The organism is Streptomyces sp. NWU339 (genome assembly GCF_003143855.1).
Classification (GTDB): Bacteria; Actinomycetota; Actinomycetes; order Streptomycetales; family Streptomycetaceae; genus Streptomyces.
This window is the reverse complement of record NZ_QFRK01000005.1, coordinates 1-115,343: the sequence shown is the minus strand read 5'-3', so window position 1 is coordinate 115,343 and position 115,343 is coordinate 1. Positions and strand designations below refer to the sequence as shown.

Below are 115,343 nucleotides of genomic sequence, written 5' to 3'. Positions count from 1 at the left end.
CCGCGCCGGGCGTCCTTCGTCCAGACCGAGGCGTTCAGGCCGTACGGGGTGGAGTTGGCGCGTTCGACGGCCTCGTCGTCGGAGCCGAAGCGGTAGAGGGAGACGACCGGGCCGAAGGTCTCCTCCGCGCAGACGGTCATGGACTCCTCGACGCCGTCGAGGATGGTCGGCTCGTAGAAGTACGGCCCGACGTCCGGACGGGCCGTGCCGCCCGCGATCACCTTGGCGCCCTTGGCGACGGCGTCCTCCACGTGCCGGGTGACGGCGTCCAACTGGCGTTCGCCGACCAGGGAGCCCATGTCGGCGCCGTAGCTCAGGGAGGTGCCGAGGCGGATCGCGCGGGTCCGGGCGGCGAAGCGCTCCAGGAAGGCGTCGGCGACCGACTCGTGGACGTACAGCCGCTCGATGGAGATGCAGAGCTGGCCCGCGGAGGAGAAGCAGGCGCGGACGGCGCCGGCGGCGGCCTTGTCCAGGTCGGCGTCCTCCAGGACCAGCATGGCGTTCTTGCCGCCGAGCTCGAGGGAGACGCCGACCAGGCGGGCGGCGGCGCTCCGGGCGACCTCGCGGCCGGTGCGGGTGGAGCCGGTGAAGGAGACGTAGTCGGCGTGCCGGACGACCTCCGGACCGACGACCGGCCCCTCGCCGAGCACGACCTGGAAGACGTCGGCGGGCAGTCCGGCCTCGATCAGCAGGTCACGGGCCCAGAGCGCGGTGAGGCAGGTCTCCGTGTCGGGCTTCATCACGACCGCGTTGCCCGCGACGAACGCCGGGAGCGCGTCGCCGACGGACAGTTCGAGCGGGTAGTTCCAGGGCGCGATCTGGCCGACGACACCGCGCGGGTGACGCAGTTCGGTGACCTTCGTGAGGGCCGGCACGGCACCCGCGTGGCGCTTGGGCCGCAGATACGCGGCGGCCCGGCGGCCGTAGTGGCGGGCGGCGATGGCGACGGCCTGGACCTCCTCGTGGGCGTGCAGGCGGGCCTTGCCGGTCTCCAGCTGGATCAGGTCGAGCACCTCGGCCTGGCGTTCGAGCACCAGGTCGTGGAACCGGAGCAGAACGGCGGCGCGCCGCCGTACCGGGATCTGCGCCCACACGGCCTGGGCGGTGCGGGCCGCCTCGAAGGCCCGCTCCACGTCCTCGGGGGTCGACTCGGGGAGGTCCGCCAGCTTCTCGCCGGTGAAGGGCGTGTGGTTGGCGGTCCGCCCGGAACCGACGACGCCCTTGGTGAGCTGGGCGACCAGTTCGGGAGTGACCACGTCGGCCGCGGTGCGGGCGCCCGCCGGGGCGGGGGCGAGAGGGTTGGTGCCGGTGGTGTCCCGGGTGGTCTGCACGTCCGTCATGAGCCGCAGGGTATGCCCACGCGGACGCTTTGTGTACCCGCCGGTAACAGATTCACGGACCGCTCACACACCGCGCCAGTGAACGCTGGCAACAAACCCGCTGATCAGGGCGTTGATCGGTTCAGGGTTCGTCGACCGGATCCTCGGCGGACTCCTTGACGGTCTTCTTGGCGGACTCCTCGATGTCCAGGTTGTCGATCACGGTCTGCGCCACCTCACGCCCGCGCTCCGTGAAGTCGCCCTTGCCCGGGTAGCTGATGGTGAGCTTGTACATGTCCTCGGCGGAGGTCATGTAGTAGAAGATCCGCATCTCGCGCGGGCGGGGGTTCTGGCTGTCGTTCGTGGTGTAGACGACGGTGTTCTCCGCGGCCGGCTTCCCCTTGTGGGTGAGCTTGGGCTTCGGGTCCGTCGTCGGGTTCTCCGGCATGTCGAGGGAGTAGTTGCCGCTCTCCTTGAAGCGCTTGTTGTCGTCGTACATCTCGGCGTCGGCGGAACCCTCGATGTCGTTACCGGTGCCCTCGGCCTTCCGCTCGAGTGTCAGGCCGACCCAGATGCTGCCGCTGTGGTCCGTGTACCTGACCCAGTGGTCCTGGTCCGTCTTCCGGTCGGGCACGGACCTCTGATAGCCCTTCGGCACCGACACGGACGCCGCGACGTCCTCCTCCTTGTGGGTCTCCCAGCCGTCCGGCAGCGGGCCCGCGAAGGGGTCCGCGATCACCAGGTACGCGGCCACCGCTCCGGCGACGACCGCCGCCCCCAGACCGGCCAGCGTCTTGTAACCGATTCGAACGCCGCCCTTGCCGCCGGACGCGGGCCCGGACCCGTTGCCGAAGCCCGGGGAGTGGACGACCTGTGTGGGCGGGGGCACGGGCGGGTTGACGACTGCTTCCAGCAGCACTCGGACCTGCGCGGCGTTCGGGCGGTGCACCGGGTCCTTCTGCAGCAGTCCGGTGATGACCTCGGCCAGCGGCCCCTTCGCGGCGGCCGGCGGCGCGGGCGCGGCGTTGAGGATGGACTGGAGTGTCGCGGGCGTGTTGCTGCGGCGGAACGGCGAGACCCCCTCCGTGGCCGCGTACAGCACGACGCCGAGGGACCACAGGTCGGAGGCGGGGCCGGGGCGCTGGCCCAACACCCGCTCCGGCGCGATGTACTCGGGCGAACCGACGAAGCCGCCGGTGTCGGTCAGGTTGGTCTCGCCCTCGATCTGGGCGATGCCGAAGTCGGTGAGGACGACCCGGTCGTACCGGCCGAGCAGCACGTTGTCCGGCTTCACGTCCCGGTGCAGGATGCCGGCCGCGTGCGCGGCCTCCAGCGCACCGAGCACCTCCAGGCCGACCCTGGCCGCCTCGCGCGCGGAGAGGGTGCCCTCCTCCTGCAGTACGGCACCCAACGAGCGGCCCTGGACCAGCTCCATCACGATCCACGGCTGTCCGTCCACGAGCGCGACGTCATGGACGTTGACCACCGCCGGGTGGTCGAGCCGGGCCGCGGCACGGGCCTCGCGGCGCATCCGCTCGAAGGCGTTGGCACATTCGCGTTCGGGAAGATGGTCCGGGACGCGGGGCTCCTTGACGGCGACCTCGCGGTCCACCGTCTCGTCCGCGGCCCGCCACACCGTGCCCATGCCGCCGTGCCCGAGCTTGGAGAGCAGCCGGTAACGACCGGCGATGAGCCGACCGACGCCGGGGTCCTGCGACGGCTGTGAGGAGGGCTGCGGCGAGTGGGGCGGCTGCGGCGATCCCTGCCGGGCGTGCGCCTGTGGTGGCACCACCTGGGTGGGGGACGCGTACGGGTTGTCGGGATGCGGCATGGCCGCGGTCGGGTTCGGAACCCGGCCCGGGTTCGGGGTCGGCGGTTGCAGATCAAAACTCGTCGGCTCGTCTACTCCGCCGTGGCGGGCTCCCCCGTGGCTGCTCATGCTCCATCCATATCGCGCCAACCCCTCACGGAGCCACTTCGAACACCGTCCGGTCACAGACCCGTGACTCCGCCTGCGGCTTATCTCCCGTTTGCGCTGCTATGCGGCCGGTGACGTCGCGTCGGACGGCGTATTGGATGGCGTATTGGATGGCGTATTGGACGGCGTATTGGACGGTGCATCGGGCGACGTATCGGACGGCGCACCGGATGTGACGGACGCGCCGGGAGCCGTGGGGACGGTCGTGGGAGGCACCGCTGTGGGAGACACCGTGGCCGACGGGTGGCCCGTGCGGGACGGGCGTGGTGTATCGGACGGCCGGGGTTCGGGGGACTGGCTCGCGGGTGTCCGCGGTCCCGTGCTGGACGGCGTACCGCCTCCTCCGCCTCCGCTCCCGTCACCGTCATGGTCCAGGAGCAGCGCCGCCGCGGACACCCCGGCGCCCGCCATCGCGGCGACGGCCAGCGCGGCCACGAGCATGCTCCGCGTGGGCTGTCGGGCCGGGCGTTCCCCGGCGGGGCCGTCGGCCGGGCGGGTGCGCCCGGCCCATCCTCCGGCAACTCCTTCCCCGGCTCCGCTTCCTCCAGCCGCCCCTGCCCCGCCGGCCGCCCGTCCTTCGGCCTCCGCCGCCACGGCGTACCCGAGCGGCGGGTACTCCGGTGTGCGGCCCGTCTCACGGAAGGCCCGCAGCATCCCCTCGGCCCGGTCCGCGTCCAGCCGTCGGTCGGGGTCGCGCTCCAGCAGGCCTCGTACGACGGGCAGGATCGGCCCGGCCTGCGCGGGTGGCCGTATCTCCTCGGTCACGACCGCGTGCACGACCCCGCCGATCGAGTCCCGGCGGAACGGCGACTCACCGCTGAGCACCGTGCACAGCAGGGCGCCGAGCGACCACAGGTCGGACTCGGGGCCGGTCCTGGCCCCGGACATCCGCTCGGGGGCGGTGTACTCGGGCGAGCCGACGAAGGAACCGGACTCGGTGAGCGTGGTGGCCCCCGCCACCTGGGCGATCCCGAAGTCGGTGAGGACGACCCGGTCGGTGCCGCGCTCCAGCAGCACGTTCGCGGGTTTGAGGTCGCGGTGCAGGACACCCGCCGTGTGGGCGCCACGGAGCGCGCCGAGCAGGTCGATGCCGATGCGCGCGGCCTCCGCGGCGTCGACCGGGCCCCGCGTGGCGATACGGTCGGCCAGCGATCCGCCGTCGATCAACTCCAGGACGATGTACGGACGTTCGTCGTCCTCGACGACATCGTGGACGACGATGATGTGCGGGTGGCTCAACTGGGCGAGCGCGCGTGCCTCACGGAGCGTGCGGTCCCGCTGCCGCCGGGCCTCCGCCGCGGAGAGCGTCTCGTCGAGGGGGAGTTCCTTGACGGCGACGTCACGCCCGAGTAACTGGTCGGTCGCCCGCCACACCACGCTCATGCCACCGCGGCCGAGTCTCTCCTCCAGCCGGTAACGGCCCGCTATGACACGGGCGTTGTTCCGTGCCGCCCCGTTTCCGGGCTCCCCCTCGGTCCCCATGGGCCCATCATGCCCCACCGGATGTGTTCCCTCCGGTAGGCCTATTCGGCCAAGCGCGCCCGGCTACTGAGGTTCGCGCCACCCCTGCAGGATCGTTTCGAACTGCTTGCTCGTCGTGGCCCAGTCCTCGGCCGGGGCCGCCATGTAGAGCGCGTACTCGACCCCGTCGCGCGAGAGGTACATCTGGTCGACGGCCCGGTACGCCCCCGGGAACTCCGTGTCCTTGGGCAGCGCGGTCCAGGAGTACTCGAGTCGCGCGCTCTTGCGGTCGCGGTAGACGCGACGCTCCAGACCCACCTGCCGGTAGTCGACCAGTCGCTGTCCTATCTGCTGGTCCAGATCTCTCAGGTGCTCGTACGGATCGTCGAAGTCGGGGGATTCGTCGGCGGCGATACGGATGAAGTGCTTGCCGCCATCGGGCGTGTAGTCGACCTGGCGGGTCTCCTCGTCGAAGACGACCCGCTCCCAGTCCTCGCCGGGCAGGACGATGCTGAAGCCGAAGGGATCGGTGCGGCGCACCCAGCCCTCCGGCAGGCCGTCCGTCTGCTCGGTGTCTTCGCCCGTACCGCTGGTCGCGTCGGGCGTGGTCGTGCCGAAAGGCGCCGCCGAAGTACCGCCACCGCCCTGTGCGTTGCCCTCGCCCTCGTGCAGCAGCACCGCGGCGCTCCCGCCGACGAGTGCGGCCAGGACCACGACCAGGGCGATCAGGCGCGGGCGTCCGCGTCGCCGGGTTCCGGCAGCCACGGCTGCGGAAGGCGGCTGAACGGCCGTGGCACCCACACCCGCCTCGGGCCCGTACGGCGCCGGCACGGGCGCGGGTGCAGGTGCAGGCGCGGGCGCGGGTGTGCCGACGGCCTGCGTCGGCACGTACGTCTGCGCCGAGTTCGGCCGACGCCCCTCCGCGGCCTCGGCGAGCATCTGCTCGGTCGCCGCCGCGTCGGGCCGCATGGCCGGATCCTTGCGCAGGAGTGCGCTGATGACGGGTGCGAGCGGGCCGGCGTACCGCGGCTCACCGGCCTCCTCCTCGACGACCGCCTGCATGGTGGTCAGCGGGGACGTCCGGCGGAACGGTGATCTGCCCTCCACCGCCGTGTACAGCGTGGCGCCGAGCGCCCAGAGGTCGGAGGAGGGTCCGGGGTCCTGGCCGCGGATGCGCTCGGGTGCGAGATAGTCGACCGAGCCGACGACCTCTCCGGTCCGGGTGATCGCCGTGTCACCCTCTATCTGCGCGATGCCGAAGTCGGTGAGCAGCACTCGTCCGTCGCCGCCGAGGAGCACGTTGCCGGGCTTGACGTCACGGTGCACCACACCGGCGGCGTGCGCGGCCCGCAGGGCGCGCAGCACCCACAGACCGACCCGTGCCGCCTCGCGGGGCTCGACACGCTCCCGCTCCTTGACGGCGTCGGCGAGCGAGCGGCCCTCGACCAGCTCCATGACGATCCACGGGCGGCCGTCGTGCTCCAGTACGTCGTGCACCGTGACGACCGCGGAGTGGTTGATCCGTGCCGCCGCGCGCGCCTCGGCGCGGGTGCGCGCCAGCAGCGTGGCCTGCTCGCTGTCGGAGACGTAGAGAGCGGCGGTCAGCTCCTTGACCGCGACGGATCGGTGCAGCACCTCGTCATGCGCGCGCCACACCCGGCCCATCCCACCGCTGCCGATGGCTTCGCCCAGCCGGTAGCGGCCCGCGACGAGCCGATCCTGTATCTCATTCACCTTGCCCCGCAATGGTCTTGACAACGTCAGGGTAGGTACCCGGGTCGGCCCTGGGAACCGAAGGGGGGCCATGGAGACCGCACTGTGATGGTTGTCGCCGTGCGGGACGGGAGGCAACCTAAGCGCCTGCGGAGGCGTACGGCCCTCGGGGGCCTCCTTGCCGCTTCCTCGCCGCTTCCCCGGTCAGCCGGTGAACCGGTACGTCGTCGACGCCTGCTCGAACAGCCGGCTCACCTCGTCCCGTTCGCCCTCCGGGCCACGCACCTGTACGACGTGGTATCGGCCGTCGATCAGCGTCGCGAGGTTACGGACGTACAGCTCGCCCCCGTCGCCGCCGGTCCACGTGAACTGTCCCTCGGCCATGGTTCGTCCGCCCACCTCGATGGTCTTCAGCCCGGTGGACGTGGCCCAGCTGGAATCGCGGTACGGCTGGAGCTCACGCTCGTCGTCTCGCTGATAGGCCATCGGGTCGTCGCCGTACCGCGAGGCACTGTCCCGGCCCGGTACGACGATCAGCTCGAAGTCGCCGCTGGAGTAGACGACCTGGCCGCTGCCGTTCTTCCCGGTGCGCTGCCAGCCCTCGGCGACGGCGACCCGGAAGCCCTCCGGGTCCTCGCGCAGGGTGAAGCCCTCGGCGGCGCCGGGGCCGGTGGTCTGCGTCTGGTTGGACGCGGCCGACTCCTCGGCGCCGCCCTCCGGGTTCTTCGGGTCGTCCGGTTTCGTCGAGGAGTCGCCGGCGCCCGGCGCTCCGCCGGCCTCCCGCGACGGAGATGCCTCACCGACCTCTCCGGCGGCGCCGGTACGGTCGGCCGTACCCGCGCCTCCGGTCTCCTCTCCGGCCTTCGGCATGAACAGGACGGCGTACGCGATCGCCGCGGCCATGGCGAACAGCACCAGCAGGAGCAGGGTGCGGCCCAGCCGTCGCGGGGAGCCCGACTCCTGTTTGGCCCGCTTGTGCCGTCCGTGGTGCGCGGGCAGCGCGGCGCGGCGTCTGCGCACCAGCTCGCCCCGGCGCCGCACGACGGGCAGGCGGCTGGTGTCGACCGGTGGTGCCGCTATGACGTGTACGCCGGCCTCCGGCTCGGGCGCCGACCGCACCAGTGAACGCAGCCAGCCGCGCAACTCCTCGAAGTCCAGCCGCTCGGTGGGATCCTGACGCAGCAGCGACTCCACGACCGGCCTGAGCGGCCCGCACTCCTCAGCGAACGCGGGAGGTTCGGCGCACACCATCTGCACCAGTTCGGCCGTCGACTCCTCCGGGTAGGGCGCGTGGCCCTGCACGGCCCGGAACAGGAGCGCGCCCAGCGCCCACAGATCGGTCGCGGGGCCGATGGGCGCGGCCAGCTGCCAGTTCTCGTGCACGGGCCCGGCCTGCTCCGGTGCCCACCGCTCCGTCACGGGGCCGACGACGGCCATCCGCGCCTGTCGTGCCCGCTCGGCGGCCAGTGCGGTGGTGGGGACCCGGCGCGCGGGCGTGTGGGCCGCCGGATCGTCCCAGCGGGCGGGCGGGGTGGCCCCGCCGGACGGGGCGAAGCCTCCTGAGTCCGCCGCGCCGGTCGCGGGGCTGAGCGCGGGTGCCGACGTGGAGCCGCCGGGCGGCAACGCGGCGTCGGGTCCGCCGTGGGGGGCGGCGCCGGGCCTGCCGACGGCTCCCACGCCGTAGGGGTCGGCTATCTGCCCCGGTGGAACCGACCCGGCCTGCACACCGGTCCCGCCGTTCTGCCCGGCGCCGGGCAGGGCGGCCCGGCCTGTCTGCTGTGCCTCCTGCACCCGGGCGGCGGCGCGGGTGCCCGCCCGGTACGCGGCGATCGCCCCCGCGCGCGCGGCCCTGACGTCTTCGGCGCTCTCGACGGGCCGTGGGGCCGCCGCGGCGGAGGCGCCGTCGGCCGGGTTCGCCGTCCCGCCACCGGGCAACCGGCCGGCCCGCGCCTCGATGGCGGCCCGCCGCGCGGCGTCGGGGTTCGGGTCCGAGTCGGCCGTGAAGCCCGGAGGCCACGACGGAGTGCGCTGCGGAGCCGAAGCGCCCATGCCCATGCCCATGCCCGTGGGTGCCACCGGTCCCAGCTCCCCGGTCGCTCCCGCCCCCGGCACCGCGGCACCCGGAACGGGAGCACCCGAGGCGGGAGTGTGCGCGACGAGGGGGTCCTCAGCAGGCACCGGGTCGTACCCGCACAGCGCCTCCTCCGCCGCGCCGACGGCGAGGCCGGTGAGCATCACCCGGCCGTCGTCACAGACCAGCACCGTGCGCGGGGTGATGTTCCGGTGCACCCAGCCATGGGCGTGCAGGACCCGCACCGCCATCAGGACGTCCGAGGCGACCTCGGCCGCCCGGTACGGAGTCAACGGCTGCTCGGCCAGCAGCGCCGCCAGTGGTCGGGCGGACACCAGTTCGCTGACGATCCACAGGGAACCGCCCTCCGCGAACACGTCGAAGACCTGGTCCAGCCGCGGATGGTCGGGGATGGCCGCCGCGGCCTGCGCGGCCTCGACCGCGCGCCGCGCCACGGGGTCGGTGGGCCGTCGTGCGCCCACGCGGTCGCCGGTACGTCCGGCGGTCCGCCGGACGCTTCCGTCACGCGCCGTGAAACCGTCGGGCAGCCCCTCCGCGTCGAGCACCTCGGCTTCGACGACTTCCGGCAACGGCACCTGCCTGACCAGGACTTCCTGTCCGCTGTAGGTGTCGAAGGCGCGGGTCTCGGTCAGTTCGTACTCGTCGGAGGGCGGCAGCGGCAGGCGGTAGCGATCAGCGAGAACTCGTCCCGCGTATTCGTCCACTGTGCCTCCCCCGGCAGTATGGTCGGTCGGTTCCGCTCGCCCAGCGGCCCGTTCCGGCTGCGTACGGCCCGCGAACACTCACGATACGTGCCGGAGGCAACCCGCAGAGAGGGGATGCCACATCTCACTCCCCAATCAAGCGGTCACCCATGCTCAGGACTTGGGTTCGAAGGACTGCGTCAGCACCTGCCACGTCTCCTTGCGCCGCTCGCCGTCCCAGTCGGCGGCCTTCGCCGAGTACATCAGCGCATACCCGTACCGGCCGTCGACGACGAACCCCCGGTCGATGGTCCGGTACTTCGTCCCCCCGTCCACGTAGGTGAACTCCCAGTCGGCGGTGTTCCACCCCCGGTAGTCCACCGCCTCTATGCGGATCCTCTTGTACTGCGGACGCACCATGCCGCGTTCCTGGTTCTTCCAGTCGGCCACCGGGTCGCCCTTCGGCGTGGACGTCCAGGCGACGAGCAGCCTCTGCCCGTCGGGCCCGGTGAAGCGGTCCCCGGCCCCGTCCGTCGACCGGTACTTCCAGCCCTCGGGCAGACCGATCGAGTACCCCTGGCTCCCGTTGTGCGTCGCCTTCACCGCCGAGGCGCCCTCGCCGCTCCCGGCCGGATCGTCCGCCCCGCCCTCTTCCGAACCGGCGTCGCCGGATTCCGGTTCCCCTCCCGTGCCGGTTCCCGAGTCCACCGAATCGTTCGCCGCACCGTCGGTACCGGTACCGTCCTCGGCTTTCTTGGTGTCGGCCTCGGCCTCGGCCTCGGTGCCCTCGGCGTTCTTGGTGTCGGCGCTGGGCACCTGACTGGAGGCGACCTTGTCCGTGCCGCCGCCCTTCGCCCCCGCGCCGTTCTCGTCGCCATCGTTGCTGAGCACGATGGCCAGCACGGTACCGAGCACGGCGAGCACCACGACCACCGCGATGACGACCAGCGTCCGCCGCGGCACCACGTCGGTGAGCGACGCTTTCGGCGCGGACCTCGCCGGCAGATCCGGCGGCGTCATCACGGGCCACCCCGAACTCCGCGCTTCCGGAGCCCGGTTGGACGGCCCGCCAGGTGCCGGGTGCGGCGTCGGGCCCGAGCCCGCACCGGAGCCGCGGGTCGAACCCGGTGTCGAGGCCGAGGCCGACCCGGAACCCGAGGGGGACCCCACAGTCGGCCGTCCCTCAGCCCGGGTTCCGGACACCGTGGCCGCGGGGGCCCTGCCGTCCGCCGAACTGCTGGCGCCACTGCCGGACTTGGCGCGTGTCGCCGCCGCGGCACCGGCCGAGCCGGCGGCCACCGCGGCCTTCCGCACGGAACGCATCGCACCGCGCAGCCGCTCCCCGGCCTCCTCGCCCCGCTTGCTTCCGCCACCGGCACGCCCATCGGGCTGTTCGGGCAGCGGCACGACCTTCGTCGCGTCCGCCGGTTCCGGGTCGCTCCGCTTGCCCCCGGGTGCGTGGATCACCGCGCTCAGCATGGTCCGCGCGCGAGTGTCGTCGAGCCGCTGGGCAGGGTCCTTGTTGAGCAGCCCGTAGATGACGTCCCTGAGCGGTCCCGCGTTCCTGGGCTCCTCGAGCGGCTCGGTCATCACCGCCGTGAGCGTCGCGATCGCGGAACCCTTGTCGTACGGCGGCGCACCCTCCACCGCCGCGTACAACAGCCCGCCGAGTGACCACAGATCGGCCGCCGGCCCCGGCTTGTGCCCGCGAGCCCGCTCCGGAGAGATGTAGGAGGGGGCGCCGACGAGCATGCCGGTCGAGGTGATGGACGGGTCGCCCTCGACCTGGGCGATGCCGAAGTCGGTGAGCACGACCCGGCCGTCCTCGGCGATCAGCACGTTCGACGGCTTCACGTCCCGGTGCAGAATGCCCTCTCGGTGCGCGGAGCGCAGCACGTCGAGCACCGCGAGCCCGACCTCGGCGGCACGCCGGGGCTCCAGCAGGCCGTCCTCCCGGATGGCTTCGGCGAGCGACTTGCCCTCGACGAGCTCCATCACGATCCAGGGCCGGTCGTCCTCCTGGACCACGTCGAAGACCGTCACTGCATTGTTGTTGCGGATCCGCGCGATCGCCTTGGCCTCGCGCAGCGTCCGTGTGATCAGCCGCCGCTTCTCCTCCTCGTCGATGCTCGACGGGAAGCGGAGTTCCTTGACGGCGACCGTCCGCCCCAGGGTCTCGTCCACGGCTCGCCACACCGTCCCCATGCCGCCGCGGCCGAGCACATCTCCCAGCCGGTACCGCCCGGCGAGGAGACGTGCGCTCTCGTCCTGACGGGATGTCCCCGCCCGCTCCGGCTCCGACATGCGTCCCCTCATGCAACCCGCCCTGACAGAGCCTTCATTGTCCCTCACCCGACAAGTGCTCCACGCCCAGGGTGCCCCTGGGGACGCCTCACGCCCGGCGCACCCGGAACCCGGGTGAAGGACATGTTCCGCGGCCTTGCATGATGTCCCTCCGACGAGAGAGGAACCGGGATGCCGCCGCCTCGGACGCTACTGGCCATCGCTGTGTCCGTGGCTTCGCTCGCCCTGGCCCCGACCGCTTCCTCGACTCGGCCGGTCCCGCCGGCGGACGAGCTCCTCCAGTTGCTGGTCACACAGGGTGGAGCCCCGGCGGCGGCCCTCCTCGCCCTGGGGGAGACCGGCCCGCGTTATGCCTCCGCCGGCGAGGGCATCACCCGGGCCGACCACTTCCGCGCCGGCAGCGTCACGAAGACGTTCATCGCGACGGTCGTCCTGCAACTGGCGGACGAGCACCGTCTGTCGCTCTCCGACACCGTGGAGAAACATCTTCCGGGACTGGTGCGAGGAGCGGGCAACGACGGCCGCGCGCTGACCCTGCGTTCCCTGCTCAACCACACCAGCGGCCTGTACGACTTCGCCAAGGACACCGGCGGCGCCGTCCCTGTCACTCCGCGTCAGGCACTGCGTATCGCACTCACCCACCCCCCGGCCGACCCCGGCCACTTCGCCTACTCGAACACCAACTACGTCCTGCTCGGCCTGGTCATCGAACACGTCACCGGCCACTCGTACGCCGCCGAGGCCGAACGGCGCATCATCTCCCCCCTGCGTCTGACGGGCACCTCCTTTCCCGGCTCCCGCACCTCTCTGCCCTCTCCGCACGGCCGCGCCTACGCCACCGACGGAACCGACGTCACCGAACTCGACCCGCGGGCGGCCGGCGCCGCGGGTGAGTTGGTGACCACGCTCACCGATCTGGACCGCTTCTACGCGAGTCTGCTCGGCGGTGAACTGCTGCCCCCGCGCCAACTGCGCGAGATGCTCGACACCCGCGCCGCACACGGCTCGTACGGCATGGGCCTGTTCCCCGTGAAGCTTCCGTGCGGCACCACTGTGTGGGGGCACAACGGACACATCTCCGGCAGTTACGTGCGCACCGCAACCACCGCCGACGGCGGGCATGTCCTCACCCTCCGGGTGAATACGGACGCGCTAGCGGACCCCGGTCTCGTCCCCGCGGTACTCGCGGCCGAGTTCTGCCCCCGCACCTGATAGAACGCCCGGGTTCCGGACAGAGATCCCAGTCCACGGCACTCGTTCGAGTGAAGCTCGAGCGGAGGCACCCCGACTCGCGCCGGCCTACATCGGAACGATGTCCGGCGCTCCCAGCCGTGCCGCGTCCGCCGTCAGGTCGTCCGGCTGACGTTGTGACTCCCGTTCGGCCTCCACCCGCTTCTCGTAGTGCCGCACCTCGCGCTCGATCCGGTCCTTGTCCCAGCCCAGCACCGGCGCCATCAGCTCGGCGGCCTCCCGTGCGCTGCGCGTACCCCGGTCGAACGTCTCGATCGATATGCGGGTGCGCCGGGTCAGCACGTCGTCCAGGTGGCGCGCCCCCTCGTGCGAGGCGGCGTAGGTGACCTCGGCACGCAGGTAGTCGTCGGCCGCCTGCAGCGGTTCGCCCAGCGAGGGGTCCTCGGCGACCAGTTCCAGGACCTCCTCCGCCAGCGTCCCGTACCGGTTCAGCAGGTGCTCGACCCGCACCACATGCAGTCCGGTGCGCGCGGCGATCCGCGCCCGCGCGTTCCACAACGCCCGGTACCCCTCGGCGCCCACCAGTGGTATGTCCTCGGTGACGCAGGCGGCGACGCGTACGTCGAGGCCGTGCACGGCCTCGTCCACCGCGTCCTTGGCCATCACCCGGTACGTCGTGTACTTGCCGCCCGCGACCACGACGAGTCCGGGGACGGGATGCGCCACGGTGTGCTCCCGCGACAACTTGCTGGTGGCGTCGGACTCCCCTGCGAGCAGCGGCCGGAGGCCGGCGTACACGCCCTGGACGTCGTCCCTGGTGAGCGGGACCGCGAGCACCGAGTTCACGTGCTCGAGCAGATAGTCGATGTCCGCGCTGGACGCGGCCGGGTGTGCCTTGTCGAGGTCCCAGCCGGTGTCCGTGGTCCCGACGATCCAGTGCCGGCCCCACGGGATGACGAACAGGACGGACTTCTCCGTGCGCAGGATGAGCCCGGTCGTGGAGTGGATGCGGTCCTTGGGGACGACCAGGTGGATGCCCTTGGAGGCCCGTACGTGGAACTGGCCCCGCTCGCCCACCATCGCCTGGGTGTCGTCGGTCCACACTCCGGTGGCGTTGACGACCTGCTTGGCACGGACCTCGTACTCCCCGCCTCCCTCGACGTCCCGCACCCGGGCGCCGACGACCCGTTCGCCCTCGCGCAGGAACCCGGTCACCCGGGCACGGTTGGCGACTCGCGCGCCGTACGCCGCCGCGGTGCGCACCAGGGTCGCCACGAACCGGGCGTCGTCCATCTGGGCGTCGTAGTACTGCAACGCCCCGACCAAGGCGTCCTTCTTCAAACACGGCGCCACACGCAGTGCGTGACGGCGGCTCAGGTGCCGGTGCACGGGCAGCCCGCGTCCGTGCCCGGGGGCCATCGACATGGTGTCGTAGAGCGCGACGCCCGCCCCGGCGTACAGCCGCTCCCAGCCCCTGTGCTGCAACGGGTAGAGGAACGGCACCGGCTTCACCAGATGCGGAGCGAGTTTCTCCAGCAACAGGCCACGCTCCTTCAACGCCTCCCGTACGAGGGCGAAGTCGAGCATCTCCAGGTAGCGCAGACCGCCGTGGATCAGTTTGCTGGACCGGCTGGAGGTGCCCGACGCCCAGTCACGCGCCTCGACCAGTCCCGTGGACAGACCACGGGTCACGGCGTCGAGCGCGGTGCCGGCACCCACCACACCGCCGCCCACCACCAGGACGTCCAGCTCACGCTCGGCCATGGATGCGAGTGACTCGGCGCGCTCCGCCGGTCCCAGTGTCGCTGTCCTCACCGCTGCCTCCCGCTCGTCGGTCGCATCGGCCGCACCCGTGGGGCGAAGCCCGGTTCCCCCTCCCTCATGCCCAAATTCTGGCCGGGTTGCCCGACCGCAGCCACCGCGCGCTCCCAGCCTGTGGACAACCCTCGCGGCGACTCGCCGAAACTCGACCGATCAATACAGCAAATCGGTCATATTTACTCCTAGTCTGACATTGCGCTCGCTCGTTCTGTCCACAGGGCTTGCGCGCCTGTCCCACTTCGGTTACTGGGAAGGACGGCCCACGCCATGCCCGCAGATCTCGCCGTCATCGGACTCGGCCCGTACGGCCTGCCTCTGGCCCAGGCCGCCGTCGCCGCCGGCATCCCCACCATCGGCTACCGGACCGGCCCGGAGGCCGCCTCCCTCAGCCCCGCCGAACTGCGCCGCATGGTCGCGCAGGGGTTCCGGGTGATGACCAGCCCGGTCGAACTCGGCCGGGTACGGACGGCGGTCATCTGCGCACCGGCCCCACCCGACGCGGAAGGCGGGCTGGATCTCAGCCAGGTGGAGACGGCCGCCCGCACCCTGGCCGCGCGGCTGCGCCCGCACACCACGGTGATCCTCGAGTCGCCGGCCCCACCCGGGACGACCGAGGGTCTCCTGTGCCCCCTGCTCGAATCCGGATCCGGGCTCCGCGCGGGCCGCGACTTCCACCTCGCCTACTCCCCCAGCCGCGTCGATCCCGGCAACCGCGACCTCACCCCCGCCAACACCCCGAAGGTCATCGGCGGGCTCACCCCGGCCTGCACCGAGTCGGCCGCCGCGTTCTACGGGAGGCTCACCGACAAGGTCGTACGCGCGCGTGGCCCACGGGAAGCGGAAACCGTGCAGTTGCTGGAGACCAACTTCCGGCACGTCAACACCGCCCTCGTCAACGAGATGGCCGTGCTCTGCCACGATCTGGGTATCGACCTGTGGGACGTCATCCGCTGCGCGGAGACCAAACCCTCCGGCTTCCACGCCTTCCGCCCCGGCCCCGGCGTCGGCGGCCACGCCGTCGCCCAGGACCTGACCGCCCACACCGGCCGCACCCTGCGGATGGCAGAACTCGCCCAGCAGGTCAACGGACGGATGCCCCACTACGTCGTACAGCGCGCCGCCGCGCTCCTCAACGAACACGGCAAGTCGGCACGCGGCGCACGCGTGCTGCTCCTCGGCGTCACCTACAAGGCCGACCTCGCCGACCAGCAGGGCAGCCCCGCGCAGGAGATCGCGACGCGGCTGATGGAGCTGGGCGCCTCCGTCAGCTACCACGACCCGCACGTCCCGTCCTGGAGCGTGCTCGACCGCCCCCTCCCGCGCGCCGACTCCCTGTACGAGGCCGCCGCCGACGCCGACCTGACGATCCTGCTCCAGCAGCACCGCACGTACGACCTGCAGGGCCTGTCGGTGAAGGCCCAGCTACTGCTGGACACGCGCGGGGCCACCCCGACGGGGGCGGCGCACCGGTTGTGAGAGGGGGCGCCCACGAAGCCCCGCGCTCCAGGAGCTGGTGGTGGGCGGTACTCGGCGCGGGTACCTTGAGGTTCGGATGGGGCCCACCGCAGCGGCTAACTGCAGCAGGCTCCAGATGGATCACGGAGTGTCCACCCCTAATTCTCGTAGGGGTGGCCGCCCACCATCCAAAGATCCGCAAGACCCACCTTCTCCGGCACTTCACCGTCCACAGACGGATCCGGTCCCAGCGGGTGGGCTTGCGGTGGCGACCCATGGGCACGCCCCCTTCCACGAGGCCGCCCGTCAGCCCGGTTGGGCGGTCCGTTCGGAATCGGTCCGGGCCCCGAAGGGCGAGGTCCGGAACGTGTCCTTGGAAGGGGGCGACCCCGAGAACTGAGCCGCCGAACACGGACACTATCGACTCGAAACGGCCTTTCCCCCGGTATTCACTCCGAAAGCAACCGCACGCCCCCCTACCGCCCCACGCGCCCCTCGCCGCTTCCCCACCCGGACACGCGACGGGGCCCGGCCACCCCACATGCCGTCGTGGTGGCCGGGCCCCGTCGTCACTCTCAAGGGCGTCCGCCGCGCTCAGGGCGAGCGCGGCATCACGTCATCGCCGGTGCTGCGAGTCCGCCACCGTCACCTCGACCCGCTGGAACTCCTTCAGCTCGCTGTACCCGGTGGTGGCCATGGCGCGGCGCAGGGCACCGAAGAGGTTCATCGAGCCGTCGGACGTGTGGGACGGGCCGGTGAGGATCTCCTCGATGGTGCCGACGGTGCCCAGGTCGACCTTCTTGCCACGGGGCAGTTCCTCGTTGACGGCTTCCATGCCCCAGTGGTTGCCCTTGCCCGGGCCGTCGGTGGCGCGCGCGAGCGGGGAGCCCATCATCACCGCGTCGGCGCCGCAGGCGATCGCCTTGGGCAGGTCGCCGGACCAGCCGACGCCGCCGTCCGCGATCACGTGCACGTACCGGCCGCCGGACTCATCCATGTAGTCACGGCGGGCGGCGGCCACGTCGGCGACCGCGGTGGCCATGGGGACCTGGATGCCCAGCACGTTGCGGGTGGTGTGTGCGGCACCGCCGCCGAAGCCCACCAGGACGCCGGCCGCACCGGTGCGCATCAGGTGCAGGGCCGCGGTGTAGGTGGCACAGCCGCCGACGATCACCGGGACGTCGAGTTCGTAGATGAACTGCTTCAGGTTGAGCGGCTCGTGCGAGCTGGAGACGTGCTCCGCGGAGACCGTCGTCCCGCGGATCACGAAGATGTCCACGCCCGCGTCGACGACGGCCTTGGAGAACTGGGCGGTGCGCTGCGGGGAGAGCGCGGCCGCGGTGACGACGCCGGAGTCACGCACCTCCTTGATGCGCTGCCCGATCAGCTCCTCCTTGATGGGGGCGGCGTAGATCTCCTGGAAACGGCGCGTGGCCGACTCGGCGTCCAGTTCGGCGATCTCGTCGAGCAGCGGCTGCGGGTCCTCGTACCGCGTCCACAGCCCTTCGAGGTTCAGCACACCGAGGCCGCCGAGCTCGCCGATGCGGATCGCCGTGGCCGGCGAGACGACCGAGTCCATGGGGGCTGCCAGGAAGGGCAGCTCGAAGCGGTAGGCGTCGATCTGCCAGGCGATCGAGACCTCCTTCGGGTCCCGCGTACGGCGGCTGGGGACGACGGCGATGTCGTCGAAGGCGTACGCCCGGCGGCCCCGCTTGCCTCGCCCGATCTCGATCTCAGTCACGTCTGTGGCCTTTCCCTGATGCGTTGCAGCGCCTTCCAGTATCCCCGACGGCCGTGGCAGTCAGCGCGCCGGACATACGGCGAGGGCGGCCCCGGACACTCCGGGGCCGCCCTCGGGAGGCCGCTGCCTACTTACGGCTGTAGTTCGGTGCCTCGACCGTCATCTGGATGTCGTGCGGGTGGCTCTCCTTGAGGCCCGCGGAGGTGATCCGCACGAAGCGGCCCTTGGTCTCCATCTCCTCGATGGTGGCGGCGCCCACGTAGCCCATGGTCTGACGCAGACCGCCGACGAGCTGGTGCAGCACGTTGGCCAGCGGACCGCGGTAGGGCACCTGCCCCTCGATGCCCTCGGGGACGAGCTTGTCGTCGGAGGCGACGTCGGACTGGAAGTAGCGGTCCTTCGAGTACGACCTGGCCTGGCCGCGCGACTGCATGGCGCCGAGCGAGCCCATGCCGCGGTACGACTTGTACTGCTTGCCGTTGATGAACTGCAGCTCGCCGGGGGACTCCTCGCAACCAGCGAGGAGGCTGCCGAGCATCACCGTGTCGGCACCGGCGGCCAGTGCCTTGCCGATGTCGCCGGAGTACTGCAGACCGCCGTCACCGATCAACGGCACACCGGCCGGGCGGGCCGCGAGGGATGCCTCGTAGATGGCGGTCACCTGCGGGACGCCGATGCCGGCGACCACACGGGTGGTGCAGATCGATCCGGGGCCCACACCCACCTTGATTCCGTCGACACCGGCGTCGATCAGCGCCTGGGCGCCGTCACGCGTCGCGACGTTGCCGCCGATCACGTCGATGCCGACGCTCGACTTGATCTTCGACATCCAGCTGAGAGCGTTGCTGTTGTGGCCGTGGGAGGTGTCGACGACCAGGAAGTCCACCCCGGCCTCGGCGAGCGCCTGGGCACGCTCGAGTGCCTCGGGGCTCGCACCCACGGCGGCACCGACGATCAGGCGGCCCTCCGAGTCCTTCGCGGCATGGGGGTACTGCTCAGCCTTCACGAAGTCCTTGACCGTGATGAGGCCCTTGAGGACGCCCTCGTCGTCGACCAGGGGAAGCTTCTCGATCTTGTGACGGCGCAGCAGCTCCATGGCGTCCACGCGGGAGATGCCGACCTGACCCGTGACCAACGGCATCGGCGTCATGACGTCGCGTACCTGCTGGGAGCGGTCGGTCTCGAAGGCCATGTCACGGTTGGTGACGATGCCGAGCAGCCTCTTGTTGCCGTCGGTGACCGGGACGCCGCTGATGCGGAACTTGGCGCACAGCGCGTCGGCCTCGGCAAGCGTGGCGTCGGGGTGGATGGTGATCGGGTCGGTGACCATGCCGGACTCGGAGCGCTTCACCAGGTCGACCTGGTTGGCCTGGTCCTCGATGGACAGGTTGCGGTGCAGGACGCCGACACCGCCCTGGCGGGCCATCGCGATCGCCATGCGGGACTCGGTCACCTTGTCCATGGCCGCCGAGAGCAGCGGGATGTTCACACGGACGTTGCGTGAGATGCGGGACGAGGTGTCGACCGCGTTGGGGAGCACCTCGGATGCGCCCGGCAGCAGCAGCACGTCGTCGTAGGTCAGCCCGAGTGTCGCGAATTTTCCGGGCACTCCGTCGACGTTCGCAGTCATGACACCTTCCCCAAATGGCCTTGATCGGTGCGGATGTCCATGCTAACGGGAAGTGGGGGTGTCTCATTCCATGGTTCCGCACGGCTCCGTTCTTCGTATGTTCGTACGGAATCGTCCGGGTGCCCGTTCACCACCCAAGGGCGCGCCGGGCGGCGGATGGTTTCCGCAGTGGCGGTCACTGCTCCGCCAAAGCTCGCAGCCTGCTCAGCGCACGGTGCTGGGCGACCCGGACGGCACCGGGTGACATTCCCAACATCTGGCCGGTCTCCTCCGCAGTGAGGCCCACGGCGATGCGCAGCAGAAGCAGCTCGCGCTGGTTCTCGGGCAGGTTGGCCAGCAGTTTCTTGGCCCATGCGGCGTCGCTGCTGAGAAGAGCGCGCTCCTCCGGGCCGAGGGAATCGTCGGGACGCTCGGGCATCTCGTCGGAGGGTACGGCTGTCAGACCGGGATGACGCATCGCCGCGCGCTGCAGGTCGGCCACCTTGTGCGCGGCGATGGCGAAGACGAACGCCTCGAAGGGACGGCCGGTGTCCTTGTAGCGGGGCAGCGCGAGGAGCACCGCCACGCAGACCTCCTGGGCGAGGTCCTCGACGAAGTGCCGGGCGTCACCCGGGAGCCGGGACAGGCGGGTGCGGCAGTACCGCAGCGCCAAGGGGTGAACATGGGCGAGCAGATCGTGGGTCGCCTGCTCGTCCCCGTCGACAGCGCGGTGAACGAGCGCGCCGATCGCCCCTTGGGCAGTGCCCGCCTCGTCGTCGCGCATCGGTCCATGGTGCCCTGCGGGCCTCTGCTCCGCGGCACCACGTCCCTTGTTGTGCACCGAAGCGTTATGAGCAGGTGCGCCGGAACTCATCCCCTGCGCCCTCCCCTCCCGCTCGACCGACTCGTCCCCGAGGAACTCCACACCTCAAGGATGCGTCATCCGCGGCGAAACAGGCACAGGGCACCCGGCGGTCGGCTTCGGTGCCCTGGTGGGCCGGGCTTTCCGCGCCTCTGCCGACGAGGCATGAGCGGACGGCCGTAGGACCTGTCGTCCGGATCGGTCCGGGGCGGTCGAGCCGCGCGCCCGCCCCGCCGGACCGCGCGCCGCACCCGGCGGCGCGGCGGCGGTTCGCACCGGTGGCGCCGCCCGTCATCGGTGCGGCCCCACGCGGGTGCGGTCCGGGCGGGAACGGCCCGCGCGGGGCATCCGCGTACCCGCGGGCCGCCGCTCGATGTCGTACACCGGGACCGGTCCGATCCGAAGGACAGGCCCTAGCGCACCAGGCCCCACCGGAATCCGAGCGCCACCGCGTGGGCCCGGTCCGACGCGCCGAGCTTCTTGAAGAGCCGCCGTGCGTGCGTCTTGACGGTGTCCTCGGAGAGGAACAGCTCACGGCCGATCTCGGCGTTGGAGCGGCCGTGGCTCATGCCTTCGAGGACCTGGATCTCACGCGCGGTGAGCGTGGGCGCGGCACCCATCTCCGCCGAGCGCAGCCGCCGCGGGGCGAGCCGCCAGGTCGGGTCGGCGAGTGCCTGGGTGACCGTCGCGCGCAACTCCGCGCGGGAGGCGTCCTTGTGCAGATAACCGCGGGCGCCGGCGGCCACGGCGAGTGCCACACCGTCGAGGTCCTCGGCGACGGTGAGCATGATGATGCGCGCACCGGGGTCGGCGGACAGCAGCCGTCGGACGGTCTCGACACCGCCCAGGCCGGGCATGCGTACGTCCATCAGAATCAGGTCCGAGCGGTCGGCGCCCCAGCGGCGGAGGACTTCCTCGCCGTTGGCGGCCGTCGTCACGCGCTCGACGCCGGGCACGGTCGCGACCGCGCGGCGCAGCGCCTCTCGGGCAAGCGGGGAGTCGTCGCAGACGAGGACGGAAGTCATGGCCGCCCTCCGCAGCTGATGCGCGTCACCTTGTGCCTCCAGGCTGGTACGAAATCGTCACCTGTGCGGTCGACCGCTTCGGACACCTGCCCGAGCGCTTGTTCCTTCAACCGCCTCGCACTCTCAACGACGGTCACTCGAAAGAGTTACGGGGCCGTTCGCTGTCTTCGGCACTCTACGTGAGGGGACGGACACGATGGAGGCACGCGCGGGAGACCTCGAACTTTCATCACAACCTATGCCCCGTTCAGACCCTTTTCTTCCCATTTACGGGTGTCTGAGGCTAGATTCGCAATGGGTCATATTTTCATCTCCTTGGATCGTAGTTGTACGGTCGTGGACACGGATCCGCCCAGAATGGCTACAAGGGGTCACGAAATGGCAGATTTCTCCCGCCTTCCAGGACCGAACGCGGACCTGTGGGACTGGCAGCTCCTGGCCGCGTGCCGCGGGGTGGACAGTTCGCTCTTCTTCCACCCCGAGGGCGAGCGCGGGGCGGCACGAAGTGCTCGCGAGAACTCGGCCAAAGAGGTCTGCATGAGGTGCCCGGTACGCGCCGAGTGCGCCGCTCACGCACTGGCCGTACGCGAGCCGTACGGCGTGTGGGGCGGACTGACCGAGGACGAACGCGAAGAGCTGATGGGCAGGGCGCGCCACCGGCTGGTGTCGTCCTCGACGTCACCACCGGGCTCACCACCGGGCCCACCGCCGGCGGCATCGGCCGTATCGGCGCCGGTCCCCGCATCGGTCTCCACCACCGGCGAGCACGCCGCTTCGAACAACTGAAGGAACGTTTCTTCACCATCGGGTACACGTGTGCCCTTGTTTTTTCGCAGGAGGGCGCTCCACCGCCCCCACCGACGGACAGCCAGCCGACCAGACGACCGGTGGACAGCCGACCGGCAGACAGACGGCCCCGCCGGGCCCGGCCTACCGCCCGGCCGCCCGCGCCAGTTGGTCGAGTGTCGCGTCGACCGCGGGCACCTGGGCGAGGTCGGGAAGCGTCAGTGCAACGATCTCCCGCCGCACCGCGGGCTCCAGGGCTACCGTGCGCACCCCTCTGGGCCGTACGGACTCGAGGGCCAGCTGAGGCAGGACGGCCACCCCGAGTCCCGCACCGACCAGGCCGGCCACCGCGGGGTAGTCGTCGGTCGCGAAGTCGATACGCGGGGTGAAGCCCGCCGTCTCACACACCTCGACCAGCTGACCACGGCAACGCGGGCAGCCCGCGATCCACGGCTCCTCGGCGAGCTCGCCTATGGCGAGGGATTTCGCATGCGCCAGCCGGTGACGCTCGGGCACCAGCCCCACGAGCCGGTCCGTGAGCAGCGGGCGCACGACCAGGTCGTCCCACTCCTCGGCGCCCGCCGCCCCCTCGTAACGGAAGGCGAGAGCGATGTCGCAGTCGCCCTCACGCAGCATCTCGACGGACCGGGGCGGCTCGGCCTCCTCCAGGGAGACACGGGTGCCGGGGTGGGCGTCGCGCAGAGCGGCGAGGGCTGTCGGAACGAGCGTCGAACTGCCGCTGGGAAAGGACACGAGCCGCACCCGCCCCGCCCGCAGCCCGGCGATGGCGGCGACCTCCTCCTCGGCGGCGGTCAGCCCGGCGAGAACGCCGGCGGCATGGCGCACCAGCACTTCTCCGGCCTGCGTCATGCGCATCTCGCGCCCGCTGCGGACGAGCAGCGGCGTGCCCACGGACCCTTCCAGTGCCTTCATCTGCTGGCTGACTGCGGGCTGGGTGCAGCCCAGTTCCCGGGCCGCGGCGGAGAACGAGCCGGTGGTGGCCACGGCGCGCAGCACACGGAGATGACGGGCTTCGATCACGCCTCCAAGAATAAGCCGTCCTTTGACGTAATGCCGAATACCGCGTCGATCCTTTGGCCCATATCGCTTACCGTGCAGCTCATGAAGCTTCTGTCTGTGAACCTGGGACGTCCCAAGGCCGTGCCGTACACGGATCAGCCCGAGGGCGTGACCGGCATCGACAAGCGGCCGGTGGACGGGCCGGTACGGGTGGCGGCGCCGGGGCCGAAGGGGGTCGGCGCGAGCGGACTGGCCGGGGACGCGGTGTGCGAGACGCGGCACCACGGAGGAAATGACCAGGCCGTGTACGCGATGGCCCGCGAGGACCTCGACGAGTGGGAGGGCGTGCTGGGCCGCACGCTGCCGAACGGCTCGTTCGGCGAGAACCTCACCACGGAGGGGATCGACCTGTCCGGCGCCCTGATCGGTGAGCGCTGGGGCATCGGGTCCGAGGTGGTGCTGGAGGTCACCTCCGGCCGCATTCCCTGCCGCACCTTCCAGGGCCATCTGGGTGAGAAGGGCTGGGTGAAGCGGTTCACCCAGCGGGGCGCGCCGGGTGCCTATCTGCGGGTTGTCCAGCCCGGTGAGGTCCGGGCGGGCGACGCGATACGGATGGTGCACCGGCCGGACCACGAGGTGACGGTCGCGCTGCAGTTCCGGGCGGTGACCACGGAACGGACGCTGCTGCCTCGGCTGCTGGCGGCGGCAGACGCGCTGCACCCGGAGACACTGGCCAAGGCGCGGCAGTACGACACGAAGTACGGAGCGGGCCTGGGAGCCTGACGAAGGGCCACGGGGCGCCGCACCGCTTCCCCCTCTTCCCTCCCCTTCTTCCCCCCTCACTTGCCCGCGCGGTTCTCCTGCATTTGCTCAGCCGGTTCCAGGGGGAAATCCCTGATGCCGAGCGAGGGTTGACTCAGGGCCGGTTCCGGGGAGGTCCCCGATGTCCTGCGGACCATGAACCGCGACGCTCGAAGCATGTCTCGCCATACACCCAAGAGCGAGGTGCCGGACGGGGAGAGCCCGCCCGGCACCACCCGCCGCGCATTCCGCTGGAAGCGCCTTGTCATCGTGCTCGGCTCCCTGGTCACCACGCTCGCCGTGGCCGTCGGCGCCCTGTTCGCCTGGCTGTGGACCGGCGCCACGGTCAGCACGGTGGGCAAGGCGCCGTTCGACAACGCCCTGGCGATACCTCCGCAGGCCGAGTCGACCGTGGAGAGGGACGGCACACGGGTCTTCGACCTGCGCATGCAGGCGGGCGAGACGGAGTTCCAGGAGGGGAGGAGGACCACGACCTGGGGGTTCAACGGCTCCTACCTCGGCCCGACGCTCCGGGCGAAGCGCGGCGAGAAGGTGCGCGTACGGGTCGGCAACGACCTGGACGAGGCGTCCTCCGTGCACTGGCACGGGATGCACCTGCCGGCCCGCATGGACGGCGGCCCGCACCAGATGATCGCCCCGGGTGCCACCTGGACCCCGCACTGGACGGTGGACCAGCCGGCGGCGACACTCTGGTACCACCCGCATCCGCACGGCAAGACCGAGGAGCACGTCAGGCGTGGTCTCGCCGGTCTGTTCCTCCTCGACGACGAGAAGTCCGCTCGCCTGCCCCTGCCGAAGCGGTACGGCGTCGACGATCTGCCGATCGTCGTGCAGGACGTCCGCTTCGAGGGCTCACGGCTGTCCGGCGACCGCGGGCTGATGCAGAACGTGGGCTTCCTGGGTGACCGGACCATGGTCAACGGCACCCTGCGCCCCTACCGGGAGGTCCACGACGAACTGATACGGCTGCGGCTGGTCAACGCCTCCACCGCCCGCACCTACGCCTTCGGTTTCCCGGACGACCGTGGCTTCTCGCTGATCGGGACGGACGGCGGACTGCTGGCGCGGCCCGCGGTGACGGACCGGATACAGCTGTCACCGGGTGAGCGCGCCGAGATCGTCGTACGGGCCGAGGCCGGTGAGCGGGTGATGCTCCGGAGCTTCCCACAGGACAACTACGGCGGCTTCTGGCAGCGGCGGTTCGGCGGGGGCGACGACTCCTTCGACGTACTGGAGCTGCGGGCGGCCCGGCAGTTGCGGCCGTCGCCGCGGTTGCCGGCCACGCTCACCGAGCCGGAGCTTCCCGACGGTGCCGAGGCGGTGCGCGGGCGGCACTTCGATCTGAAGCTGTCCGGGATCAACGGCCGGTCGATGGACATGGGCCGCATCGACGAGACCGTCACCCGCGGGACGACGGAGCTGTGGACGATACGCAACACCAACGGCATGCCGCACAACTTCCATGTGCACGATGTGCAGTTCCGCGTGGTGGAGGTGAACGGCTCGGCACCGCCGCCGGCGCTGCGCGGGCCGAAGGACACGGTGTTCGTCCCGCACGGCACGACGATGAAGCTGGCACTGCGCTTCACCGGGCCGGCCGACCCTGACGTCCCTTACATGTACCACTGCCATCTGCTGTACCACGAGGACGAGGGGATGATGGGTCAGTTCGTGGTGGTCGAGAAGGGCCAGTCCACGGGGACCCCGCCGGATCACGCGGAGCACGGGGCCGGACAGGCCCTGGAGGGGCGGGCACTCGGGTGACTGATCCGGTCGGGCTTCAGTGCACCGGTCGGGGCGGCGACGCCGGGCGGACGCCCGGACTCCGGGTAACTAGTCTTGCGCCATGACAACCGCTCTGATTACGGGATCGACGGCTGGGATCGGTGCCGCGTTCGCGCGGAAGCTGGCAGCCGACGGGCATGATCTGGTGCTGGTGGCCCGCGACATCGTCCGGCTCCGCGAGCAGGCGACCGAGCTCCACGACCGCCACGGCATCGAGGCGGAGGTGCTGAGGGCCGACCTCGCCGAGGACAAGGGCATCGAGGTGGTGGCCGAGCGGCTGGGGGACCGCAGGAACCCCGTCGACCTGCTGATCAACAACGCGGGTTTCGGCAACAAGGGCCGGTATCTCGAGGTCTCGATGGCGGACGAGCTGAGAATGCTCAAGGTCCACTGCGAGGCGGTGCTGCGGCTGACGTCGGCAGCGGCGGAGGCGATGCGGGAGCGCGGACGCGGAGGCGTCGTGAACGTCGCCTCGACCGCCGCGTTCGTGCCTCGCGGGACCTACGGGGCCTCCAAGGCGTGGGTGGTGCAGTTCACCCAGGGCGCGGCTCAGGACCTGGCGGGCAACGGCGTACGCCTGATGGCGCTGTGCCCCGGCTTCGTCCGCACCGAGTTCCACAAGCGGGCGGGGATGGGGACGGACAGCATCCCGAAATGGATGTGGCTCGACGCGGACAAGGTGGCGGAGGCAGCCCTCGCGGACCTGGCCCGCGGCAAGTCGGTGTCGGTCCCGGACCCGCGGTACAAGGCCCTGATGGGAGCGGCGAAGCTGGTCCCACGCGGCGCCCTGGGCGGCCTCTCCTCACGAACGGGCCGCAAGTACGGGCCGCAATGACGGCACGGACGGGCCCTGTCGCAAAGATGACCTCGGTGATTCAACGGTCAGGTCATGGGCTGTCGAACGGCTTCCTCGTAAGGTCTTGCTCCCGCTGTGACGAGCAGTCCGGCAGTCGCGGGGTGGGGGCCGTTGTTCGCCCAGTCCAAGGGAGACCAGCCTGTTCCGCGGTCTTCACGAAGGTTCGGGTCGGCGCCGTGCGCCAACAGCTCACGCACGGTCTCGGTGTGTCCCCAGCACGCGGCCGCGCAGAGCGGTGTGCCGTCCGACCCGACTCCCCGGCTCTCAGTGTCGGGGGAGGCCCCGGCTTCCAGGAGCAAGCGTGCGACCTCGGCTTCCCCCTGCACAGACGCCAGATAGAGAGGGGTGGTTCCGTCGCTGTCTCCTCGCTCCGGGTCTGCTCCGGCCCGCAAGAGTGCCTGCACTCGGGCAGTGTCTGCTGTCAGAGTCGCTTCGAAGAGCTGACGGGAGAGCTTCTTCTGTCGGCGCCGTTTCATGGTGGGTGAGGCTAGCGATCACGGACACGGTGGGGCCAGCCGTATCCACTGGCCGGGCCGCACGAACCGCCCCTCGGTTACACCTACGTACGTGAGCACGAGCGGGGGATTCAGGCGGCGTTCGTTCACGTGCTCGGCCGAGGGCCACGTTCGGCTTTCCTCAGCCGGTTCCAGCTTGTCCGGCCGGCCGGCGCAGCGAGGCGTCGACGCTCGGGCATCTGGGCGACGCGTCCCTGGCGCGTCGCGAGCTCGCCGCCGCCCGTGACTTCTGGACGTGAGCCGCGGGCTTCTACGAAGAGCTCGGCGACGCGCTTTCCGACACTCTGCGGAGGCAGGTGGAGGACATCACGAACGCGAGGAGCAGCGCGCGGTTCTCTCGGTGCAGCCCACCGCCCTCGTCACACAGAACGTCTACCGGCACTGGGGGTGGAGGAAGGTCGGCAGGAAGGGTCCTCGGCCCGCCGGTGCCGAGGTGGTCGGGGCGTGGGAGGAGAGCTGATGGCGTGTGCGAAGTGGGCCGGTTCGACGACCACGACCACCGCTTCGCGGACGAGGTCACCGGCAACTGCTCGAAACCCGGCTCGGGGAGGGGCGGGCAGGGTTGTGGGGCGAAGAACAGGTTTGTTCGGGCGCGGACGGTACAGACGAGGACCTGACACGGCCTTCACGACAGGACGGAGACAACAATGGGCATCATCGCGTGGATCGTCATCGGCCTGCTCGCCGGCGCCATCGCCAAGTTCATCATGCCGGGCAAGGACCCCGGTGGCATCATCATCACCATGCTCATCGGCATCGCCGGCGGCCTGCTCGGCGGCTGGCTCGGCAAGGTGATCTTCGGCGTCGACTCCATCGACGGGTTCTTCGAACTCTCCACCTGGATCGCCGCGATCGTCGGCTCCCTCATCCTGCTCGCTCTGTACCGCCTCATCACCGGCAACCGGCATCCCCACCGCCACGCCTGACCCCCTGATGGCGCCTCTGGACGGCTCCCTCCCTGGCTCGCAGGGCGGGAGCCGTCAGGCATGTACGGGCCGGGCGCCGGAACGGCCGGTTCGGAGGGCGCGGAGAAGTGCCGCCGTCACCGATGCGGGAAGAGCCGTGCCACGCCCACAGGCCCACAGGCCGAGCACGCACCGGAGCCGCACCGCTCGCCCAAGGCTCACTCCCGCTCACTGATCAGGAACGGTTCCATCGGGACGGATCCTGACGTCACGGGCCCCCGACCGGGATGACGCGGCTTCCGGGCGCGGGAGACCGACCCGACACGGATGCCGACGGGGCCATGGAGTCCTGCCGTGCCATCGTCGACGGCACTGGTCGTGGTGGTCCCTGAAACCGGCTCAGGGGCGGTGGGAGTGCTCGCTGTCGTCGGGGTCGGAGCGGTTCCGCGTGCGGAAGGTGCGGCGGTAGGTGTCCGGGGGCACGCCGACCGTGCGGTTGAAGTGCCGGCGCAGCGTCGTGGCGGTGCCCATGCCGGTGACCGCCGCGACGGCGTCGACGCTGTCGTCGGTGGTCTCCAGCAACTCCTGGGCGCGCCGGATCCGCTGGGTGAGCAACCACTGCAGCGGGGTGGTGCCGGTCGCGGCCCTGAAGTGGCGGCCCAGGTGACGCGAGCTCATCCGCGCCCTGCGGGCCAGGTCTTCCACCGTCAACGGCCGGTCGAGCCGTTCGAGCACCCAGGGAAGCAGTTCGGCGAGGGGGTGGTGGTCCGGGGCGGGCACCGGGGTGGTGACGAACTGGGCCTGCCCGCCGTCCCGGTGCGGCGGCACGACCAGGCGGCGGGCGACCGCGTTGGCGACCGACGAGCCGCGGTCGAGACGGACGAGGTGCAGGCACAGGTCCATGGCAGCGGCCTTGCCGGCGGAGGTGAGCACGCTGCCGTTGTCCACGTAGAGGACGTCCGGGTCCACCTCGACCTTCGGATGGCGCTCGGCCAGGGCCTGGGTGTGCGCCCAGTGCGTGGTCGCGCGCAGCCCGTCCAGCAGGCCGGCGGCGGCCAGCACGAAGGCGCCCGTGCACAGGGAGACCAGGCGTGCGCCCGCCGCGTGGGCCGCGCGCACCGCCTCGACCAGGTCGGCGGGCGGGGTCTCGTCGACGTCGGCCCAGCCCGGGACGATCACGGTGTCGGCGTGGGGGAGCCGGTCGAGGCCGTGGTCGGGCTCGAGCAGGAACCGGCCTGCCCGCACCGGGCCGGGTCCGCAGACGACGAGGCGGTACCAAGGGCCCGCCACGCCGGCCGGGGCTGCGTCGAAGACCTCGTACGCCAGGGCCAGTTCGAAGTGAAGCATCCCGTCGGTGACGGCCAGCGCGACAGTGTCCATGTCTGGAAGTGTACGGGTCGCGTCGTTCCGGACACTCGTGCGAGCCCCCCGCCCCCGCCAGGATGGTCGCGACGGAGCTGAACGGACCATTCGAGCGAAGGAAGCATCCATGACGACGGGGCCCAGGGTCGCGGTGTACGGCGCGTACGGACACACCGGGCGGTTCGTGGTGGCGGAGCTGCGGGAGCGCGGGTTCGTCCCGGTGCTCTCCGGTCGCGACGCCGACAAGCTGAAGGCACGGACGTACGAAACCGGGCTGGACGCCCGCCCGGCGTCGGTCGACGACCCGGCTTCGCTCGACCGGGCGCTGGCCGGCGCGGCGGCCGTGATCAACTGCGCCGGGCCCTTCGCCACGACGGCCGCCCCGGTGATCGAGGCGGCCCTGCGGGCCGGGATCCCGTATGTGGACGTGGCGGCCGAGATCGAGGCCAACGCCGACACCTTCGCGCACTTCGCCGACCGGGCACGATCGGCCGAAGCGGTGATCGTCCCCGCGATGGCCTTCTACGGCGGCCTCGGTGACCTGCTGATCACCACCGCGATGGGCGACTGGACGGCGGCCGACGAGGCGCACATCGCCTACGGGCTGAGCGGTTGGCACCCCACCGCCGGGACGCGTACCGCGGGCGCGGTCTCCCGGCAGCGGCGGGACGGCCGGAGCGTCCGTCACCGCAACGGACGGCTGGAGTACCACCGGGACGACCTGCCCACCCTGGAATGGCCCTTCCCCGCCCCGATGGGCCCCCGGGCCGTGATCGGGGAGTTCACGATGGCCGATGTCGTCACCGTTCCCAGCCACCTGGCCATCCCCGAGGTGCGCACCTACATGGCGGTCGAGGCGGCCCGGGACATCGCGGCCCCGGACACGCCGGCACCGGCCGCGGCCGACGAGCGCGGACGGTCCGGACAGACCTTCCTCGTCGATGCGGTCGTGCGCTCCGGCGCCGGTGAACGGCGTGCCGTGGCGAGGGGCCGGGACATCTACGCCGTCACCGCGCCGCTCGCCGCGGAAGCTCTCGACCGCATCCTCACGGGACGGACCAGGACGACCGGGGTCGCCTCCGCCGGCGAGATCTTCGACGCGCCCGACTTCCTCCGCGCGCTGTCCCCGCACATCACCCTGGAACTGCGCCCCTGACCCTCTGACCGGGAAGGTTCGCCGGTTCGGTGGCCACGGTTCGCGGAGGGCCGGAACGGGTCGGACATGCGGCGCGCGGGCGGTGTGGCGTCAGGGGTCGCGCGCCGAAGGGCCGCGGCTGCGGCAGAACGTGGTCCGCGGCGGGCCATTTCCAGACCTGTTCAGTCGGGTGCTGCCCTCCGGGCCCCCGACCCGGTCGGCTGTCCGACCCCGTCCTCGCCCCGGAGCCGCCCGTCACCCGTCACCTGTCCCTCGGACGCGGCGCGGGCCTGATCCCCGCGTGGCCCGCCCGGCCCCCCATTGCCGCCCTTACCCCCTCACCTCGCCTTCCGCTCCCGTCCGCCCCGATCCCGTCGTCCCACCCCGGTACCCACCGCAACTGCCTCCTCCTCGCCCGGACGACAAGGATTTTCTGGCCGCCGCGACCCTGCTGCCGACCCGGTCGCACGGCTGGGGGACGCCGAAGGGGCGCGGGCGGCACTGGCGGAACCGGTCCGGTTCCTGCTGCGGCAGGACGGCTGACCGCACGGGGAAGGCCCCCGCTCCGGAACCGGATCTCGCGTCCGGGGTGGAACGGGGGCCTCCTACGAGCGCGTGGCTCAGTGGGCGTGGCCGTGGCCGTGACCACCGGCGGCCGGCTCCTCTTCTTCCTTCTTCTCGACGACCAGGGTCTCGGTCGTGAGCAGCAGGGAGGCGATGGAGGCGGCGTTCTCCAGGGCGGAGCGGGTGACCTTGACCGGGTCGATGACGCCGGCCTTGACCAGGTCGCCGTACTCGTCGGTGGCGGCGTTGTAGCCGCTGCCCTTCTCGAGCTCGGCGACCTTGGAGACGATGACGTAGCCCTCGAGGCCGGCGTTCTCGGCGATCCAGCGCAGCGGCTCGACGGCGGCGCGGCGGACGACCGCGACACCGGTGGCCTCGTCGCCGGTCTTGCCGAGGTTGTCCTCGAGGACCTTGACGGCGTGGACGAGCGCGGAGCCACCACCGGAGACGATGCCCTCCTCGACCGCGGCGCGGGTCGCGGAGATGGCGTCCTCCAGACGGTGCTTCTTCTCCTTCAGCTCCACCTCGGTGGCGGCGCCGACCTTGATCACGCACACGCCGCCGGCCAGCTTCGCGAGGCGCTCCTGGAGCTTCTCGCGGTCCCAGTCGGAGTCGGTGGTCTCGATCTCGGCCTTGATCTGGCCGACGCGACCGGTCACGTCCTCCTTCTTGCCGGCGCCGTCGACGATCGTGGTGTCGTCCTTGGTGACGGTGACGCGGCGGGCGGAGCCCAGCACGTCCAGGCCGACCTGGTCGAGCTTGAGGCCGACCTCCTCGGAGACGACCGTGGCGCCGGTGAGGACGGCCATGTCCTGCAGCATCGCCTTGCGGCGGTCGCCGAAGCCGGGGGCCTTGACCGCGACGGCGTTGAACGTGCCGCGGATCTTGTTGACGACCAGGGTCGACAGGGCCTCGCCCTCGACGTCCTCGGCGATGATCAGCAGCGGCTTGGAGGCGTTGGCCTGGATGACCTTCTCCAGCAGCGGCAGCAGCTCGGCGATGGAGCCGATCTTGCCCTGCGTGATGAGGATGTACGGGTCGTCCAGGACGGCTTCCATGCGCTCCTGGTCCGTCACGAAGTACGGCGACAGGTAGCCCTTGTCGAAGGCCATGCCCTCGGTGAAGTCCAGCTCCAGACCGAAGGTGTTGGACTCCTCGACGGTGATGACACCGTCCTTGCCGACCTTGTCCATCGCCTCGGCGATGAGCTCGCCGACCTGCTGGTCCTGGGCGGACAGCCCGGCGACGGCGGCGATGTCGGACTTCTCGTCGATCGGGCGCGCCGAGGCGAGGAGGTCCTCGGAGACCGCGGCGACGGCGGCGTCGATGCCCTTCTTCAGGGCGGCCGGGGAGGCGCCGGCGGCGACGTTCTTCAGGCCCTCGCGGACCAGGGCCTGGGCCAGCACGGTCGCGGTGGTCGTACCGTCACCCGCGATGTCGTTGGTCTTGGTCGCCACCTCCTTGACCAGCTGGGCGCCGAGGTTCTCGTACGGGTCCTCGACCTCGACCTCGCGGGCGATCGTGACACCGTCGTTGGTGATGGTGGGGGCGCCGAACTTCTTGTCGATGACGACGTTGCGGCCCTTGGGGCCGATCGTCACCTTCACCGTGTCGGCAAGCTTGTTGACGCCGCGCTCAAGGGCGCGACGGGCGTCCTCGTCGAACTTCAGGATCTTCGCCATGGCAGCGGGAGCCCTCTCGGAAATCAGGGGTGAAAAATCACTGCGCCCCGGGCGCCCGGCTCGGTGAGCGTATCGGGACCAGGGGCGCAGTTTCGGAGCAAACGTGCTACGAGGTGACTTACTTCTCGATGATCGCGAGAACGTCGCGAGCCGAGAGAACGAGGTACTCCTCGTTGTTGTACTTCACCTCGGTGCCGCCGTACTTGCTGTAGAGCACGACGTCGCCGACCTTCACGTCGAGTTCGACGCGCTTGCCGTCCTCGATGCGGCCCGGACCGATGGCAAGGACAACGCCCTCCTGGGGCTTCTCCTTGGCGGTGTCCGGGATGACCAGGCCCGAAGCCGTGGTCTGCTCGGCGTCGAGCGGCTGGACCACGATGCGGTCCTCGAGCGGCTTGATGGCAACCTTGGAGCTGGCGGTCGTCACGATCCGACCTCCCCCTTCGGAGATCTCACGGGGTTAACTGTCTGAGGTGGCGACCAGGTCGATCCGTCGTCGCGGGTGCCGGACCTGCCCGTCGCGTGTGTTGGCACTCTCCAGGGGGGAGTGCCAGACCCGAGACTATGACCGCGATTAGCACTCGGTCAAGCGGAGTGCCAATTGCCTGCGGCGCGTCGGCGGGAAAGCGCGGTGTTTCGTACGGGTGTGCGCAGCCGATCGGTGCCGCGGCGACCGCTCCCGGAGGCGCCCCGGCCGGGCCGGGTGCTCACCGGTGCCCGATGTAGTCCTCCAGCCCCCCGACCCTCAACCGCTGCTCCCCCGGCTCGCTCAGCAAACGTGCCGTTCGTTCCCCCCAGGGTCAGGGGCGGGGTCTCGCCGGCGGGGACGGAGATGATGTCGCCTGGGGCCGGGCGGTGGGCGCCTCGGGGGTCGGTAACCGCTCGCCGGGGAGTGCGCCCGAGGCCGCGTCAGCTCGATCGTGTGGTGGTTCGTTCGCGAGCCTGTGGTGCCCTGGGCCGGCTGGGCTGACGTGAGCATGCGATCTGGGACGCCGGGTGTGGCGCCGGCGTGCGGGACCCCGCTCCACCGGTGTGATGGTTCGGGGCCCCCGTCGCCTCTGGCCACACCCATATGGCCAGGTCGCGAGGGGCAGTGTCCATAGCGGCCTCCGGCCGCGCGGGCCCGGACCACGCACCGGATGCGTGTCGCCGACTCGGGGTCGAGTACGCCGGGGACCAGTGCGCCCAAGACCGTTCGGGGCGTGCGGCTGAGAGGGCTCATTTCTGCTCAGTCTTCAGGAACGGCACGTGAGGGTGCCGTCACCCGTGCCCCCGGTGCCCTCACCCCCTCGGCTGGCAGGGCCCACGACCGGCCGCCCGGCCGGCGGGCCGCAACCCGTCGGCACGGCCGGCACGACCGGCAGAACCGCCACGGCCGCCCCCGCCGGATCACAGATAGTCCTCCAGGCGCCCCACCGCGTACCCCTCGGCCGTGACCTCGTCCAGGAAGCGGCGGATCATGTCGGGCATCGTGCCCTTCCACTCGTTCCGGCCCCGGAAGTGGGTGAGGACGATGTCGCCGGGATGCAGCTTCCGGTCCCCCTCCCGGTACTCCCAGCGGTCGACGAAGACCTCCTCGTTCCACAGCGGGACGTACTCGATGCCGCAGGACTCGGCCGCGCGCAGGGTGTTCTTGTCGTAGCTGCCGAACGGCGGGCGGAACAGGACCGGGCGACGGCCGTACCGCTCCTCGAGGACGTCCTGCATGCCGCAGATCTCGCGCTTCTGGCGGGCGTGGGACAGGCCGCGCAGGGGCGGGTGGTTCAGGGTGTGGTTGTTCAGGCCGACACCCCGGTCCTGCATCTCCTCGAAGTAGCCGTAGTCCCCCTTGATGACGTAGTCGCTGAGGAACGCGGTGTACGGGATCTTCAACTCGCTCATCATGCGCAGGAACGCCGGGTCCTTCTCGGCGCCGTCGTCGATGGTGAGGAAGACGACCTTCTCGTCCGTGGGGACGGTGGTGAAGACCGGGGGAAGGCCCAGTCTCCGGTGGCCGTCGACCTCGAAGCCCTCACGGGTGGTGATCCTCGGCTTCTTCTCGGGCGCCGGCGGAGCGGTCAGGGGCACCAGCTTGAGCCCCCAGCGCTTCGCGGCGGCCACCCGTGCGGCGTGCGCGGCGCGCAGTTCGGGGGCGTGGAAGTCGGGCGCGCGGGCCGGGGGCGCACCGAGGGGCTGCTGTCCGCCCGCAGCCGGTTCCGGGGCGGTGGAGTCCTTTCCGCAGCCCGCGACGAGAGGGGCGAGGGCCGCGAGGGTGAGTACGACGACACCGGCCCGCGCACCCCACCGTGACCGCCTTTTATCGTTTTGTCCTACTAGTCGCATGGGGCCGGATCCTCGCAGTCCACCGCCCCGGAGCCGGCCCGACACCGCGGCCGACGGCACACCGTCCACCGACTGGCCCACAGCCGGCCCGCACCTGACCCACAATGGGCCGGTGAACGACCGCACCCCGCTCTCCGCCTCACCCCTCGCCCCGCTCCTCACCCCCGAGGGCCGCGCCCTCCTAGACGAGGTGCGCGACACCGACCCGGCGCGGGAACTCGCCGTCGCGACCCGGCTGCGCCGTGAGCATCCGGCCGAACTGGTCTCGGCGGCGCTCGGCCAGGCTCGCCTGCGGCAGCGGGCGGTGGCCAAGTTCGGGGCCCAGGACGCCGCGCGCATGTTCTTCACGCCGAACGGGGTCGAGCAGTCGACCCGGGCGAGCGTGGCGGCGTACCGGGCGCGGCGGCTGAAGGAGTCGGGCGTGACCTCGGTGGCCGACCTGTGCTGCGGGATCGGCGGGGACGCGATCGCGCTGGCCCGCGCCGGGATCCGGGTGCTGGCGGTGGACCGGGACCCGCTCACCGCGGCGGCGGCCCGCGCGAACGCGGACGAGCTGGGTCTGACCGGGCTGATCGAGGTGCGGGAGGCCGACGTCACGGAGGTGGACCCGGCCGGTCACGACGCCGTCTTCGTCGATCCGGCCCGGCGTGGCGGCCGCGGTCGCGTCTTCGATCCCGAGGCCTACTCACCGCCGCTGTCCTGGGCGATCGAGGCGGCCCGCAGGGCACCCCGCGCCGCCGCGCTGAAGATCGCACCGGGCATCCCGCACGAGGCCGTCCCCGCCGACGCGGAGGCCGAGTGGATCTCGGACGGCGGGGAGGTGAAGGAGGCGGTGCTGTGGTTCGGCGACGGGCGGACGGCCGCCGCCGGATCGGGGGGTGCGGCCCCGGCGATCCGGGCGACCCTGCTGCCCGGCCCGCGCACGCTCCTCTCCCGCGGGCTGCCCGACCCCGAAGTGCGTCCGCCCGGCCGGTACCTGTACGAGCCCGACGGCGCCGTCATCCGCGCCCATCTCGTCGCCGAGGTCGCCGAACAGCTCGACGGCGGGCTCATCGACCCGACCATCGCCTACGTCACCGCCGACGAGCACCGCCCCACCCCGTACGCCACCGCCTACGAGATCACCGACCGGCTCCCCTTCAACGTCAAGAGGCTGAAGGCGCTGCTGCGTGAGCGTCGGATCGGCACGCTGACCGTCAAGAAGCGCGGCTCGGCGGTGGAACCGGAGGAACTCCGCCGCAAGGCCCTGCCCAAACCCCACGGCCCCGAGTCCGTCACGGTCTTCCTCACCCGCGTCGCAGGCGCCCCGACGATGCTGCTGGGGCACCCGGTGCGGTGAGGTCCGCGGGCGGTCCGGTGAGGCCCTCGGGGCCGGTTCAGGACCCGACGATCGCCTTGCCGACGGCGAAGCCCTTGGCCGGCCCCTCCGGGATCACCGCGTCGGTGCCGTAGGGAACGCGGTGCTCGTCGGCGTACTTGGCCTTCTTGGGATCGGGGGACGTCAGGACGAGCACGGCTCCCTCGTCGTCGAAGTCGTCGATGATCACGTACACCGGAATCCCGGCACGGGCGTACTCCCGGCACTTGCGGACGCGGTCGCGCTGGAGGTTCCGGTGGCCGGGCGAGGTGACCTCGACGACCATCTCGACCCCGGCGGCGTCCACACCGAGACCGTCCTCGTCCGGGATCTCGTCGAGGTCGAGGGGGGCCACGAACAGGTCGGGGACCCAGGCCTTCTGACGGTGGATGACGTTCCCGTCGTTGTGGACCGCATAGCCACTACCCGTCAGGTGCGCATCCAGCAACCTGCGAAGACGGCCGATGAGCACGGTATGACGACGACGACCGGTAGGCGACACCTCGATGGACCCTTCGATGATCTCGGCCCGGTAGCCCTCGGGGAGATCCATGGCCTTCCACGCCTGCCACAGGACCTCGTCCAGGTCGGAACCCGGCTCGGAAACAGGCTTGTACGCCACTGGGGCCACCTCTTCTGCGAGAGCGGTCATCGAGAAGCACCTCCTCCTTCAAGTGTGGGCGCGGGCGCCACTGCGGCACAAGCGACACCGCGACGCTACGGTCACGAAGAGACTCCACGCGCCGCAACCGGTACCGTTCAGCCGATCGGGTGATCATGGCCCCTCGGGTCTCCCGCCCACCTCTCCCGGCCGTCGAGATCCCCGGACTCCAAGCCCCACCGGAACCCCGGAGTGACCGAGAGCGTCAGACCCCGGCCGGCGGCGCTCCCGTGCTGCTGCGCACCACCAGGCTCGTGGCCAGTTCCACCCGGGTCGCGGCCGCCGCGCCCTCGCCCTTGCCCAGGTCGAGGACCAGCCTGGCCGCCGCCTCGGCCATCTCGGTCAGCGGCTGCCGTACGGTCGTCAGCGGCGGCCCCACCCAACGGGCCACCGGCAGATCGTCGAACCCGACCACGCTCAGGTCCTCGGGGATCCGCAGGCCCAGCTCACGCGCGGCCTCGTAGAGACCGAGCGCCTGGAGGTCGTTGCCGGCGAAGACCGCCGTGGGCCGGTCCTCGCGGCGCAGCAGGGCGAGGCCCTGGCGGTAACCGGTCTCGTGATGGAAGTCGCCGGGCATGATCAGCCCGGGGTCCACCGGAAGCCCGCCGGTCTCCAGCGCCGCCCGGTAACCGTCGACGCGGGCGCGGCTGCACATCATCCGCGAGGGGCCGCTGATCGCCCCGATCCTGGTGTGCCCCAGCTCGACCAGATGCCGGGTGGCGGCGAGGCCGCCCTGCCAGTTGGTCGCACCGATGGAGGGCACGTCGGTGCCCGGGTCGCCCGCCGGGTCCATCACCACGAACGGGATGGAACGGCTGGTCAGCAGCGCCCGCCCGGACTCGTCGAGGCCGGACAGGACGAGGATGACGCCGTGCGGGCGGCGCGCGGCGACCTGGTCGGCCCAGGTGCGCCCCGGCGTGAGCCGTCCCGCGCTCTCGGAGAGCACGACGCTCAGTCCGGCGTCCCTGGCCACGTTCTCCACGCCCCGGATGACCTCCATCGCCCAGGCGCTCTCCAGCTCGTGGAAGACCAGGTCGATCAGGGGCGAGCGGGACGCCTCGGCGCGGCGGCGCCGGTAGCCGTGGGAGCGCAGCAACTCCTCCACCCGGCTGCGGGTGGCGGGGGCGACGTCGGCTCGCCCGTTCAGCACCTTCGAAACAGTCGGCGCGGAGACACCGGCCTCGCGGGCGATCTCGGCGAGGGTCGCGGTCTGCGTGCCGCGCCCTCGCGTCTTGGTTTCAGCGGGCTGCGGGGAAGTCATGGCGGCGATCGTATCCCCGCGGACCTCCTTGGCGACCCTCTCCCGCACCACGGAATCCCAGAACATTCGACACAAGGACCGAAACATTCGGTGTTCGTCGACCGAGCAGGCCGTCGCCCGGCCGAACCCCGGGCGCCCTGGAACCACGGCCGGTCGCCCGCGCGGGACGCCGGTCAGTCCGCCGCCACCGACTCGAAGCGCCAGCGGTGTACCGGGCGGGTGACCAGGTCCCCGTCCGGCTCGGGGAGTTCGGGGAGGTCGGCGTCGTACGGGGCGTCCCACCAGGTGATGACCAGGACGCGGTCCTGCGGGGCGCGGAAGGTCTCCCGGCGCAGGGGCGGGTCGCCGCCGAGCTCCTGGGTCCGCGCCCAGGCCAGCAGGTCCTCGCCCCGGTCCGGCACCGCCCGCGCCTCCCACATCAACGCGACGGTCATGAGTACAGGTTCTCCTTGCTGACCTCATGAACGTGGTCGTGGTCGTGGTCATGGCTGTGGCTGCGAGTGTGGGCCTCGCCCGGGACGTGGGGTTCCGTCACCGGGAGCGACGAGTCGGCGGACAGGTCCCAGTCGGAGGCGGCCCGGCCCCGGGCGACCATCTCCGCACCCAGGGCGGCCACCATCGCGCCGTTGTCCGTGCACAGCTTGGGGCGTGGCACGCGCAGCCGGATGCCGGCCGCCTCGCAGCGCTCCTGGGCCAGCGCCCGCAGCCGGGAGTTGGCGGCCACTCCACCGCCGATCATCAGATGGTCGACACCCTCGTCCTTGCAGGCGCGTACGGCCTTGCGGGTGAGCACATCCACGACCGCCTCCTGGAAGGACGCCGACACGTCGCGCACCGGGACCTCCTCCCCCGCCGCCCGCTTGGCCTCGATCCAGCGGGCCACGGCCGTCTTGAGGCCGGAGAAGGAGAAGTCGTACGCCGGGTCGCGCGGACCGGTGAGCCCGCGTGGGAACACGATCGCGTTCGGGTCCCCCTCGCGCGCGTACCGGTCGATGACCGGACCGCCGGGGAAGCCGAGGTTCAGCACGCGCGCGACCTTGTCGAAGGCCTCGCCCGCCGCGTCGTCGATGGTGGCGCCCATGGGGCGGACGTCGGAGGTGATGTCCGCGGACAGCAGCAGCGAGGAGTGCCCGCCGGACACCAGCAGCGCCATCGTCGGCTCGGGCAGCGGTCCGTGCTCCAGCTGGTCGACGCAGATGTGCGAGGCGAGGTGGTTGACGCCGTAGAGGGGTTTGCCGAGGGCGTAGGCGTACGCCTTGGCCGCCGAGACGCCGACGAGCAGCGCGCCGGCGAGGCCCGGACCGGCGGTGACGGCGATGCCGTCCAGGTCCCGGGCGCTCACCCCCGCCTCCTTCAGCGCGCGGTCGATCGTCGGCACCATCGCCTCGAGGTGCGCCCGAGAGGCGACCTCCGGGACGACGCCGCCGAAGCGGGCGTGCTCGTCGACGCTGGAGGCGACGGCGTCGGCCAGCAGGGTGGTGCCCCGGACGACTCCGACACCGGTCTCGTCGCAGGAGGTCTCGATCCCCAGCACCAGGGGTTCGTCAGCCATGGATCTCGGTTCCTTCTACGCCGTTCGCGGGGTTCGTCGGGTTCGTCGCGCTCATCGGGTTCGCCGGATGCACAGAGGTCGCCGGGTCGGTCAGCCGCATCACCAGGGCGTCCACGTTCCCCGGCTGGTAGTAGCCCTTCCTGACCCCGATGCTCTCGAAGCCGAAGCGCTCGTACAGCTTCTGGGCACGGACGTTGTCGATCCGGCACTCCAGGAACACCTCGGCGCACTCGAACGCGGTCGCCGCCCGCAGCAGTTCCGTCAGCAGCCGCGAGCCGAGGCCGGTGCCCCAGTGGTCCCGGGTGACGGCGATGGTCTGGACGTCGGCCACCCCGGCGGCGTCCCCGCCGGACGTCCCGTCACCGGACGCTCCGTCACCGTCGGGCTGCGCACCCGCGGCGGTGAGCCCCGCGTATCCGACGAGGCGGTCGCCCTCCTCGGCGACCACATACCTGCGGGTCGCGGCGGGCCCGCGCGCATGGGCCAGCTCGGACCAGAACATCCCCCGTGACCAGGCGTCCTCGGGGAACAGTTCGCGCTCCACCTGGAGCACGGGTTCGATGTCCCACCAGCGCATCTCACGCAGTACGGCGTTCTCGGGGTTCTCGGGTCCTGTCACTTGGGGGTGACCACCTTGTAGTTCTTGGGGACCTGGGCATCGGGCCGCCGCAGGTACAGCGGCCGGGGCGCGGGCAGTTCCTCCCCCGCTGCCAGCCGCTCGGCGGCCAGCCGGGCGAGAGCGGCGGCCGACACGTGCTCCGGCTCGTGCGCCCTGGGGAAGGTCTCGGGGTACAGCAGCGCACCCGCGCCGACCGCGGGCAGCCCCGCGACCTGCCCGGCGATGTCGGCGGGGCGGTCGACGGCGGGGTCGGTGAGGCGGGTGCGTGAGTCGGCGTAGCGCGCCCAGTAGACCTCCTTGCGGCGGGCGTCGGTCGCCACGACGAAGGGGCCCTCCAGGTCGGCTGCGTAGGCGAGGCCGTCCAGCGTGCACACACCGTGCACGGGGACGCCGAGCGCGAGCCCGAAGGTGTCCGCGGTCATCAGGCCGACCCGCAGCCCGGTGTACGGACCGGGACCGATACCGACGACGATCCCGGTGACGGCGCCCATCTTCAGACCGGCTTCGTCGAGCACCCGGTCGATCGCCGGGAGCAGCAGCTCGCCGTGTCGGCGGGCGTCCACCTGGCTCGAGGAGGCGATGACGTCGTCGCCGTCGTGCAGCGCGACGGTGACGGCGGGGGTGGCGGTATCCAGAGCGAGCAAGAGCACACAAACAGCCTACGGCTCCCCAGGGCCCGTGTCGGACGGCCCGGTCGAACGGCTACGTACTGCTACCGTCACATCGGCGTACGCGCAATTCTGGATCATTTCTGACATTCAATGACAGACGTAACGACAGACGTAACGACAGACGTGGGGCTGAGGTGAGGGCGGTGGCAGGCAACAGCTCGGCGATCGTGGCGGGACTGACCGCGGCCGCCCTCGCGACGGTCGCCTTCCTCGGCCACCAGGCAGCGTCGAACGCCTCGGCCCACCCGCGCGCCACCCGCGCGGGCACCGCGCCGGGTGGCGTGCAGGCGGACCGAGGCACTGAGGACGCAGACGGCACCCACGACGCCGGCACCCTCACCGCACCACCCAGAGGCTCCGGCCAGGGCGCCCGGGTCGTGTACGCGCTGGACACCGACCAGGTGTGGCTCGTCGAGAAGAGCGGCAAGGTCGAGCGCACCTTCACGGTCAAGCCCGGCACGGTGGACCCGGAGCCGGGCACCTACCGGGTCACCTCCCGTTCCGGGAAGGTCACCGGATCGGACGGTGTCCCGGTCGAACACGTCGTCCGTTTCGCCGACATCGACGGCACGGTGATCGGCTTCAGCGCGGCCGTGGACGGCTCGGTTCCGGAACTCGACCCGAAGGTCCGCACGGGCGGTGTCCGCGAGACCCGGGCGGACGGCAGGGCGATGTGGAAGTTCGCGACGATCGGCCGCAAGGTCGTCGTCGTCCGGTAGCCGCCGGGGCCTGCCCTTACAGGTCAGGCGGCGGCCACAGGTCAGGCGGCGTCGCGGTGGGTGCCGGTCGGCTCCGCGGGCCGCGACTGCGGCAGCGGCTCGGGGGCGCGGGGCGGGGTGGAGACCGCGGCGGCGGCCGCACCGGCGGCCAGCAGGTCCCGCATCGAAACCCCGGTGAACGACTGCGGCCGTGTCTCGGTCGTCCGGCGAGAGCTCTCGATGGCCGGCATGGACGCCTCCTGGGGGCCGGGGGCGGACGTGGTTAGGTAGACCTAACTACGAGCTGGACACCATGTGACCACGCCCGGGACACCGAACGCAACATTTTGCCGACACCTTGTCGGAACGCATGGAGAACGTACGGGGGAAGCGGCCCCCACCCAGCCTCCCCGCGACCTCCCCGGACCGGTACCTCCCGGCTCAGGCCGACAGCACGCTCAGGTCGGTGCCCGCCCAGCGGTCGCCCAGGCCGGTCAGCGTCACGTGCCGTACCTCGTCCGCCGTGTCGCCGACCGCGCGGTGGATGACGAGCTGGAGCCGGTCCTCGGTCAGTTCCTCGATCCTGCCCTCGCCCCACTCCACGACGATCACCGACTCGGGCAGCGAGACGTCGAGATCGAGGTCCTCCATCTCGTCCAGCCCGCCGGAGAGCCGGTACGCGTCGACGTGGAGCAGCGGCGGGCCGTCCCCCAGGGACGGGTGGACGCGGGCGATCACGAACGTCGGTGAGGTGACGGCACCGCGCACCCCGAGCCCCTCGCCGAGCCCGCGGGTCAGCGTGGTCTTGCCCGCGCCCAGCTCACCGGTGAGCATCACGAGGTCGCCGGCGCGCAGCAGCTTGGCGAGCTTGCGGCCCAGTTCCCGCATCTGTTCGGCCGAGGTGATGGTGAGCTCGAGCCCGACGGAGCGCGCGGCCGACGTGGAGGACTCGGGCGGCTGCGGCTGCTCAGCCTGGTTGTCCGGTGCTGCTGGTGCTTCCATAGGCACCCACGGTAGCTCCTGCGGGCACTGCTCCCGCGCGGACCAACAGGTCCGCGAGGCGGTCGGTGACCACTTCCGGATGCTCCAGGATCACCAGGTGCCCGGCGTCGGGCACCTGCACGAGTTCCGCGTCCGGCAGCAGGTCGGCGATGGCCTCGCTGTGCTCGCTGGGCGTCACCAGGTCCCGCACCCCGGTCAGCACCAGCACCGGGAGCTCGGCGAAGTGGGCGAGGGCCTCGGTCTTGTCGTGGTCGCTGAACGCCGGGTAGTACTCGGCGACGACGTCGATCGGGGTGGACTCGATCATCCGCTCGGCGAAGCGGGCGACGGCCGGGTCTATGTCCCGGGTCGCGAACGAGTACCGCTTGATGACTCCGGCGAACAGGTCCGCCGTGGCCCGGCGCCCCTTCTCCACCAGCTCGGCCCGCTGCACCAGCGCCTTCAGCACTCCGGGCAGCACCCGCCGCACCGCGTTGACACCGGCCACGGGCAGCCCGAAGTTGACCTCACCGAGCCGCCCCGACGACGTACCGACGAGGGCGACACCGACGACCCGCTCGCGGATCAGCTCGGGGTACCGGTCGGCGAGGGCCATCACCGTCATCCCACCCATGGAGTGCCCGACCAGCACGATGGGCCCCTCGGGGACGGCGGCGTCGATGACGGCCTTGAGGTCCTGTCCGAGCTGGTCGATGGTGACCGGCTCGCCCCGCTCGGTCTGGGCCGCGCCCCGCCCGGAGCGGCCGTGGCTGCGCTGGTCCCAGTGCACGGTCCGTACGACGCCCCTGAGCGCGGCCCGCTGGAAGTGCCAGGAGTCCTGGCTGAGGCAGTAGCCGTGGCTGAAGACGACGGTGACGGGGGCGGGCGACTTGCGGCCGAACAGTCGGCGGCGCCGTGCGGGAGCGGCGGCGGGGTCGGGGTCGAGGTCGTCGACCTCGTAGTACAGCTCTGTGCCGTCCTCGGCGTACGCCTTGCCGGGGGCGCCGCGCAGCGAGCCGTAGGGTCCCGTGGAGTCGAGGGCGAGCCGGGCCTTCTTGCGCATGCCCCGGCCGACCGTCATCCGCTCTATGGCGACGCCGGCGGCGGCGCCCGTCGCGAGCACGCCTATCGCGACACCGGCGACACCGGTCGCCCGGCGCCAGCCGCCGGACGCCGCGGCGGCGGAGTCGGCAACCGCCGTGACGGCGGTCGTGACGGCCTCCGCGCTGCTCTCGCTCACGTACGGGCTCCTCCGTTGTCTCCGTGCCTGCCGCGTCCGCGTTCACGGCGTCGCGTCTACGGCATCGCATTCACATGGACGCGCGGAACGCGGGTTCCGATCCGGGTGACGATCTCGTACCCGATGGTGCCCGCGGCCTGCGCCCAGTCCTTGACCGTGGGTTCACCGCGGTCGCCGGGGCCGAAGAGGACCGCCTCGGCGCCCGCCCGGGGTTCGTCCCCGCCCAGGTCGACGGTGAACTGGTCCATCGCGATCCGCCCCGCGACCGTGCGCCACTTGCCCTCGACCAGCACCGGGCCGGCGGAGGAGGCGTGCCGCGGGATGCCGTCCGCGTAGCCGAGCGGGACGAGGCCGAGGGTGGTCGCGCCCGGGGTGACGTAGTGGTGGCCGTACCCGATGCCCTCTCCGCCCGGGGCGTGCTTCACCAGGGCGAGGGAGGCGGTCAGGGTCATCACCTGACGCAGCCCGAAGTCGGCGGGGGTGCCGATCTCGGGGCTGGGCGAGACGCCGTAGAGCGCGATGCCGGACCGGACGAGGTCGAAGTGGCTCTCGGGGAGGGTGAGGGTGGCGGCCGAGTTGGCGATGTGCCGGACCTCGGGGTCGATGCCCTGCTGCTCGGCCCGCGCCACCATCTCCCGGAAGCGGGTGAGCTGGGCCTCGATGGAGGGGTGCCCCGGCTCGTCGGCGCAGGCGAGGTGCGACCACAGGCCCACGACGTGCAGCAGTCCGTCGGCCTCGGCGCGCAGCGCTCCGGCGATCAGCTCGGCCCAGTCCCCGGGCATACAGCCGCCCCGCCCGAGGCCGGTGTCGGCCTTGAGGTGGACGCGCGCGGGCCGCCCGGCGAGACGCGCGGCCGCGGTGACCTCCTCCAGCGCCCACAGGCCGCTGACGGATACGTCGAGATCGGCCTCGATCGCCTCCCGCCAGGGCCCGCCGGGCGTCCACAGCCAGCACATGACGCGCACGTCGTCCGGCACCCCGGCGCCGGGCGCGCGCAGCGCCAGGGCCTCCTGCGGGGTGGCCGTACCGAGCCAGGTCGCCCCGGCCTCGACGGCCGCCCGCGCGCACGGGACCGCGCCGTGCCCGTAGCCGTCCGCCTTGACCACGGCCATGAAGGCGGCACCGGGCGCGTGGGCACGCAGGCTCCGCACGTTGGCGCGCAGCGCGGCCAGATCGATCTCGGCGCGGGCCCGCAGCGTCGCGCCCCGCACAGCATCTGTCTCGTTCATCGCGCCCCAGTGTCTCAGAGCGGTACGAGACCCCACAGGGAGCGGTCCTGCACCACCGGGCGGCCTCCCCGGCCGCCTCCTTCCCCGGCCTCCCCGCCCTCACCCGCGAACGACGTCCCGCCAGGCCGCCGGGAGCGCCTCCGCCACGTCGTGCGCCCCCACCGGCGCGCCGTCCGCCGCGAACCGTCCGGCGAGGCCGTGCAGGTAGGCCGCCGCGCTGCCCGCGTCCAGTGGCGCCAGTCCGGCCGCCAGCAGCGAGCCCGCCAGTCCGGACAGGACGTCCCCGCTCCCGGCCGTGGCCAGCCAGGACGTGCCGGTCGGGTTCACCCGTACGGCCGTCGCCGTCCCGGCGCCCGGATCGGCGACCAGCGTCGTGGAGCCCTTGAGCAGCACGGTCGCCCCGTACCGTCCGGCCAGTTCACGCGCCGCGGCCAGCCGGCCGCCCTCGACCTCCTCCCGTTCCACGCCGAGCAGCGCGGCGGCCTCGCCGGCGTGCGGGGTCATCAGTGTGGGCGCCCGGCGTGCCCGTACGGCCGAGACGTCGGCCAGCCGCAGTCCGTCCGCGTCGATCAGCACCGGTACGTCCGCCGCCAGGACCTCCGCCACGGGCCCGGCGTCGTCACCGGCCCCGGGCCCGACGACCCACGCCTGCACCCGCCCGGCGTGCTCCGGCCCCCGGTCGGACACCAGCGTCTCGGGGAAGCGGGCGATCACGTCCCGGGCGGCGGGACCGACGTACCGTACGGCCCCGGCGCCGCCCCGCAGCGCGCCGGACACCGCGAGCACGGCGGCGCCGGGATAGCGGGCGGACCCGGCGGCGATCCCGACGACGCCACGCCGGTACTTGTCGCTCTCCGCGCCGGGCACCGGCAGCAGCCGTGCCACATCGGCGTGCTGGAGCGCCTCCAGCACCGGCTCGGCCGACAGTTCCAGCCCGATGTCGACGAGCCGTACCGACCCCGCGTGCTCCCGTGCCGGATCGACGAGCAGTCCCGGCTTGTGCGTCCCGAAGGTCACCGTGAGGTCGGCCCGGAGCGCGGTGCCGCGGACCTCGCCGGTGTCCGCGTCGACACCGCTCGGCAGGTCGACGGCGACGACCGCGCCGCGCGACCGCTCGGCGGCCTCGGCGAGCGGCACCGCGTCCGGCCGCAGTCCGCCCTTGCCGCCGATCCCGACGATGCCGTCCACGACGAGATCGGCCCGCCGGATCAACGCCTCGGCACCGCCGGCCCCCACGGCCCGGCCCCCTGCCCGGCGCAACGCCGCGAGCCCGGCGGCATGGGCGCGCTCCGGCGCGAGCAGCACCGCCGTGACGCCCGCGCCGCGCCGGGCCAGCCGGGCACCGGCGTAGAGGGCGTCGCCGCCGTTGTCCCCGCTGCCGACCAGCAGGACGACCCTGCTTCCGTAGACCCGTCCGCCCAGGGCGCCCCGCCCCAGCAGCTCCGCGCAGGCCGCGGCGAGCCCGGCGGCGGCGCGCTGCATCAGCGCGCCCTCCGGCAGTCGCGCCATCAGTTCCCGCTCCGCCGCCCTGACCGTCTCCACGCTGTACGCAGTACGCATACGTCCGAGTGTCCCGTACGAAACGTCCCCACTCCCGTATCCGGGAAGCCGTCCCGCGTCTCGTAAGCCGGTCGGAAACCGTCGAGGCCCGCATACCCGTCGCGTCCATTGACGGCACGCCGTGCCGCCGGGCGACCGGGCACTTCCCCGCCCGGCCGGTCACCGGCGCCGTTCACGTCCCTGCCGCAGCAGCCGGACCATACGCACCAACGCGAACACCACAACGAGCAGGGCAGCGACACCGAGAAGCACCTGGCCCCACACCGGCAGCTCGACCCCGGCTCCCCCGACCCCGGGAAACCCCAGCAGGATCCGGTGCACGGCGGCCACCGTCACCCCTCCGCGACCACGACCGCCGAGGCCACGCCGGCGTCATGGCTGAGCGAGACGTGCCACGACCGCACGCCCAGCTCCGCGGCCCGCGCCGCCACCGTCCCCTTCACCCGCAGCCGGGGCTGCCCACTGTCCTCGCAGTACACCTCGGCATCGGTCCAGTACAGCCCGCCGGGCGCCCCGAGCGCCTTGGCCAGCGCCTCCTTGGCGGCGAACCGCGCGGCCAGCGAGGCCACGCCCCGCCGCTCCCCGCTCGCCAGCAGCAGCTCACCCTCCACGAACAATCGCCGCGCGAGCCCCGGCGTCCGTTCCAACGACGCCGCGAACCGCTCGATCTCGGCCACATCGATCCCGACCCCGATGATGCTCATGCCGAGCACTTTACGGCGCCACCGGATCCCGGCGGGTTCACTCGACCGTGACCGACTTCGCCAGGTTGCGGGGCTGGTCGACCTCGTTGCCGCGGGCGGTGGCGAGTTCGCAGGCGAAGACCTGGAGGGGGACCGTGGCGACCAGGGGCTGGAGGAGGGTCGGGGTCGGTGGGATGCGGATGAGGTGGTCGGCGTAGGGGGTCACCTCCTCGTCGTCGTCCTCGGCGATGACGATGGTGCGGGCGCCCCGGGCGCGGATCTCCTGGATGTTGGAGACGATCTTGTCGTGGAGGACGGAGCGGCCGCGTGGTGAAGGGACGACCACGACGACCGGCAGGCCGTCCTCGACCAGGGCGATCGGGCCGTGCTTCAGCTCGCCCGCGGCGAAGCCCTCCGCGTGCATGTAGGCGAGCTCCTTGAGCTTGAGCGCGCCCTCCAGGGCGACCGGGTAGCCGACGTGCCGGCCCAGGAACAGCACCGTGTCCTTGTGGGCGAGGGTGCGGGCGAGTTCCCGTACCGGTTCCATCGTCCCCAGGACGCACTCCACCGACCCTGCGATGGAGGACAGGTCCCGGACGACGGCGCGGATCTCGTCGCCGTACTTCGTGCCGCGGACCTGGGCCAGGTACAGGGCGACCAGGTAGCAGGCGACCAGCTGGGTCAGGAAGGCCTTGGTCGAGGCGACGGCGACCTCGGGGCCGGCGTGGGTGTAGAGCACGGCGTCCGACTCGCGCGGGATGGTCGAGCCGTTGGTGTTGCAGATGGCCAGGACCCGGGCGCCCTGTTCTCGGGCGTGCCGCAGGGCCATCAGCGTGTCCATGGTCTCGCCGGACTGGGAGACGGCGATGACCAGGGTCTGCTGGTCCAGGATCGGATCGCGGTAGCGGAACTCGCTCGCCAGCTCGACTTCGCAGGGAATCCGCGTCCAGTGCTCGATGGCGTACTTGGCGATCAGCCCGGCGTGGAAGGCCGTGCCGCAGGCGACGATGACGACCTTGTCGGCCTCGCGCAGCGCCTCCGGGGGGATCCGCACCTCGTCCAGGGACAGGGTGCCGGAGCCGTCGATGCGGCCCAGCAGGGTGTCGGCGACCGCCTTCGGCTGCTCGGCGATCTCCTTGAGCATGAAGGAGGCGTAGCCGGCCTTCTCGGCGGCGGAGGCGTCCCAGTCGACGTGGTACGTGCGGACGTCCGCCGGTGCGCCGTCGAAGCCGGTGACCGTGACTCCGTCCCGGCGCAGCTCGACGACCTGGTCCTGGCCGAGTTCGATCGCGGAGCGGGTGTGGTCGATGAACGCGGCGACGTCCGAGGCGAGGAAGGACTCGCCCGCACCGACGCCCACCACGAGCGGCGAGTTGCGGCGTGCGCCGACGACCGTGTCCGGCGCGTCCGCGTGGACGGCGACCAGGGTGAAGGCACCGAGCAGGCGGCGGCAGACCAGGCGCATCGCCTCGGCGAGGTCCGCGCAGGAGGAGAACTCCTCGGCGAGCAGGTGGGCGACGACCTCGGTGTCCGTCTCGGAGGCCAGGTGGTGGCCGCGCTCGGCGAGTTCGGTCCGCAGTTCGGCGAAGTTCTCGATGATGCCGTTGTGGACGACGGCGACCCGGCCCGCGTTGTCGAGGTGCGGGTGGGCGTTGGCGTCGGTGGGGCCGCCGTGCGTGGCCCAGCGGGTGTGGCCGATGGCGGTCGCCCCGGTGGGGAGCGGCCGGGCGGCCAGCTCCTTCTCCAGGTTGACCAGTTTCCCGGCCCGTTTCGCCGTGGCGAGCCCACCGTCCGCGAGGACGGCCACGCCCGCCGAGTCGTAGCCCCGGTATTCCAGCCGTTTCAGTCCGGCCGTCACGACGTCCAGCGCCGACTGCGGCCCCACGTATCCCACGATTCCGCACATGCCCGGCAGCTTATGACCCGTCAGGTTCGGAGAACGGCCGCCGCGTGCCCGACATCGGAAATTCCCACCGGTGCGCGGATGCCGTCCGGGCACCGGTGGGAATCACGGCGGCCGGAGGTCAGCCGAGCTTGGCGAGCTGGGCGTCGGAGATCTGCGCCGGGAAGGGGGCTTCCTCGCCGGCGGCAATCGCACCGAAGTTGATCGCCGAGAAGCCGGCGACGGTGGCGCCGGTGCGCGCGACGACGATCTTGACGGGCGCCTCGACGTCCTCCTCGGCGGCCATCGTCAGGGTGATCTCGACGGACTCGTCGGCACCCTTCGGCCCCTCGGCCTTGGCGGCCTTCAGGAACTCGAGCTTCTCGCCGCCGGCGGTGGCGGTGAAGCCCCCGGCGCACTTCGCGACAGCGGCGTCGACGTCCTTGAGGACCTGCTCGGCACCGCCGTCCTCGTAGGAGGCGAGCGTGACGAAGACCTTGTCCACGGCAAGACCGGCGAGCAGGGCCTCCTGCGGGCTCGCGTCCTCGGCGGGCTTCTTCGCCTCACCGGTCCAGGACCGCTTGACGGTGGCGGCGGGCGAGCCGACCGGGACCGCGACCTGCAGGTGGGCGAGGGGCTGGCACGCCTCGTCATCCGCCTTGACCTTGTCGGCGCTCAGGTCGTCCGTCGCGGGCACCTTCGTGACCACCTTGCCGTCCTTCACGTCGGCCTGGACCAGCGCGGCCTTCTCCAGTTCGGCCGCGGTCAGCGCCTTGGCCGCGGGCGCGGCGGAGGCGGAGGCTGAGGAGTCGGCCTTGCCCCCGTCGCCCTTGCCACTGCCGCTGTCGGCGGAGCCGCCGCAGGCGGTGACGAGCAGGGCGAGTGCGGCGGCGGAGGCGGCGAGAGCGGAGCGGCGGACGGCGGTGGTTCTCATGGGGGAAGACTCTTTCTTCGAAGGCGCGGAGGAGTTCGCGGCAGGGTGCACGAAATATAGACACAGCCCCTTCCCAAATGATCATCGGGAGATCACTCGTAGGGGAACCGTGACAGTCACGTGATCACCCCTCGTGCGTCCGCCGTTCCGGACCTGGCGCGCTTCACACGGCGCCCCCGGCTGTGGCTGTGGACCCGACAGCGGCCCGAGTCGCCACGAAACGCCGCACCCGGGGCGAAGAAAGGCCGGACACGGGACGCGCGACTTCTCACAGCCCCCCTCGGTTTCCCCCGCTACCGCTCACCGCGTGACACAGCCCACGCACCACCTCGTTCAAACTCCGTTAACAATGGACCGTGATCTCACCGGCCTCCTCGACGTCCCGGAGCGCCCACCGGCAGCGGCCGGAGGCGACTCCCTACCTCGACCTCACCCGTGCCGAGTGGAGCGCCCTGCGCCACAAGACGCCGCTGCCGCTCTCCGCCGACGAGGTGGAACAGCTGCGCGGTCTCGGTGACGTCATCGACCTCGACGAGGTGCGGGACGTCTACCTCCCGCTGTCCCGGCTGCTCAATCTCTACGTCGGTGCCACCGACGGACTCCGCGGCGCGCTGAACACCTTCCTCGGCGAACAGGGCTCCCAGTCCGGCACTCCCTTCGTCATAGGGGTCGCCGGTTCCGTCGCCGTCGGCAAGTCCACCGTCTCCCGTCTGCTCCAGGCCCTGCTGTCCCGCTGGCCCGAGCACCCGCGCGTCGAGCTGGTGACCACGGACGGGTTCCTGCTGCCCACCAAGGAGCTCCAGGCACGCGGCCTGATGTCGCGCAAAGGCTTCCCCGAGTCGTTCGACCGCCGCGCGCTCACCCGTTTCGTCGCCGACGTCAAGGCCGGCAAGGACGAGGTGACGGCCCCGGTCTACTCCCACCTCATCTACGACATCGTCCCCGGCGAACTGCTCACCGTGCGCCGCCCGGACATCCTGATCGTCGAGGGACTGAACGTCCTGCAGCCGGCGCTGCCCGGCAAGGACGGCCGTACGCGCGTCGGTCTCGCCGACTACTTCGACTTCAGCGTGTACGTGGACGCCCGCACCGAGGACATCGAACGCTGGTACCTCAACCGCTTCCGCAAGCTGCGCGCGACCGCCTTCCAGGACCCGTCCTCGTACTTCCGCAAGTACACGCAGGTCTCGGAGGCGGAGGCACTCGAGTACGCCGGAACGATGTGGCGCACCATCAACAAGCCCAACCTGGTGGAGAACATCGCCCCCACCCGCGGCCGCGCCACCCTCGTCGTCCGCAAGGGCCCGGACCACAAGGTCCAGCGTCTCCGGCTGCGCAAGCTGTGACGGCCGCACTGACCCTGCTGGCCCAGAAACGCTTCTGGACCAGCCGGCACGAACACCTACACCTGCACGAAATCCCCGCGTCCCGGCCCGGGGCCTAACCCAGCTCCGACTTCACCACGTCCGCCAGGCGTCCCGCGACCGTGCGGGCCTGGTCGATGTCGGCGGCCTCCACCATCACGCGGACCAGCGGTTCGGTGCCCGAGGGGCGGAGCAGTACGCGGCCGGTCTCGCCCAGCTCGCGCTCGGCCTCCGTCACGGCCGCGGAGAGCTCCGCGGACGTCTTCACCCGGGACCTGTCCACGTCCGGCACGTTGATGAGCACCTGCGGCAGCCGCTCCATCACCGAGGCCAGCTCGCGCAGCGAACGCCCGGTCTCGGCGACGCGCGCCGCCAGCAGCAGACCGGTGAGCGTGCCGTCGCCCGTGGTCGCGTGGTCGAGGACGATGACGTGGCCGGACTGCTCGCCGCCGAGGGCGTAGCCCTTCTCCTTCATCTGCTCCAGGACGTACCGGTCGCCGACCGCGGTCTGGACGAAGTGGATGCCTTCGCGTTCCATGGCGAGCTTGAAGCCGAGGTTGGACATCACGGTCGCGACGACGGTGTCCGAGCGCAGTGCGGAGCGCTCCCGCATCGCCAGGGCGAGCACGGCGAGGATCTGGTCGCCGTCCACCTCGGCACCGGTGTGGTCGACGGCCAGGCACCGGTCGGCGTCGCCGTCGTGCGCGATGCCGAGATCGGCCCCGTGCTCGACGACCGCGACCTTCAGCCGGTCCAGGTGGGTGGAACCGCAGCCGTCGTTGATGTTCAGCCCGTCCGGCTGGGCACCGATGGTGATGACCTCGGCCCCGGCCCTCGCGAACGCCTCCGGCGAGACCCGGGAGGCGGCGCCGTGCGCCTCGTCGAGGACGATGCGCAGACCGTCCAACCGGTTCGGCAGGACGCCGACGAGATGGGAGACGTAGGTGTCGAGCCCCTCCTCGTAGTCCCGCACACGGCCCACACCGGCTCCGGTCGGGCGATCCCAGGGGGCGCCGGTGCGGTGCTCCTCGTACACGGATTCGATCCGGTCCTCCAGCTCGTCGGCGAGCTTGTGGCCGCCGCGCGCGAAGAACTTGATGCCGTTGTCGGGCATCGCGTTGTGGCTCGCGGACAGCATCACACCGAGGTCCGCGCCGAGCGCTGCGGTGAGGTGCGCCACGGCGGGCGTCGGCAGCACGCCGACCCGCAGGACGTCCACGCCGGCGCTGGCCAGCCCGGCGACCATGGCGGCCTCCAGGAACTCACCGGACGCCCGCGGGTCGCGTCCGACCACGGCGGTCGGCCGGTGCCCTTCGAACGTGCCCGCCTCGGCCAGTACGTGCGCGGCGGCCACGGAGAGACCCAGCGCCATCTCGGCGGTCAGGTCCGCGTTGGCGACACCGCGCACACCGTCCGTGCCGAAGAGTCGTCCCACTTGTCCTCCTGAGGAAGCGTCAGTATCGAAGCCGTGTCGAAACCATGTCGACGGCCATGTCGAAAGAGGTACCGAAGGCGGAACCGGGGGCGGTGCCGGAAACGGTGCCGTGGTGTCGGCCGAGGCGTTGTGAGCTGTACCGAGGGGTTTGACCGGTCGGCGCGTTCGACGGTTGCGCCACCGGTGCGGTGTGCGAGGTGTCAGAGGTCTTCGGCGGTTGCGCTGCCCTGGCGGCTCCCGCACCTGCGGTCCAAGACAAGCGCTACTCGACCATCCGATCACATTAGCCTTCGAGCGCCTCGTGTCGTTATACGCCCGTCGCAGTGAGAAAACGAACGCCCCGGCGGCACTGTGGCGTGCCGCCGGGGCGTTCGGAGTACATGCAGGGGCAGCTGCAATCAGCGCTTGCTGTACTGCGGGGCCTTGCGGGCCTTCTTCAGACCGGCCTTCTTCCGCTCGACCGCGCGGTCGTCGCGGCGCAGGAAGCCGGCCTTCTTGAGCGCGCCGCGGTTGTTGTCGACGTCCGCCTCGTTCAGCGCACGGGCGACACCGAGACGGAGCGCACCGGCCTGACCGGAGACGCCGCCACCCGCGATGCGGGCGACGATGTCGTAGCGACCCTCGAGCTCGAGCACCTTGAAGGGCTCGTTGACTTCCTGCTGGTGCACCTTGTTCGGGAAGTAGTCCTCGAGGGTGCGACCGTTGATCTTCCACTTGCCGGAGCCCGGGATGATCCGGACGCGGGCGATGGCGTTCTTGCGACGGCCCAGGCCGGCGGCCGGCTGCGGCTCGCCGAAGCGGGAGGCCATGGACTCCGAGGTGTACTCGCCCTCGACGGGCACCTCGGACTCGGTGGTGTAGCTGTCGATGTCGATCTCTTCGAGCGGCTGCTCGGCAGTGGTCTCGGCCACGATGCTCCTCAGATTCTGTTCAGTCTTAGGGGGTGGCCGGACTTACTGCGCGACCTGGGTGATCTCGAACGGCACCGGCTGCTGGGCAGCGTGCGGGTGCTGGTCGCCCGCGTAGACCTTCAGCTTCGAGAGCATCTGACGGCCCAGGGTGTTCTTGGGGAGCATGCCCTTGACGGCCTTCTCGATGGCCTTCTCGGGGTTCTTCTCCAGCAGCTCGTCGTAGCGGACGGAGCGCAGACCGCCCGGGTAGCCCGAGTGGCGGTACGCCATCTTCTGGGTCCGCTTGTTGCCGGAGAGGTGCACCTTGTCGGCGTTGATGATGATGACGAAGTCACCGGTGTCGACGTGAGGGGCGTAGATCGGCTTGTGCTTGCCGCGCAGGATGGAGGCCGCAGTGGAGGCCAGACGACCCAGGACGATGTCCTGAGCGTCGATGACGTGCCACTGGCGCGTCACATCGCCGGGCTTGGGGCTGTACGTACGCACGGTTCGTAGCCTTCGCTTCTTCAGTGAGTGGTCCTGACATGGTCACCGAAGACGATCACGACAGCCCTGACCGCACCGCGGTGACGCAAACCGCGTGCTGGTCGCTGGTCATCGGCCCGGTGGACCGGTGTAAGGGCCCCTCACGTGAGAATGAGCAAGCCAATACACATAACAAACATGCAGAATACCCGCCCTCGGCCGGACGGGTCAAAACGAGTCCGCCGGGCGTGGGCCACACCGACTCTACAGCCGTCCGCCGCCGCCCATCCCCCTCCCGCCCGCCTCCACGACGACGGCGTCGTCCACGCCACGGTCCACGGGTCGCACCAACCACCCGGAGATGTCGCTTTTGCTCGTCGCCAGGGCGGCAACGCCAGGACCCGCGCGCGGGGTTGGGGCGGTCCGGCACACCCCGCGCCCCGTCTAAGATGCGCCCCATGAGTTATGGGCAGGGGGGACCTCCTTCGCAGTGGGATCCCTGGAAACCGCAGTCTCAGCAGCCCTGGAACAGCGGGGGCGGCAACAGCCAGTCACCCGACTGGGCCGCACTGGCCGAGGCGTCCGAGACACGTCACAAGCGGCGCCGGCTGCTGTTCATCGGCGGCGGCGCGATCGCCACCGTCGCGATAGGCACGGCCGTGGCGGTGGCCGTCGTCTCGGCGAACGGCAGCAACCAGGCCGCGGGCGGGCCGTCCTCCCAGGTGCCGGCGACCGCCGACCTGCCGAGCCCGACCGGCGCGGTCCCGTCGTTCGCCCCGACGAGCGCCCCGCCGCCGCTGGACCCGAAGGACTTCATCTCCAACGTGAAGAAGGACCGGGCGCCGCTGGCCCCGGACGTCCTCTTCCCGGGCACGCAGCTCACCATGGGCGAGACGGTGTACAAGAAGGGCCCGACGGCCGACACCCGCGACTGCGCCTCGGCCGCGAAGGCCACACTGCCCAAGGTCCTCACCGACAACGGCTGCAGTCGCCTGCTCCGGGTCACCTATACCAAGGACGACGTCGCGGTGACGGTGGGCGTGGCCGTCTTCGACACCGAGGCCCAGGCCGCCAAGGCCAAGCAGCAGGCCGACACGAGGAGCATCATCAAGTCCCTCGCGGGCGGCGGCGTCAAGGAGTTCTGCGACGGCGCGGTCTGCCGCTCGACCACCAACTCCTACGGCCGCTACGCCTACTTCACCCTGTCCGGTTTCACCTCCGCCAAGGACGTGACGGAGCAGGACAAGGCCGTCTTCACCACCGGCAACGATCTCGCCGAGTTCACCTTCCGCCAGATCCGCCGCCGCGGCGAGGCCCAGGCATCAGCCGCCGCGAACGAGTGACGACGCCCCGGGGCCTGTCCGGCCGATCACGCCGCAGACGCGGGGGCCGGCACGCCCTCCCCCAAGCTCTTCCAGCAGGGGGACCCCCAGCGGCGTCGTCGGCACTCGCCGACTCCCCCACTCTCGGCTTCGCTCACCCGCGCCGATGAGGCGCCGTCGATTTCCTGCGACCTGATCCGCCGGGCGGGCCCTCGACGGCGACGACCGCCCGCGGGGCCGACCGCGTCTCCGACCGGCCCCGCACCCCCCGCCTCACGGCTGCCTCACCGCCGTCTCACAGCCGCTTCGCGCTGCGCAGCGTCTTCGCGTAGTACCCGTTGCCGTCCAGCCGGGAGACACCGCCGATGTCGCCGATGGTCGGGCCGTTCACCTCTTCACGGCTGGAGACGAAGATCAGGTGGCCCTCGGTGTCGTAGCCGAGCACCATGCCCACGTGGTCCAGCCGCTCCTTGGTCCGCGTGTCGAGCTTGAAGAAGACCAGGTCACCGGGCTGGAGCTGGTCGATGTTGGCGGGCCGGTCCTCCGCGGAGATCCCGGTCAGCGGGAGCACGTCGGCGCCCAGCTTGGAGCGGGCCATGCCGTTGGCGGTACGCGGCAGTCCGTCGCCGGAGGCACTGTCCAGGGACATCAGCGGGTAGCGGGCGCGGTAGCCGAGCACCATGCGGATGAAGCCGGAGCAGTCCAGGGACCTGGCCCGCATGGCCTCCGGCGTCCCGACGGCACCGTCCCGAAAGGGGTACTGGACACCGAGGAAGTCGTAGAAGTCGGACTGCTCCAGGCGCAGGTCGCCGCCCTCCGCGCCGGTGGTGTTCAGCGGGCCGAAGTCGGCGTCACCGGCGTAGAGCGTGCCCTGCTCGTCCTTCTTGTCCGCGGCGCCGGCCACGTACTGGAAGGCGAACGCGAAGAGGTCGTCCTCCTCGCTGTCCTTGTTCTCGGCGTACCAGTCCTTGAACCACTGCTCCTTCTCCGCGCCCTTCTTCCACTCCTCGGGCAGCAGCCTCACCCAGTCCCGGGTGGACACCTTGGACTTGGTCGAGGTCGGCTCCTCGAAGGTGCGGGCCTTCCCGGTCAGCGTCGCGGTGCGCGACCCGTCGGTGAGGACCGCCATGATCTGCCCGTCGCCACCGCGCAGCACCGAGCGCGCCGGGTTCTCCAGCCGGGACCAGGTCGCCTTGCTGTCGTCGTCCGACCCGCCCCCGGAGCCGCGGTTGCCGTCCAGGACACCGACGTTGCGGACCTCGGTGACCGCGGGCGCCTCCTGCTTGCGCAGCTCCACGGTCAGGTAGCCAGACCCCGCGACGAGCGTGAGCACCACCAGTCCGGGGACGATGTGGCGCGTCTTCTTCTTCCCTTTCCCAGCCATCGAAATGCTCCTCGGTTGTTGTCAGACAGTGGGCATGACGCCGAGCAACAGGCCGGCGGCGATGACGATGTAGGCCATGAGCGAGACGGTGCCCGTGGCCAGCAGAGTGGGTCCCTTGGGCTGGCGCACCATCTGGTAGGCGATCAGACCGGGCACGATGAACCCGAGGGTCTGGTTGCCGTACAGCAGCGGGAACTCGAGCGAGAGCACGATCATCACGGTGGCCTGGAGCAGCACGCCCAGCAGCACCACCGCGGCGAACAGCCGCTTGCCGTAAAGGATCACCAGTCGCTGCATCACCTTGGTGCCCGCGTAGGTCAGGGCGGTCACACCCACCACCATCGCCGCGCGCTGCAGGTCCTCGATGAGGGTGAGCGCCAGCCAGCCCGGGGTGATCATGCCGCCGGGCGACAGGTTGGTGGTGAGGTAGCACAGCAGTGAGAAGAACAGACCTATGGCGATGCCCAGGGCGGCCATCTCGGGGGTCAGGGCGGCGGTGATCAACGGGGTCTCCGGGCAGGTGTGCGGAAGGAAGGAGGGCGGTCGGCCCGCGGGAGGTCAGCGGCGCGGGGGCGGTCCACCGCTGTCCTCGTCGGTCGGATGCCAGGGGCCGCCGTCGGGCCCGTCGTAGTACGGCCGGTGCCCCTGCTCGGGTGCGTGCTCCTGGTACTGCCCGTGCTGCGGAGCGCGCTGCCCCTGCTGCGGAACACTCTGTGCGGGCCGCTGCGCGAACCAGCCCTGCTGCTCGTGCTGGCCACCCTGGGCGTGCTGGGCCTGCTGGGCGTGCTGGATGTACTGGCCCTGCTGCTGCTCCTGGAGCGCCGCCTGCTGGGCGAGGAGGTTGCGGCGGATGACGGGGATCTCCTGGGTCTGGGAGGCCTGGTAGCGCTCCTCGTACGCCGTCGGGTAGGCGGCGAACGGGTCCAGGCGGGGCACCTGCTGCGCGGGAACGGCGGTGGCCGGGTCCGGCGTCCGCTCCGCGTCGGCCGGCTGCTCCGCGTCGGGCGTCTCGTCCGCCGGGAGTTCGGCCAGGTACTCCAGGAGTTCCTCACCCTGGCCGTGGATGTTGCCGATGGCGACGAGGGAGGAGCCGTCGGACATGCGGCCGAGCAGTTCCGGCATGAACTCGTGCGCGTCCCGGCGGTCGCCGCCCAGGTCCACCGCGCGGTCCCGCCACTCGGCGGGGATGGCGTCGATGGCGCTCTTGGCGGGGTGCCCGATGACGAAGACGTTGTCCGGCTGGAGGTCGGGGACGATCTCGCCCATCTGCCCGTTGCGCTCCACGCGGTCCGGGCGGCAGTTGATGACGACGTTCAGCGGACGGCTGATCGCGCCGAGGTCGAGCAGCTGGTTGATGTTCATCAGCGTCGACTCGGGGTCGTTGGCCGCGAAGACGTTGGCGAAGGCGAGCCGCTTGCCCTCCTCGGTCACGTACCGCTCGACGGAGAGCACACCGGGGTCCGGCGGGGCGTCGTACATGCCCTGCAGGGCGACCTTGCGTTCCACGCCGAGCAGCTCGGCCACGACCAGGGCGATCGCGACGTTCTCCTTGAACGTGAACCAGCTGAAGCCGCGCAGCTCCTCGTCGGTCACCGTCTCGGGGTCCGCGTAGATCAGCTTGCAGTTCCGGGCGTCGGCCTCCTCCTGGAGGATGTCGAAACGATCCTTCTCGGCGGTGACGCAGATGCCGTCCTGGGGCATGGAACGGCACAGCGAGCGGGCCACGTCGTCGAGCGTGGGGCCCATCTCGGCAAGGTGGTCCTCACGTACGTTGCACAGCACGCCGATCGTCGAACGGATCAGCTTGCTCTGGTTGACCTCCTGCAGGGCCGGCATGACCGCCATGCACTCGATGACGAGCGCGTCGGGCCGGTACGCGGCGGCCCGGCGGACGATGCCGATCTGCTCCACCACGTTGGCGATGCCGAACTTGCGGTAGACCGGCTCCTCGGTCGCGTCCGGGTGGATGAAGCGGGCGGCCGTGCCGGTCGTCTTGGCGACCGTGGTCAGGTCACCACCGCGCAGGGCGCCGGCGCACAGCCGGGTGATGGAGGACTTGCCCCGGATGCCGTTGACGAGCACCCGGGACGGTATGGAGTGCAGGGCGGCGTAGTGCCGGCGCTGCTCGACGATGCCCGCGACGAGCAGGAGCACGCAGCAGACCAGCAGGGCGAAGTAGAGGTAGAGCACGGCGGGTCACCTTCCTCCGGCGCCGAGCCGGGGTTCACCGGGTCGGGGCTCGGTCGGCCGGGGTTCGGCGGGGCGGCGGGACTGGTTCTGTCTGCGGGCCTGGAGCTGCTGACGGATCAGTTCGAGGCTGCGGACGACCGCTCCCACCTCGTCGTGGTACGTGGGGTAGAGCACCGACTTCAGATCACCGTCGGCCAGCTTCTCGGCGCTGGTGGCGAGGGCCCGCAGCGGCCGGGCGACCACCAGGTGCACCCAGCCCAGGCAGACCACGATCGCGGCGAGACCGAGCAGGCCGGCGAGCACACTGCGGTCCTCGCGCTCGTACGCGGTGATCTGGAAGCGGTCGGCGTTCTGCCAGCTGACCACGGTCCAGCCGATGTCGGCGGCGACACCGCCACCGGAGAAGGGAGCCGCGGCGGCGACGGTGACGTTGCCGCCGTCCCGGATGAGCAGCCCGTTCTCGACGGGTCCGGCGCCGACCTGCACGCTGCCCGCCCGGACCAGGTCGGTCAGGGCCTCGCGGGGCAGGTCCTCGAAGGCGAGGAAGCCGTTGCTGGCGGCGAGGGTGCGGCCCTTGGGGTCCACCACCCGGACCTCGCCGAGGCCGGGACGTTTCAGCAGTGAGTTGAGGAACTCGATCCGCACCTCACCCACCAGGGTGACGCCCTTCTCCTCGGGCACGGGGGCGCCGGCCTGGAGTACCGGCTTCTTGCCGCCCTCCCCGGACACCCTGACCAGGGGCAGCTTCTTGTCGTCGCTCCAGTCGTGCGGGTCGCCACCGGCGCGGGCGACGACCTCGCCGCCCGCGTCGACGACGTACAGCGCCGCGTACCGGGTGTGCTTGCGCAGGGCGTCCTTGAGCATGTTCTCGGTGGCGCCCCGGTCGGCCACGTCGACGAGACGGGAGGCGGAGACCAGGTCCGCCTGGGCCTCGTTCAGCGCCCGGCGGACCCGGTCGGACACCAGGTCGGTACGGTCACGCTGGTCGTTGACCATGGTGGCGGGCACGCTGACCGAGTCGTCGGTGCGGTTCAGCAGCAGGCCGACCGGCAGGCACCACAGGAGCAGCAGCACCGCGGTCACCACGAGCTGCGCCCGGATGCCGAACCGGAGCCGACCGCCCGGCTTCCCGGCGCTCGCCCGACCGGGGCCACCGGGACCGCCCGGACCGCCGAGCTGGCCCCGGAGCCGTTCCAGGGCGGAGCCGATCCGAGCGGCCTCGCCGCCGCGGAAGGTGCCGACGGGACGGGTCAGGTCACCCCGGGCGAGCCGGCGGGACTCCAGGAACAGACGCAGCAGCGGACGCTGCACCCGCGCCCACAGCACCGCGGCGGCCAGCAGTCCGAGCACCACCAGGGCACCGGCCGCGATCAGCCCGTACAGTTCCCGGTCCGCCGCGCCGGCGCTCTGCTCGGCGACCACGGGCAGCATGGCCACGACGGTGAGCCCGAGGCCCGCCGCGACGCTGTCCTTCTCCTCGGGGTCGGAGGAGGCCAGGGAGGCGTAGCCGGCGGTGACGACGCGACCGTTGTAGTCGTCGCCCACCAGATTCCCGCTGACGCCGGGGTAGCCGCGGGAACCGGGCTCCTTGGCGGTGACGGGGTGCTGCTCCGCCCGCTCGGCCGCTTGGCCGGACAGGTCGGACATCTGCTTCTGCAGGAATTCGAGCTCCGTGCGCTGCTGGTCCGAGTTGAGCGCCTCGGACCGCTCGAAGCCGGCCGTCGCGAGCACCTCGCCGTCCTTGGCCACGACCGCCATGGTGCGGAACGGACCCAGCGTGATGGGCGGCACGGACAGGCTGTTGGAGGCGATCAACAGCTGCTGCGGGCGGTCCTTCCAGTCGAGGACGGCCATCGTCATCAGCCGGACGTCACCGGTCTCCAGTCGCACCATGCGCGGGACGAGGGCGGTCTTTCCGGTGAGGACCTCCTTGTCCAGCCAGGCGAGCGGGATGCGTTCGCCACGCGCGGCGAGCACGTCCCCGCTCTCCAGGTCCACCACCGTGGTGCCGGTCCACTTCTGGTACGTCCTGCCCAGGTCGGACAGGACGTCCTCCGGCTCGGCCGGCTTCCCGGCGTTCAGCGCGGTGGCGGTGCGCCGCAGGTCCGTGACCCGCTCGTCGATCGAGGCGCGCAGGGCGATCGCCCCGTCCTCGGCGAAGTGCTGCTGGGAGGAGAGCACCGCCTTGGGCACGACGGGGTCGCCGCCGGGACCGAGCACCTTGGCGGTCAGCCCGGCCAGGGCGAGGATCAGTACGCACAGCACCGCGATCGGCGGGCGGATGCCGCCGAGCAGGGGCATGTCCGCCCGTCTGCGACTGCGGCGCTGTCCCTGCGCTGAGGGCGGCGCGACATGGCTCGATGTCACCGGTGGTCTTCCTTGGTCTTGACGCGAGTGCCGGGCGTACGCCGGGGCACCACTACCTCGGCCGTGCGACGTCGTCACTGAATGGACTGATAAACGCCGACAAGGTTGTATCCCCGACGCGGACTTCGGGTGTGGGTCCTGTCACTTCTCCATCGAGAGCTGCTCCAGGCCGTCGCCGCCGGGGGCGCCCCGGTTGTAGAGGAAGCCCCGGGTCCGGTCGAGCGCCAGCCGGTAGCGGGCGAGCCGCTCCTCGGACAGGTCTCCCGGCTCGTCGAGCATCTGCTGGGCGTCCACCAGCCGGAGGTCCCGCACCGCGCCCTCGGGCACCTCTTCCTCGTCCTCCACCTTGGGCGGGATGTCCACCAGCGTGGTGCGGTAGCGCGCGGTGACGTCCCAGCCCTCGGTGGTCTCCTGGAACTCGAACCAGCCGATGGCCCCCTCCTCGGTCAATCCGGTCGGCGAGGAGTGCCGGGCCACATGGTTGCCGAGGCTGTAGGCGATCCAGGTGCCGTTCACCTTCTGGATCGGCTGGACGACGTGGGCGTGATGGCCGATGACGAGGTCGATGCCCGTCTCCTCGGTGAGCCGCTGCGCCATCTGCAACTGGGGCACGCTGGGCTCGTTGTAGTGCTCCAGCCCCCAGTGGACCGTGAGGATCACTACCTCGGCGCCCTCTTTCCGGGCCCGCACCTCGGCCCTCTTGATCTCGTCGGTGTCGAGCCGGTTCAGCGCCCATTTCTGCTTCTCGGGCGTCGGGTTCAGGAACGACTCCCAGGAGTAGGAGAGATGCGCGACCTTGACTCCCTCGACGTCGCGGATGTTGATCCGCTCCGCCTCCTTGGCCGACCGCGCCGATCCGGCGTGTCCGAGGCCTACCTCGTCCATGACGTCCAGCGTGCGCCGCACTCCGTCCAGCCCGTGGTCGAACGTGTGGTTGGAGGCCGTCGAGCAGGTGTCGTAGCCCACGTCCTTCAGTGACGTCAGGACCTGCGGCGGGACCAGGAACTCCGGGTACCCCTCGAAGGGGCCCTCCGGCTTGCCCACGGGCGTCTCCATGTGGCAGATGGCCAGGTCCGCCTCACTGATGACAGGCTTCACCCCGGCGAGCAGCGGCCCGAAGTCCAGCCCCTTCTCTCCCTCACCGGTCTCCTCGGCGTCCTTGGCCGCCTGCTCGACCAGCTCGGGGTGGATGAGCACGTCACCCGTGGCCGCGACGGTGAAGGAGCGTCCCCCCGGCTTGGCCTGCGGCTCCACGGAGCCGTCGGCCGTACCGCACGAGGCCAGCAGGCCGGTCAGCGCGATCAGGGTGGCAGCCACCCGAACCTTAGGGAGAGACTTACGCTGTGTCACTCGGTCATGTTCACACGGTCCACACGGCCATCACGCCAATATCCATTACGAGACAGTCACGTTTCTCTCCAATTCTCGCCCTGTTGCTACTTTTTCTGACAGTGACGGGTTGCCAAGCCGACTCTGAGCGGAAATCGGAGGAAACTGTTCCGGCCTCCCGGGAGCTGGTGGACCTTCGCGGCCGTGTCCTCACCTACACGGAGGCCATCGAGCGCGACGGCCCCTACACGCCCCCCGACGCCGACCAGCGCGACCGGCTCGCCCGCGGCATCGGACGGCTCCTCGACCGGGACGCACGCGAGGCGGACGAGATCCTCGCCCCGATCGGCCTGCGCGTGACCCGCCTCACCGACACCGCGACCGGCCGCCGCTACGACGAGGTCGCGGCCTCGGGCAAGGGCCCGAGCACGGGCTGGGGGCGCCTGTATCTGAACGCGGACTCCACCGTCCGCTGGAACGCCCAGGTGCCGCACCCCGTCTCCGACCGAAAGACCGAGGCGCTCGGCCTACGACTGCTGGAGGACAACCCTGGCGGCGCGCTGGTCCTGGCCGGCGCCCACCGCCGGGCGGGCGACGGCGACGCCGATGTGGCCCACCGCGAGGACAGCGCCTTCCACCTGATCGTCGTGGAACTGCAGAAGCGCGGGGTGCCCGGCATCCAGTTGCACGGCTTCGCCGAGTCCTCCGCGAAGCGCTACGACGCCGTCCTCTCCGGCGGCGCCGCGCAGAGCGCACCCGGCGAGGCCTCCGTCCTGGCCGACCGGCTGGAGGCGGACGGGCTGCGGGTCTGCCGGGGCTGGTCGGCCCGCTGCCCCCTGGAGGGCACCACCAACGTCCAGGGCAGGGCGGCGCAGCAGCACCACGCGACCTTCCTGCACCTGGAACTGGCCCCGGACGGCCGCGGCGACGGCCCCGACGCCGAGGAGGTCGTGGCCGCCCTGTCTGGCCTGCTCACGACCTGGGCGGAGGAAGGAGCAGCTCGTTGAACAAGGTGCCGCGCAGGGTGTCCAGCGGGGTGCCGAGCGGCGAGGCGGGTGCGGTGCGGGTCAGCAGCACCGCACCGTCGCCGGCAGCGACCGCTTGTTGCGGGCCTCCTTGTTGCGGGCGGCCAGGAGGTCGTCGGCCGGGTAACCGACCTCCTCCAGGGTCAGCCCGTGCGGACGTACGACATGCACCGCCGAGTCCCGTACGCCCGCCGCCAGCACCTTGCCCGGCCAGTCGGGCTCGCGGTGCCCGTCGCCGACGAACAGCAGCGCCCCGATCAGCGAGCGCACCATGTTGTGGCAGAAGGCGTCGGCCCGGACCGTCGCCGTGATCACCCCGTCCGCGTCGCGCAGCAGGCTCAGCTCCTGGAGCGTACGGATGGTCGTGGCGCCCTCCCGCCGCTTGCAGTACGCGGCGAAGTCGTGCTCCCCCAGCAACCGCCGGGCGGCCTCGTTCATGGCGTCGACGTCAAGGGGCCAGTCGTGCCACAGCACATGGCCGCGCAGCAACGGGTCCACCCCGCCGGGGTGGTCGGTGACGCGGTACGCGTAGCGCCGCCAGACCGCGGAGAACCGGGCGTCGAAGCCCGCGGGGGCCTCGGTGAGGGACCAGATCCGCACGTCGCGCGGGAGCCGTCCGGCGAGTCGCTTGAGCAGCTTCTCCCGGTGCTCCCCCCACAGTTCGACCGGCAGGTCGACATGGGCCACCTGGCCGCGCGCGTGCACCCCGGCGTCGGTCCGGCCGGCCACGGTCAGCTCGTACGTCGTCTCCCCGGACCGCGTGACGGTCCGCAGGGCGTCCTCGATCTCCCCCTGCACGGTCCGTCTGCCGCCGGCCTGCTTGGCCCAGCCGGAGAACTCGGTCCCGTCGTAGGAGAGATCGAGACGGATACGGACGTGTCCGGGCTCTATTTCGTCACTCACATACAGATCCTCTCAGGCACGCGAAAGCGGGCCCGCCCCCACAAGGGCGGACCCGCTCAACGTGAAGCAGCGCTGCCTCAGGCGTCCTTGGCGTCCTCGGCCGGGGCCTCGGCGGCCTCGTCCTTGGTCAGGTCGGCCTTGGCGTCCTCGGCCGGGGCCTCGGCGGCCTCGTCCTTCTTGAGGGCGTCTTCCTTGACCGCGCGCTTGGTCGCGGCCTCGGCCTCGCCCGTCGCCTGCTGCGCGACCGTCAGGGCCTCGACCAGCTCGATGACGGCCATGGGCGCGTTGTCGCCACGGCGGTTACCGATCTTGGTGATACGGGTGTAGCCACCGGGACGGTTCTCGTACCGCGGGCCGATCTCGGTGAAGAGCGTGTGGACGATGCTCTTGTCCGTGATCACCTGGAGCACCTGACGGCGGTTATGAAGGTCGCCCTTCTTCGCCTTGGTGACCAGACGCTCGGCGTACGGGCGCAGCCTGCGCGCCTTCGCCTCGGTGGTGGTGATGCGCCCGTGCTCGAAGAGCGACTTCGCGAGGTTCGCGAGCATCAGCTTCTCGTGCGAGGCGCTGCCGCCCATACGGGCACCCTTGGCGGGCTTCGGCATGGTGTATCTCCTAGGTGTCTGCCCCGGCCGTATCAGGTACCGGAGTCAGTATCCGAGCAGGCGGTCGCCTGTCGGAGACCCCGCGCCCCAAAGGGGCGCGGGGAGGTGTCGATATGCGACTCCGTCGCGTGGGCTCGACCAGCCACGGCGGGCCCGCAGTCAAAAACGAACCGTCGAGCCCGAGCTCAGTACTGCTCGGTCTCTACGAATCCGGCATCCGCGTCGTCGTCCGCGCCGAAGGCGTCCGCCGCAGCGGTGGGGTCGAATCCGGGCGGGCTGTCTTTGAGGGCCAGGCCCATCCCCGCCAGCTTCGCCTTGACCTCGTCGATCGACTTCGCACCGAAGTTGCGAATGTCGAGGAGGTCCGCCTCGGAGCGCGCGACCAGCTCACCCACGGAGTGGATGCCCTCCCGCTTGAGGCAGTTGTACGACCGGACGGTGAGCTCCAGCTCCTCGATCGGCAGCGCCAGATCGGCGGCGAGAGCGGCGTCCGTCGGGGACGGCCCCATGTCGATGCCCTCGGCGTCGATGTTCAGCTCGCGGGCCAGACCGAACAGCTCGACCAGGGTCTTGCCGGCCGACGCCATGGCGTCACGCGGACGCATGGCCTGCTTGGTCTCGACGTCGACGATCAGCTTGTCGAAGTCGGTGCGCTGCTCGACACGGGTCGCCTCGACCTTGTACGTGACCTTCAGCACGGGGCTGTAGATGGAGTCGACCGGAATCCGGCCGATCTCCTGGCCCACCTGCTTGTTCTGCACGGCGGAGACGTAGCCGCGCCCGCGCTCGACGGTCAGCTCCATCTCCAGCTKGCCCTTGCCGTTGAGCGTGGCGAGGACGAGGTCGGGGTTGTGCACCTCGACACCGGCCGGGGGCGCGATGTCGGCGGCGGTGACCTGGCCCGGGCCCTGCTTGCGCAGGTACATCACCACGGGCTCGTCGTGCTCGGAGGACACGACCAGCTGCTTGATGTTGAGGATCAGGTCGGTGACGTCCTCCTTGACGCCCGGCACGGTGGTGAACTCGTGCAGGACGCCGTCGATGCGGATGCTGGTGACGGCGGCACCGGGGATCGAGGAGAGGAGGGTGCGGCGCAGGGAGTTGCCGAGGGTGTAGCCGAAGCCCGGCTCCAGCGGCTCGATCACGAACCGGGAGCGGAACTCGTCGACGACCTCTTCGGTCAACGAGGGACGCTGAGCGATCAGCACGAGGTATGGCCTCCAGTGTGTGGCGTCCGCTATGTGACGCCGTAGACACCCCGAAGGGTACGGGCGGTTCGGCCGCCCAGGAGGCCGAACCGCCCGACCCCGCCCGTCTGCCGGCCGGTCGGCCGGCTCAGCCCTTGCTGGAGTGGGCGCTGTCACGTTGTGGAGGGTGTGAGTACCTGACGGGGTGTCGGCTGTGGTGGGGCCGGGTTCCGGCTTTCGTGCTCAGGCCGCGGCGGGCAGGGCGGCGACGCCGGTCACCTGCTCCCGGATGGCGAAGCGGAGGGTCATCTCGATGCGGTATTCGGGGGCGGTCATCGGGTGGCGGCGGGGCCGGACGTGGGGTGAGATGCCGTTGAACGCGGCCAGGAACCGCTGTGCTCCTCCGACGGAGCGGAAGTCCTTCATGGCGCGTTCGCGCTGCCTCGTCGGCTGGTGGCTGTTCTCGGCCCGGTTGTTCAGGCCCCGGTGACAGCGGTGCCCGGCCGACGGCATGACCTCGCGGTGGGCCACGCCGCAGGAGCGGAGCGGGTCGGTGACGATCACCCGCGGCACCGTGCGGGTTGTCTTCAGCAGGCGGCGGAAGAAGCGCCGGGCCGCAGCGGCGTCCCGCCGGTTCTGGACCAGGAGGCCGGGCACGGTGCCGTCGGCGTCGACGGCCCGTCACAGGTACGTCCGCTCTCCGTTGATCTTGATGAAGACCTCGTCCAGGTGCCCCTTGTCGCCCGGCCTCGCACGCCGGCGGCGCAGCGCGCCGGCGTAGGCCTGCCCGAACTTCGCGCACCAGCGGCGGACCGTCTCGTGGGAGACGGGCATGCCGCGCCCGAGCATCAGCTCCTCGACCTCGCGGAAGCTGAGCGGGAAGCGGAAGGACAGCCACACAGTGGGCGATGATCTCCACCGGGTACCGGTGGCCCTTGTACGACGGCGGCGCGGACGACATGAGCGATCCCCTGTCCGGCACGATCAACTCCAAGATCATCCCAGGCCGGTCAGCCAACGTGACAATGCCGCTACCGGCGATGAACGCCCGGGCCTTGTCCAGCATGCAGGTGAGCTTGCGCTCGGCGTACTCGGTGCCCTTGCGCTCGCGCAGCTTGCGCGCCCACCAGCTGCCGCGGGTCTGGGTGTAGATCAGCGTCTGGTGGAAGTCGGCCGGTGACCACTCCCGGCCGGGCTGCGAGCACACGACGGCGAGCGCCATCGTGAGCCGGTAGCCGGAGTCGGCCTCGTCCCGCCCCCCACGTAGCGGCCCTCGGTCGCCCTCCAGCAGCAGCGACCGCCCGCTGATGGGGCGCCGCTGCCACACCGGCAGCACCGGACTCGAAGCCCGGGTCCTCGTCGTCGCGGTCACGGCATCTCCCCCGGTCGAACCTGGGGACACCACGCCCCGGTGCCGTACAGCGGGCCCAGGCGGACCGGGTCGAGCCACCCGTGCCGAAGTCGGTGGGATGGCCAGTGGGTTCATGCGGCGTTCACCGCCTCCGCCATCGGCACGCCGGCCTCGATCGTGCCCTCCTCGGCGAGTTCCTGGGCGACGAGCTGGGCGAACCGGCTCTGCCAGTCGGTGGACGCTGGACCTGTCGGCCGCTCACCGCGGACGGCCTGCAACTGCCGGGCACGCTCGGCGCGCAGGACTTCCACCGCGCGCAGCAGGGCCTCGTCCGCCGCCCGCTCGGCCGCCGTCTCCGCCGGTGCCCGGCCGGGATGCCGGTGGGTCCGGAGCTCGGTCGCGTACGCCCTGTCGGCCTCCGCCTGGGCTTCGGTGGAACGCATCAGCCTGTCGTGCAGGCTCTCCCGCCGCTGGTCGCGGATCTTCTCGGCGATCTCGCGGGCCGCGAAGCCCAGGGCCACCTCCTCGGCGCCCTCGGCACGCAGCCGGTCGAGCTGCTGCTCCAGCAGGGCCTGGGTGTCGGCCGCGCAGCGTGCGGTCGCCTCGGCGACTACAGCCGGGTCCGTGAGGTCGACGCGGGCCATGACAGCCAGATCCACCGCTTCAGCCAAGGCTCGTTCGGCTGCCTGGCGCCAGGTGCACACCGGGCACAGCCCGGCGGCATCCGGCATTCCGCAGGCGGCACACGGCGCCGCGCGGCGGGCTTCTTCGGTCGCGGCGAACTCCGCCCGGCGCTGGGCGATCACCCGCTCCCGGGCCTGCCGCTCGGCCAACTGCCGCTCCCGACGCACCGCCTGCGCAGCGGCCTTGGACATCACCGCCGCATGCAGCCGCTTCTCGACCTCCGCCCTCACCACCTGCGCGGCCGCACGGGGCATCTCCTGCTCGACCTCGGCAGTGATCCGGGTGCGCAGCGCCCGGCTGTCCCCGGCCAGGACCTGGCAGCTGGGACACTCGCCACCGGTGTCCATCCGCTGGCCCTCGTCGCACATCTGCGACCAGCACCACTGCCGCTGCGGCAGACCGCGGCCCAGCAGCCAGCCCACCGAATTACTGACCGGCCGACCCATCTGCTGCTCGAGCCGTCGTTCCAGCCGCTCGGCCAGGATTTCCTCGGCGTGCTCGGACCCGACGATGCCTCGCACAGCATCGAGCTGGATCCGGACCGCCGTAGCGACATGCCGCTGCGTACTCACCCGGGCGATCCGCTCCCAGACGCTGCGCACCGGGGCCAGCACCGCCTCCAGTCCCGCTGGCAGCGACGCAGGCCGGACGAACACCGCAGGCCCAGCCACCGATGCCCGCTCCTGTGTCGCCGGCACGCCCAGCTCACCGCGGACTTCTTCCTGCTGTTCCCCGCGAAGCGGGCCACCTTGCCCCCCAGGGACCGTCTCCTCGACGACCGTGTCGGGGCCCGGCTGGTCCTCGCCCGCGTCCGCGGGCTCCGGCAGACCACCGCAGTCGCGATCGGCTTCGCCGGAAAAACCACGAGAGAGCGAGAGAGAACCGCTTATCTCAACCACCGGAGCGTGGGGGGCGTGGTGTAGTGCACCAGCGGCCGCTTCGCGTCCCCCCTCCAACGGAGAACGTTTGCCCTGGTCAGAGGGCATATCGGCGTGGGTTTGACTCGCTGCGAGCGAGTCTTGATCCCTGAGTGCACCAACCGCACCCCGAGAAAAGCCCTCATCGACGACGTCGAAGCCCTCCTGGACCCAGCCGTCACCCTTCAGCACGGTCTGAGGAGCATCGGACGACGCTCCTCCGGCGGCACCACACACCGCACAGCCGGAAGTATCCGAGGCCCCCTCATGCACACCCTCCCCCAGTCCGCTCCCGACCAACGACAACTCCGAGCCCCGCGCCCGCCTATGGGCGGCCGCGACCGCAGGGATCACCAGCCGTTCACCCGCGCCCGACCCTGGCGACGACGCGTGCACCTCGACCACGCCCTCGGCAACCATGTCGTCCAGCACCTGCTCGGCATCCTCGACCGGGCAGCCGAGCAGCCGCCCCACCGTCGCACCGACTCGCCGGTGGCCTTGCTTGACAGCGCCGCCCACCAGGCGAACGCTCCCGTCAGCCCGGGCTTGCAACGCCAGATGAAGCAGTGCCAGGCGCGCTGTCGCAGCTCCCCTCCCCCGCCGTTCGCCCAGCAGCCCGGCTGGCGTTGCCGGCTTGTCCACCGGCGCCCATCCCGGACCGAACAGGCGCTCGCACAACCGCAGAAGCGTCGCCGCCTCCGACTTGTTCAGCATCAGCGGGCTTCCCCGGCCGTCGAGGGCCGTCGTCAGCGGGAGCAACTCCCACTCCAACCCGCTGACGTATCCCTCGGAGTTCTTTTTCACCGAGGTCTCGACCGCCCCTGACGCACGCAGCGCCGGCAGTACCCGATGGTCGACGTACGACTCGGAGAAGCCCAGCCACCGGGCCATCTCCCCTGCCCGCAGCAGCAGCGTCGAGGAACCCACCGGGGCCTTGGCCAGCAGCACCACCGTGGCCAGCCGCTCGGCATCTTGCCGCCCACGCACAGCACGGTCGCTCAGCAGCGCATCCAGCGCCGCCTGCAACCTCGTGCGCATGCCACGGCCCAGGTCCAACGGATCACCAGGACCCGTCTCCGGGGTCGGCCCGGCTTCTTCAATCACTCGTCCCCGCCACCCACGGTGACGCGGAGACGTACCAGAATGCTTGGAACGAGCCGCCCGATCAGCCGTTTTTGGCATGACTGAGCCAGCCCTCGTACGGACAGCGATGACCTGCTCCATAATCGAGGAGGGAAAGGGGCACCGTCACCGCGGTCCGATCTGGCTAGGGCAAGCACGAGAGACAGACCCGGTGACGCTGGTAATCAGGTGGCTATTTGGTGACCGACCCCCTCTTTTCTCGCGCAGTGCGAACAGCCCGGGATCGGTAGTCCCGGGCTGTTCGCGTTCCGGTCAACCTGCAAGATCGACTCTGGGGATAGAGGCCGGTGCGTGATGGGCGCCATTTCGTTGCGGGCATGGGAGAGGACGGCAGCACCCGCAAGGACACCCTGAAGCTGCCATGCCGCCTCAACTGGTCGCGGAGGGCAGTGGATGAGCACGCCGTGGAGGCGTGGACACTGGGTCGTTGGGCCAGGTCTTCTGATGAGGGGGACGCGCCGTTCGCGGGCAATAGAAGACCAGCCCCTTGGCTGGCAGCTATGATCTGCTCCCGTCGAGGGGAAAGAGGGAAACGTCCATCGCCGTCTGGCCTGCTGATCTCGCAGCCAGACACGACCTATTCGGTTGGGGAAGGCATCACCTCCGTGTGTTGGGTGGGTGCTGCGGTGGCATAGGCGGTGGGCCAGCGTTGCTGTGGCGGACGTGGTGGACGCGCACTTGGGCGTGCCAGGAAAGTTCGCTAGAGAGCGACAACCTGAGGACCGAGTGGTTGCCCTAGGCCTTGGAGGCCCTCGACAGGACAAGCAACTTGCCGGCTGACGGATGAGTCACGCGCCCTGCGGCGGGGCCGCAGGCACTGAGACAGGTCACGGAACGGCCTGCTCGAGGAAGGGGTTGCGGGCCCCTTCCTCGTCGGCATGGTGCACCTGGAGTTGATCATGGTTACCAGTTTCGATGGGCATGACAAGGGAGACACGTCTAGCCGAGGCTCCTGTCAGCGGAGACGACTCGGCTAGAGGCTGGTAACCTCGAGGGTGGCGAGAGAGGCTACTTAGCCTTTTCGGTTCGGCACCCACCCTGTTTGCGGCAGGTCAGTGGGTGCCGTTCGCTTTATGCGGCGTCCTTGGCGGCTCCTTCGTCGAACTCGTCCGCCAGCCGTTGCTGCAGCTTGACGTGCCAGGCTCCAATGGGCAGAACGTGGTACGGCAGGTCCCTTGCGAGGGCCTCTTCGCTGAGCTGCAGCAGCTGGTAGTCCTGGTGGGCCAGGGCGACGGACTCGGGGAAGGCCACGAGCCGCGTTCGGGGATGGATCTTGTCCTTGCCCCCAGGCTGGGATGCTGCGACTAGCAGTTCCATCACTATCCGGACAGCGTCCCAGTCACGTTGGAACGCTGCGGTGGTGCGCTCGCCCTGCTGTGTTTCCCTGTTCGTTGACCTCGTGGCGCCGAGCGCTGCCGCAACCTGCGCCAGCACAACGTCGTGAGGACGAAGCTGGTCAGCCTCCGGCAGGAGCCCGATTCGCGCCAGATTCTTGAGAGTCCCCGCCCCGACACCCGACCACTCGGACACGGTGCGCTGGGACACCGTTCCGTTTCGTCGCACGGCTGACCTGCGAGGCGGCACTGGAACTCCTTCCGAGCAGAGCTGTGGTGAGCACGAGACTATCGTGCCGTGCTGCGAATCATACGACCCTCGCGCACTTTTGACGCAAACCCAGGAAGGCCCGCGTGTCGCAGGCGTGACGTTGCGGCCCGCCGGCAGGGAGGCAGTCAGCACTGGATGCCGACAACAGTGCAGGTAGGGCGGCCTTTTGCATGCGGAAGGGTGAGGATCAGGACGGGAGTCCGAGAGAACTGAAGGAAGCGTCAGGGCATTTGGAGTGCACGAGGGTCGTGCAGTTTGGCGGTCGATACGGTACTCAGCGAAGCCTGCGGTGCGTCCGCGAAGAGGCTCGCCTGGCTGGGCCGGCGACTCTTCTGCGTCCGAGGGTGCCGCGTGTCCCTGTGTCCCGCTACGTGTCCCGCTACGTGTCCCAGCTTGTGACTATGTGAATCTATGGTTGAGAGGAAGGGGTGCGAGCCAGCTCGGCTCGCACCCCTTCGCAGACTGACTCAGATCAGGCTGGCGCCTCAGCCTGCAGTTGCGCGAGGAGCGACTGCACGATCACGTTGATCATGTGGCCGTGGAGACCTGTGGTGTTCGCCAGGAGGAGTTCGTCCATCATGTCGTCGAGCCACTCGTCGTTCTTTGTGCTGATGCTGTAGTGGTTCGCCGAGGCGGAACCTCCCTCCTCTCCCAGGTGCTGGTCGCGGAAGTCGTCCGCGGCCTTGATGAGGTCGGCGACAGGCACCTCTCGCACCAGGGTGATGGCAGCATCGACGTAATGGCTCGGCTTGAGGGCCCTGAGCCCGAGCATCCTCTTGTCGCTGACCATCTGGCGATTCACCGCAGTGGCGACTTCATCGTGGAGGCGGATGTTGCGCTTCGCGTTCTTCTTGCCCGTTCGAGTGGCCTGGGCCAGGCGGTAGCTCTTGGCCAGCTCGTAGTAGGCCACTGGCAGGCCCTGAACCTTCTGCTCAAGCTGAGGCGGAAGGGCATCGAGCATCTTGCTCTCGGCATAGCCGCTGGACGCGGGGAAGGCGGGCCCAGCCGTCCGGCGAACCGCCACCTCCCCAGTGGGCGCTGAAATGCCTGGCGCAGGGTCTGAAAGGCCGCGAATCAAGGTGTTCGGAAGCTCAGGGGTGGTGCCCATCGTGGGGGCCCCAGCCCTCTGCACAACATGATCACGTTCCTGCGAGGGGATGGGTACTGCTTCCGCAGGCGATTCGGGATCGACGCTGGTGTCGTTGTGCCCGACGTTCGAGCTGGGAGCAGAAGCATCGGGCACGGTGCTGACTGAGGAGACTCGAGATGCGGCCGGCTGGGCCAAGGACTCAGCCGCGGCAGCTGGCTTCTCCGTACGCTGCGGGGCAGGGGGTACGGCTGGCTCGACTGTGACCGTGGGCGTCGAGGCAGGGGCGGCCTCTGCCGTGATCCCAGCAGCGGGTGTCTCGTCAGCCTTCGGAGCACCGTCGGAGTTCAGCGCAGTAGAGGCTGCTGCTGGCTGTGGTCCCTCGTTGTTGATCTTTGAGAGCGCGCCAGACGCTGACAGCTGGTTGAGCCTCCCGAAGGCAGCACTGGCCTTGGTAGCCCTCTTACGCGGGGCGGGCGTCTTTCCCTTGCCCTTGGGTTCGGCCATTACTGGGCCTCCACCGCATCGTGAAGCCATGCAGCTTCGCGCTCCGCGATGACCGAGGCGGGCACGCCGAGGACCTCCGCGAGCACAGAGCTGAAGTAGCCGAAGTCGTCCGGAATGGACCCCCAGGTGTCTGCGATCCCTTCGAGGAGAGGGACGGTCCCTTCCAGGAGCCCGACCGAAGGTAGGCCATCCGGGTGATCGGCGCTCTCGCCATTGATCAAGCCTTGGATGTACTCACGGGCGTTGGCGTAGCTGCTCCGCTTGGGGAACGACTTCGCGAGCATGACCGACAGGTCAATGCGCTCCCCCATTTCCTCCAGAAGATCGAACGTAGTGGTCAGCTGAACCACGTCGCCAACGTGCTGCTGCGTGGGCACGATCCCGCGCTTGGTCAGCATCCAAGCCGTCTTGAGTACGCCCTTGTCGGTGGGTCCGACGTCGATGATGAGGTGTTTGAATCCCCTCGCCATGAGGTCGGTTACCTGCTTGGCCATGGCCGAGCCCGTGTAGCCAACGACAGTCACGAGAGGCGGCCAGTCTTCGCCGGCAGCTGCCTGCCATTTAAGGCACGTTTTGTTGGTGTCATCGGCGTCTACCAGGAGAACGGGTTCTCCGGTGAGCGCCAGGATCAGTGCGATGTAGACGGACATGGTCGTCTTCATCACTCCGCCCTTTGCGTTGCCCATGGTGATTTTCACGCCGTCGGGCGTGTTGAGGGCGGCAAGGACAGCGGTTTTCAGGGGCTCCGGGAGTTCGTTGACCAGTTCCCCCACTTCCTCGGCGACGTGCGAGGGGATTGTGAGGACGGGTGAGGTCATCGGCTCGGATCGGAATGTTGCGGAAGCGGAAGGCGCTTCGCTTGAAGGGGAGGGGACGAGCCCCTGTGTCTGCTCGGGAGCGAGTTCGCGCGGCATGTGAGTTGTGTACCTGCTTACTTCTGGGCGAGATGCTACTTGGCTACCGTGCACCCGCGTCAGCTGGCACTGCAGCGACCCTCAGATTGCGGTGAGTGCCGATAGGAGAGGGCTGTGTGGGAGGAGGGCTGCTTGCCCGTCAACCTTCATCACCCGACGGCTGGTCGCTTCGGTGCCGAACTTCCTAGGCGGCTGCTCGGCTGCCATCCGGCCTGTTGGATGGCGAGGCCACGCTAGCAGAGACGTGATGTCCCCTTGGGTGGGACGCACGGAAGTGCGCCCAAGTGAGTTGCCACCCCCCGTTGAAGGAGCGTCGACGCCTCCTCGTGTCGCGGTCGTGTTGGGCGAATGGAGTGGTTGCGTGTCGGTCGGTACGGCGCCGAGGGTGCTGCAGTTTCCTTCGTGGACGTCGGCCATAGGAACCCCCGGAAGGGCGGCTGTGTCCCAGTGTCCCTCACTGTGTCCCACCCTGTGTCCTCGGTAGTGCATTTGTGAAACAGCAGGTCAGAGGGTGTTTTTACTCTCTTTTTGCTTTTCAGGTGGGCGTCCTTGAGGGTGCGCACTCGGCCTGTCGCGCCCTTCGGTGAAAGCAGGAAAGGCCTACAGAAGCGGCATGAAAGACAAGACAACTGTTCATGGGTATAAGCGACTTCATTCCTATTTTACTCACTCTCCTGTGCGCGAGGGTCGCGCGCTCGCACCTACGTGGCGAGCCGTCAAGTGGGTCCGAGACTCAAGGTCAGGCCGTCGGATCGGGCACCCCGTGGCGATAGCTCGCTTCCCGGCCCGGACGGCCCCCTGGCGGAAGCCGAGATGGTCCAGGCGCACGAGCTGCTCGACAGGGGAGAGGGCGGGTGCCGATTAACCATCCGGCCTGTTCAGGCGGCCTGCTGATACTCATGCAGGGTTCCGCCGAGCCGGTCTTGTCGGTGGATCTCCAGGTGCACGATCTGTCCTGGTCTGGTGGTCGGTTCAGGCAGCGAGCGGAGCGGGGCGGCCTGGCCAAGGGCCCGGTGCGGCCGATGCCCGCTGCAGAACGATTCGAACTCGCGGAGCGCGTGCAGGAGGTGGCTCTGGTTCCAGCTCAAGGTGCAATCCAGCAGCTCCCCGCGGCAGGTCGGTAGCCAGCGCTGTATGAGGGAGTTCCTTCGGGGCATCCGGGCACCGCTGGTGACGGCCTCCAGCCCGGCACCGGCGAGCACGGCGTCGAAGGCCTGCGTGAACTTCGAGTCCCGATCGCGGATCAGGAATCGGGCCCTGCTGCCTGCGTCCTGCAGCTCCAGGACGAGGTCACGCCCCAGCCGCACGATCCACTGCGCGGTGGTGCCCGGGAGCCGGACGCGCCTGGTGGCGTGCTTGATGACGGCGAAGATGGACAGGCACGCCGGTCAGGGTGCGAGTCTCGAACGGGTCGCAGGAGGGCAGCGCGTCGGCCTGACTGCGCGGAAAGGCGGCCCGGGTCGTGCTCTGCCGTTCGGGCGTGGGCGGGATGCCGTGCTCGCGGAGGATCTCCCAGACCGGGCAGGCGGCGGCCTCGATGCCGAGGGCGGCACGAGGGTGCGGGTCGAGCGGACGGTGGGTGGGCGCCCGCGGCGTTTCGACGTGCGGGTCGCGGCGTGGCTCCGGGTGAGCGGGTTGTGGGGCCGGCGCAGGATCGTGTCCGGGCGGACCGGCAACAGGAGGTGCGGCGGCTTGCCCCCGGGAGGTGGGGGGGCAGGCCGGCGAGAACTGCACGGTCGGTGTCGGTGAACCTGGGCTGGCCGACTTGGCGCTGCAGGACCGGCGGTTGGTGCCGTAGTGCGAGGATCTCGATGTCTTTGTCCCGGTCGCTCCTGGGCAACGGGCGCAGGAGCGCGAAGGTGTTGGTCAGGGCGAGGTGGGCTAGGCGCGGCGGCACGACACGATCATGATGCCGCCCGGCCCCTGTCCCCGTGAAGATCGCGGGGCAGGCAGCGGCCCCGGCCGGAGAGCGGCGCTCAAGGCGGCCACCTGCACGGATGCTTTATCGGCACCCGCAATGTCCCGTTCGGTGGTCCGGACCATACGAAAGCCCCGCTTTGACAGGATGTCAATGTCATGCGTGCGCGCACTTTCCGCGCCCGTCCATACCCTTCGACGGCCGGGGCCCGACGGTGCGGGCGCGCATCACGGTGCCGTGGACACGCCGACGGCGCCGTGACGACCAGGGTCCTGCGCCGGTGCGGCCGAGACTGGTCCCGGAGCGGATGCGTCCCGTGCGCTTCGGTGGTGCACGGGACACCGAGTCAGCCGCGGAACGCGACGACGATGGGACGGATGCCATGCCTCTCGAGGGCGAGTACGAACCCAGTCCGACACAGTGGGTGCGCGAGCAGGTGGAGCTGTACGAGAACTCCGGCGGGACGCAGGGAACGACCCTGCGGGGCACCGGCCTGCCCGTCGTCCTGCTGACCAGCCGGGGCGCCAGAAGCGGCAAGCTGCGCAAGACCCCGCTGATGCGAGTCGAGCACGAGGGGCGCTATGCGGTGGTGGCCTCACTGGGCGGAGCGCCCAGGCACCCGGTCTGGTACCACAACCTCAAGGCCCATCCGCAGGTCGAACTCCGGGACGGACCAGTACGGCAGGACATGACGGCTCGCGAGGTGACTGGGGCGGAGAAGACCGACTGGTGGGAGCGAGCCGTCGCGGCCTTCCCTCCCTACGCCGAGTACCAGGAGAAGACGGACCGGGAGATCCCCGTGTTCGTGCTGGAGGCGAAGGAGGAGTGAAGCGGGGGTAACCCGGCTGGCGGGGCGCTCGCGCGCACCGGGGACACTTTCTTCGGCCCGGTGCGCATGAACCACCGGCGGCCGGGCACGCGTGCCTCAGGCCTCGCCGCGCTCCCCCGTCGCGGCGGGGCTCTCCCATGCCTCCCGCGCCTCCGGGGCGTTCCGGTCGGTGACGTCGAGGAAGACCTGCGCCGCCTCGGGGACCGCGTCGCCGATGGACCGTTTGATGCGGACGGCGACCTCCTCCACCCACTCGCTGTCCAGGCCAGGTACGAGGTCGACCCGGGCCGCCACCAGGGCGGTGTCGAGGCCGGTCTGCATCGTGAAGAGGGCCTCCACACCGTCGGTCTCGGGCTGCGCCACCAGCAGCTCGCGGATCCGCTCACTCGCCTCTGGATCGGCCGCCTCACCGATCAGCCGGTCACGGGCGTCCCGCTCGAGCCGGTAGGCCACGTAGACCAGCAGCGTTCCGATGGCGAGCAAGGCGGCCGCCTCCCACACCACCTGCCCGGTGGTCAGGTGCAGCGACATGGGCTCTGTCACGTTGGCTGTCCGGGTGGGATGATCTTCGGGTTGATCACGCTGGGAGGGATTGCCCGTGGACAGCGCACCGCCGTCGTACCAGGGCCACCAGTACCCGATCGAGGTCATCTCCCACTGCGTGTGGCGGTACCACCGCTTCCCGCTGTCGTACCGCGAGGCCGGGGAGCTGATGCCCGGCACGGCGTGCTCGTCTCCCATGAGACGGTCCGCCGCTGGTGCGCCAAGTTCGGGCAGGCCTACGCGAACGGGCTGTGCCGCCGCCGGTCCCGGCTCGGGGACACATGGCACCTGGACGAGGTCTTCATCAAGATCAACGGGGAGCTGACGTACCTGTGGCGGGCCGTCGAGCAGGACGGCACCGTGCTCGACATCCTCGTGCAGAGCCGCCGGGACACAGCCGCGGCCAGGTGTTTCTTCCGCCGCCTGGTGAAGGTGAACCGCTCCGGGGCTGATGGAGGCTCGATTCCCTGAGAAGATCGAGTCATGGCCCGTCCGTCCCCCTATCCTGCCGAGCTTCGTGAGCGTGCGATGCGCATGGTCACGGAGATCCGCCCCAACTACCCAACTGAGTGGGCCGCGATGAAGGCCGTCGCCGCGAAGCTGGGCAGCGGTTCCGCCGAGACGGTGCGGACCTGGGTCCGCAAGGCCGAGGTCGACGCCGGCCGGCGCCCCGGCCGACACCGAAGACCAGCTGACGCTGTCGTGCGGGACCACGCTGGACTACCGCACCATCGAGCAGGTCCTCCAGTCGCACACCGCCCTGTGGCTCACACCGGTGACCGGGGTGGACCCGGCGACGTGCGTTGGCAGCTGACCCGAAGTGGCGACCCTGCCGCTCGCGTATGGCGAGACGCTCTCCCGGAACCTGTAGCTGCTGCTCGCTGGACCGCATGGCGCTGTTCGTGCAGCGCAGCATTCGCACGACCGAGGTGGGACCACGGGTGCTGCTCGGGTAGTAGCTCGGCTCCGGCCGGGCAGCAGTCGCAATGCAGCCATCCGAAAGTCCCGACCCTCGCCTGAGCGGGCACGCTGAGACGATCCAGCACCGCGGCGGCGGTGCGCACCCTACCCGCTTCGGCGAGGGCGCCTTCGACGGCTGCCTCGAACTCCAGGTCCTCGGCGCCTCTTTCGCGAGCACGGACATCGTCCGGCACACCAAGTGGCTGGGTGAGTGGGTTCGCACGCATTGACGCAGCCGCTCCCCAGCGCGATCTCGGCGGCGTAGCACCGCTCGTCGCTCATCAGCAGGGGCGCACCACATCGGGCCTCGACGGCGTCCCTCGGAACTGTCGGCCTGGCTCCCTCGCAAGAACGCAGAACGCCTGTCCGGCAAACAGGCTGGTGACTCAAGCGACCGAAGCGACTCATCGGCGATGGCACTCCACAATCGCAGGGGGCGCCATGGCCTATAGAGGTGTGGGTCGCTTGAGTCGCTTCGGTCCTTCAGCGGGGCAGCGACTGAAGCTCAGCGACTCGGCGATCCTTCGGTCGCTCACTCGTCCTCATAGAAAACCCCAGCTCAGAGTTGGTCTACCGCACCCCGAGCGACCGAAGCGACCCAAGTTCAAGATATATGAAGACATCCATGCGCGCGTGTGCGTCATATATAGAGGACTTCAGTCGCTTCAGTCGCTGTTTCTTGCCCGTGAAGTCTCTGAACTGGTCTTCTGTCGCAGGCGCTCGGTCAGCGATCGAAGAGGCTACGGTCGCTGACCGACCGTTTCGGTCGCTGAACGGTCTTCTGTGCCCGGCCTCTTACCGACACGACCCATGCTCCACGCCTGTCACTGCTGTATTCGCTAAGGTATGTCCGTCGTTGAGTCGCTTCAGTCGCTACTAGGGGGTGTACATGTCTGCTGAGCTGGAGATTTCCCCCAGCGACTCAAAGCAGCCCGTCCCCAGCGCTTCAGTCGCTCAACGGTCTCTCACCATGGCACGGTGGTGCGCCCGCAGGGGCTGGCCGGTCCACCCCTTGGCGCCAGGCCGCAAGACACCGGCCGCGAACTGCTACGACTGTCGCCGACCCGGGCACGCTCATGCCGGCTGTCCCTGCCTGTCCGCCGGTCGCTGGTGCCACGGATTCCACGCCGCCACCCTCGATCAGCGCCGCATCGACCAGTGGTGGGGGAGCTATCCCGACTTCGGAGTCGGCGTCGCCTGCGGCCCCGCGGGCCTGGTCGTCATCGACATCGACGCCCATGAGGCCCAGCCACCCAGCCGAGACCGGCTCCTGCCGGGAATCCCCATCGGCGACCACGTTGACCTGACCGGCCTGTCCACGGGCTTCCACACCCTCGCGGTACTGGCCGCCCTGCGAGGCGTACTCAGCCCAGCAGAGGACGCCACAACGCTGCGAGTACGTACGCCCTCCGGCGGCCTCCACGTGTGGTACCGAGCCGGAGACACCCGCCGCTGGCAATGCTCCTCCGGATCCAGCCAGAGCCGTGCCCTAGCCTGGCAAGTCGACGTCCGCGCCCACGGCGGCTACATCATCGCCCCCGGCACCACCACCAGCGCTGGTACCTACACACCCCTCGGTGAGGTCCGCCAGCCCGCCGTGCTGCCCGTCTGGCTGGCGCAGGAACTCGAACGCACCGGCCACCTGCCCGCCCCCGGCATGCCCGCCTCCCGACCGGTCCCGTCGCGCGCCCAGCAGGCCGTCCTGGCCGCGGGCGGTGGCCGCGAACACACCAGCCGTACGCTCGCCGCTGTCCTGGCTCCCGTCGCCGACTGTGGCCAGGTAACCGAAGGCGCAGGGTTCTCCGACGCCCTCAACCGTGCCGCCTATACCCTCGGCGGACTCGTCGCCGCCGGACGCCTCACCCAGGACGATGCCGAGCACGCCCTACGCGAGACCGCATTCGCCGCCCGCCCCGGCCAGGAACGTCGAGCCGAACAGATCATCCGCAGCGGCATGGCCGCCGGGCTCAAACGGCCCCTGAACCCAGGGGGCCGCCCATGACCTCCCCGGGCAACGACAACACCCTGTTCGACTTCGACGCCCAGGCCGTCGCCGAACAGATCCGCAGCCAGGCAACGCTTGCCCTGCCCGCCCAAGCCATCGCACCCGCATCCCCTGGCCCACAGGCCACCGCGGACGGACTGCTCCCCGACACCCTCACCGACCGCGGCAACGCCAAGCTGTTCGTCAAGCTGTACGCCCAGGACTTCCGCCACGTCCCCGGCATCGGCTGGTACTGCTGGGACACCACCCGCTGGCAGATCGACGAGGACGACACCGTCCTGTGGGCGGCCGGCGACCTCGCCGAGAACATCGCCACCCAGGACCAGTTCGGCCGTTTCACCATGCAGGCCCTGCAGCGCCACCGCCGCCGCGCCCTGTCCACCGCCGGCATCAACGCCATGCTCACGCAGGCCCGCTCCGCGCCCGGCATGGTCCTCAACGCCACCCGCCTGGACGCCGACCCCTACGCCCTGTGCACCCCGGATGGCATCGTCGACCTGCGCACCGGCCTGGTGAAGACCCCCGACCCCAACAAGGACTTCCACTCCCGCTCCACCACCGTCGGCCCGCAGCCCACGCCCACCCCGCGCTGGAACGTCTTCCTGACCGACACCTTCGGCACCAACCCCGAAGGCGCCGACATGATCGACTACCTGCAACTGCTGCTGGGCTACGCCGTCACCGGTGACGTCGGCGGCCAGGTCCTGCCGTTCCTCTTCGGCGCCGGCAAGAACGGCAAGTCCGTCCTGCTGGACGTCCTGATGAAACTCCTCGGCGACTACGCCGACGCCGCCCCGCCCGGCTTCCTCATGGCCCGCCCCTACGAAGGCCACCCCACCGACCTCGCCGAACTCCACGGTCGGCGCGTCATCGTCTGCAGCGAGGTCAACCCCGGCGACAAGTTCGACGAAGCCCGCGTCAAACTCCTGACCGGCGGCGACCGCATCAAAGCCCGCCGCATGCGACAGGACTTCTTCAGCTTCACCCCCACCCACAAACTGCTCCTGGTGGGCAACCACCGACCCGAAGTCGGCACCGGCGGCTTCGCGTTCTGGCGCCGCATGCGCCTGATCCCGTTCGAGAACACCGTCCCCGACCACCGCAAGATCGACAACCTGGCCGACATCCTCGTCACCGAGGAAGGCCCCGGCATCCTGGCCTGGCTCATCGACGGCGCCCGCCGCTACCTCGCCGGCGCCCGCGACCTGACCGGCCCAGAACGCGTCCGCATCGCCACCACCGCCTACGCCGAAACCGAAGACCACACCGGCCGCTTCTACGAAGAATGCTGCGCCCTCGGCCCCGACCTGCGCGCTGAGCAGGCAGGTCTCTACAGCACCTACAAGACGTGGTGCCAGAATGAGGGAGCACCCGCTCTATCCTCGCGCGCGTTCGCCACCCGCACACGAGAGCTGGTGGGGCTGGCCTCACCAAAGCAAATGATGACGTCCAACCAGCGCAAGTACTACCCGGGCATCGGACTGCTCGCCGACCAGGAGAGGGAAGCAACCGCATGAGCTCCCTGATCACCGAGGACGAGATCAGCCACGAGACCGCACTCGTCTGGCTGGAAGACACCACCGACCTCGACTACGTCCGACAAAGCCTGGACCGGCTGCCCACCCGCAAAAGCAAGCCCGCCTACCACCGCGACGGCCGCATGGTCGGCTACGCCCTCCTCGGCCCCACCGCCAAACCCTCCCGGGCCTCCGGCACCTTCCGCCGCCGCGTCTTCTGGCTGCTGCCCCACGACCGCGACAGCGAACCCGAGGGCCTGTACACCAAGGGCGCTCCCGCCGAAGCTGTCGACCCTCGCACCCTCGAACCCCGTGTGAAGGGCTACAAGACCGAACGCTCCGAAGGCGGCCCGCCCTCCACCGCCATGCAGCAACTGGGCATAACGCTGCCCTTGTGAGAGCAAGCCGCTGGACGCTGCTCTTGCCGAGATCCTCATCCTGTGCGGTTCGGGAACTCATCGCTGCTACCGGGTCTATTCGCAGTGCACCGGGCTTCAGCCCGGTGGTGAAGCGAATCTTTGGCCCGCTCTGACCTCAGATGTGTGCACGGATCCGCACTGTTCGCCTCAGCCGGCGTCAGAGCGGCCGGTTCTGCTGCTCGATGTACTGCTTCACGATGCTGAGCGGCGCGCCGCCGACCGACCCGGCGAAGTACGAGCCGGACCACAGGCGTTGCGCCCGCCAGTAGTGCCGGACGAGGTCGGGGAACTCTCCCCCGGCCTTCGGCCGGGAGGTGCCCCCAGCCGCAGACGGTGCGAGGACACGCTCTTGAGGGAGTTCACCAGCCTGGACACGGCGACCTTCGGCGGGAAGTCCACGAGCAGGTGGACGTGGTTGGCCTCGCCGTTGAACTCCACCAGCTCGGCCTCGAAGTCCTCGCACACGGCCCGCATGATCTCCTCGCAGCGCGTCAGGTGCCGGCCGGTGAAGACGGAGTGCCGGGACTTCGTCACGAAAACCAAGTGGACGTGCATGCGGAAGACGCAGTGACGACCAGTACGAATGTTCTCATCGATACCCATAAACCAATTGCGTAGCATGACCCGCGTGCAGTTTCGGTACAGCTTCCGCCTGTATCCGAGCGCCGGTCAGCGCACGGCACTGGCGAGGGCGTTCGGGTGCGCACGGGTGGTCTACAACGACGCGCTTCGCGCTCGGGAGACCGCCCGCACTGAGGGGCTGCCGTTCCCGAAGACCGCAGACCTGTCCAGGACGCTGATCACCAAGGCGAAGCAGACGCCAGAACGGACGTGGCTTGGCGAGGTGTCGGCGGTTGTGCTCCAGCAGTCTCTCAGGGACCTGGATGCCGCGTACAAGAACTTCTTCGACGGCCTGAAGGGCAAGCGCCCGCGTATGGGTGCGCCCCGGTACAAGTCGCGGAAGGACACCCGGCAAGCCGTCCGCTTCACCGCGAACGCCCGCTGGTCCATCACCCCGGGTGGGAAGCTGCGCCTGCCGAAGATCGGCGACCTCAAGGTGAAGTGGTCCCGCACGCTGCCGTCGACGCCGTCCACGGTGACAGTAATGAAGGACAGCGCGGGCCGGTACTTCGCGTCTTTCGTCGTGGAGACCGGTCCGCAAGAGGTGCTGCCGGAGACGACGCCCGAGCTGGGCATCGACCTCGGCCTCGGGCACTTCGCCGTCCTCTCCGACGGCACGAAGATCGACAGCCCGCGCTTCTTGCGCCGGGCCGAGAAACGGCTGAAGAAGGCGCAGCGCGCCCTCTCCCGCAAGGAGAAGGGCGGCAAGAACCGGGACAAGGCCAGGTTCCGCGTCGCACGGGCACACGCCCGTGTCGCGGACGCACGCCGCGAGTTCCACCACCGGCTCTCCACCCAGCTGATCCGCGAGAACCAAGCGATCGCCGTGGAGGACCTGGCGGTGAAGGGACTCGCCCGCACGCGCCTGGCCAAGTCCGTGCACGACGCCGGATGGTCGGCATTCGTGGCCATGCTGGAGTACAAGGCAGCCCGGTACGGGCGCGTCTTCGTCCGGATCGGCCGCTTCGAGCCCACCTCGCAGGTGTGCTCGCAGTGCGGCGTCCAGGACGGCCCCAAGCCTCTGCACGTCCGCGTGTGGACCTGCGGGGCGTGCGGGGCCGTCCTGGACCGGGACATCAACGCGGCGGTCAACATCGCCAAGGCGGCCGGACTGGCCGTGTCAGCCCGTGGAGCGCAGGTAAGACCGGGACTCGTCCCGGCACCGCGCAGCGAAGCGGGAACCCACCCGACACCGCAGCCTTCCACGGCACGGTAGGCGGGAATCGCCCCCGTTCACGGGGGCGAGGATGTCAATCCCTCTACTCCTTCAAGGTCTACGGCGGCGAACCGGCCCCGGCCTCCACGACCCGCACCAACCTGGCCCTCCACCACCCGGCCTACACGAACCTCTACCAACACGCGGGCAACTCACCGGCGTTCGTGACCGACGGCGGTTGGCCCGCCGACCTGAAGACCGACCAGACCCGCTGGTTCAGCGACTGGAACGCCGACCGCTGGATCTCGGTGGACCTCGGAGCCCGTTCGACCATCGACACGATCGACCTCTACTGGGAGGCCGCGTACGCGGTCGACTACGAACTCCAGGTCTCCGACGACAACCGCACCTGGCGCACGGTCCACCGTCCGTCCGCTTCCGAGGTGGCGGCCCGCCGCGCCGACGTGAAGTCACCGGCGGAGGCGAAGGGCGTGCACGACACGGTGAGACTCGCCCAGCCCGCCACCGGTCGCTACGTCCGCATGCTCGGCAAGGAACGCCGCTCCTTCTACAACCCGGCTCCGGCGACAGCCCAGTTCGGCTACTCCCTCTACGAGTTCCAGGTATGGGGTACCGGCGGCAGCGCGGCGGCGGCCTACCCGGCCCTCCCCGCCGACCAGGCCGGTACGTACCGGACCACATTCTTCGACGACTTCACCACGCCCTCCCTGGACCGCTCCAAGTGGCGCGTGGTCCGCACCGGTACGGAGATGGGCTCCGTCAACGGCGAGGCGCAGGCGTACGTCGATTCCACGGACAACATCCGCACGCAGAACGGCACCCTGGTCCTGGAGGCCAGGCATTGCAAGGGCTGCACCCGGGCAGGCGGCGGGACCTACGACTTCACGTCCGGCCGCATCGACACCAACACCAAGTTCGACTTCACCTACGGCAGGGTGAGCGCCCGCATGAAGCTCCCGGTCGGGGACGGCTTCTGGCCCGCGTTCTGGCTCCTGGGCAGCAACGTCGACGACCCGTCGGTCTCCTGGCCCGCCTCCGGCGAGACCGACATCATGGAGAACATCGGCTACGGCGACTGGACCAGCACGGGACTGCACGGCCCCGGCTACTCGGCCGACGGCAACATCGGCGAACGCCAGCCCTACCCGGGCGGCGGCCGCGCCGACCAGTGGCACACCTACGCGGTCGAGTGGACCCCGACCGGAATGCGCTTCCACGTCGACGACCGCCTGGTCCAGGAGACCACCCGCAACAAGCTGGAGTCGACGCGGGGACAGTGGGTCTTCGACCACAACCAGTACGTGATCCTCAACCTGGCCCTGGGCGGCGCCTACCCGGCCGGCTGGAACAAGGTCACGACCCCCTACTGGGGCCTCCCGCAGTCGAGCGTGGACCGCGTCGCGGCCGGCGGGATCCAGGCCGAGGTGGACTGGGTACGGGTGGAGCAGAAGGGCTAGCCGGTGCTACGACCGCCCGGACGGGACCGGCCCTCTTTGGGCCGGTCCCACGGAGCTTGACACCGCCATCGGATGGGGCTTGCCATCACTCGATCCCGATGCTGCTCGGCGCCCTGCGGGTCCCGTGGCGTCACCCGCCTTCTCGCGGGCACCGCCGGAACGGCTGATGCGCCGGGTGACGTCTGTCGGCTGCGCAGCTGCTCGTAGGCGAGCAGGCGGGCGAGGCGGGCCCCGCGGCGGGTGGACGACAGCTGCTGCGTGAACGTCCGCACGGCGGCGGGGAGCTGGAGCATGGTTGCGCGCATGAGGCCACGATGACGGGCGCGCGGGGGGCGTTCCAGAGGTGCGACCCGTACGTTGCGTCACCGTACGGACGCGTGCCGTGGACGGTGCGCGTGGCCGCGCGTGGCGGGTCGGACGCGGTCGCGGCGAGCGTCGTCCTGCCGGGCAACACGCGGCCCGTGCCGGTCGGTTGCCGGACTCGACGGTGCGGCAGCGCGGGGTGGGCGGTCCCGGTGTCGAAGCAGGTGATCGGAGTGCGATGCGACGCCCCGGGGCTTCTCCCGACGTAGGCGTGATGGGCCTCGTCGCCCGGCTTGAGGAACCTGCCGTCGATCGCCTCCTGTCAGCCGAAGAGGGCAACGAGGCCGTTCACCCAGACCGCGAGGAACGCAAGAACCGCCACCAGGCATCCGGCCCCTGCCAGGAAGCCGGCGAAGGCGCTTCCTCTGCTGCCTTCCTTCTCTCCGGACGGCACCGTGTCCCAGTCGACGGGGCGTCCCAAGGCATCGGAGCAGTCTGCTCGTACTGCTGCAAGTTGCTCTCTGGCGAAGGGTGTTCGGGCAAGTGACTCCGGGCCCTGCCAGGCAAGTGCCCGCATGCGCTGCGGAGCTGTGTGGTATCTCGCCTCGAAGGCGGAGGTCTCAGCTGTGTCCCGGTCCTGTTCGAGGTACATCCACCGGCCCGCTTCTGCAGGCTCTCCGTACAGGCGGTACACCTCGGCCAGGCGCCGGCGAAGCACCAGGTCGTTCGGAAAGGACGACACCAGCCCGCGCAGGCGCTGTCGCGCGACGGGGACCCGGCCGGCGGCCAGGTCTGCATCGACTCGGGCAAGGGTGTCTCTCAAAGGCATGAACGCATGATCGGGTACCGCAGTGACCACCGTCGACCTCATTTCGCCGCTCAGCACTTGCTCGCCCCAATGGCATCGGCTGAACTTCGCTGAGACGGGGACACCGACAAATGCGGGTCAGCCCTCGGGCGAGACTGCGCTCGCAGACCCTCACCCCGAAGGACTCCAGGGCCTGGCGGCATCGGGAAAGAAACCGTCACGACCTGAGGACCCCCGCTGTCCAGTGCTCCGGGCGAGCCGTGCCAGGGCTCATGGTGGAACGATCCGGTGCAGGTATGAGGAGGTGGTGCTGCGCTGCCCCGATGCCCGCTCGATCCGCAGGCCCCCTCAGATGCCCCACGGATCGGGATGAGGCGTGACCGCCGGATCCGGGGACCACAGGAGGCGGCCGGCGACGTCATCGCCGAGGATGTCCTTCAGGAGGTCCAACATCCAGCCGTTCCAGCAGACGGCGACGGGAAACTCCGGCACCCGGAACGCCGGCAGGTCGACCGGATACGCCTCAGGACGGAAGGCCATCTTCTTCATCTCCCCGGTGGCCTTCTTAGGCTGCGACGACCGACGTGTGTCCAGGCAGTCGATCAGGGATTCCACGACGTAGAGGACGTAGTCGTCCGCCACTGTCCCGGCGATCCGGACCGGCACCAGACGTCCTGCCTTCTCCAGCTGGTCACCGAGCCGATCGGCGAGACGACGGCTGAACATCGGTGCCCCCGGATAGTCGGAGGCGAACTCCGCCTCACGTCCTTTGGGATCACCGGTCCACTTCGCACCGAAAGCGGTGGGCCGCTCGGCCCGCTCTCCCTGGAACTGCCAGCGTTTGAGATCGATCAGCGAGTCGTCCAGACGAAGCGTCCGGAGGTTTCCCTCGCCCGGTGTGATGCGGTAAGCAGCCAGTGGAGTGGAAGAAGTCATGGTAACCATCCTTACGCCGTCCAGTATGCGGTGCTCGGCACCTGGTGGGTGACACCGGCCAGCTCGGTCTCGATCTGCCGTCCGATGCTGCGCAGCTCGCGACGGAGCACCGTGCGGATGGCGCGGTCGCCGTAACCGCGGGCCACCCGGTCCGCGACCACGTTGTGCAGGTGAGCGTCGAGACGCCCCAGGAACCGGTCGGTGTGCGTGAAGTTGTGGGGTCTCGGGTGACCGAGCGGAATACCGTTCGCCGCGTCGTTGATGTCGACCTTGTACTGTGCCAGCAGTGCCCGCATGCGAGGGCCGCCCGAGCGCCTGAACCCGGAAGGGACGATGTGCGCCGCCGCCTGGCCCGGATTGACGATACGCCCCTCTTTGCTCATGTTCTCCTTGAGGATCTGGGAACACTGCTTCAGTCCCAGGTAGTCCCTCCACAGGAGTGGATTCGTCACATAAGCCCGAGGGTTGGGGCCGGCCTCCATGCCCAGTGGGTCGAGGCTGACGTACATCGCGGTGGCCGGGTCGTAGTGCCGGAAGTAGTTGTAGTGGAGGCCCGTCTCCGGATCCTCGTACTGGCCCGGGAACCGCAGCGGGACGGCCACTTCGGCACGCGAGTCGCTTCGAGTGAGCCCCCAGAGGGTGGTCTCCGCGCGCCAAGCGATCTCTCCGGTCTCAGCCACGAGTTCGGTGGGGGTACCGACCAGGTCGGTGACGATCGCGAAGAAGCGCTGGTCGACTTCGCCCGGGGGAAGACCGGTACGTGTACGGCGTTCCGTCTGGGCCAGCGGAACCGTGTCGTCCCGCTCCCACGTGAGCGTGACCTCGTCGACCGTCGCGTCCCTCGACGCGTACGTGGTCTGTTCGATCAGGTGGGGCCCGTCCCACACGAAGCGGGTCTCTTCCACCACGGTCTCGCCGTCCGCCGCCATCCGCCGCTTGGCGACGCGACGGCCGAGTGCGTCGTGGAGATAGGCCCAGCGTGTGCCGTCCGGTGTGGTACAAGCGATGAGCCGGTCGTCCGCGTCCCAGGTGTACCGCCAGATGTCCGGCTTGCGCGACAACCGTTTCCTGCGCCGTTGGATCACCCGGCCCGCCGCGTCGTACTCGTAGTGGAGGGACCCGGCGCGGGTGATGCGACCGCTGGAGCTGACCCGGTCGCCCCGGGCATCGGGCACAGAATACGAGTCCGGCCAGGTGGCCCGGGTGAGAGTGCCAGTGGCGTCGTACGCGTAGGCCTCGGACCAGTCCGAGGCACGGACACCGGTGACCCGACCGACCACATCGAGCTCGAAAGAGCGTCGGCCGAGAGCCTGGTCGTCCTGAGCCGTCAGGTTGCCATCAACGGCGAAGGCGTAGGAGCGACGGAGCTGCGGGTGGGTGGCTCCCTGGGTGGACAGGGACTGCTCCATGAGGCGATCGACCGTGTCCCAGCCGAAGGCCAGCTCGATGCCCTCGCCGAACCTGCGGGTGAGTTCACGTCCTGTCGCGTCGTACGAGGAGGTCAGGACACGTCCTGAGGCGGTGAGGACGATGCGGTTTCCGGTGGCGTCATAGGAATACGCCGTCACCGCCCCTGCCGGTGTCACCCGCCGCACGGGACGATCCAGCGCGTCGTACTCCGTGGAGAGTTCCCTTCCGTCCACGGCCTCACCAACGATGTTGCCCGAGACGTCGTAGCGGAGCGCGAGGACGGCGTCGGGGTCCGTCGCCCGAACCAGGCGACCGGCTTCGTCATGTGTGTACACAGTCGTCCGCCCGTCCACGGACTTCTTGATCTGGTTGCCGGCCAGGTCATAGGAGAACTGGATGCTCTGGCCCAGAGCATTGGTGCGTTCCAGGAGCTGGCCCGCCGCGTCGTGCCGATAAGTGACGGTGCGTCCCTCGAAGTCGGACTCCGAGACGAGGTTGCCAGCCGCGTCGAAGGCGTAGTCCCAGGTCAGTCCATGCGGGTTGGTGACCTGGACGAGACGCAGCTCGGTGTCGTAACGGAAGGTGTACCGCGCGCCGTCCGGCCTCGTGCGGGCAGTCAGCAGGTCGAATCCGCCGTACTCGAAGCGTGTGATGCGTTCCGCAGCATCGGTGTGAGTGAGTCGGTTGCCCTCACCGTCGTACGTCCAGGCCTCGGTGGCGCCGTCCGGACCGGTCCTGGAGAGGAGGAACCCCTCGACAGTCCAGGACTGCCGGGTGGTCCCGCCCAGCGGGTCGACGATCTCTGTGGTGCGGCCGAAGGCGTCATACGCCAGGCCGGTCCGCGCGCCGAGCGGATCGGTCACGCGGACCGGCTGCCCTGCGGCGTTGTTCTCGAACCGGGTCACCCCGCCCAGCGCGTCGGTTACCGAGGCGATGGCTCCCGTCCTGTCACGGGTGAACCGGGTGACCCGCCCGCCGGGCTCCGTCAACGCCGTGCAGTTGCCCCGCTCATCCCATTCCTGACGCCGGACGGTGCCGTCGTAGTCTGTCAGCTCCACCGGTAGACCGAGTTCGCTGTACCGGGCGGTCGAGCGAGCTCCGTCCGGCAACCGAACCGCGGTGAGACGTCCGGCCTCGTCCCACTCCATGCGCAGGGTCCGCCCCAAAGCGTCCGTGCGGGACAGAAGCTGATCGCGACGGTTCCACTCGTGGTGGACCGTGTGGCCGAGTTGGTTCGTCTCCGCGACCAGTTGGTAGGCGTCGTTGAACTGGTACCGGACGGTGTTCCCCAACGAGTCGACAGCGAGCGTCAGATGCGACTGATCGTCGTACTCGAAGGCGTAGTCGAGGATGCCCTCGACACCACGTGCGGCGACGCACCGTCCGGCACCGTCGTACGCATAGCGGTACCAGGCCCCGTTGCGGTCCTCCCAGCCGGTGATGCGATGTTCGGCGTCGTACGAAAGCTTCAGGGGCACGTCGGAGGAGTTGTAGATCTCGGTGAGGTTCCCATGGGCGTCGTAACCGTACCGGACCAGGGTCGGCCGCTCAGGGTGGCTGGCCAGGACGAGTTCCGTGATCCTACCCTCCTGGCACCTCACCGCGATGCGATAACCACCGTGGTGAGCTACTTCGACGGGCAGCCCGTTCTCGTACGCGAGTGTGATCGTGTTGCTGTTGCGATCGCTGATCACGGACAGCGGCAATTCCGCCTGCGCACCGGCGGGAAGCGGCCGGAAGATGAGGGTACGACCGGTCTCCGGCTGACGCAGAGTGAAGGCGCCGCCCGGCATGCCGTCCCAGCTCAGCGGCCAGTGGGGTCCCTCAACGGGAAGGACGGTGACCTCCGGATCGGGAACCGGGTAGTGAAGAATCATGCCGTCCGCAGCAATGAACCGCACGCCGCCGGCATCGAGCAGGAGCCGCTGGTCGAGTGTGGTGATCCAGCTAGGTCCGAGAAGTCTGCCGCCCCGCACGCCGGTGCGGTGGCAGCGTTCCAGGAGGAGAGGCAGAACACCGTCGAGGAAGACGTCGACCTCTTCCATGACCATCTGACCGGTGGCCATGTCGACGGGGTCACCGCAGGTGACGAGTTTCTTCATCTGTCGGCCAAGGGCACGGGTGCTCTTGCCGAGCCCCTTGACGCCGAGTGCCATGCCCTTCAGCCCGGTCTTGCCCAACGCCTTGAGGCCCTTGGCGAGACCGCCGAGGGTGGTCAGGCCCTTCATACCGGGGATGCAGTCCAGCGCCGCCAGGCCCACGTCCCACAGGGACGCCTGGCCCTTGGAATATTTGTGGAGCGTGTCCGCGAGCACGACCAGGGCGGCGATCAGGACGATGGCGCCGAGGATGGGGCCGCCGATGATCAGGGCGACGATGCCGACGACCGCGACGACGACCTTGCAGACGGCGACGATGGTGTCCCAGTTGTCGGTGAACCAGTCGCCGATCTCTTCCCACACGGACCGGTTCTGGATGCCGGCGTCGGAGGCTTCGTCGATCTTGTTCTTGGCGTCGCGGGCGGCCTCCTCGCGCATCCTGCGTGCGTCCTCGGCCATTTTCTTTGCCGCGGCCAGCGCGTCCTGGGCGTCCGAGACGTCCGCGCGGGCCGAGGTCCGGGCGGACTTGGCGTTCTGCACGTCCCGGGTCGCGGCCCGTACCTTGGCCTCGTCCGGCTGGTCCGCGTCCGACTTCGAGCCGGTGGGGTCGTCCTGGTACTTGTCGGCCTCCCTGGTGGCCCGGCCCACCCAGGACTCCGCCGAGGACAGCCGGGACTGGGCCGAGGACAGGTCCGCGCGGGCCTCGCGGGCCTTGGCCAGGGCCTTGTCCGCCAGCGCCTGGGCCCGCTCCAGCTTCGGCCAGTAGGCGGCGAGTGCGTCGCCGCACATGCCGTAGGACTTCTCCAGCTTCCGCAGGTTCTTCGGGACGCCGGAGAACTCCTCCTTGAACACGGTGGCCGACTTGCCCGCCCACTCCGCCAGCGTCCCTTCGCCGGCCATGCCCTTGACCAGGCGCAGTGCTTCGGAGACGTCGTCGGCGAAGTCGTGCAGGAACTTGGCGAGGGTGCGCACCCGGTCCGGGTCGCCGGGGGTGGGGTCCTTGTCCAGGTCCAGGACATGCCAGTCACTCGGCCTGTGGCCCACCATGCCGCAACCCCCGTCGCCCACGCATCATCAACAACCGTATGCACGCGTGAACTTACACAGCACAACAGTTCGGGGAAAGTTCGGCTTCCTCGAGCGGCGGTTCGACGGTCACCTTTTCCGACGCGTCGTGGGGCGGCCCTACAGGGCACCCGTACGCGACTTCACGAACACGGCCTGTCCCTTCTCTCTGAGGACGCGACGGTTGGACGCGATTCGTGTGGCACGCGGTTGGGCCGGGAGCACGACCAGCTCCTCTGGCTGATCTCCTACCAGGGCCCCGAGACCTTCGCGGAGCGCAGCGCCCTGTACCGAGCGTCGCCCGAGCGCGAGGCGATGGGGCTCGACCCGGACGACTGCCTCCTGCACACCGACGAGTCGGCGGGCATGATCGGTTGCCGTGCGCCGGACCGTCGCGGTCCCATGACCACCACGCGGTCGCCGCACAGCTTGCGCAGGTCGTCCTCGTCGGAGGTGAAGACGGGGACCGGCCCCGGCAGTCGCAGGGCGGCGGTGACCAGGGCGGCGTCGATGGCGTACTTGCGGCCGTGGAGACCTGTCGGCGGTCAGATCAGCCCCGCGCCCTTGACGGCCCGGTTCCGCCAGAGGCAGTACACGGCGGCCGGGTCGTCCCAGTACCTCCACGGCATGGCGTTCACATAGCCGTCGACCAGCCGGAACTGCTCCAACGCCGCGTGATGGCGGCTCTGTCGGGTCAGGAAGTAGGCCAGCAGGTGCCGTACGGCCGCCCTGTCCGGATGGTTCGGCGGGGCGGCGCCCACGTCCGCCAGGGCCGCGTCGACCAGGGCGACCAGGTAGGGCGCACGAAAGTCGGCCGGCTTCGCGGCGTCGTTCTGGTGCTCGTACCACGTGATCAGCGGCAGCGCGCTGAGCAGGCTGCCGAGCGGCGCCTTGGCCGCGGCCTCGCGTGCGAAGGACACGGCCAGCTCCTCCGAGCCGCGCCACTTCGCGCACCAGTACTGGAGCGCCGCGCAGTGCGCGCCGTAGTGGTGCGGGTCCCGGGCGGTGATCTCCTTCCAGATCCGCCGCATGTCCTCGTGCGAGTAGCCCAGGCCCAGTGCGGCCCAGATCTCCGCGATGTACGGCGAGGGGTCGTCCGGGTTCAGCGCCGCGGCGCGTGCGTTCTCCTGCGGCGCACGGACCAGTGTGCTGTGGAACCCAGCGAACTGGTCCCGGCTGGTGTCCCGCGCCCAGCCGCCGCCCCGCAGATGCCAGGCCAGGGAAACCGTCGCTTTCGCCCGCACCAGCGCCACGTCCGGGTCGTCCGCTCCGGCCGCCGCTTCCCACGCGTGCAGCCAGCTGTCCGGTTGCGCGGCCCGGTGCGAGCCGAGCGCGTCGGCGTAGTACGAGCGGCGCGCCCAGTCGCGCTGCTCCCTGGTCCGGGCCAGCAACTGCGCCGCCGGCTCCCAACGGCCACGGGCGGCCGCGGCCCTCGCCCGCTCCAACTCGGCGTCGTGAGCCGCCTGCTGGGTGTTCTGCCCGGATTGGGGGAGGAAGCCCAGCGCTTCAGCCCTCCGGGAGGAGAGCCTGGAGGGGGAGGGACCTGCCATGAAACGGCGGTAGTAGACAATCCCGGCTGCTGTCGCGAGCCCGAGGGCGACGATGCGAGCGATCTCCACGAGTCACGCACCGTCCTGCAAGATCACAACCACCATGGCGCCTTGTGCGCACACGAACACAGCCATCGGGCAAAGTCCTTCACCAGGAGAGACGCACAACTGGGACGCGTGGGGGAGGAACGGAGTATCACCCGCCGGCGACACGCCTCGCAAACGTGTTCCCGGCGACCGAACTGCGAAGAGAACACGGAGACGGTGGGACAACCCGCAGGCGGCCGACCAGCCAGGTCGCAGGGGTTGCCACACGCGTGATCGAGGGGGAGTTGCCGTCCGGATCGTCGGAGCCTGCCGAAGGAGCCTGTCGGCAGACCGGGTCCGGTGCGCATGACTGTGGCGTCAGTGAGGAACACGAGCCAATGTGGATCGCCTCCTGGGCGGGCGAGGAGTACGCGCGCGCCCAGAAGCCGGAGTTCATGCTCGCGGGCATGGGAACGCACCCGGTCGATCAAGTCAACGGATTCTGCGCCTGAGATACAGCCGCCGTGCCGGGCAGTCCGTCCGGCACGGCGCACAGACGGACGTGACACGGGTGCCCCGCCCCGGGCCGGGACGGCCCCGTGTCCGGCCCGACCACGTCATCGGCCGCAAGGCCGCAGCTCCCAGGCCATCCCGCGCGTGCTGGTCGTGGACCTTGACGTGAGGCGGAACCCGCCGATACTCATGCAGCGTGCAACGACGGGCCGTCAGCGACGAACCACACCGCAGGGAGCCGCAGTGATCGCGACCGTGACCGCCGTCCTGACCCTCCGAGCCCGTGTTTCCCTCATCCTCGCCGTACTGCTGCTCACCCTCGCCCCCACCGCCCCGGCGCTCTCCGCCGTCCCGCCGACGGGATCTCCCGCCACCGGTGTCCAGGCGGCGCCCGACACGTCGCGTTCCGGGTCGCCCCGAGGCGCCGAGGTCGTCGCGGTCACCCGGGTCGCCGACCGGCAGGTCGATCTGTCGGTGCGCTCGCAGGCCCTGGGCGGCCGGACGGTCGAGGTCCGCCTGCTCACCCCCGACGGCTGGAACCCGGACGCGCGACGCCGGCAGCACTGGCCGACCCTCTGGCTGCTGCACGGTTGCTGCGGGGACTACACCTCGTGGACCGCGATGACCGACGTCGCGCAGACCGACAGCCTGCGCGACGTGCTCGTGGTGATGCCGGAGGCGGGCTGGAACGGCTGGTACAGCGACTGGTGGAACCACGGCCGGGGCGGCGACCCGGCCTGGGAGACGTTCCACACCGTGGAGCTGCGGCACCTCCTGGAGCGCGACTGGGGCGCCGGCGCCGACCGCGTCGTGGCCGGCCTGTCCATGGGAGGTCAGGGCGCCCTGCAGTACGCCGCACGGAACCCCGGCATGTTCAAGGCGGCCGCCGCGTACTCCGGTTCCGCCCACCCGCTCCTGAACGACGAGTCGGTCGACCGCATCATGGGCTTCTTCGCCGGCCAGGGCGAGGACCCGCTGCGGGTCTGGGGCGACCCGGTCGCGCAGCGCCGCATCTGGCAGGCCCACGACCCGTTCCACCTGGCCGAGCGGCTCCGGTCGATCCCCGTGTACCTGTCGTGCGGCGACGGCACCACCGGCCCGCTGGACCCGCCGGGCCGCACCAGCGCGCTCGAGGCCGACTTCAACCGGCAGAACCACGCCCTCGCCGCCGAGTTGGAACGCGTCGGCGCGAAGCACCTCACCACCCACTTCTACGGGCCGGGCACCCACGGCTGGGCGTACTGGGAACGCGAACTGCACGCGTCGCTCCCGATACTGCTCGGCGCCCTACGGGTCGACCACGTCGACGGCTGACCAGGCCCGCCCGGGGCCGTCCCACTCGAGCGAAAGAACAGGGTTGATGACGAAGGAAGACGCCGACCGCCAGGGCCGGTGCGTGGTGCTCGAGGAGATCACGGACGAGAACTGGCGCGACGTCGCCGACGTGACCCCCGCCGACGACCAGCGCCGGTTCGTGGCAGCCCTCGGGGCACGCTATCTGCTGCTCTCCCTGCGGGACGGAACCTGGAACTCCCTCGCGGTCCGGGCCGGTGGCGAGGTCGTGGGCCATGTCATGTGGGCGTACGACGAGGAGGACGGCACCCACTGGATCGGCGGCATGGTCGTCGACGCCGCCGAGCAGGGCAAGGGCGTGGGCCGCGCCACGATGCGTGTCCTGGTGCGACGCCTCGCAGCACTGCCGTCCTGCCGCGAGATCCGGCTCTCCTACCACCCGGAGAACACCCCCGCCGCTCGCCTGTACGCGTCGCTGGGCTTCACGCCCACCGGAGAGTTCGAGGACGAGGAGGTCGTGGCCGCGCTGAGCAGCGGATCGGCCGCCGCCTGACCCTCCAGGACGACCGGAAGCCCTTGGCGGGTGCACTGAGCCAGTCGACGGAAGCCGGACAGACCATCGTCCGCCGCCGGGCGACGGCGAGCCGCTCACCGGTGTGGAGGTGGTCCGTGCCGCGCCCGGACCACTCTCGGGCAGCGGCCCGCCGTTGCGCACCCGGCGGGTGGGCCGCCGACCCAGGTGGGTGGTGCTGCCTACCACAGTGCGCCGGGCCGGAGCGCGGTGGTGGGGCCGTTCGGCGGCATTGCCGCGCGCGCACCGACGGACCGCTGTGTCGTGGACCCGGACGCGCACCGCGGCCAGGGCATCGGTGGCCCGGGGCGCTCAGCCACGGAGAACCACGAACGGAGTATGCCCATGCCCCTCATACGCCGATTCACAGCGGGCCGCAGACGCCCTGCCGCGCTCATCACCGCGCTGGTGACCTGCTCGACCGTACTGACCGGCCAGGACCTCGCCGTGGCCGGCGGCACGCCCGCACCTTCGGTACCCGTCCCGCAGCTGGACTGGAGCCCCTGCGTTCGAGGCGGCGAGTTCGACTGCGCGACCGCGAAGGTGCCGCTGGACCACGACAGACCGGGTGGCCGCCTCCTCGAACTGGCGGTCATCAAAAGGAAGGCGACCGACCCCGGCCGGCGCATCGGCACCCTCTTCTTCAACCCCGGCGGCCCCGGCGGTCCCGGAACGGTGCAGATGCCGCAGAACTACGAGAAGTTCCCGCGCGAGGTGCGGGAGCGGTTCGACATCGTCAGCTGGGACCCCCGGGGAGTCGGCAGCAGCACCGCGGTGAACTGCTTCGCCAGTCTTGAGGAGGCTGCCGAATGGAACGCGGGCAAACCGGCGGGCTTCCCGGTGGGCGAGAAGGAACGGGCGGCCTTCGTCGCCGCGTACAAGGACCTGGCCCGGCGCTGTGAGCAGCGTGACCCCGAGCTGCTGCGCCACGTGTCGACCACCGACACCGCCCGCGACCTCGATCTGCTCCGCCAGGCGGTGGGGGAGTCGCACCTCACCTACCAGGGGATCTCCTACGGCACGATCCTGGGCGCCACCTACGCCAACCTCTTCCCCGGCAAGGTCCGCGCCATGGTCCTCGACAGCGACATCGACCCGCAGGCCTGGACGAATCACGCGTCCGACGACCCCCGGCTCACGACGTTCCTGCGCATGGGCTCGGACCGCAGCGCGGCAGCGACCCTGGACAGGTTCCTCGCCCTGTGCGGGTCCACCACCACCGCCCACTGCGCCTTCTCCGCCGGCAGCCCGAAAGCGACGCGGACCAAGTTCGACCAGCTGATGCAGCGGCTCCGGAAGCAGCCCGTGGGCGCGTGGACCTACGCCGGCACGGTCGCCGACGCGGTGAGCAGCCTCTACGTCGTCCACCCGGGGTGGACGGACCTCGCCGGCCGGCTGCAGGACCTGTGGCGGGGCCGCGTCCCGGAGTCGGCCCCGCTCCCGTCCCCACCGACGGTCCCGAACCCGAACCCGTACCTGGGCCAGGAGCAGGGCGCCGCGGTGCTCTGCGGCGACAGCCCCAACCCGCGTGACCCCGGTGTGTACCACGCCATGGAGGAGGACAGCGCCGCTCGTGCGGGCGACACCGGACGCTTCTGGACCTGGGCCGCCGCGGGGTGCGCCACCTGGCCCGCGGTCGCCGCCGACCGTTATCGCGGTCCGTGGAACAAGCCGACGGCACACCCCGTCCTGGTGGTCGGTACCGTCTACGACCCCGCCACTCCCTACTCGAACGCGCAGGCCATGGTCAAAGAACTGGCCAACGCCCGTCTGCTCACCAACGACGGCTACGGGCACACCGCGTTGATCAACCCCAGCAGCTGCGTCAAGGCACACGAGAGCCGCTACCTGATCGACGGCACCCTCCCGCCGGTCGGAACGACGTGCCGGCAGGACACGCCTCCCTTCTCCGCGCCCAAGCCGATCGGTGGCGTCACCACCGGCGGCGGCGGGAGGGCCGGCGCCGGCTCCTGAACCGGCCACGACCCCCGCTCTGGCACGGGTCGGCGACGAGCCCGCGCCCGGACCCGGGCGCGGGGTCCGGGCGCAGGCATCCGGAGTCACCGGCTGTGGTTCCTGCCGCCCGGCGACGTCGGCCGGGCGGCGCGACCAGCCGGTCAGCCGTCAGGGAGGAGGCGCACGGGCAGAGAGACCCAGGAACGCAGGGTGTTGTTGGGGTGGCGGCTGGGCGGGCCGGCCGGCTCGATCCGGCGGACACGACGGGCCAGGGCGGTCAGCAGTGCTTCCGCTTCCAGACGTGCCACATGCTGCCCGACGCACTGGTGGATGCCCATGCCGAAACCGACGTGGCCGGACGGATCACGGGTGAGGTCGAAGCGGTCCGGGGCATCCCAGCGGGCCGGATCGCGGTTCGCGGCCCCGAGGAACATGAGGATCTTCGTCCCCTCGGGGACGACAGTGCCGGCGATGCGGACATCGGTGGTGGCGGTGCGGAAGAACGTCTGCACCGGCGACTGCCAGCGGACCGCCTCGTCGAAGGCGATGCGCGCCGCCTCGGGCCGCTCCCGCAGGAGCTGCCACTGCTCGGGATGGGTGGCGAAGGCGTGCAGGGCGGCCGCCAGACCGTGCACGGTGGTGTCGACCCCTGCCGTGAGCAGCGAACGCACCACCAGCGGTGCCTGCTCGTAGGTGAGGTCCCCGCGGTCGGCGGCGGCCCAGATCCGGGCCCCGAACCCGTCCTCGCCCAGTGCCTCGCGCGCACACTGGGCGTTCACCCAGGCCGACAGCTCGGCCACGCGGTGCGCGTCGGCCGTGACCAGGTCGTTGACCGGGCCGAAGGCGTTGAAGGCCATGTTGCCGTAGGGCAGCAGACGCTCCCGCCCGTCGGGCCCGAGGCCGACCGCGTCGGGGAACACCCGCAGCGGGAAGTCCTTCGCCAGGGCCGCGAAGGCGTCCACCTCCGGACCCTGGGCCAGCACCCGGTCGACCAGCTCCTCGGCCGTCGCGATCCAGGACTCGCGCAGGCGGCGCAGTGCGGGCGGCGCCAGGATCTCCCGCAGCACACGGCGCGGGGCGTCGTGCGCGGGCGGATCGGCCTCCAGCAGCAGGCTGGGCGGCCGCCACGGCTTCTCGTGGCGGAAGTCGGTCAGACCGACGCCCGCTCCCGACTCGAAACGCTGCCAGTCCACCAGGGCGGCGTGCACCTGCTCGTAACGGGCCAGGGCGTGGACGTCGTAGCGCGACAGACGCACCACGGGGCCGGCCTCGCGCAGGACGTGGTGCATCGGTTCCGGGTCGAGCAGGACATCGGGGGCGAACGGGTCCACGTCGCTGACGGGCGGCAGGACATCGCGTTCGAGTTCCTCGGTCATGGGGGCTCCACAGGACGCAGGGGACGTGTTCACAGGTCGAGCACCAGACGGTCGTCGCAGGATCGGGACACGCACGGGAACATGCAGTCGTTCGCGGCGCGCTCGTGGTCGGCGAGGATCGCGTCCCGGTGGTCGGGGCGCCCCTCGAGGACCGGCGTCAGGCAGGTGCCGCAGGTGCCCTGCCCGCACGACGAGAGCACCTCCGCACCGGCGCCGCGCACCGCATCCAGCACGGACACGTCGGGCGTGACCGTGACGGTGCGTCCGGAGCGCCGCAGCTCGACCTCGAAGGCCGTGTCGCGGACCGCGGCCCGCTGGGCGCCGGCGGTGAACCGCTCGGTGCGCAGAGCGTGCGGCGGCCACGGGGAACAGGCGGCCTCCACCGCGTTCAGCAGCGGGCCGGGACCGCAGCAGTACACCTTCGTGTCCGGCCGCGGCGTGCCGAGCCATGCGTCGAGGTCGAGCAGTCCGCGCTCGTCCTGCGGCACGACGTGGACCCGGTCGCCGTACACCGCGACGAGTTCGTCGCGAAACGCCATGGACGCCCGGGTGCGGCCCCCGTACAGCAACTGCCAGTCCGCTCCGGTCATCTCGGCCTGACGGACCATCGGCAGCAGCGGCGTGATCCCGATGCCGCCCGCGACGAACAGGTAGCTCCGCGAGGGCACCAGCGGAAAGTGGTTGCGCGGTCCGCCCACCCCGACCCGGTCACCCGCGTGCAGGCGGTCGTGCACGAAGGCGGATCCGCCCCGCCCCCCGGGCTCCCGCAGCACCGCGATCCGGTAGGTGTGGGCGTCCCACCGGTCACCGCACAGCGAGTACTGCCGGGTCGTTCCGTTCGGCAGGACCAGATCGATGTGAGAGCCCGGCGTCCAGTCCGGGAGGCGTGCTCCCCCCGGATGCGCGAGAGTGAGGGCGGCGACTCCGTCGGCCACCGGCTCCTTGGCCGCGACCTCCAGAGTCACCGCGCTCCCCGCGCCGCCCGGCGCCGGCCGTGCCCCGGCGGCACGTCGCGCGCCACGAGCAACCACGCTGTTTCCGACCACGCTGTCGCCTCCCGTCTCTGGGTTGCAGGCAGGATGCTCGGCAGGGCGCGACCGCGGCGACGGCATTCTCATCCAGTGAGAGGCGGACTTCCCGTGTCCGTCACCGGGGCGTTCCGCACCCGTCACCGCAGGGCCTGTTCGGTGACGCGGCTCCCCGGCCCTCCCCGGCCCGGGACCGGGGCCGGGGAGGGCTGGCCCGGCGCGTGATGAGCCACCCCTCGACGTATCGCACGACTTCTCCGACACTCGGGCGGAGCCGTAGTCCGCTCGGATCCCGCCACCGGCGGGATCCGAGCGGTGGAAAGAAAGGTGGGTGAGCGTGACAGTGCAGGCGATGACGCGCGCGAAGACCGCTGACGACCGGGCCGGGGCGCGCTGCGCCGGGACCGGCACCGGCCCGGTGCTGGCCCGGGCGTTCCGCATCCTCGAGGCGTTCGACGCCGACCATCCGGCGATGACGCTGAGCGAGCTGGCACGGCGCTCGGACCTGCCCACGTCGACCGTGCACCGGATGCTCGGCGAACTGATCGGCTGGGGCGCGCTGGAGCGGGGCGAGGACGGCCGTTACCGCATCGGGCTGCGGCTGTGGGAGGTGGGAGCGCTGGCTCCGCGCGGGCAGGGACTGCGGGAGAGTGCCCTGCCGTTCATGGAGGACATGTCGCAGATCACCCGCGAGAACGTGCAACTCGCCGTGCGCGAGGGCGACGAGCTGGTGTTCGTGGAGCGGATCGCGGGCACCGGGGCGGTGCCGGTGCTCACCCGGGTGGGCGGGCGGTTCGCGCTGACCGTCACCGGGGGCGGCCTGGTCCTGCTGGCCCACGCCTCGCTCGACGTGCAGGAGAAGGTACTGGCCGGCCCGTTCCACCGGTTCACCCGGCGGACCGTGACCGACGCGCACACGCTGCGCCGGATGCTCGCCGCCGTCCGCCGCGACGGCTACTCCGTGAGCGACCGTCAGGTCACGATGGACGCCTTGTCGGTGGCCGCGCCGGTGTACGGGCCGGGGGACGAGGTGGCCGCGGCCGTGTCGCTGGTCGTGCGGCACGGCAGCCGCTCGGCGCACGAGCTCGCGCCGCTGGTGTGCGCCAGCGCACGGGCGATCTCACGGGCGCTCACCCGGCCGGGCCGGACGGCCTCCTGACCCCGCGCGGCCCCGCCGCACCGGGCCGGGACGGAATTGTTTCCCGGCATCCGGGAAAGGCCCTGACCGGACCGGGGACCCGCGCCCAGGATGACCGCACCAGCCGCCCCGCCCACCGGGAGCAGACCGAGCCGCGTCCTTCCGCGGGCGGGGCGGTCCGTGTCCCAGCAGTCGACAACGGAGTGCTGTCATGGATCGTTTCCCCACCCGTTCACGCGCCGGAGCCGCGCGGTGAACCGCCCGCTGCGCGAAGCCCTCGACGAGGGGGCGATGAGCCGCTTCCAGTGGCGCGTGATCGTGGTCTGCGTCCTGCTCAACGTCCTCGACGGTTTCGACGTGCTGGTGATGGCCTTCACCGGCAAGAGCGTCTCCGCCGAATGGGGACTGTCGTCCTCCCAGCTCGGCCTGCTGCTCAGCGCCGGACTGGTCGGCATGGCGCTCGGCGCGCTCGGCATCGCGCCGTGGGCCGACCGTGTGGGCCGCCGCCCGGTCGTGCTCGGCTGTCTCAGCGTCGCCGCCGTCGGCATGCTGCTCTCGGCCGCCGCCCAGTCCGCCACTCAGCTCGGAGTGCTCCGCGTACTGACCGGCGTCGGCATCGGTGGCGTCCTGGCCTGCAGCAACGTCCTGTCCGGCGAGTACGCCTCGCGCCGCTGGCGGGGCCTGGCCGTCAGCCTGAACTCCACCGGCTACGCCATCGGCGCCACCCTCGGCGGGCTGCTCGCCGTCGGCATGGTCGACCGCTTCGGCTGGCGGTCGGTCTTCCTGGCGGGCGGTGTCGCCACCGCCGTGGTCGTACCACTGGCCTGGGCCACCCTGCCCGAATCGCTGGACTTCCTGCTGACCCGCAGGCCCAAGGGCGCGCTGGAGCGGGTCAACGCGCTGGCCCGCCGCATGGGACTGCCCACGCAGTCCCGGCTGCCCGAGACCACCGAGCAGCCCTCCGCCTCGATCACCGCAGGGTTCCGGCAGCTGCTCGCCGGTCCGCTGCGCCGCTCCACGGTGCTGCTGTGGTCCGCGTTCTTCCTGGTCATGTCCGGCTTCTACTTCGTCACCAGCTGGACACCGACCCTGCTGATCGAAGCGGGACTCTCCAGCGCCCAGGGCCTGACCGGCGGCACCCTGCTCAACCTCGGCGGCATCTTCGGCGCGGCGGCGCTCGGCGCCCTCGCCTCCCGGTTCCAGCTCCGCCACGTGCTGACCGCCTACCTGATCCTCACCGCCGTCCTGCTGTCCGGCTTCATCCTCTCCACCTCCGCCCTGTGGGCGGCCCTCACCCTCGGCGCCCTCATCGGCGTGTTCGCCAACGGCTGTGTGGCCGGCCTGTACGCCCTGAACCCCGTCGTCTACGACGCGTCCGTGCGCGCCACCGGCATCGGCTGCGCGCTCGCCGTCGGCCGCGTCGGATCGATCGTGGCGCCCACCGCCGCCGGTGCCCTGCTGGACACCGGCTGGAGCCCGCAGAGCCTCTACCTCGCAGTGGGCTCGATCTTCGTCGCGGCCGGCATCGTCGTCCTGGCGCTGCGCCCGTCCCGCGCGACCGGAGCCCGCCCGGCCGCCCCCGCCCCCGCCGTCGCCGTCGGCGACGCCCCCTGACCCCGCCCGGCCATCGCGCCCGTAAGGAGAAACACCGTGACCGCTTTCGTCCGCAACCAGTGGTACGTGGCCGCCTACGCCCACGAGGTGGGCCGCGAACTGCTCGGCCGCACCGTCCTCGGCGAGCCGATCCTGCTCTACCGGACCGAGGACGGCCGTCCGGTCGCCATGGCGGACCGCTGCGTGCACCGCCGCTTCCCGCTCTCGGAGAAGCCGAGCCGCCTCGACGGCGACCGCGTGGTCTGCGGCTACCACGGCTTCACGTACGGCACCGACGGCGTGTGCGTGTCCGTACCCGGACAGCAGCGCATCCCCCGCACGGCCCGGCTGGCCACCTACCCGGTCCTCGAACAGGACGCCTTCGTGTGGGTGTGGATCGGCGACCGCGAGCCCGGCACCACCCTGCCACCGCGCGCCCCGTGGATGGACTCGCCCGACTACACCGTCGTGTCCGGCATGGAGACCATCGACAGCGACTACGGGCTGCTGGTCGACAACCTGCTGGACCTCTCCCACGAGACGTATCTGCACGGCGGGTACATCGGCACCCCGGAGGTCGCCGAGACCCCCATCACCACCGAGGTGGACGACCGGGCCGGCATCGTCTACGTCAGCCGGCACATGGACGACGCCGAATGCCCCCCGTTCTACGCCACGTCCACCGGGATCACCGGACGCATCACCCGCTGGCAGGACATCGAGTACCACGCCCCGTGCCTCTACCTCCTGCACTCCCGGATCGCCCCCGTCGGCGCGCCGGGGCCGAACCCGGACGGCAGCGACCCGCACGCCTTCCACGTCGAGGTCGTCTACGCCATCACCCCGTCCACCGAGAAGACCACCTACGACTTCTGGGCGGTGGCCCGGGACTTCGCGCCGGGGGACCAGGAGGTCTCCGACTTCCTGCGGGAGAACAACCGCACCGTGGTCCTGCAGGACGTGGTCGCGCTCAACGTGCTGCAGAAGGCCCTCGACACCGAGCAGGACGGCTACCAGGAGCTGTCCATCAACATCGACACCGGCGGCCTCGCCGCGCGCCGGATCCTCGCCCGCCTGGCCGCCGAAGGAGCGGAGCAGGACAGCCCGGCGGCGGCGTCCCGATGAGCCCGCTGCATCCCCCGGCGCTCACCGGCGGCGTCTACCGCATCCACTGGGTCCTCGGCACCGACCGGTTGCTCGCCGTCTGCCACTGCGGCGCCGAGCGCGAGTTCGAGGACCCGGTGGAACTGTGGGACTGGCTGCTCGCCCACCCCGAGGGGCACCACCCGCCCGCCGCTGCGGCGCCCCTGCCCGCCGGGACGCCCGAGCCCGCCCTCGCCTGACGAAGGAAGCACCGTGACCACCGTGATCCCCACGCGCGCCCAGGAGAGCGGCACCGAGACCGACCTCGACCTGGTCGTCGAGGGCAGGGACACCGTCGCCCGGGGCGTCGTGCGACTGACCCTCGCCCGCCCCGACGGCGGCGACCTGCCGCCCTGGCGCCCCGGAGCCCACATCGACCTCCGGCTCACCCCGGAACTCACCCGCCAGTACTCGCTGTGCTCCGACCCCGCCGACCGCACCCGCTGGCAGGTCGCCGTGCTGCGCGAGCCGGACGGGCGGGGAGGCTCCGCCCATGTCCACGACCGCCTGGCCCCCGGCGACCCGGTACGGGTGCGCGGCCCGCGCAACCACTTCGCGCTCCAGCCCTCGCCCCGCTACCTGTTCCTGGCCGGCGGCATCGGCATCACCCCGCTCCTCCCGATGCTCGCCGAAGCCGAACGTCAGGGTGCTCACTGGGAGTTGGTGTACGGCGGACGCACCCTTGCCTCCATGGCCTTCCACGCCGAGCTGCGCTCCGCCTACGGCGAGCGCGTCCGCCTGGTACCGCAGGACACACACGGCCTGCCGGACCTGGACGCCCTGCTCGGCAGCCCGCTCCCGGACACGTCGGTCTACTGCTGCGGCCCGGAAGGCCTGCTGCGGGCGGTGGAGGAACACTGCGCCGTCCGGCCGCACGCCGCCCTGCACACCGAGCGGTTCGCCCCCAAGGGCCTTCAACCCGCAGTCTTGGAGGAGGAGTTCGAGGTCGAACTGGCCGGCAGCGGCCGCACCGTGACGGTGCCGCCCGGTGTCTCGGTGCTGGACGCCGTCGAGCAGGCGGGCGTGCAGGTGCTGTCCTCATGCCGCGAGGGCACCTGCGGCACCTGCGAGACGCCGGTGCTCGACGGCGCCGTGGACCACCGCGACTCCCTCCTCACCCCCGACGAGCAGGCCGCGAACGACACCATGATGATCTGCGTCTCCCGGGCCGCCTGCCCCCGCCTCGTCCTCGACCTGTGAGCGGTCCTCGACCTGTGAGCGCGGGGGGACCCGGCGAGTCGGTCCTGACGCGGGCGGTGCGCATCCTGGAGGCGTTCACCCAGGACGAGCCCGCACTGTCCGTCTCCGAGATCGCGCGCCGGTCGGGACTGCACGTGGCCACCGCCTCCCGCCTGATCGCCGAACTCGTCGCGCACGGGCTGCTGGTGCGCGACGAACGGCGCCTGGTACGGGTCGGGGTGCGTCTGTGGGAGCTGGCCTCGCGCGCCTCGCCCGCCCTCACACTGCGCGAGCGCGCCATGCCGTTCCTGGAGGGCGTCCACGACGTCGTCGGCCACCACGTGCAGCTCGCCGTGCGCGACGGGGAGGAGGTGCTGTTCGTGGAACGGCTGTCCGCGCCCGGCTCCGTCGTCAACTACACGCGGATCGCGGGCCGCCTGCCGCTGCACGCCTCCTCCAGCGGCCTCGTCCTGCTCGCGCACGCCCCCGCCGGGCTGCGCGAACAGGTCGTCGAGGCAGGGCGGTTGAACGCCTACACCGCCGCCACCCCCGTCGCCCCGGGCAGGCTGCGTGCCCAGCTCGCCGCCGTCCGCCGCGACGGCTACGCGTACTGCCCCGGCTTCGTGCACGAGGACGCACTCGGCATCGCGGCCCCCGTGCGCGACGGCTCGGGCGGCGTCGTCGCGGCCGTCGGCGTGGTCGTACCCAACGACGCCGCCGCCCGGTCCCACCTCCCCGTGGTCCGCACGGCCGCACGCGGCATCTCCCGTGCCCTCGGCACCCGACCAGCGGGCGTACAGGGGCGCGGGGGATGAGCCGGTCCCGGGCGCCCATCGCCCTCAGCGACCAGCCGACGAGCAGCGGAGCCAAGATCGAGTTCCACCCTGCGTTCCCGCGCGCCCGCCTCCAGCTCACGCTCTATCTGCCGGACTGCCTATGCCTGAGCCACGGGTGGAACACACTTACCTCGGCAGGGAGTCTCTTCATTCCTTTGTCGCGGTCGCATGAGGTCAAGGTCCTCGCCCCACGCGTCCAGCACCTCGCCGTGTCCGGCCTCTCGGGCCGCCGCCTCGACCAAGGTGAACAGGTGCCGCTGCAGGGGTACGTCGCCTGTCGCCGAGACGCGGTCCACGGCACGGAGCAGCACGTCACTGTCCCAGCCCGGCAGTGGGTGTCGGGCGAGCTCCCACTCCAGGTACTTGTTGTAGGGGCGGGGACGACGGTCGAGAGCGAAGAGCAGTTCCAGCAGAAACCGAATGCTGTCGGCGGCATCGAGGCGAGCGGCGAGAGCCTGGCCGTCCCGGTGGTTCTTGACGGAGCGGTAGAGAGAGTTGGCATAGGCGTCGAGCCAGCCGCTGGAGTCCTGGAACGCCTCGTCGGCGCGCAGACGAGCCTTGTCGGCGAGGATTCGGGCGATGCCTCCGTCGAGCCGGTCGAGCAGGACCTGGGCACGGGCGAGGCCGTAGCGTTCAGAACCGGGCATCCCGGCTGCACGGAACTCGGTGAGGGAGACGATGACGAGGTCGAGCCGGGCGGTGCGGTGGCCCGTGAACCGGGTGAGATCGGTCGTGGCGTCATCGGCGATGACCACGTAAAGGTCGTGGTCGGAGTGTGCTGTGATCATGCCGTCGTGGGCTCGGGAACCTTTGAGGACGAGGCCGACGACTGCTGAATCAGCGGCGGCGAGTTCGGCGAACGCGTCGTAGGCGAGAGGCTGCTGAACAGTCATGGGGTGGATCTCCGGTGAGGTGATGACGGGTATGCCTGCTGGGGCGGCCCCTGGTACGGGAGGCGCCCGGCACCGTCTGCGGCTGCACATGGCCGCCGCCCGGAAGATCAACGCACATCCGGACTCTATCGCCTGGCCGGGCCGTGGGACAGAGCGTTCGGGGAGTCGTCAGGCTGCTGCTTCCCGGTTGGCAGCAGCCCTCAACGAGTGGCTGCGACCAGACGTCTCGCTCACCTCTTGGCCGGCCTGAGCGGTCGTGAACAGACGACGGCACCGACTGGGAGAGTCATGACAAGCAGGTTCACCGAGCCGGCCGTTGACTGCCACGATCCGGAGAGGCTCGCGGCCTTCTGGTGCGAGGTCCTGGACTTCGAGGTGATCGACCGGAGCGAGGGCAAGACCGTGAAGAACCGGCTTCACCTCGACGTCAGCCCGATCGACGGCAGCACCGAGGACGAGGTGACCAGGCTGCTCGGCCTCGGCGCCGTCAAGGTGGACGTGGGCCAGGGCTCGGACCGGAGCCGGGTGGTCATGGCCGACCCCGAGGGCGACGAGTTCGACGTCCTGCGCACCCTGGCACCGCGGAACCAGCTCGACCCTGCCGGGGATCCTGTAGCCGCACTCCCCACCGCCAGGCCGTTCACCAGGACAGATGCAGAAGTCCGGTGAGAGTGCCAGGTCACCCCGGCGGAAGGTGATCTCCGCCACCACCGGCGGAGCGTCCTGTCGGGCAGGCTAAGCTGCACATGCCCCGCGGGGGAAGTCCGGTCGAATTCCGGCGCTGACCCGCAACGGTAGGCGGAGCCCGTCCGAGGCCCCGCAAGCCCGATCACCCGCGGTGCGAAGGCTCCTGTCAATCGCCGTGGACTGCGAAGAGGTGCTGCGCAGGGCGCCCCGCGCCCGGGGCCGCTCCTTCTGTTGCGCAGGGGCACGGCCTGAGGCGAAAGCGACCCGTCCGTGGCCACCACCCTCGAAACCGAACCTGCCACGCCCGCGCACACGCCCCGTACCGGAGCCGGCGTCGCGTCCCCCCGGCGCGTTTCACTGCCCCTTCTCCTGATCGGCCTGGGCGCCGCTCTGCCCGTGTCCCTCGTCTGCGGGGTGGGGATCGGGGCGTCAGGGATCTCCTGGGGCGAGGTGCTGCACCATCTGTGGACCGGGCTGACGGGCGGGTCCATAACCCCCGGCCAGGTGCCGGCGTACACCATCGTCTGGGAGCTGCGCTTTCCCCGGGCCGTGCTGGCCGCGATCGTCGGGGCCGGGCTGTCGGCCATCGGCGTCGCGGTGCAGGCCATGGTCCGCAACGCTCTCGCCGACCCGTACGTGCTGGGCATCTCCTCGGGCGCGGCCGTGGGCGCCAACGCCGTGCTCATCTTCGGAGCCTTCGGCGCGCTCGGCGTCTGGGCCCTGTCCACGGCGGCGTTCCTCTCCGCGCTCCTGGCCATGGTGCTGGTCTACGCGATCGCCCGTACCCCTCGCGGCCTGAGCCCGCTGCGGCTCGTCCTGACGGGCACCGCGATGTTCTACGGCTTCTCGGCCGTCACCACGTTCATGGTGTTCGCGGCCGAGCGCGGTGAGGCGGCTCGTTCCGCGATGATGTGGCTGCTCGGCAGCCTCGGCGGCGCCAACTGGGCCTCCGTTCCGATCGCCGCGGGGGCGGTGCTCGGCGGCCTCGGCCACCTCGCGTGGTCGGCGCGTCGGCTGAACGCCCTGGCCATGGGCGACGAGACGGCCGCCGCGCTGGGAGTGGACCCGGGGAGGCTGCGCAAGGAGCTGTTCCTGGTCTCCGCGGCCGTCACGGGGGCGGTGGTGGCGGTGAGCGGGGCGATCGGCTTCGTCGGACTGATGGTTCCGCACGCCGTACGGATGCTCGTCGGCGCCGACCACCGGCGGCTGCTGGCCGTCGCACCGCTCGCCGGAGCCGTCCTGCTGGTCTGGGTGGACATCCTGTCCCGCGTGGTGCTCGCGCCGGTCGAACTGCCGGTGGGCGTCGTGACCGCGGCCATCGGCGTGCCGTTTTTCGTCCTGCTGATGCGCCGCCGTTCCTACACCTTCGGAGGCGTGTGATGCGGGTCGACGTCGACGCACTGACCGTCGAGGCCGACGGCGCCCGGCTGGTGGAAGAGGTCACGCTGGGCGCGGCCGAGGGGCAGCTCGTCGGTCTGGTCGGGCCCAACGGCAGCGGGAAATCGACCCTGCTGCGCTGTGTCTACCGGGCGCTGCGTCCCTCGGCCGGCACGGTCCGGCTCGGCGGTGAGGACCTGTACGCCATGAGTGCGCGTGAAAGTGCCCGTCGGGTGGCCGCACTGCCCCAGGAGTCGGTCACCGAATTCGATTTCACGGTCGCCGAGGTCGTGGCGATGGGGCGGTTGCCGCACCAACGGCCGGCGGCCCGGACCACCGATGAGGACCGCGGGGCGTGCGAGGCCGCGCTGGTGGGGGTCGGCGCCGGTCACCTCGCGGACCGTGGCTTCCTCACCCTCTCCGGCGGCGAGAGGCAGCGGGTCCTGATCGCCCGGGCGCTCGCCCAGCGACCCCGGGTGCTGGTGCTCGACGAGCCCACCAACCACCTGGACATCGCTCAGCAGTTGGAAGTGCTCGCTCTGGTGCGTGGCAGCGGGCTGACGGTGCTCACCGCGCTGCACGATCTCAACCTCGCCGCGCTCCACTGCGACCTGCTCCATGTCATCGACGGCGGCCGGATCGTCGCCTCCGGCGCTCCGCACGACGTGCTCACACCCGAGCTGCTGGCCGAGGTCTTCGGCGTGCGGGCGCATCGCGTCCCGCACCCGGAGACCGGCGCCGTACAGCTGCTCTTCGACCGTCTCCTGCCCGCCCAGCCCGCTACCTGAGGAGTCACCGCCACCATGCCGCACCCGGCACGCCCCGCCGCACTCGCACTCGCCACGGCCCTGCTCCTCACCGGCTGCGGTGCGCAGGTCACCTCTCAGAAAGGGGAGAAGGACGGTTCCGTGGCCCGTGACGGCCACTATCCGGTGACCGTGGAGAACTGCGGCCAGAAGAAGACCTACGACAAAGCCCCCCAGCGCGTGGTCACCAACGACGTCGGCATCACCGAGATCATGTTCGCGCTCGGACTCGAGAGTCATATGGCGGGCTATGTGATGCCCGACGACAAGGGCGACCTCACGTCCGTTCCCTGGAAGGACGCCTACCGGAAGACCACGTGGCTCTCGAAGGAGAGGATCAACAAGGAGCTGGTCCTCGACGCCCGTGCCGATCTGGTCTTCGCGGGCTGGAACTACGGCTTCAGCGAGGGAACCGGCTTCACCCCCGCCGAGCTGGACGAGGTGGGCGTCGACTCGTACCTGCTGAGTGAGTCGTGCCGTAACGGCAACGGGAAGGCACGGGGCGTGATGTCGCCGCTCGACGCCCTCTACACCGATCTGCGGAACCTGGGAAGGATCTTCGACGTCGAGGGCCGTGCCGGGGCCCTCATCGCGACGTTCCGGAAGCAGGTGGCCGAAGCGCAGGCGAAGGCGCCGAAGGGGGCGGACCGTCCGAGGGTCTTCCTCTACGACGACGGGCGGGACAAGCCGCTGACCTCGGGCGCGTACGCAGGTCCGCACGACATCATCACCAAGGCGGGCGGTGATCACGTCATGAAGGACCTCAAGGACAGCTGGACGACGGTCGGCTGGGAGACCGTCGTCGAACGCGACCCGGAGGTGATCGTGATCAACGACTACGGAGACACCAGCGCCGACCAGAAGCGGAAGTTCCTGAAGTCCTATCCACCGCTCGCACACGTCTCGGCCGTCAAGAACGACCGGATCGTCGTCCTCGACTACGTGGACCTGGTGGAGAGCCCGCGCAATCCCGCGGCCGTCAGCTCGCTCGCCGCAGACCTGAGGAACTTCGACCGGGGCGGCTCTCCCCGGGGAGAGGAGTGAGGCCGCATGTCCGCCGACACGAACCCGGCCGAAGCGACGTCCGGTCAGGCCAAGGCCTTGCCGCCTGCTCCGCCGAACACCCCCGCGCCCTGCCGGGTCGTCGTGTGCCGGGACTGCTGCTGCGGCAGCTCCAAGGTGCCCGGCGTCGACCACGCGGCGCAGACGGCGCGCCTGCGCGCGACGGTTCCGACACGGGTGTCCGCCTGTCTGGACCTGTGCGAACAGGCCAACGTCATCGTCGTCCAGCCTTCCGCGGCGGGCCGGTCGGCCGGGGGCCGGCCCGTCTGGCTGGGGCTGGTCAACGACCCCGACGCCATCGAGGACATCGTGGCCTGGGCGCACGCCGGCGGCCCCGGCGTCGCACCCCTCCCGGACATCCTCGACCTCTACACCATCAGACCGCCGCGGCGGGGCACGGCCCCCTGAGACCGCGCTCACCGGACCGCCCTCCGCGCGGCGGCCGGGGCCGCTGCCGCACGAGTGGGTCACCACGCCCCCCTCGAACCCACGTCGCGGCGCCCGTCGGAAAGGAAACGCCACGGTATGACCGAACAAGCTCAGGCTCAGGCATCCGCCGAGGCCGTCACCGCGGCCCTGCACGACGTGGCGGCCCTCGGCGGCTTCTTCGTCCTGCCCGTCGGCGGCCCGGACGAGGGCTGGCACCCGCTGGACCGGGCCTCCGCGTGCGGCTTCACCGACCTTTCCGCAGCCGTCGCGCGGCGGTACCGCACCGGCGAACCGCGGATCGGCGTGTCCATCGCCCACCTCGGACACGCGGCCCGTCTCTGGTCCCCCGCCCTGGCGTGCGTGCTGCTGCACGGGATCGTCCCGGACCTGACGGAGCTGCAGCGTGCCGACGACGGACCGGCCCTCCGCCTGCCCCGCCCCGCCGGCTGGTGCGCCGAACGGCTCCCCGACCCCGCTCTCGCCCTGAACGAGCAGGTGATGCGGCATCTGCGCGCGCTCGAGGCCGGACTGCGCGTCAAGATCGCTCCGCGCCTGCTGGACGGGAACGCCGCCTCCGCACTCGTCGGGTCGGCCCATGTCCTGCTGTCGGCCCGCCCCGAGCTGCGGGAGCCGCTCACGGACCTCACCACCCGGCTGCTGGGCACCGGACGACTCGCGGGCACCGGAGTGATCACTGGCCCGGATCTCACGTTCCGCCGCCGCAGTTGCTGCCTCTACTACCGTGCGCCGAACGGCTCGAAGTGCGGCGACTGCTGCCTGGCCGACCGGGACGGACCGTCAGCCTGAGCCTGTTCGACTCGGTCCGCAGCACGTGTGCACGGCTGTCGCCGCGCACATCGAGCGCCTCATGTCGGTTACTCGAACTCCGACCGTTTGGTGACCATTTGACTCGGCGGTTGACCTGAGCATGATGAGCTGGGCAGGGTGAGCCGGTCTGCCTTCCGCCTCTCCTCAGGAGTCGTTGTGACCGACACCCCCGACCCCGGCTCTGCCGCACGCCGCCCCACCCGCCGTGGACTGCTGCGCACCGCCGGACTGATGGCCGGTCTCACCGTGGCCGGTCTCCCCACCCCCGCTGGTGCGGCCGTCCCCTCCGAGACGGAACCGGCCCTGCTGCCGGCCGTCAAGAACGGCACGGTGACCGGGGCCGGAGACCGTGAACTGCGCGGGGAGTGGATCGCCACCGTCGCCAACATCGACTGGCCCTCGCGGCCCGGCCTGAGCCCCGCCGCACAGCAGACGGAGTTCGTCGCGCTGCTCGACCACGCCAGATCGATCGGGCTCAACGCGGTGTTCGCTCAGGTCCGCCCGACGGCCGACGCGTTCTGGCCCTCACGGTTCGAGCCGTGGTCGCAGTACCTGACCGGAACTCAGGGGCAGGATCCCGGTTACGACCCACTGGGCTTCATGGTCGACGCCGCGCACGCTCGCGGGCTGGCCCTGCACGCCTGGTTCAACCCGTACCGCGTCTCGCAGCAGGCCGACGTCACCAAGCTCGTGCCCGGCCACCCGGCGCGGCTGCACCCGGAATGGATCGTCTCCTACGGCGGTCGGCTGTACTACAACCCCGGCATCCCGGCCGCCCGCGCCTTCGTCGAGGACGCCGTCATGGACGCGGTGGAGCGCTACGAGATCGACGGCGTCCACTTCGACGACTACTTCTACCCCTACCCGGTGGGCGGCCAGGACTTCCCCGACGACGACGCCTTCGCCGCGTACGGCGCGGGCTTCACCGACCGGGCCGCCTGGCGCCGGCACAACGTGGACCTGTTGGTGCGGGAGATGCACGACCGGGTGCGCGTGGTGCGGCCCGAGGCGGCTTTCGGCGTCAGCCCCTTCGGCATCTGGCGCAACGCCTCCAGCGACCCGCGGGGCTCGGCCACCGGCGGCACCCAGTCCTACGACGCGCTGAACGCCGACACCCTGGGCTGGGTGCGCAACGGCTGGCTGGACTACATCGCCCCGCAGCTCTACTGGAACATCGGTCTCCCCGTGGCCGACTACGCCGTCCTCGCTCCGTGGTGGGCGGACGCTGTGCGCGACACCGACGTGCAGCTGTGGATCGGCCAGGCCGTGTACAAGGTGGGCGACCCCGCCCAACCGGCCGCCTGGCAGGACCCGGCCGAGCTCTCCCGGCACCTGACGATGGACAAGGGGCTGCCGGGGATCAACGGCGAGATCCTGTTCAGCGCCACGGACGTGACCGCCGATCCGATCGGCGCGATCAGCAGGATGGCCGGCGACCACTGGCAGCGGCCCGCACTGCCTCCCGTCCTGCCGAGGCTCGCCGGCGGTCCCGCGCCGCTGCCCCCGCTCGCGTCGGCGACCCGGACGGCCGGCGGCGGGATCCGGATCGAGGTGCGCTCCCGCGGCAACCACGTCCCCGCGCTGTACGCGGTCCGGCTGCGCGGCGCCGCCGGCGGCGACGAGCTCGTGGCGGTGCTCCCGGGCGCCCGCAGCACCGAGTGGGCGGGGCCGGCGGCACCGGAGGGCTCGGCGTACGCGGTCACCTCGGTGGACCGTGCCAACCGCGAAAGCGCCCCCGTCACCGCACGGCTGCGCAAACACTGACGTCGTATCCGGTCCGACCTCCTGGCTCCACCCGGTCGACGGAGCCAGGAGGCGCGGAACCCGCGGCAGCCACGCAGTATCGGACGTGCCGACGGGCCCTTGATCCCCAGGCAGACCTCTGCCATGACCTCTTTCCCGTCCCGATCCGGTGCCGCACTCGACCCACGGCTCGCGTCCGCGCTCGCCGAGGCCCCGG

89 protein-coding genes, 8 pseudogenes and 1 riboswitch (1 of these 98 running past the window's edge) are annotated in these 115,343 nt (G+C 70.8%); of the genes and pseudogenes, 39 read left to right on the top strand and 58 right to left on the bottom strand.

The features are described 5' to 3' along the window. From DIZ27_RS08670 to DIZ27_RS08645, 6 genes are all read right to left on the bottom strand, one after another. Nucleotides 1-1,340: the 5' portion of a succinic semialdehyde dehydrogenase gene (locus DIZ27_RS08670; protein WP_109377730.1), read on the bottom strand. It extends 277 nt beyond the left edge of the window; only the first 1,340 of its 1,617 coding nucleotides appear in the window; its start codon is at nt 1,338-1,340; the stop codon falls past the left edge of the window. A 121-nt stretch (nt 1,341-1,461) separates the two neighbouring features. Beyond that, on the bottom strand, nt 1,462-3,258 hold the full coding sequence (locus DIZ27_RS08665; protein ID WP_181383446.1) for a serine/threonine-protein kinase: 1,797 nt from the start codon (nt 3,256-3,258) through the stop codon (nt 1,462-1,464). Nucleotides 3,259-3,357: 99 nt separating this feature from the next. Continuing rightward, on the bottom strand, nt 3,358-4,779 hold the full coding sequence (locus tag DIZ27_RS08660) for a serine/threonine-protein kinase (RefSeq protein WP_109377728.1): 1,422 nt from the start codon (nt 4,777-4,779) through the stop codon (nt 3,358-3,360). Between the two features lie 63 nt (nt 4,780-4,842). Beyond that, nucleotides 4,843-6,483 carry a serine/threonine-protein kinase gene (locus tag DIZ27_RS08655; RefSeq protein ID WP_258308312.1) on the bottom strand — a complete coding sequence of 547 codons (1,641 nt, stop codon included), beginning with the start codon at nt 6,481-6,483 and terminating at the stop codon, nt 4,843-4,845. 192 nt (nt 6,484-6,675) lie between these two features. After that, nucleotides 6,676-9,267: a protein kinase gene (locus DIZ27_RS08650; protein ID WP_109377726.1), complete on the bottom strand. Its 2,592-nt coding sequence runs from the start codon at nt 9,265-9,267 to the stop codon at nt 6,676-6,678. A gap of 153 nt (nt 9,268-9,420) precedes the next feature. Then, nucleotides 9,421-11,550, bottom strand: a complete 2,130-nt coding sequence (locus DIZ27_RS08645) for a serine/threonine-protein kinase (protein WP_109377725.1) — start codon at nt 11,548-11,550, stop codon at nt 9,421-9,423. A gap of 171 nt (nt 11,551-11,721) precedes the next feature. On the opposite strand from DIZ27_RS08645, the gene DIZ27_RS08640 reads away from it, so the two are divergent. After that, nucleotides 11,722-12,762 (top strand): serine hydrolase, encoded by a 1,041-nt coding sequence (locus DIZ27_RS08640; RefSeq protein WP_109377724.1) that lies wholly within the window; start codon nt 11,722-11,724, stop codon nt 12,760-12,762. 87 nt (nt 12,763-12,849) lie between these two features. Here the strand turns inward: DIZ27_RS08640 and DIZ27_RS08635 are convergent, their stop codons facing one another. Next, the gene (locus DIZ27_RS08635) at nt 12,850-14,556 is read right to left on the bottom strand and encodes a glycerol-3-phosphate dehydrogenase/oxidase (RefSeq protein ID WP_109377723.1); all 1,707 of its coding nucleotides are present in this window, start codon (nt 14,554-14,556) and stop codon (nt 12,850-12,852) included. Nucleotides 14,557-14,829: 273 nt separating this feature from the next. Here DIZ27_RS08635 and DIZ27_RS08630 point away from each other — a divergent pair, with 273 nt between their 5' ends. Beyond that, nucleotides 14,830-16,038 (top strand): nucleotide sugar dehydrogenase, encoded by a 1,209-nt coding sequence (locus DIZ27_RS08630; protein WP_109377722.1) that lies wholly within the window; start codon nt 14,830-14,832, stop codon nt 16,036-16,038. Nucleotides 16,039-16,633: 595 nt separating this feature from the next. Here DIZ27_RS08630 and DIZ27_RS08625 read toward each other — a convergent pair. From DIZ27_RS08625 to DIZ27_RS08610, 4 genes are all read right to left on the bottom strand, one after another. Beyond that, nucleotides 16,634-17,758, bottom strand: coding sequence for a GuaB3 family IMP dehydrogenase-related protein (locus DIZ27_RS08625; RefSeq protein WP_109377721.1), 1,125 nt, complete (start codon nt 17,756-17,758; stop codon nt 16,634-16,636). 127 nt (nt 17,759-17,885) lie between these two features. Beyond that, nucleotides 17,886-19,388 (bottom strand): IMP dehydrogenase, encoded by a 1,503-nt coding sequence (guaB, locus tag DIZ27_RS08620; RefSeq protein WP_109377720.1) that lies wholly within the window; start codon nt 19,386-19,388, stop codon nt 17,886-17,888. 175 nt (nt 19,389-19,563) lie between these two features. Next, complete coding sequence (locus DIZ27_RS08615) at nt 19,564-20,151, bottom strand: sigma-70 family RNA polymerase sigma factor (protein ID WP_109377719.1); 588 nt, start codon at nt 20,149-20,151, stop codon at nt 19,564-19,566. A gap of 491 nt (nt 20,152-20,642) precedes the next feature. Then, complete coding sequence (locus DIZ27_RS08610) at nt 20,643-21,254, bottom strand: response regulator transcription factor (protein ID WP_003948568.1); 612 nt, start codon at nt 21,252-21,254, stop codon at nt 20,643-20,645. A 378-nt stretch (nt 21,255-21,632) separates the two neighbouring features. On the opposite strand from DIZ27_RS08610, the gene DIZ27_RS48400 reads away from it, so the two are divergent. Beyond that, a complete protein-coding gene (locus tag DIZ27_RS48400) occupies nt 21,633-22,040 on the top strand; it encodes a WhiB family transcriptional regulator (RefSeq protein WP_309074848.1) in 408 nt (135 codons plus the stop codon). Between the two features lie 144 nt (nt 22,041-22,184). On the opposite strand, the gene DIZ27_RS08600 is transcribed toward DIZ27_RS48400, so the two are convergent. Further along, nucleotides 22,185-23,081 carry a LysR family transcriptional regulator gene (locus DIZ27_RS08600; protein ID WP_109377718.1) on the bottom strand — a complete coding sequence of 299 codons (897 nt, stop codon included), beginning with the start codon at nt 23,079-23,081 and terminating at the stop codon, nt 22,185-22,187. A gap of 81 nt (nt 23,082-23,162) precedes the next feature. On the opposite strand from DIZ27_RS08600, the gene DIZ27_RS08595 reads away from it, so the two are divergent. From DIZ27_RS08595 to DIZ27_RS08585, 3 genes are all read left to right on the top strand, one after another. Beyond that, on the top strand, nt 23,163-23,843 hold the full coding sequence (locus DIZ27_RS08595) for an MOSC domain-containing protein (protein WP_109377862.1): 681 nt from the start codon (nt 23,163-23,165) through the stop codon (nt 23,841-23,843). Nucleotides 23,844-24,038: 195 nt separating this feature from the next. Continuing rightward, a complete protein-coding gene (locus tag DIZ27_RS08590; protein ID WP_109377717.1) occupies nt 24,039-25,646 on the top strand; it encodes a multicopper oxidase family protein in 1,608 nt (535 codons plus the stop codon). Nucleotides 25,647-25,728: 82 nt separating this feature from the next. Further along, complete coding sequence (locus DIZ27_RS08585; protein WP_109377716.1) at nt 25,729-26,502, top strand: SDR family oxidoreductase; 774 nt, start codon at nt 25,729-25,731, stop codon at nt 26,500-26,502. 47 nt (nt 26,503-26,549) lie between these two features. Here DIZ27_RS08585 and DIZ27_RS08580 read toward each other — a convergent pair whose 3' ends face one another. Then, complete coding sequence (locus tag DIZ27_RS08580; protein ID WP_109377715.1) at nt 26,550-26,999, bottom strand: ankyrin repeat domain-containing protein; 450 nt, start codon at nt 26,997-26,999, stop codon at nt 26,550-26,552. A 686-nt stretch (nt 27,000-27,685) separates the two neighbouring features. Between DIZ27_RS08580 and DIZ27_RS08575 the strand changes: the two genes are divergently transcribed. Next, a complete protein-coding gene (locus tag DIZ27_RS08575) occupies nt 27,686-27,964 on the top strand; it encodes a GlsB/YeaQ/YmgE family stress response membrane protein (RefSeq protein WP_109377714.1) in 279 nt (92 codons plus the stop codon). Between the two features lie 378 nt (nt 27,965-28,342). On the opposite strand, the gene DIZ27_RS08570 is transcribed toward DIZ27_RS08575, so the two are convergent. Beyond that, entirely contained in the window at nt 28,343-29,323 is a 981-nt protein-coding gene (locus tag DIZ27_RS08570) for a helix-turn-helix domain-containing protein (protein ID WP_109377713.1), read from the bottom strand. A gap of 109 nt (nt 29,324-29,432) precedes the next feature. Between DIZ27_RS08570 and DIZ27_RS08565 the strand changes: the two genes are divergently transcribed. Continuing rightward, the gene (locus DIZ27_RS08565) at nt 29,433-30,461 is read left to right on the top strand and encodes a trans-acting enoyl reductase family protein (RefSeq protein WP_109377712.1); all 1,029 of its coding nucleotides are present in this window, start codon (nt 29,433-29,435) and stop codon (nt 30,459-30,461) included. A 599-nt stretch (nt 30,462-31,060) separates the two neighbouring features. Here the strand turns inward: DIZ27_RS08565 and groL are convergent. The 3 genes from groL to DIZ27_RS08545 form a co-directional block, all read right to left on the bottom strand. Further along, entirely contained in the window at nt 31,061-32,686 is a 1,626-nt protein-coding gene (groL, locus tag DIZ27_RS08560; RefSeq protein WP_109377711.1) for a chaperonin GroEL, read from the bottom strand. A 118-nt stretch (nt 32,687-32,804) separates the two neighbouring features. After that, nucleotides 32,805-33,113 carry a co-chaperone GroES gene (gene groES, locus DIZ27_RS08555; protein ID WP_109377710.1) on the bottom strand — a complete coding sequence of 103 codons (309 nt, stop codon included), beginning with the start codon at nt 33,111-33,113 and terminating at the stop codon, nt 32,805-32,807. 962 nt (nt 33,114-34,075) lie between these two features. Continuing rightward, nucleotides 34,076-35,008 (bottom strand): polysaccharide deacetylase family protein, encoded by a 933-nt coding sequence (locus tag DIZ27_RS08545; RefSeq protein WP_109377709.1) that lies wholly within the window; start codon nt 35,006-35,008, stop codon nt 34,076-34,078. A gap of 112 nt (nt 35,009-35,120) precedes the next feature. On the opposite strand from DIZ27_RS08545, the gene DIZ27_RS08540 reads away from it, so the two are divergent. Then, nucleotides 35,121-36,347, top strand: coding sequence for a class I SAM-dependent methyltransferase (locus DIZ27_RS08540; RefSeq protein ID WP_258308307.1), 1,227 nt, complete (start codon nt 35,121-35,123; stop codon nt 36,345-36,347). Between the two features lie 37 nt (nt 36,348-36,384). Here DIZ27_RS08540 and DIZ27_RS08535 read toward each other — a convergent pair whose 3' ends face one another. The 6 genes from DIZ27_RS08535 to tsaB form a co-directional block, all read right to left on the bottom strand. Continuing rightward, complete coding sequence (locus tag DIZ27_RS08535) at nt 36,385-37,017, bottom strand: Uma2 family endonuclease (protein WP_109377707.1); 633 nt, start codon at nt 37,015-37,017, stop codon at nt 36,385-36,387. A 214-nt stretch (nt 37,018-37,231) separates the two neighbouring features. Further along, nucleotides 37,232-38,287: a LacI family DNA-binding transcriptional regulator gene (locus tag DIZ27_RS08530; protein ID WP_109377861.1), complete on the bottom strand. Its 1,056-nt coding sequence runs from the start codon at nt 38,285-38,287 to the stop codon at nt 37,232-37,234. 173 nt (nt 38,288-38,460) lie between these two features. After that, a complete protein-coding gene (locus tag DIZ27_RS08525; protein WP_109377706.1) occupies nt 38,461-38,721 on the bottom strand; it encodes a hypothetical protein in 261 nt (86 codons plus the stop codon). Further along, nucleotides 38,718-39,839 (bottom strand): tRNA (adenosine(37)-N6)-threonylcarbamoyltransferase complex transferase subunit TsaD, encoded by a 1,122-nt coding sequence (tsaD, locus tag DIZ27_RS08520; RefSeq protein WP_109377705.1) that lies wholly within the window; start codon nt 39,837-39,839, stop codon nt 38,718-38,720. Before tsaD ends, DIZ27_RS08525 begins: the two co-directional genes overlap by 4 nt. Beyond that, nucleotides 39,832-40,416, bottom strand: a complete 585-nt coding sequence (locus tag DIZ27_RS08515; protein ID WP_109377860.1) for a GNAT family N-acetyltransferase — start codon at nt 40,414-40,416, stop codon at nt 39,832-39,834. Before DIZ27_RS08515 ends, tsaD begins: the two co-directional genes overlap by 8 nt. A 38-nt stretch (nt 40,417-40,454) precedes the next feature. Further along, nucleotides 40,455-41,108, bottom strand: a complete 654-nt coding sequence (gene tsaB / locus DIZ27_RS08510; protein ID WP_109377704.1) for a tRNA (adenosine(37)-N6)-threonylcarbamoyltransferase complex dimerization subunit type 1 TsaB — start codon at nt 41,106-41,108, stop codon at nt 40,455-40,457. Between the two features lie 164 nt (nt 41,109-41,272). On the opposite strand from tsaB, the gene DIZ27_RS08505 reads away from it, so the two are divergent. Further along, a complete protein-coding gene (locus DIZ27_RS08505) occupies nt 41,273-41,848 on the top strand; it encodes a hypothetical protein (protein ID WP_109377703.1) in 576 nt (191 codons plus the stop codon). Nucleotides 41,849-41,889: 41 nt separating this feature from the next. On the opposite strand, the gene DIZ27_RS08500 is transcribed toward DIZ27_RS08505, so the two are convergent. From DIZ27_RS08500 to DIZ27_RS08465, 9 genes are all read right to left on the bottom strand, one after another. Further along, on the bottom strand, nt 41,890-42,078 hold the full coding sequence (locus tag DIZ27_RS08500; RefSeq protein WP_109377702.1) for a hypothetical protein: 189 nt from the start codon (nt 42,076-42,078) through the stop codon (nt 41,890-41,892). A 190-nt stretch (nt 42,079-42,268) separates the two neighbouring features. Next, nucleotides 42,269-42,829 (bottom strand): tRNA (adenosine(37)-N6)-threonylcarbamoyltransferase complex ATPase subunit type 1 TsaE, encoded by a 561-nt coding sequence (tsaE, locus tag DIZ27_RS08495; RefSeq protein ID WP_109377701.1) that lies wholly within the window; start codon nt 42,827-42,829, stop codon nt 42,269-42,271. Next, a complete protein-coding gene (locus DIZ27_RS08490; protein WP_109377700.1) occupies nt 42,795-44,048 on the bottom strand; it encodes an alpha/beta fold hydrolase in 1,254 nt (417 codons plus the stop codon). The genes tsaE and DIZ27_RS08490 overlap by 35 nt, the downstream gene beginning before the upstream one ends. Nucleotides 44,049-44,104: 56 nt before the next feature. Continuing rightward, nucleotides 44,105-45,277, bottom strand: a complete 1,173-nt coding sequence (alr, locus tag DIZ27_RS08485) for an alanine racemase (protein WP_109377699.1) — start codon at nt 45,275-45,277, stop codon at nt 44,105-44,107. A 99-nt stretch (nt 45,278-45,376) separates the two neighbouring features. Beyond that, nucleotides 45,377-46,837 carry an NAD(P)H-hydrate dehydratase gene (locus tag DIZ27_RS08480; protein ID WP_109377698.1) on the bottom strand — a complete coding sequence of 487 codons (1,461 nt, stop codon included), beginning with the start codon at nt 46,835-46,837 and terminating at the stop codon, nt 45,377-45,379. Between the two features lie 159 nt (nt 46,838-46,996). Then, the gene (locus tag DIZ27_RS45620; protein ID WP_181383457.1) at nt 46,997-47,167 is read right to left on the bottom strand and encodes a hypothetical protein; all 171 of its coding nucleotides are present in this window, start codon (nt 47,165-47,167) and stop codon (nt 46,997-46,999) included. 2 nt (nt 47,168-47,169) lie between these two features. Continuing rightward, nucleotides 47,170-47,541, bottom strand: a complete 372-nt coding sequence (locus tag DIZ27_RS08475) for a holo-ACP synthase (protein WP_109377859.1) — start codon at nt 47,539-47,541, stop codon at nt 47,170-47,172. Between the two features lie 37 nt (nt 47,542-47,578). Beyond that, on the bottom strand, nt 47,579-49,426 hold the full coding sequence (glmS, locus tag DIZ27_RS08470; protein WP_109377697.1) for a glutamine--fructose-6-phosphate transaminase (isomerizing): 1,848 nt from the start codon (nt 49,424-49,426) through the stop codon (nt 47,579-47,581). A gap of 118 nt (nt 49,427-49,544) precedes the next feature. Then, nucleotides 49,545-50,336 carry a hypothetical protein gene (locus tag DIZ27_RS08465; RefSeq protein ID WP_109377696.1) on the bottom strand — a complete coding sequence of 264 codons (792 nt, stop codon included), beginning with the start codon at nt 50,334-50,336 and terminating at the stop codon, nt 49,545-49,547. A 356-nt stretch (nt 50,337-50,692) separates the two neighbouring features. Between DIZ27_RS08465 and coaA the strand changes: the two genes are divergently transcribed. Beyond that, nucleotides 50,693-51,682 (top strand): type I pantothenate kinase, encoded by a 990-nt coding sequence (coaA, locus tag DIZ27_RS08460; RefSeq protein ID WP_109377695.1) that lies wholly within the window; start codon nt 50,693-50,695, stop codon nt 51,680-51,682. 94 nt (nt 51,683-51,776) lie between these two features. On the opposite strand, the gene glmM is transcribed toward coaA, so the two are convergent. The 3 genes from glmM to rplM form a co-directional block, all read right to left on the bottom strand. After that, nucleotides 51,777-53,135 carry a phosphoglucosamine mutase gene (gene glmM, locus DIZ27_RS08455; protein ID WP_109377694.1) on the bottom strand — a complete coding sequence of 453 codons (1,359 nt, stop codon included), beginning with the start codon at nt 53,133-53,135 and terminating at the stop codon, nt 51,777-51,779. 398 nt (nt 53,136-53,533) lie between these two features. Then, on the bottom strand, nt 53,534-54,046 hold the full coding sequence (gene rpsI, locus DIZ27_RS08450; RefSeq protein ID WP_109377693.1) for a 30S ribosomal protein S9: 513 nt from the start codon (nt 54,044-54,046) through the stop codon (nt 53,534-53,536). 42 nt (nt 54,047-54,088) lie between these two features. After that, nucleotides 54,089-54,532, bottom strand: coding sequence for a 50S ribosomal protein L13 (gene rplM, locus DIZ27_RS08445; protein WP_109377692.1), 444 nt, complete (start codon nt 54,530-54,532; stop codon nt 54,089-54,091). A gap of 437 nt (nt 54,533-54,969) precedes the next feature. On the opposite strand from rplM, the gene DIZ27_RS08440 reads away from it, so the two are divergent. Next, nucleotides 54,970-55,854 (top strand): hypothetical protein, encoded by an 885-nt coding sequence (locus tag DIZ27_RS08440; protein WP_109377691.1) that lies wholly within the window; start codon nt 54,970-54,972, stop codon nt 55,852-55,854. A gap of 274 nt (nt 55,855-56,128) precedes the next feature. On the opposite strand, the gene DIZ27_RS08435 is transcribed toward DIZ27_RS08440, so the two are convergent. The 5 genes from DIZ27_RS08435 to DIZ27_RS08415 all read right to left on the bottom strand — a co-directional run bounded on the left by DIZ27_RS08435 (nt 56,129) and on the right by DIZ27_RS08415 (nt 63,091). Continuing rightward, complete coding sequence (locus DIZ27_RS08435; protein WP_109377690.1) at nt 56,129-57,217, bottom strand: C40 family peptidase; 1,089 nt, start codon at nt 57,215-57,217, stop codon at nt 56,129-56,131. A 21-nt stretch (nt 57,218-57,238) separates the two neighbouring features. Then, nucleotides 57,239-57,721, bottom strand: a complete 483-nt coding sequence (locus tag DIZ27_RS08430) for a poly-gamma-glutamate biosynthesis protein PgsC/CapC (protein WP_109377689.1) — start codon at nt 57,719-57,721, stop codon at nt 57,239-57,241. Nucleotides 57,722-57,775: 54 nt separating this feature from the next. Then, nucleotides 57,776-59,407, bottom strand: a complete 1,632-nt coding sequence (pgsB, locus tag DIZ27_RS08425) for a poly-gamma-glutamate synthase PgsB (RefSeq protein ID WP_109377688.1) — start codon at nt 59,405-59,407, stop codon at nt 57,776-57,778. 6 nt (nt 59,408-59,413) lie between these two features. Beyond that, nucleotides 59,414-61,708 carry a HAMP domain-containing protein gene (locus DIZ27_RS08420; protein WP_109377687.1) on the bottom strand — a complete coding sequence of 765 codons (2,295 nt, stop codon included), beginning with the start codon at nt 61,706-61,708 and terminating at the stop codon, nt 59,414-59,416. A gap of 207 nt (nt 61,709-61,915) precedes the next feature. Continuing rightward, entirely contained in the window at nt 61,916-63,091 is a 1,176-nt protein-coding gene (locus DIZ27_RS08415) for a CapA family protein (protein ID WP_375231943.1), read from the bottom strand. Between the two features lie 200 nt (nt 63,092-63,291). On the opposite strand from DIZ27_RS08415, the gene DIZ27_RS08410 reads away from it, so the two are divergent. Continuing rightward, a complete protein-coding gene (locus tag DIZ27_RS08410; protein WP_375231942.1) occupies nt 63,292-64,110 on the top strand; it encodes a hypothetical protein in 819 nt (272 codons plus the stop codon). Nucleotides 64,111-64,170: 60 nt separating this feature from the next. Here DIZ27_RS08410 and truA read toward each other — a convergent pair whose 3' ends face one another. The 4 genes and pseudogenes from truA to DIZ27_RS08390 form a co-directional block, all read right to left on the bottom strand. Then, nucleotides 64,171-65,031 carry a tRNA pseudouridine(38-40) synthase TruA gene (gene truA / locus DIZ27_RS08405; protein ID WP_109377685.1) on the bottom strand — a complete coding sequence of 287 codons (861 nt, stop codon included), beginning with the start codon at nt 65,029-65,031 and terminating at the stop codon, nt 64,171-64,173. A gap of 77 nt (nt 65,032-65,108) precedes the next feature. Continuing rightward, complete coding sequence (gene rplQ / locus DIZ27_RS08400) at nt 65,109-65,636, bottom strand: 50S ribosomal protein L17 (protein ID WP_109377684.1); 528 nt, start codon at nt 65,634-65,636, stop codon at nt 65,109-65,111. 185 nt (nt 65,637-65,821) lie between these two features. After that, nucleotides 65,822-66,844 carry a DNA-directed RNA polymerase subunit alpha gene (locus DIZ27_RS08395; RefSeq protein ID WP_109377683.1) on the bottom strand — a complete coding sequence of 341 codons (1,023 nt, stop codon included), beginning with the start codon at nt 66,842-66,844 and terminating at the stop codon, nt 65,822-65,824. 222 nt (nt 66,845-67,066) lie between these two features. Then, nucleotides 67,067-67,784: pseudogene (locus DIZ27_RS08390) on the bottom strand (IS6 family transposase). Between DIZ27_RS08390 and DIZ27_RS45615 the strand changes: the two are divergent. Further along, a complete protein-coding gene (locus DIZ27_RS45615) occupies nt 67,732-67,974 on the top strand; it encodes a hypothetical protein (protein ID WP_181383456.1) in 243 nt (80 codons plus the stop codon). The pseudogene DIZ27_RS08390 and the gene DIZ27_RS45615 overlap by 53 nt on opposite strands. A 331-nt stretch (nt 67,975-68,305) precedes the next feature. On the opposite strand, the gene DIZ27_RS48395 is transcribed toward DIZ27_RS45615, so the two are convergent. The 5 genes and pseudogenes from DIZ27_RS48395 to DIZ27_RS08365 all read right to left on the bottom strand — a co-directional run bounded on the left by DIZ27_RS48395 (nt 68,306) and on the right by DIZ27_RS08365 (nt 76,880). Continuing rightward, nucleotides 68,306-70,801 carry a hypothetical protein gene (locus DIZ27_RS48395; protein WP_146228917.1) on the bottom strand — a complete coding sequence of 832 codons (2,496 nt, stop codon included), beginning with the start codon at nt 70,799-70,801 and terminating at the stop codon, nt 68,306-68,308. 1,188 nt (nt 70,802-71,989) lie between these two features. Beyond that, entirely contained in the window at nt 71,990-72,235 is a 246-nt protein-coding gene (locus DIZ27_RS45105) for a hypothetical protein (protein WP_146228916.1), read from the bottom strand. Between the two features lie 760 nt (nt 72,236-72,995). Next, nucleotides 72,996-74,117, bottom strand: coding sequence for a hypothetical protein (locus DIZ27_RS45100; protein WP_146228915.1), 1,122 nt, complete (start codon nt 74,115-74,117; stop codon nt 72,996-72,998). Then, nucleotides 74,117-74,935 (bottom strand): AAA family ATPase, encoded by an 819-nt coding sequence (locus DIZ27_RS08370; RefSeq protein ID WP_181383445.1) that lies wholly within the window; start codon nt 74,933-74,935, stop codon nt 74,117-74,119. The genes DIZ27_RS45100 and DIZ27_RS08370 overlap by 1 nt, the downstream gene beginning before the upstream one ends. Nucleotides 74,936-75,909: 974 nt before the next feature. Further along, a pseudogene (locus DIZ27_RS08365) lies at nt 75,910-76,880 on the bottom strand (integrase). Between the two features lie 451 nt (nt 76,881-77,331). Here DIZ27_RS08365 and DIZ27_RS08360 point away from each other — a divergent pair. Then, the gene (locus DIZ27_RS08360; RefSeq protein ID WP_109377857.1) at nt 77,332-77,778 is read left to right on the top strand and encodes a nitroreductase family deazaflavin-dependent oxidoreductase; all 447 of its coding nucleotides are present in this window, start codon (nt 77,332-77,334) and stop codon (nt 77,776-77,778) included. A 96-nt stretch (nt 77,779-77,874) separates the two neighbouring features. Here the strand turns inward: DIZ27_RS08360 and DIZ27_RS08355 are convergent. Beyond that, a pseudogene (locus DIZ27_RS08355) lies at nt 77,875-78,309 on the bottom strand (hypothetical protein); the annotation flags it as partial. Nucleotides 78,310-78,376: 67 nt separating this feature from the next. On the opposite strand from DIZ27_RS08355, the pseudogene DIZ27_RS08350 reads away from it, so the two are divergent. From DIZ27_RS08350 to DIZ27_RS08325, 6 genes and pseudogenes are all read left to right on the top strand, one after another. After that, nucleotides 78,377-78,762 (top strand): annotated as a pseudogene (locus DIZ27_RS08350) (IS6 family transposase); the annotation flags it as partial. A 42-nt stretch (nt 78,763-78,804) separates the two neighbouring features. After that, nucleotides 78,805-78,996: pseudogene (locus DIZ27_RS08345) on the top strand (IS3 family transposase); the annotation flags it as partial. 311 nt (nt 78,997-79,307) lie between these two features. Further along, nucleotides 79,308-79,511, top strand: coding sequence for a hypothetical protein (locus tag DIZ27_RS08340; RefSeq protein ID WP_109377678.1), 204 nt, complete (start codon nt 79,308-79,310; stop codon nt 79,509-79,511). A 740-nt stretch (nt 79,512-80,251) separates the two neighbouring features. Beyond that, entirely contained in the window at nt 80,252-81,283 is a 1,032-nt protein-coding gene (locus tag DIZ27_RS08335) for a bifunctional DNA primase/polymerase (RefSeq protein WP_109377677.1), read from the top strand. Continuing rightward, nucleotides 81,280-82,803, top strand: coding sequence for a phage/plasmid primase, P4 family (locus DIZ27_RS08330; RefSeq protein ID WP_109377676.1), 1,524 nt, complete (start codon nt 81,280-81,282; stop codon nt 82,801-82,803). Before DIZ27_RS08335 ends, DIZ27_RS08330 begins: the two co-directional genes overlap by 4 nt. Next, nucleotides 82,800-83,201 carry a DUF6009 family protein gene (locus tag DIZ27_RS08325; protein WP_109377675.1) on the top strand — a complete coding sequence of 134 codons (402 nt, stop codon included), beginning with the start codon at nt 82,800-82,802 and terminating at the stop codon, nt 83,199-83,201. Before DIZ27_RS08330 ends, DIZ27_RS08325 begins: the two co-directional genes overlap by 4 nt. 178 nt (nt 83,202-83,379) lie before the next feature. On the opposite strand, the pseudogene tnpA reads toward DIZ27_RS08325, so the two are convergent. Further along, nucleotides 83,380-83,825 (bottom strand): annotated as a pseudogene (tnpA, locus tag DIZ27_RS08320) (IS200/IS605 family transposase). A 25-nt stretch (nt 83,826-83,850) separates the two neighbouring features. Between tnpA and DIZ27_RS08315 the strand changes: the two are divergent. Then, entirely contained in the window at nt 83,851-85,059 is a 1,209-nt protein-coding gene (locus DIZ27_RS08315) for an RNA-guided endonuclease TnpB family protein (RefSeq protein ID WP_109377856.1), read from the top strand. Between the two features lie 38 nt (nt 85,060-85,097). Further along, nucleotides 85,098-86,477, top strand: a pseudogene (locus DIZ27_RS08310) (family 16 glycosylhydrolase); the annotation flags it as partial. Between the two features lie 625 nt (nt 86,478-87,102). Here DIZ27_RS08310 and DIZ27_RS08300 read toward each other — a convergent pair. The 4 genes from DIZ27_RS08300 to DIZ27_RS08280 form a co-directional block, all read right to left on the bottom strand. After that, the gene (locus tag DIZ27_RS08300; protein WP_109377855.1) at nt 87,103-87,609 is read right to left on the bottom strand and encodes a DUF6584 family protein; all 507 of its coding nucleotides are present in this window, start codon (nt 87,607-87,609) and stop codon (nt 87,103-87,105) included. 327 nt (nt 87,610-87,936) lie between these two features. Continuing rightward, nucleotides 87,937-88,524 (bottom strand): hypothetical protein, encoded by a 588-nt coding sequence (locus tag DIZ27_RS08295; RefSeq protein WP_258308306.1) that lies wholly within the window; start codon nt 88,522-88,524, stop codon nt 87,937-87,939. Nucleotides 88,525-88,535: 11 nt separating this feature from the next. Continuing rightward, nucleotides 88,536-93,080, bottom strand: coding sequence for a DUF6531 domain-containing protein (locus DIZ27_RS08290; RefSeq protein WP_109377672.1), 4,545 nt, complete (start codon nt 93,078-93,080; stop codon nt 88,536-88,538). 563 nt (nt 93,081-93,643) lie between these two features. Next, the gene (locus DIZ27_RS08280; RefSeq protein ID WP_109377671.1) at nt 93,644-94,717 is read right to left on the bottom strand and encodes a hypothetical protein; all 1,074 of its coding nucleotides are present in this window, start codon (nt 94,715-94,717) and stop codon (nt 93,644-93,646) included. A 660-nt stretch (nt 94,718-95,377) separates the two neighbouring features. On the opposite strand from DIZ27_RS08280, the gene DIZ27_RS08270 reads away from it, so the two are divergent. The 3 genes from DIZ27_RS08270 to DIZ27_RS08260 all read left to right on the top strand — a co-directional run bounded on the left by DIZ27_RS08270 (nt 95,378) and on the right by DIZ27_RS08260 (nt 99,026). Then, nucleotides 95,378-96,502, top strand: a complete 1,125-nt coding sequence (locus DIZ27_RS08270) for an alpha/beta hydrolase (RefSeq protein ID WP_375231941.1) — start codon at nt 95,378-95,380, stop codon at nt 96,500-96,502. A 46-nt stretch (nt 96,503-96,548) separates the two neighbouring features. Continuing rightward, the gene (locus DIZ27_RS08265; RefSeq protein WP_109377669.1) at nt 96,549-97,034 is read left to right on the top strand and encodes an N-acetyltransferase; all 486 of its coding nucleotides are present in this window, start codon (nt 96,549-96,551) and stop codon (nt 97,032-97,034) included. 363 nt (nt 97,035-97,397) lie between these two features. Next, nucleotides 97,398-99,026 carry an alpha/beta hydrolase gene (locus DIZ27_RS08260; RefSeq protein ID WP_181383443.1) on the top strand — a complete coding sequence of 543 codons (1,629 nt, stop codon included), beginning with the start codon at nt 97,398-97,400 and terminating at the stop codon, nt 99,024-99,026. Nucleotides 99,027-99,169: 143 nt separating this feature from the next. On the opposite strand, the gene DIZ27_RS08255 is transcribed toward DIZ27_RS08260, so the two are convergent. Beyond that, nucleotides 99,170-100,384: a cytochrome P450 gene (locus DIZ27_RS08255; protein ID WP_109377668.1), complete on the bottom strand. Its 1,215-nt coding sequence runs from the start codon at nt 100,382-100,384 to the stop codon at nt 99,170-99,172. 29 nt (nt 100,385-100,413) lie between these two features. Beyond that, on the bottom strand, nt 100,414-101,349 hold the full coding sequence (locus DIZ27_RS08250; protein ID WP_258308305.1) for a PDR/VanB family oxidoreductase: 936 nt from the start codon (nt 101,347-101,349) through the stop codon (nt 100,414-100,416). A 400-nt stretch (nt 101,350-101,749) separates the two neighbouring features. On the opposite strand from DIZ27_RS08250, the gene DIZ27_RS08245 reads away from it, so the two are divergent. The 6 genes from DIZ27_RS08245 to DIZ27_RS08220 all read left to right on the top strand — a co-directional run bounded on the left by DIZ27_RS08245 (nt 101,750) and on the right by DIZ27_RS08220 (nt 107,280). Continuing rightward, nucleotides 101,750-102,571, top strand: coding sequence for an IclR family transcriptional regulator (locus DIZ27_RS08245; RefSeq protein WP_258308304.1), 822 nt, complete (start codon nt 101,750-101,752; stop codon nt 102,569-102,571). Between the two features lie 231 nt (nt 102,572-102,802). Continuing rightward, nucleotides 102,803-104,164 carry an MFS transporter gene (locus tag DIZ27_RS08240; RefSeq protein ID WP_109377666.1) on the top strand — a complete coding sequence of 454 codons (1,362 nt, stop codon included), beginning with the start codon at nt 102,803-102,805 and terminating at the stop codon, nt 104,162-104,164. Between the two features lie 36 nt (nt 104,165-104,200). Further along, entirely contained in the window at nt 104,201-105,268 is a 1,068-nt protein-coding gene (locus tag DIZ27_RS08235; protein WP_109377665.1) for an aromatic ring-hydroxylating dioxygenase subunit alpha, read from the top strand. After that, entirely contained in the window at nt 105,265-105,486 is a 222-nt protein-coding gene (locus tag DIZ27_RS08230; protein ID WP_181383442.1) for a hypothetical protein, read from the top strand. The genes DIZ27_RS08235 and DIZ27_RS08230 overlap by 4 nt, the downstream gene beginning before the upstream one ends. A 13-nt stretch (nt 105,487-105,499) precedes the next feature. Next, nucleotides 105,500-106,486 carry a PDR/VanB family oxidoreductase gene (locus tag DIZ27_RS08225; RefSeq protein WP_258308303.1) on the top strand — a complete coding sequence of 329 codons (987 nt, stop codon included), beginning with the start codon at nt 105,500-105,502 and terminating at the stop codon, nt 106,484-106,486. 14 nt (nt 106,487-106,500) lie between these two features. Next, nucleotides 106,501-107,280, top strand: coding sequence for an IclR family transcriptional regulator (locus DIZ27_RS08220; protein ID WP_258308302.1), 780 nt, complete (start codon nt 106,501-106,503; stop codon nt 107,278-107,280). A 119-nt stretch (nt 107,281-107,399) separates the two neighbouring features. Here the strand turns inward: DIZ27_RS08220 and DIZ27_RS08215 are convergent, their stop codons facing one another. Further along, nucleotides 107,400-108,194: a hypothetical protein gene (locus DIZ27_RS08215; RefSeq protein WP_109377664.1), complete on the bottom strand. Its 795-nt coding sequence runs from the start codon at nt 108,192-108,194 to the stop codon at nt 107,400-107,402. 288 nt (nt 108,195-108,482) lie between these two features. Between DIZ27_RS08215 and DIZ27_RS08210 the strand changes: the two genes are divergently transcribed. The 7 genes and pseudogenes from DIZ27_RS08210 to DIZ27_RS08180 all read left to right on the top strand — a co-directional run. Further along, a complete protein-coding gene (locus DIZ27_RS08210; protein ID WP_181383441.1) occupies nt 108,483-108,863 on the top strand; it encodes a VOC family protein in 381 nt (126 codons plus the stop codon). Nucleotides 108,864-108,950: 87 nt separating this feature from the next. Beyond that, nucleotides 108,951-109,029, top strand: a riboswitch (cobalamin riboswitch). A 122-nt stretch (nt 109,030-109,151) separates the two neighbouring features. Then, a complete protein-coding gene (locus DIZ27_RS08205) occupies nt 109,152-110,261 on the top strand; it encodes an iron ABC transporter permease (RefSeq protein WP_109377663.1) in 1,110 nt (369 codons plus the stop codon). Beyond that, nucleotides 110,261-111,046, top strand: coding sequence for an ABC transporter ATP-binding protein (locus tag DIZ27_RS08200; RefSeq protein WP_181383440.1), 786 nt, complete (start codon nt 110,261-110,263; stop codon nt 111,044-111,046). Before DIZ27_RS08205 ends, DIZ27_RS08200 begins: the two co-directional genes overlap by 1 nt. A 15-nt stretch (nt 111,047-111,061) precedes the next feature. Next, on the top strand, nt 111,062-112,108 hold the full coding sequence (locus DIZ27_RS08195; protein ID WP_109377661.1) for an ABC transporter substrate-binding protein: 1,047 nt from the start codon (nt 111,062-111,064) through the stop codon (nt 112,106-112,108). 6 nt (nt 112,109-112,114) lie between these two features. Continuing rightward, nucleotides 112,115-112,534, top strand: coding sequence for a (2Fe-2S) ferredoxin domain-containing protein (locus tag DIZ27_RS08190; RefSeq protein ID WP_258308301.1), 420 nt, complete (start codon nt 112,115-112,117; stop codon nt 112,532-112,534). A 117-nt stretch (nt 112,535-112,651) separates the two neighbouring features. Beyond that, nucleotides 112,652-113,362, top strand: coding sequence for a (2Fe-2S)-binding protein (locus DIZ27_RS08185; protein ID WP_109377660.1), 711 nt, complete (start codon nt 112,652-112,654; stop codon nt 113,360-113,362). A gap of 252 nt (nt 113,363-113,614) precedes the next feature. Continuing rightward, nucleotides 113,615-114,847: pseudogene (locus tag DIZ27_RS08180) on the top strand (glycoside hydrolase family 10 protein); the annotation flags it as partial. Between the last annotated feature and the right edge of the window lie 496 nt (nt 114,848-115,343).

Excerpts from the sequence above, each read along its gene's own strand:
- DIZ27_RS08665 (WP_181383446.1), bottom strand. The coding sequence starts at position 3,258 with ATGAGCAGCCACGGGGGAGCCCGCCACGGCGGAGTAGACGAGCCGACG.
- DIZ27_RS08660 (WP_109377728.1), bottom strand. The coding sequence starts at position 4,779 with ATGGGGACCGAGGGGGAGCCCGGAAACGGGGCGGCACGGAACAACGCC.
- DIZ27_RS08645 (WP_109377725.1), bottom strand. The coding sequence starts at position 11,550 with ATGTCGGAGCCGGAGCGGGCGGGGACATCCCGTCAGGACGAGAGCGCA.
- DIZ27_RS08640 (WP_109377724.1), top strand. The coding sequence starts at position 11,722 with ATGCCGCCGCCTCGGACGCTACTGGCCATCGCTGTGTCCGTGGCTTCG.
- DIZ27_RS08630 (WP_109377722.1), top strand. The coding sequence starts at position 14,830 with ATGCCCGCAGATCTCGCCGTCATCGGACTCGGCCCGTACGGCCTGCCT.
- guaB (WP_109377720.1), bottom strand. The coding sequence starts at position 19,388 with ATGACTGCGAACGTCGACGGAGTGCCCGGAAAATTCGCGACACTCGGG.
- DIZ27_RS08615 (WP_109377719.1), bottom strand. The coding sequence starts at position 20,151 with ATGCGCGACGACGAGGCGGGCACTGCCCAAGGGGCGATCGGCGCGCTC.
- DIZ27_RS08610 (WP_003948568.1), bottom strand. The coding sequence starts at position 21,254 with ATGACTTCCGTCCTCGTCTGCGACGACTCCCCGCTTGCCCGAGAGGCG.
- DIZ27_RS48400 (WP_309074848.1), top strand. The coding sequence starts at position 21,633 with ATGGCAGATTTCTCCCGCCTTCCAGGACCGAACGCGGACCTGTGGGAC.
- DIZ27_RS08595 (WP_109377862.1), top strand. The coding sequence starts at position 23,163 with ATGAAGCTTCTGTCTGTGAACCTGGGACGTCCCAAGGCCGTGCCGTAC.
- DIZ27_RS08590 (WP_109377717.1), top strand. The coding sequence starts at position 24,039 with ATGTCTCGCCATACACCCAAGAGCGAGGTGCCGGACGGGGAGAGCCCG.
- DIZ27_RS08585 (WP_109377716.1), top strand. The coding sequence starts at position 25,729 with ATGACAACCGCTCTGATTACGGGATCGACGGCTGGGATCGGTGCCGCG.
- DIZ27_RS08580 (WP_109377715.1), bottom strand. The coding sequence starts at position 26,999 with ATGAAACGGCGCCGACAGAAGAAGCTCTCCCGTCAGCTCTTCGAAGCG.
- DIZ27_RS08575 (WP_109377714.1), top strand. The coding sequence starts at position 27,686 with ATGGGCATCATCGCGTGGATCGTCATCGGCCTGCTCGCCGGCGCCATC.
- DIZ27_RS08570 (WP_109377713.1), bottom strand. The coding sequence starts at position 29,323 with ATGGACACTGTCGCGCTGGCCGTCACCGACGGGATGCTTCACTTCGAA.
- DIZ27_RS08565 (WP_109377712.1), top strand. The coding sequence starts at position 29,433 with ATGACGACGGGGCCCAGGGTCGCGGTGTACGGCGCGTACGGACACACC.
- groL (WP_109377711.1), bottom strand. The coding sequence starts at position 32,686 with ATGGCGAAGATCCTGAAGTTCGACGAGGACGCCCGTCGCGCCCTTGAG.
- DIZ27_RS08545 (WP_109377709.1), bottom strand. The coding sequence starts at position 35,008 with ATGCGACTAGTAGGACAAAACGATAAAAGGCGGTCACGGTGGGGTGCG.
- DIZ27_RS08535 (WP_109377707.1), bottom strand. The coding sequence starts at position 37,017 with ATGACCGCTCTCGCAGAAGAGGTGGCCCCAGTGGCGTACAAGCCTGTT.
- DIZ27_RS08530 (WP_109377861.1), bottom strand. The coding sequence starts at position 38,287 with ATGACTTCCCCGCAGCCCGCTGAAACCAAGACGCGAGGGCGCGGCACG.
- DIZ27_RS08525 (WP_109377706.1), bottom strand. The coding sequence starts at position 38,721 with ATGACCGTCGCGTTGATGTGGGAGGCGCGGGCGGTGCCGGACCGGGGC.
- tsaD (WP_109377705.1), bottom strand. The coding sequence starts at position 39,839 with ATGGCTGACGAACCCCTGGTGCTGGGGATCGAGACCTCCTGCGACGAG.
- DIZ27_RS08515 (WP_109377860.1), bottom strand. The coding sequence starts at position 40,416 with ATGCGCTGGTGGGACATCGAACCCGTGCTCCAGGTGGAGCGCGAACTG.
- DIZ27_RS08500 (WP_109377702.1), bottom strand. The coding sequence starts at position 42,078 with ATGCCGGCCATCGAGAGCTCTCGCCGGACGACCGAGACACGGCCGCAG.
- tsaE (WP_109377701.1), bottom strand. The coding sequence starts at position 42,829 with ATGGAAGCACCAGCAGCACCGGACAACCAGGCTGAGCAGCCGCAGCCG.
- alr (WP_109377699.1), bottom strand. The coding sequence starts at position 45,277 with ATGAACGAGACAGATGCTGTGCGGGGCGCGACGCTGCGGGCCCGCGCC.
- DIZ27_RS08480 (WP_109377698.1), bottom strand. The coding sequence starts at position 46,837 with ATGCGTACTGCGTACAGCGTGGAGACGGTCAGGGCGGCGGAGCGGGAA.
- DIZ27_RS08475 (WP_109377859.1), bottom strand. The coding sequence starts at position 47,541 with ATGAGCATCATCGGGGTCGGGATCGATGTGGCCGAGATCGAGCGGTTC.
- glmS (WP_109377697.1), bottom strand. The coding sequence starts at position 49,426 with ATGTGCGGAATCGTGGGATACGTGGGGCCGCAGTCGGCGCTGGACGTC.
- DIZ27_RS08465 (WP_109377696.1), bottom strand. The coding sequence starts at position 50,336 with ATGAGAACCACCGCCGTCCGCCGCTCCGCTCTCGCCGCCTCCGCCGCC.
- DIZ27_RS08440 (WP_109377691.1), top strand. The coding sequence starts at position 54,970 with ATGAGTTATGGGCAGGGGGGACCTCCTTCGCAGTGGGATCCCTGGAAA.
- DIZ27_RS08435 (WP_109377690.1), bottom strand. The coding sequence starts at position 57,217 with ATGGCTGGGAAAGGGAAGAAGAAGACGCGCCACATCGTCCCCGGACTG.
- DIZ27_RS08420 (WP_109377687.1), bottom strand. The coding sequence starts at position 61,708 with ATGCCCCTGCTCGGCGGCATCCGCCCGCCGATCGCGGTGCTGTGCGTA.
- rplQ (WP_109377684.1), bottom strand. The coding sequence starts at position 65,636 with ATGCCGAAGCCCGCCAAGGGTGCCCGTATGGGCGGCAGCGCCTCGCAC.
- DIZ27_RS45615 (WP_181383456.1), top strand. The coding sequence starts at position 67,732 with ATGATCTCCACCGGGTACCGGTGGCCCTTGTACGACGGCGGCGCGGAC.
- DIZ27_RS45105 (WP_146228916.1), bottom strand. The coding sequence starts at position 72,235 with ATGGAACTGCTAGTCGCAGCATCCCAGCCTGGGGGCAAGGACAAGATC.
- DIZ27_RS45100 (WP_146228915.1), bottom strand. The coding sequence starts at position 74,117 with ATGGCCGAACCCAAGGGCAAGGGAAAGACGCCCGCCCCGCGTAAGAGG.
- DIZ27_RS08370 (WP_181383445.1), bottom strand. The coding sequence starts at position 74,935 with ATGACCTCACCCGTCCTCACAATCCCCTCGCACGTCGCCGAGGAAGTG.
- DIZ27_RS08360 (WP_109377857.1), top strand. The coding sequence starts at position 77,332 with ATGCCTCTCGAGGGCGAGTACGAACCCAGTCCGACACAGTGGGTGCGC.
- DIZ27_RS08340 (WP_109377678.1), top strand. The coding sequence starts at position 79,308 with ATGCAGCCATCCGAAAGTCCCGACCCTCGCCTGAGCGGGCACGCTGAG.
- DIZ27_RS08335 (WP_109377677.1), top strand. The coding sequence starts at position 80,252 with ATGGCACGGTGGTGCGCCCGCAGGGGCTGGCCGGTCCACCCCTTGGCG.
- DIZ27_RS08330 (WP_109377676.1), top strand. The coding sequence starts at position 81,280 with ATGACCTCCCCGGGCAACGACAACACCCTGTTCGACTTCGACGCCCAG.
- DIZ27_RS08325 (WP_109377675.1), top strand. The coding sequence starts at position 82,800 with ATGAGCTCCCTGATCACCGAGGACGAGATCAGCCACGAGACCGCACTC.
- DIZ27_RS08300 (WP_109377855.1), bottom strand. The coding sequence starts at position 87,609 with ATGCCTTTGAGAGACACCCTTGCCCGAGTCGATGCAGACCTGGCCGCC.
- DIZ27_RS08295 (WP_258308306.1), bottom strand. The coding sequence starts at position 88,524 with ATGACTTCTTCCACTCCACTGGCTGCTTACCGCATCACACCGGGCGAG.
- DIZ27_RS08290 (WP_109377672.1), bottom strand. The coding sequence starts at position 93,080 with ATGGTGGGCCACAGGCCGAGTGACTGGCATGTCCTGGACCTGGACAAG.
- DIZ27_RS08270 (WP_375231941.1), top strand. The coding sequence starts at position 95,378 with ATGCAGCGTGCAACGACGGGCCGTCAGCGACGAACCACACCGCAGGGA.
- DIZ27_RS08265 (WP_109377669.1), top strand. The coding sequence starts at position 96,549 with ATGACGAAGGAAGACGCCGACCGCCAGGGCCGGTGCGTGGTGCTCGAG.
- DIZ27_RS08260 (WP_181383443.1), top strand. The coding sequence starts at position 97,398 with ATGCCCCTCATACGCCGATTCACAGCGGGCCGCAGACGCCCTGCCGCG.
- DIZ27_RS08255 (WP_109377668.1), bottom strand. The coding sequence starts at position 100,384 with ATGACCGAGGAACTCGAACGCGATGTCCTGCCGCCCGTCAGCGACGTG.
- DIZ27_RS08230 (WP_181383442.1), top strand. The coding sequence starts at position 105,265 with ATGAGCCCGCTGCATCCCCCGGCGCTCACCGGCGGCGTCTACCGCATC.
- DIZ27_RS08215 (WP_109377664.1), bottom strand. The coding sequence starts at position 108,194 with ATGACTGTTCAGCAGCCTCTCGCCTACGACGCGTTCGCCGAACTCGCC.
- DIZ27_RS08210 (WP_181383441.1), top strand. The coding sequence starts at position 108,483 with ATGACAAGCAGGTTCACCGAGCCGGCCGTTGACTGCCACGATCCGGAG.
- DIZ27_RS08200 (WP_181383440.1), top strand. The coding sequence starts at position 110,261 with ATGCGGGTCGACGTCGACGCACTGACCGTCGAGGCCGACGGCGCCCGG.
- DIZ27_RS08195 (WP_109377661.1), top strand. The coding sequence starts at position 111,062 with ATGCCGCACCCGGCACGCCCCGCCGCACTCGCACTCGCCACGGCCCTG.
- DIZ27_RS08190 (WP_258308301.1), top strand. The coding sequence starts at position 112,115 with ATGTCCGCCGACACGAACCCGGCCGAAGCGACGTCCGGTCAGGCCAAG.
- DIZ27_RS08185 (WP_109377660.1), top strand. The coding sequence starts at position 112,652 with ATGACCGAACAAGCTCAGGCTCAGGCATCCGCCGAGGCCGTCACCGCG.